The organism is Leucobacter chironomi DSM 19883, from assembly GCF_000421845.1.
In the GTDB taxonomy this organism is placed as follows: domain Bacteria; phylum Actinomycetota; class Actinomycetes; order Actinomycetales; family Microbacteriaceae; genus Leucobacter; species Leucobacter chironomi.
This window is the reverse complement of sequence record NZ_ATXU01000001.1, coordinates 1-115,343: the sequence shown is the minus strand read 5'-3', so window position 1 is coordinate 115,343 and position 115,343 is coordinate 1. Positions and strand designations below refer to the sequence as shown.

87 protein-coding genes, 1 tRNA gene and 1 pseudogene (1 of these 89 running past the window's edge) are annotated in these 115,343 nt (G+C 71.0%); 55 read left to right on the top strand and 34 right to left on the bottom strand.

Features of this window, described 5'->3' with window-relative positions:
* Positions 1-367 carry the end of a GMC family oxidoreductase gene (locus H629_RS0100450; protein ID WP_024355389.1) on the top strand. The gene continues 1,223 nt to the left of window position 1, outside the view, so 367 of the gene's 1,590 nt are visible here — the last part of the coding sequence; its start codon lies beyond the left edge, outside the window; the stop codon is at positions 365-367.
* Between the two features lie 10 nt (positions 368-377).
* On the top strand, positions 378-1,121 hold the full coding sequence (locus H629_RS0100445) for an SDR family NAD(P)-dependent oxidoreductase (RefSeq protein ID WP_024355388.1): 744 nt from the start codon (positions 378-380) through the stop codon (positions 1,119-1,121).
* 71 nt (positions 1,122-1,192) lie between these two features.
* Here the strand turns inward: H629_RS0100445 and H629_RS0100440 are convergent, their stop codons facing one another.
* Both H629_RS0100440 and H629_RS0100435 read right to left on the bottom strand, forming a co-directional pair.
* Positions 1,193-2,215, bottom strand: coding sequence for a formylglycine-generating enzyme family protein (locus tag H629_RS0100440; RefSeq protein WP_024355387.1), 1,023 nt, complete (start codon positions 2,213-2,215; stop codon positions 1,193-1,195).
* The gene (locus H629_RS0100435; protein WP_024355386.1) at positions 2,212-2,892 is read right to left on the bottom strand and encodes a TetR/AcrR family transcriptional regulator; all 681 of its coding nucleotides are present in this window, start codon (positions 2,890-2,892) and stop codon (positions 2,212-2,214) included. The genes H629_RS0100440 and H629_RS0100435 overlap by 4 nt, the downstream gene beginning before the upstream one ends.
* A 122-nt stretch (positions 2,893-3,014) precedes the next feature.
* Between H629_RS0100435 and H629_RS0100430 the strand changes: the two genes are divergently transcribed.
* On the top strand, positions 3,015-5,333 hold the full coding sequence (locus tag H629_RS0100430; protein WP_029746369.1) for an arylsulfatase: 2,319 nt from the start codon (positions 3,015-3,017) through the stop codon (positions 5,331-5,333).
* Between the two features lie 77 nt (positions 5,334-5,410).
* The gene (locus H629_RS0100425) at positions 5,411-6,943 is read left to right on the top strand and encodes an ABC transporter substrate-binding protein (protein ID WP_024355384.1); all 1,533 of its coding nucleotides are present in this window, start codon (positions 5,411-5,413) and stop codon (positions 6,941-6,943) included.
* Positions 6,944-7,057: 114 nt separating this feature from the next.
* On the opposite strand, the gene H629_RS0100420 is transcribed toward H629_RS0100425, so the two are convergent.
* Positions 7,058-7,654: a TetR/AcrR family transcriptional regulator gene (locus tag H629_RS0100420; RefSeq protein WP_024355383.1), complete on the bottom strand. Its 597-nt coding sequence runs from the start codon at positions 7,652-7,654 to the stop codon at positions 7,058-7,060.
* 203 nt (positions 7,655-7,857) lie between these two features.
* Here H629_RS0100420 and H629_RS0100415 point away from each other — a divergent pair, with 203 nt between their 5' ends.
* The 6 genes from H629_RS0100415 to H629_RS0100390 all read left to right on the top strand — a co-directional run bounded on the left by H629_RS0100415 (position 7,858) and on the right by H629_RS0100390 (position 15,214).
* Positions 7,858-8,865 carry an ABC transporter substrate-binding protein gene (locus tag H629_RS0100415; protein WP_024355382.1) on the top strand — a complete coding sequence of 336 codons (1,008 nt, stop codon included), beginning with the start codon at positions 7,858-7,860 and terminating at the stop codon, positions 8,863-8,865.
* Positions 8,866-8,869: 4 nt separating this feature from the next.
* Complete coding sequence (locus H629_RS0100410) at positions 8,870-9,646, top strand: ABC transporter permease (protein WP_024355381.1); 777 nt, start codon at positions 8,870-8,872, stop codon at positions 9,644-9,646.
* Positions 9,646-10,482 carry an ABC transporter permease gene (locus tag H629_RS14695; RefSeq protein ID WP_024355380.1) on the top strand — a complete coding sequence of 279 codons (837 nt, stop codon included), beginning with the start codon at positions 9,646-9,648 and terminating at the stop codon, positions 10,480-10,482. Before H629_RS0100410 ends, H629_RS14695 begins: the two co-directional genes overlap by 1 nt.
* Positions 10,479-11,273 (top strand): ABC transporter ATP-binding protein, encoded by a 795-nt coding sequence (locus H629_RS0100400; protein ID WP_024355379.1) that lies wholly within the window; start codon positions 10,479-10,481, stop codon positions 11,271-11,273. Before H629_RS14695 ends, H629_RS0100400 begins: the two co-directional genes overlap by 4 nt.
* A 1-nt stretch (position 11,274) precedes the next feature.
* A complete protein-coding gene (locus H629_RS0100395; protein WP_024355378.1) occupies positions 11,275-13,689 on the top strand; it encodes an arylsulfatase in 2,415 nt (804 codons plus the stop codon).
* Between the two features lie 121 nt (positions 13,690-13,810).
* The gene (locus tag H629_RS0100390; RefSeq protein ID WP_152485610.1) at positions 13,811-15,214 is read left to right on the top strand and encodes an amidase family protein; all 1,404 of its coding nucleotides are present in this window, start codon (positions 13,811-13,813) and stop codon (positions 15,212-15,214) included.
* A 176-nt stretch (positions 15,215-15,390) separates the two neighbouring features.
* Here the strand turns inward: H629_RS0100390 and H629_RS0100385 are convergent, their stop codons facing one another.
* Genes H629_RS0100385 through H629_RS0100375 form a run of 3 tightly spaced genes read right to left on the bottom strand, consistent with a single transcriptional unit; the run spans position 15,391 to position 19,499 of the window.
* A complete protein-coding gene (locus tag H629_RS0100385) occupies positions 15,391-15,702 on the bottom strand; it encodes an EthD family reductase (RefSeq protein ID WP_024355376.1) in 312 nt (103 codons plus the stop codon).
* A 37-nt stretch (positions 15,703-15,739) separates the two neighbouring features.
* The gene (locus H629_RS0100380; RefSeq protein WP_024355375.1) at positions 15,740-17,377 is read right to left on the bottom strand and encodes an amidohydrolase; all 1,638 of its coding nucleotides are present in this window, start codon (positions 17,375-17,377) and stop codon (positions 15,740-15,742) included.
* Between the two features lie 43 nt (positions 17,378-17,420).
* The gene (locus tag H629_RS0100375) at positions 17,421-19,499 is read right to left on the bottom strand and encodes a primary-amine oxidase (RefSeq protein ID WP_024355374.1); all 2,079 of its coding nucleotides are present in this window, start codon (positions 19,497-19,499) and stop codon (positions 17,421-17,423) included.
* Between the two features lie 301 nt (positions 19,500-19,800).
* Here H629_RS0100375 and H629_RS0100370 point away from each other — a divergent pair, with 301 nt between their 5' ends.
* The 5 genes from H629_RS0100370 (at position 19,801) to H629_RS0100350 (ending at position 26,086) form a co-directional block, all read left to right on the top strand.
* Positions 19,801-20,616: an SDR family NAD(P)-dependent oxidoreductase gene (locus tag H629_RS0100370; protein WP_024355373.1), complete on the top strand. Its 816-nt coding sequence runs from the start codon at positions 19,801-19,803 to the stop codon at positions 20,614-20,616.
* A gap of 107 nt (positions 20,617-20,723) precedes the next feature.
* A complete protein-coding gene (locus H629_RS0100365; RefSeq protein WP_024355372.1) occupies positions 20,724-22,601 on the top strand; it encodes an FAD-dependent monooxygenase in 1,878 nt (625 codons plus the stop codon).
* A gap of 34 nt (positions 22,602-22,635) precedes the next feature.
* Positions 22,636-24,336, top strand: coding sequence for an amidohydrolase (locus tag H629_RS0100360; protein ID WP_024355371.1), 1,701 nt, complete (start codon positions 22,636-22,638; stop codon positions 24,334-24,336).
* 200 nt (positions 24,337-24,536) lie between these two features.
* Complete coding sequence (locus H629_RS15335) at positions 24,537-24,773, top strand: hypothetical protein (RefSeq protein WP_024355370.1); 237 nt, start codon at positions 24,537-24,539, stop codon at positions 24,771-24,773.
* Positions 24,761-26,086 carry a SpaH/EbpB family LPXTG-anchored major pilin gene (locus H629_RS0100350; RefSeq protein ID WP_024355369.1) on the top strand — a complete coding sequence of 442 codons (1,326 nt, stop codon included), beginning with the start codon at positions 24,761-24,763 and terminating at the stop codon, positions 26,084-26,086. The genes H629_RS15335 and H629_RS0100350 overlap by 13 nt, the downstream gene beginning before the upstream one ends.
* A 70-nt stretch (positions 26,087-26,156) precedes the next feature.
* Here the strand turns inward: H629_RS0100350 and H629_RS0100345 are convergent, their stop codons facing one another.
* From H629_RS0100345 to H629_RS0100310, 8 genes are all read right to left on the bottom strand, one after another.
* The gene (locus H629_RS0100345) at positions 26,157-26,852 is read right to left on the bottom strand and encodes an ABC transporter ATP-binding protein (RefSeq protein ID WP_024355368.1); all 696 of its coding nucleotides are present in this window, start codon (positions 26,850-26,852) and stop codon (positions 26,157-26,159) included.
* The gene (locus tag H629_RS0100340; protein WP_024355367.1) at positions 26,849-28,612 is read right to left on the bottom strand and encodes a branched-chain amino acid ABC transporter ATP-binding protein/permease; all 1,764 of its coding nucleotides are present in this window, start codon (positions 28,610-28,612) and stop codon (positions 26,849-26,851) included. The genes H629_RS0100345 and H629_RS0100340 overlap by 4 nt, the downstream gene beginning before the upstream one ends.
* Positions 28,599-29,474 carry a branched-chain amino acid ABC transporter permease gene (locus H629_RS0100335; protein WP_036084005.1) on the bottom strand — a complete coding sequence of 292 codons (876 nt, stop codon included), beginning with the start codon at positions 29,472-29,474 and terminating at the stop codon, positions 28,599-28,601. The genes H629_RS0100340 and H629_RS0100335 overlap by 14 nt, the downstream gene beginning before the upstream one ends.
* 124 nt (positions 29,475-29,598) lie before the next feature.
* Entirely contained in the window at positions 29,599-30,780 is a 1,182-nt protein-coding gene (locus H629_RS0100330) for an ABC transporter substrate-binding protein (RefSeq protein WP_024355365.1), read from the bottom strand.
* Positions 30,781-30,826: 46 nt separating this feature from the next.
* Complete coding sequence (locus H629_RS0100325; RefSeq protein WP_051137755.1) at positions 30,827-31,645, bottom strand: MoaF C-terminal domain-containing protein; 819 nt, start codon at positions 31,643-31,645, stop codon at positions 30,827-30,829.
* A 272-nt stretch (positions 31,646-31,917) separates the two neighbouring features.
* On the bottom strand, positions 31,918-32,880 hold the full coding sequence (locus H629_RS0100320; protein ID WP_024355363.1) for an AraC-like ligand-binding domain-containing protein: 963 nt from the start codon (positions 32,878-32,880) through the stop codon (positions 31,918-31,920).
* A gap of 61 nt (positions 32,881-32,941) precedes the next feature.
* Positions 32,942-34,210, bottom strand: coding sequence for an aspartate aminotransferase family protein (locus H629_RS0100315; protein ID WP_024355362.1), 1,269 nt, complete (start codon positions 34,208-34,210; stop codon positions 32,942-32,944).
* Positions 34,211-34,260: 50 nt separating this feature from the next.
* Positions 34,261-35,262 carry a phosphotransferase enzyme family protein gene (locus H629_RS0100310; RefSeq protein ID WP_024355361.1) on the bottom strand — a complete coding sequence of 334 codons (1,002 nt, stop codon included), beginning with the start codon at positions 35,260-35,262 and terminating at the stop codon, positions 34,261-34,263.
* A 111-nt stretch (positions 35,263-35,373) separates the two neighbouring features.
* Between H629_RS0100310 and H629_RS0100305 the strand changes: the two genes are divergently transcribed.
* Positions 35,374-35,982, top strand: a complete 609-nt coding sequence (locus H629_RS0100305) for a TetR family transcriptional regulator (protein ID WP_024355360.1) — start codon at positions 35,374-35,376, stop codon at positions 35,980-35,982.
* A gap of 367 nt (positions 35,983-36,349) precedes the next feature.
* Here H629_RS0100305 and H629_RS0100300 read toward each other — a convergent pair whose 3' ends face one another.
* The gene (locus tag H629_RS0100300) at positions 36,350-36,919 is read right to left on the bottom strand and encodes a TetR/AcrR family transcriptional regulator (protein WP_024355359.1); all 570 of its coding nucleotides are present in this window, start codon (positions 36,917-36,919) and stop codon (positions 36,350-36,352) included.
* Between the two features lie 338 nt (positions 36,920-37,257).
* Between H629_RS0100300 and H629_RS0100295 the strand changes: the two genes are divergently transcribed.
* Positions 37,258-38,985 carry a CocE/NonD family hydrolase gene (locus H629_RS0100295; RefSeq protein ID WP_024355358.1) on the top strand — a complete coding sequence of 576 codons (1,728 nt, stop codon included), beginning with the start codon at positions 37,258-37,260 and terminating at the stop codon, positions 38,983-38,985.
* Entirely contained in the window at positions 38,982-39,482 is a 501-nt protein-coding gene (locus H629_RS0100290; protein WP_024355357.1) for a DUF3237 domain-containing protein, read from the top strand. The genes H629_RS0100295 and H629_RS0100290 overlap by 4 nt, the downstream gene beginning before the upstream one ends.
* A gap of 65 nt (positions 39,483-39,547) precedes the next feature.
* On the opposite strand, the gene H629_RS0100285 is transcribed toward H629_RS0100290, so the two are convergent.
* Positions 39,548-40,123: a TetR/AcrR family transcriptional regulator gene (locus tag H629_RS0100285; protein WP_024355356.1), complete on the bottom strand. Its 576-nt coding sequence runs from the start codon at positions 40,121-40,123 to the stop codon at positions 39,548-39,550.
* Between the two features lie 123 nt (positions 40,124-40,246).
* Here H629_RS0100285 and H629_RS0100280 point away from each other — a divergent pair, with 123 nt between their 5' ends.
* From H629_RS0100280 to H629_RS15330, 8 genes are all read left to right on the top strand, one after another.
* Complete coding sequence (locus H629_RS0100280) at positions 40,247-41,890, top strand: ABC transporter substrate-binding protein (RefSeq protein WP_024355355.1); 1,644 nt, start codon at positions 40,247-40,249, stop codon at positions 41,888-41,890.
* A gap of 97 nt (positions 41,891-41,987) precedes the next feature.
* Entirely contained in the window at positions 41,988-42,947 is a 960-nt protein-coding gene (locus H629_RS0100275) for an ABC transporter permease (protein WP_024355354.1), read from the top strand.
* Positions 42,944-43,807: an ABC transporter permease gene (locus H629_RS0100270; RefSeq protein ID WP_024355353.1), complete on the top strand. Its 864-nt coding sequence runs from the start codon at positions 42,944-42,946 to the stop codon at positions 43,805-43,807. Before H629_RS0100275 ends, H629_RS0100270 begins: the two co-directional genes overlap by 4 nt.
* Positions 43,804-45,612: an ABC transporter ATP-binding protein gene (locus H629_RS0100265; protein ID WP_051137754.1), complete on the top strand. Its 1,809-nt coding sequence runs from the start codon at positions 43,804-43,806 to the stop codon at positions 45,610-45,612. Before H629_RS0100270 ends, H629_RS0100265 begins: the two co-directional genes overlap by 4 nt.
* Entirely contained in the window at positions 45,609-46,097 is a 489-nt protein-coding gene (locus tag H629_RS0100260) for a DUF3237 domain-containing protein (protein WP_024355351.1), read from the top strand. The genes H629_RS0100265 and H629_RS0100260 overlap by 4 nt, the downstream gene beginning before the upstream one ends.
* A gap of 47 nt (positions 46,098-46,144) precedes the next feature.
* A complete protein-coding gene (locus H629_RS0100255) occupies positions 46,145-47,782 on the top strand; it encodes an amidohydrolase (protein WP_024355350.1) in 1,638 nt (545 codons plus the stop codon).
* 65 nt (positions 47,783-47,847) lie between these two features.
* Positions 47,848-49,194, top strand: a complete 1,347-nt coding sequence (locus H629_RS0100250) for a flavin-dependent oxidoreductase (RefSeq protein WP_024355349.1) — start codon at positions 47,848-47,850, stop codon at positions 49,192-49,194.
* Positions 49,195-49,217: 23 nt separating this feature from the next.
* Positions 49,218-49,805: a DUF3237 domain-containing protein gene (locus tag H629_RS15330; protein ID WP_161607953.1), complete on the top strand. Its 588-nt coding sequence runs from the start codon at positions 49,218-49,220 to the stop codon at positions 49,803-49,805.
* A gap of 355 nt (positions 49,806-50,160) precedes the next feature.
* On the opposite strand, the gene H629_RS0100240 is transcribed toward H629_RS15330, so the two are convergent.
* Entirely contained in the window at positions 50,161-51,975 is a 1,815-nt protein-coding gene (locus tag H629_RS0100240; protein ID WP_024355347.1) for a thiamine pyrophosphate-binding protein, read from the bottom strand.
* 164 nt (positions 51,976-52,139) lie between these two features.
* A complete protein-coding gene (locus H629_RS0100235; RefSeq protein WP_024355346.1) occupies positions 52,140-52,856 on the bottom strand; it encodes an IclR family transcriptional regulator in 717 nt (238 codons plus the stop codon).
* 141 nt (positions 52,857-52,997) lie between these two features.
* Between H629_RS0100235 and H629_RS0100230 the strand changes: the two genes are divergently transcribed.
* The 4 genes from H629_RS0100230 (at position 52,998) to H629_RS0100215 (ending at position 57,961) form a co-directional block, all read left to right on the top strand.
* Positions 52,998-54,902, top strand: coding sequence for an FAD-dependent monooxygenase (locus H629_RS0100230; protein ID WP_024355345.1), 1,905 nt, complete (start codon positions 52,998-53,000; stop codon positions 54,900-54,902).
* Positions 54,903-55,092: 190 nt separating this feature from the next.
* Positions 55,093-56,178 carry an S-(hydroxymethyl)mycothiol dehydrogenase gene (locus H629_RS0100225; RefSeq protein WP_024355344.1) on the top strand — a complete coding sequence of 362 codons (1,086 nt, stop codon included), beginning with the start codon at positions 55,093-55,095 and terminating at the stop codon, positions 56,176-56,178.
* Positions 56,178-56,804, top strand: a complete 627-nt coding sequence (locus H629_RS0100220) for an MBL fold metallo-hydrolase (protein ID WP_024355343.1) — start codon at positions 56,178-56,180, stop codon at positions 56,802-56,804. The genes H629_RS0100225 and H629_RS0100220 overlap by 1 nt, the downstream gene beginning before the upstream one ends.
* A complete protein-coding gene (locus H629_RS0100215) occupies positions 56,801-57,961 on the top strand; it encodes an FAD-dependent oxidoreductase (RefSeq protein ID WP_240470979.1) in 1,161 nt (386 codons plus the stop codon). Before H629_RS0100220 ends, H629_RS0100215 begins: the two co-directional genes overlap by 4 nt.
* Positions 57,962-58,202: 241 nt before the next feature.
* On the opposite strand, the gene H629_RS0100210 is transcribed toward H629_RS0100215, so the two are convergent.
* On the bottom strand, positions 58,203-59,558 hold the full coding sequence (locus tag H629_RS0100210; protein WP_024355341.1) for an NAD-dependent succinate-semialdehyde dehydrogenase: 1,356 nt from the start codon (positions 59,556-59,558) through the stop codon (positions 58,203-58,205).
* 244 nt (positions 59,559-59,802) lie between these two features.
* Between H629_RS0100210 and H629_RS0100205 the strand changes: the two genes are divergently transcribed.
* From H629_RS0100205 to H629_RS0100195, 3 genes are all read left to right on the top strand, one after another.
* Positions 59,803-61,323 (top strand): APC family permease, encoded by a 1,521-nt coding sequence (locus H629_RS0100205; protein WP_024355340.1) that lies wholly within the window; start codon positions 59,803-59,805, stop codon positions 61,321-61,323.
* 220 nt (positions 61,324-61,543) lie between these two features.
* The gene (locus H629_RS0100200) at positions 61,544-62,215 is read left to right on the top strand and encodes an antibiotic biosynthesis monooxygenase (RefSeq protein ID WP_024355339.1); all 672 of its coding nucleotides are present in this window, start codon (positions 61,544-61,546) and stop codon (positions 62,213-62,215) included.
* 87 nt (positions 62,216-62,302) lie between these two features.
* The gene (locus H629_RS0100195) at positions 62,303-63,664 is read left to right on the top strand and encodes a flavin monoamine oxidase family protein (protein ID WP_029746358.1); all 1,362 of its coding nucleotides are present in this window, start codon (positions 62,303-62,305) and stop codon (positions 63,662-63,664) included.
* Here the strand turns inward: H629_RS0100195 and H629_RS0100190 are convergent.
* The 3 genes from H629_RS0100190 to H629_RS0100180 form a co-directional block, all read right to left on the bottom strand.
* The gene (locus H629_RS0100190; RefSeq protein ID WP_024355337.1) at positions 63,637-64,704 is read right to left on the bottom strand and encodes a DUF4349 domain-containing protein; all 1,068 of its coding nucleotides are present in this window, start codon (positions 64,702-64,704) and stop codon (positions 63,637-63,639) included. The genes H629_RS0100195 and H629_RS0100190 overlap by 28 nt on opposite strands.
* A gap of 101 nt (positions 64,705-64,805) precedes the next feature.
* Positions 64,806-66,035, bottom strand: coding sequence for an MFS transporter (locus H629_RS0100185; protein ID WP_024355336.1), 1,230 nt, complete (start codon positions 66,033-66,035; stop codon positions 64,806-64,808).
* Positions 66,036-66,248: 213 nt separating this feature from the next.
* Positions 66,249-67,847 carry a DEAD/DEAH box helicase gene (locus H629_RS0100180; protein WP_024355335.1) on the bottom strand — a complete coding sequence of 533 codons (1,599 nt, stop codon included), beginning with the start codon at positions 67,845-67,847 and terminating at the stop codon, positions 66,249-66,251.
* A gap of 379 nt (positions 67,848-68,226) precedes the next feature.
* On the opposite strand from H629_RS0100180, the gene H629_RS0100175 reads away from it, so the two are divergent.
* The 3 genes from H629_RS0100175 (at position 68,227) to H629_RS0100165 (ending at position 74,795) form a co-directional block, all read left to right on the top strand.
* Positions 68,227-69,516, top strand: a complete 1,290-nt coding sequence (locus tag H629_RS0100175) for an ATP-binding protein (protein ID WP_024355334.1) — start codon at positions 68,227-68,229, stop codon at positions 69,514-69,516.
* Positions 69,517-69,720: 204 nt separating this feature from the next.
* The gene (locus H629_RS0100170; protein ID WP_024355333.1) at positions 69,721-73,527 is read left to right on the top strand and encodes a TM0106 family RecB-like putative nuclease; all 3,807 of its coding nucleotides are present in this window, start codon (positions 69,721-69,723) and stop codon (positions 73,525-73,527) included.
* Positions 73,521-74,795 carry a pyridoxal phosphate-dependent aminotransferase gene (locus H629_RS0100165; RefSeq protein ID WP_024355332.1) on the top strand — a complete coding sequence of 425 codons (1,275 nt, stop codon included), beginning with the start codon at positions 73,521-73,523 and terminating at the stop codon, positions 74,793-74,795. Before H629_RS0100170 ends, H629_RS0100165 begins: the two co-directional genes overlap by 7 nt.
* Positions 74,796-74,945: 150 nt before the next feature.
* On the opposite strand, the gene H629_RS0100160 is transcribed toward H629_RS0100165, so the two are convergent.
* The 3 genes from H629_RS0100160 to H629_RS0100150 form a co-directional block, all read right to left on the bottom strand.
* A complete protein-coding gene (locus tag H629_RS0100160) occupies positions 74,946-75,416 on the bottom strand; it encodes a hypothetical protein (protein WP_024355331.1) in 471 nt (156 codons plus the stop codon).
* A gap of 683 nt (positions 75,417-76,099) precedes the next feature.
* Complete coding sequence (locus H629_RS0100155) at positions 76,100-76,795, bottom strand: SDR family oxidoreductase (RefSeq protein WP_024355330.1); 696 nt, start codon at positions 76,793-76,795, stop codon at positions 76,100-76,102.
* Positions 76,788-78,878, bottom strand: a complete 2,091-nt coding sequence (locus H629_RS0100150) for an FAD/NAD(P)-binding protein (protein WP_024355329.1) — start codon at positions 78,876-78,878, stop codon at positions 76,788-76,790. Before H629_RS0100150 ends, H629_RS0100155 begins: the two co-directional genes overlap by 8 nt.
* A gap of 227 nt (positions 78,879-79,105) precedes the next feature.
* Here H629_RS0100150 and H629_RS0100145 point away from each other — a divergent pair, with 227 nt between their 5' ends.
* From H629_RS0100145 to H629_RS0100125, 5 genes are all read left to right on the top strand, one after another.
* Complete coding sequence (locus H629_RS0100145) at positions 79,106-80,740, top strand: TIGR04028 family ABC transporter substrate-binding protein (protein ID WP_024355328.1); 1,635 nt, start codon at positions 79,106-79,108, stop codon at positions 80,738-80,740.
* Positions 80,737-81,750: an ABC transporter permease gene (locus H629_RS0100140; protein ID WP_024355327.1), complete on the top strand. Its 1,014-nt coding sequence runs from the start codon at positions 80,737-80,739 to the stop codon at positions 81,748-81,750. Before H629_RS0100145 ends, H629_RS0100140 begins: the two co-directional genes overlap by 4 nt.
* The gene (locus H629_RS0100135) at positions 81,747-82,622 is read left to right on the top strand and encodes an ABC transporter permease (RefSeq protein WP_024355326.1); all 876 of its coding nucleotides are present in this window, start codon (positions 81,747-81,749) and stop codon (positions 82,620-82,622) included. Before H629_RS0100140 ends, H629_RS0100135 begins: the two co-directional genes overlap by 4 nt.
* Positions 82,619-84,565 (top strand): dipeptide ABC transporter ATP-binding protein, encoded by a 1,947-nt coding sequence (locus H629_RS0100130; protein ID WP_024355325.1) that lies wholly within the window; start codon positions 82,619-82,621, stop codon positions 84,563-84,565. Before H629_RS0100135 ends, H629_RS0100130 begins: the two co-directional genes overlap by 4 nt.
* 83 nt (positions 84,566-84,648) lie before the next feature.
* A complete protein-coding gene (locus H629_RS0100125; protein WP_024355324.1) occupies positions 84,649-85,974 on the top strand; it encodes an alkylhydroperoxidase domain protein in 1,326 nt (441 codons plus the stop codon).
* A 64-nt stretch (positions 85,975-86,038) separates the two neighbouring features.
* Here H629_RS0100125 and ald read toward each other — a convergent pair whose 3' ends face one another.
* Entirely contained in the window at positions 86,039-87,166 is a 1,128-nt protein-coding gene (ald, locus tag H629_RS0100120; protein WP_024355323.1) for an alanine dehydrogenase, read from the bottom strand.
* 181 nt (positions 87,167-87,347) lie between these two features.
* On the opposite strand from ald, the gene H629_RS0100115 reads away from it, so the two are divergent.
* Positions 87,348-87,833 (top strand): Lrp/AsnC family transcriptional regulator, encoded by a 486-nt coding sequence (locus H629_RS0100115; protein ID WP_024355322.1) that lies wholly within the window; start codon positions 87,348-87,350, stop codon positions 87,831-87,833.
* A gap of 51 nt (positions 87,834-87,884) precedes the next feature.
* Here the strand turns inward: H629_RS0100115 and H629_RS0100110 are convergent, their stop codons facing one another.
* From H629_RS0100110 to H629_RS0100100, 3 genes are all read right to left on the bottom strand, one after another.
* A complete protein-coding gene (locus H629_RS0100110; protein WP_024355321.1) occupies positions 87,885-89,684 on the bottom strand; it encodes a cation:proton antiporter in 1,800 nt (599 codons plus the stop codon).
* 84 nt (positions 89,685-89,768) lie between these two features.
* On the bottom strand, positions 89,769-90,962 hold the full coding sequence (locus tag H629_RS0100105; protein WP_024355320.1) for a winged helix DNA-binding domain-containing protein: 1,194 nt from the start codon (positions 90,960-90,962) through the stop codon (positions 89,769-89,771).
* 103 nt (positions 90,963-91,065) lie between these two features.
* Positions 91,066-92,160 carry an NADH:flavin oxidoreductase/NADH oxidase gene (locus tag H629_RS0100100; protein WP_024355319.1) on the bottom strand — a complete coding sequence of 365 codons (1,095 nt, stop codon included), beginning with the start codon at positions 92,158-92,160 and terminating at the stop codon, positions 91,066-91,068.
* 247 nt (positions 92,161-92,407) lie between these two features.
* Between H629_RS0100100 and H629_RS0100095 the strand changes: the two genes are divergently transcribed.
* Both H629_RS0100095 and H629_RS0100090 read left to right on the top strand, forming a co-directional pair.
* Positions 92,408-93,820, top strand: coding sequence for a DUF2130 domain-containing protein (locus tag H629_RS0100095; RefSeq protein ID WP_024355318.1), 1,413 nt, complete (start codon positions 92,408-92,410; stop codon positions 93,818-93,820).
* Positions 93,821-93,840: 20 nt separating this feature from the next.
* On the top strand, positions 93,841-96,444 hold the full coding sequence (locus H629_RS0100090; RefSeq protein ID WP_024355317.1) for a DEAD/DEAH box helicase: 2,604 nt from the start codon (positions 93,841-93,843) through the stop codon (positions 96,442-96,444).
* Between the two features lies 1 nt (position 96,445).
* On the opposite strand, the gene H629_RS0100085 is transcribed toward H629_RS0100090, so the two are convergent.
* Positions 96,446-97,336 carry a decaprenyl-phosphate phosphoribosyltransferase gene (locus tag H629_RS0100085; protein ID WP_024355316.1) on the bottom strand — a complete coding sequence of 297 codons (891 nt, stop codon included), beginning with the start codon at positions 97,334-97,336 and terminating at the stop codon, positions 96,446-96,448.
* Between H629_RS0100085 and H629_RS0100080 the strand changes: the two genes are divergently transcribed.
* From H629_RS0100080 to H629_RS0100070, 3 genes are read left to right on the top strand one after another with little or no spacing between them, the layout of a single operon-like run.
* The gene (locus H629_RS0100080; protein ID WP_240470977.1) at positions 97,327-97,809 is read left to right on the top strand and encodes a GtrA family protein; all 483 of its coding nucleotides are present in this window, start codon (positions 97,327-97,329) and stop codon (positions 97,807-97,809) included. The two genes, H629_RS0100085 and H629_RS0100080, sit on opposite strands and share 10 nt — an antisense overlap.
* A gap of 4 nt (positions 97,810-97,813) precedes the next feature.
* Positions 97,814-99,112 carry an FAD-binding oxidoreductase gene (locus tag H629_RS0100075; RefSeq protein ID WP_024355314.1) on the top strand — a complete coding sequence of 433 codons (1,299 nt, stop codon included), beginning with the start codon at positions 97,814-97,816 and terminating at the stop codon, positions 99,110-99,112.
* A complete protein-coding gene (locus H629_RS0100070) occupies positions 99,109-99,858 on the top strand; it encodes an SDR family NAD(P)-dependent oxidoreductase (RefSeq protein ID WP_024355313.1) in 750 nt (249 codons plus the stop codon). The genes H629_RS0100075 and H629_RS0100070 overlap by 4 nt, the downstream gene beginning before the upstream one ends.
* A gap of 117 nt (positions 99,859-99,975) precedes the next feature.
* On the opposite strand, the gene H629_RS0100065 is transcribed toward H629_RS0100070, so the two are convergent.
* Genes H629_RS0100065 through H629_RS13825 form a run of 3 tightly spaced genes read right to left on the bottom strand, consistent with a single transcriptional unit; the run spans position 99,976 to position 105,892 of the window.
* Positions 99,976-101,934, bottom strand: coding sequence for a glycosyltransferase (locus tag H629_RS0100065; RefSeq protein WP_024355312.1), 1,959 nt, complete (start codon positions 101,932-101,934; stop codon positions 99,976-99,978).
* Positions 101,931-103,598, bottom strand: coding sequence for a phospholipid carrier-dependent glycosyltransferase (locus H629_RS0100060; RefSeq protein ID WP_024355311.1), 1,668 nt, complete (start codon positions 103,596-103,598; stop codon positions 101,931-101,933). Before H629_RS0100060 ends, H629_RS0100065 begins: the two co-directional genes overlap by 4 nt.
* Positions 103,595-105,892: a cellulose biosynthesis cyclic di-GMP-binding regulatory protein BcsB gene (locus tag H629_RS13825; RefSeq protein ID WP_024355310.1), complete on the bottom strand. Its 2,298-nt coding sequence runs from the start codon at positions 105,890-105,892 to the stop codon at positions 103,595-103,597. The genes H629_RS0100060 and H629_RS13825 overlap by 4 nt, the downstream gene beginning before the upstream one ends.
* 246 nt (positions 105,893-106,138) lie before the next feature.
* Between H629_RS13825 and H629_RS0100050 the strand changes: the two genes are divergently transcribed.
* A complete protein-coding gene (locus tag H629_RS0100050; protein ID WP_024355309.1) occupies positions 106,139-107,110 on the top strand; it encodes a Ppx/GppA phosphatase family protein in 972 nt (323 codons plus the stop codon).
* Positions 107,107-107,538 (top strand): cytidine deaminase, encoded by a 432-nt coding sequence (locus tag H629_RS0100045; protein ID WP_240470975.1) that lies wholly within the window; start codon positions 107,107-107,109, stop codon positions 107,536-107,538. Before H629_RS0100050 ends, H629_RS0100045 begins: the two co-directional genes overlap by 4 nt.
* Before the next feature lie 30 nt (positions 107,539-107,568).
* Here the strand turns inward: H629_RS0100045 and H629_RS0100040 are convergent, their stop codons facing one another.
* Positions 107,569-108,489, bottom strand: a complete 921-nt coding sequence (locus tag H629_RS0100040; RefSeq protein ID WP_024355307.1) for a LysR family transcriptional regulator — start codon at positions 108,487-108,489, stop codon at positions 107,569-107,571.
* 123 nt (positions 108,490-108,612) lie between these two features.
* Here H629_RS0100040 and H629_RS0100035 point away from each other — a divergent pair, with 123 nt between their 5' ends.
* The 6 genes and pseudogenes from H629_RS0100035 to H629_RS14950 all read left to right on the top strand — a co-directional run.
* Positions 108,613-110,211, top strand: a complete 1,599-nt coding sequence (locus H629_RS0100035; RefSeq protein WP_024355306.1) for an aminotransferase class I/II-fold pyridoxal phosphate-dependent enzyme — start codon at positions 108,613-108,615, stop codon at positions 110,209-110,211.
* A gap of 68 nt (positions 110,212-110,279) precedes the next feature.
* A complete protein-coding gene (locus H629_RS0100030) occupies positions 110,280-111,881 on the top strand; it encodes an amino acid permease (RefSeq protein ID WP_024355305.1) in 1,602 nt (533 codons plus the stop codon).
* Positions 111,878-112,813: a universal stress protein gene (locus H629_RS0100025; RefSeq protein WP_024355304.1), complete on the top strand. Its 936-nt coding sequence runs from the start codon at positions 111,878-111,880 to the stop codon at positions 112,811-112,813. The genes H629_RS0100030 and H629_RS0100025 overlap by 4 nt, the downstream gene beginning before the upstream one ends.
* A gap of 140 nt (positions 112,814-112,953) precedes the next feature.
* The gene (locus H629_RS0100020) at positions 112,954-113,415 is read left to right on the top strand and encodes a hypothetical protein (protein WP_024355303.1); all 462 of its coding nucleotides are present in this window, start codon (positions 112,954-112,956) and stop codon (positions 113,413-113,415) included.
* Positions 113,416-113,614: 199 nt separating this feature from the next.
* A tRNA-Gln gene (locus H629_RS0100015) sits at positions 113,615-113,689 on the top strand.
* Positions 113,690-114,270: 581 nt separating this feature from the next.
* Positions 114,271-115,343, top strand: a pseudogene (locus H629_RS14950) (IS3 family transposase); the annotation flags it as partial.

Below are 115,343 nucleotides of genomic sequence, written 5' to 3'. Positions count from 1 at the left end.
GGAGTCGCTGGTGGCGTCGGTGCGGCAGTGCCGGCGGATCGGCAGCCAGGCGGCGCTCGCCGCCGCGCCCGACGAGGGCGGCTGGGGTGCGACCGAGGTGTACCCGGGACCCGAGGTGGGCGACGGCGATGATCTGATCGACTACGTGCGCAACACGGTGGCGACGTACCACCACCAGGTCGGCACCTGCAAGATGGGCGTCGATGAGCTGGCGGTGGTGTCGCCGCGCCTCGCGGTGCACGGGGTGGACGGGCTGCGCGTGATCGACGCGTCCGTCATGCCCCGGGTCACGACGGGCAACACGAACGCTCCTGCGGTGCTGATCGGCGAGCAGGGCGCGAAGTTCGTGCTCGCCGGTGAGCGCTAGGCGGATCGCGGTGGCGTCGCCGGGGGTTCCGGCTCTCGCGCCGGGTCTGTTCGAGGGCCGCACCGTGCTGATCACGGGCGGTACCTCGGGCATCGGCCTGGCGGCCGCCGAGGCGTTCGCGGGGCTCGGCGCGCGCGTGGTCGCGGCCGGGCTCGGCGCGGAGCGGGCGAGGGTCTCGCCGGGTCTCGATGTCGAGCTGGTCGAGGTCGACGTCACCGACGATGCCGCATTGCGCGGCGTGGTCGCCGGGTTCGACAGGCTCGACGTGCTCGTGCCGGCCGCGGGTATCAGCCTGGGGGAGCGCGAGCTCGAGTGGGAGGCCTTCAACACGGTGCTCTCGATCCAGCTGGCCGCGGTGTACCGCGTCGCCGAGCTGACGCGTCCGCTGCTCGCAGCGTCCGGCGGGTCGGTGATCACGATCGCGTCGATGTTCGCGTTCTTCGGGGGTGGCTCGCGGGTCGCCTATTCGGCGGCGAAGGGCGGCGTGGTGCAGCTCACCAAGTCGCTCGCGGAGGCCTGGGCCGGTGACGGCATCCGGGTGAACTGCGTGGCGCCCGGGTGGATCGAGACGCCGCTCGCGGACGGGCTGGATGCACGTGCGAAGGAGCGGATCCTGTCGCGCACGCCGCTCGCGCGGTTCGGGGCGGCGTCGGAGGTGGCGGCGGTGATCGCGTTCCTCGCCTCGGATGCGGCGTCGTTCATCGACGGCGCGGTGCTGCCGGTCGATGGCGGCTACCTGACGACGGCGGTCTGAGCGGGAGGCGCCGGGAGTCTCCCGGCGCCCTCGCCCTTCCGGCGCCCTTCCTGCCCCGGCGCCCGGCCGTGTCAGGCGGCGACGGTGCGGAAGCCGGCGTTGCCCATCGTGGAGTCGGGGGTGTTGCTGGAGCGCGCCGAGTTGCGGTAGCGGTTGCAGTACGAGGGGTGGCAGAGGTAGCTGCCGCCTCGCAGCACCCGGCGCTCGCCGCCGCCCTCGCCGCGGCGCTCGCCGCCGAGCGGGTCGTCGCCTTCCGGCCCGCGCGGGTTCGCGAGCGGGGCGACGGTGTAGTAGTCGGGGTCGAAGCGGTCGGCGCACCACTCCCAGACGTTGCCGACGGACTGCCAGAGACCGTAGCCGTTGGGGGCGAAGGAGCGCACTGGCGCGGTGCCGATCCAGCCATCGGCGGCGGTGTTGTGTGCGGGGAAGACGCCCTGCCACACGTTGGCGCGCCAGATGCCGTCGCTGCCGTCGATCGGGTCGTCGCCCCAGGGGTAGGTGGCCCCTGCGAGCCCGCCGCGGGCGGCGCGCTCCCACTCGGCCTCGGTGGGCAGGCGCCGCCCGGCCCACGCGCAGTAGGCGAGGGCGTCGTGCCAGCTGACGTGCACGGCGGGGTGCTGATCGAGCCCGGCGAGCGACGAGGCCCGGCCGCCGGGGTGCCGCCAGTCGGCGCCGCGCACCCCGATCCACCAGGGCGTGCCGGCGATGGGGCCGGCGATGTCGGCGGTGGGGGCTGCGACGAGCAGGTGGAAGACCGCGGAGGCACCGGTGCGTTCGGCGTCGGTGACGTACCCGGTGTGCTCGACGAAGCGGGCGAACTGCGCGTTCGTGACCGGGGTCGCATCGATTTCGAAGGCGTCGAGTTCGACGCGGTGGAGGGGGAGCTCGCCGTCGGCGGCGAGGCCGTCGCCGGAGGCGTCGCCCATGGTGAAGGTGCCCGCCGGGATGCGGCACTGCTCGATCTCGTGCGCTCCGGCCGGGGCGGGAGCGAGAGGCCGCACTTCCAGGTTGAGCGGTGCAGGGGGCTTGGAGCCTTCCGCCGCCTCGGCTCGCGCCGGCCCGCAGCAGTGCGGAGTGCTGTGCGCGTCGTTCACGGGACCACGACCTCGGCGAGCGGGCCGGGCGCCCGGAGCGGCGCGTCCGCGTCATGGCCGGCTGCACGGTCGCCCGTGGGGCGCGAGGCCGAGCCGATGCTCGCGAGCAGGGTGTCGAGCGATGCGCGCATGCGATCGTCGGTGGCGAACTCGGGCATGAGGAGCTTGATGGTCTGCCAGCCCATGTTCGCCGCGGCGATTTCGTCCGAGGCCGTGGTCAGGTCGATGCGCTCGGGGATCTCGCCAGCCTCGCGGGCTTCTTCGAGCATGCGCATGATGCTCGTGCGCCAGCGTTGCGCGTGCTCCCGCTGCGTCTTCCAGAAGGGGCGGTGCTGCGCGGCGTGGTTCCAGAACGCGAGACCGACGCGTGCGTGCAGGGTTCCGCTGTCGCCGAAGGGGAGGACGGCGAGGCAGAACTCGCGCAGGGCGTCGATCCCGGTCCGCCCCGAGGTGCGGGCCGCGATCGTCGTGTCGGCGAGTTCTCGGGTGCGGAGGAAGGCTGCCATGAGGAGCGATTCCTTGTCGGGGAAGTACCTGGCGAGCGCGCTGTGCGTCGTGCCGACCTCGGCGGCGATGCGCCGCATGGTGAGCTGGTCGAAGCCGTCGCGCGCGATGATCTGCCAGGCGGCCTCTGCGATCTGCTCGCGGCGGGCGTCGTGGTCGACGATCTTCGGCATGGGTCTCTCGATTCGGGGCTGGGGTGCTCCCAGCGTATCGAGTGATTCATTTGTGACCAAATGGTCTCGAAAGTGTGTTACGTTTTGGAGACCGATTGGTCTCTAACGTGGAGGAGTGCAAGGTGCAGCGACCCGAGGCGCGTGGATACGAGGGGTTCGGGGGAGCCGTGGAAGAGCTGGCCTCGGCCTCGACCCCCTGGTTCCCGGAGCCCGTTCGCTCAGCGACCGGAGCGCCGAACATCGTGGTGATGCTCGTCGACGATCTCGGCTTCAGCGATCTCGGACCGTTCGGGGGCGAGATCGACACCCCGCACGTCGACCGTCTCGCGGAGCACGGGTGGACCTTCACCGGCTACCGCACCGCGCCCCTCTGCTCGCCCGCCCGAGCCTCGCTGCTCACCGGGCTCAACCCCCACCGGGCGGGGTTCGGCCTCGTCGCTCACGTGGACCCCGGCTATCCCGGATACACCTGCCAGCTCCCCGAGGACTCCGCGACCCTGCCCGAGTCGCTGCGCGCCGGGGGATACGCCACCTTCATGGTGGGCAAGTGGCATCTCACCGTCGAATCGCGCATGCACGACGGCGCCGACAAGTCGTCCTGGCCGCTGCAGCGCGGCTTCGACCGCTACTACGGCTGCATGGACGGATTCACCACCCAGTACCATCCGCACCGTCTCGTGCGCGACAACTCGGTGGTGGATGTGCCGGAGTTCGCCGACGACTACTTCCTCACCGACGATCTCACCGAGCACGCGATCGCGATGATCGACGAACTGAGGGTCAACGACGCCGAGAAGCCGTTCCTGCTCTATTTCGCGCACACGGCGGTGCACGGTCCGGTGCAGGCGAAGCCCGCCGACATCGAGAAGTATCGCGGCCGCTACGAGGCGGGTTGGGATGCGCTGCGCGCGGAGCGCTTCGCGCGCCAGCGGCGGATGGGGATCGTGCCGGAGGGAGCGATCCTGCCCGACGACGATCGCGCCGGGGCGGGGCGGATCCCCTCCTGGGAAGAGCTCGGGAGTGCGGAGCGGGAACTCTTCGCACGGCATATGGAGGTCTACGCCGCATCCGTCGATGAGGTGGACCAGAGTCTCGGGCGCCTGATCGCGCGCCTCGAGGAGCTGGGCGAGCTCGACAACACGATCATCGTGGTCGCGAGCGACAACGGGGGCACAGCGGAGGGCGGATCGGGCGGCACTCGCAGCTACTTCTCGCAGTTCGTGGCCGGTCTGCCGATGCCGGAGGACTGGGTGCGCGATGTGCCGCGGTCGGTCGACCTCATCGGCGGTCCGCGCGTGCACGGCCACTACCCTGCCGGGTGGGCGCGCGCGTCGAACACGCCGTTCCGCTCGTTCAAAGGCTCGCTCTACGAGGGCGGGGTGCACGCGCCCCTCATCGTGTCGTGGCCCGCGGCCCCCGCGGAGTACGGTCCTGCGGGGAAGCGGCACCAGCAGGCCTTCGTGTCGGATCTCGCCCCGACGCTGCTCGAACTCGCGGGCGTCGCCCCTCTCGCTCACCGCGCGGGGCGCCCGACGCTCGAACTCGACGGGGCCAGTCTCGCGCCGATGCTGCGGGATCCTGCTGCTTCCGGTCGTGAGCGCCAGTACTTCGAGGTGGCCGGATCGCGGGCCCTGGTCGACGAAGGCTGGAAGGCGATCGCGCCGGCGCCCCCGACCGCGGGCGTCGCCGACCCGGACGGCTGGGAGCTCTATCACCTCGCGGAGGATCCCACTGAGACCCGCGATCTGTCGGCGGAGCAGCCGCGGCGACTGGCTCGGCTCGCGGAGCGGTGGCGCGGGGAGGCGTGGCGCAACACCGTGTTCCCCATCGCCGATGACGGATCCCTGTTCTCCAATCGCCCGGAGACCGAGCTGCCGCTTGCGGCGCCGGTGACGCTCGTGCCGTTCCGTCCGCCGCTGGAGCGCTTCCGCGCGGCGCAGCTGACGGTGCTGAAGTCGTTCGCGGTGGAGGCGTCGCTCGTGCTCGGCGAGGGTGCGGCCGGTGCGGTGGTCGCGCACGGCGATCAGGGCGGCGGCTATCTGCTGGCGATCGAGGACGGCGCGCCGTTCGTCTCCTACAACGCCTACGGCGAGATGCACCGAGCTCGGGGCGGGGCGCTCGAGCCCGGAGCGCGCGAGCTCGTGCTGCGCGTGGATGAGCTCGAGGGGCTGCGCTGGCGGCTGCGGCTGGAGGTCGATGGGGTGCTCTCCGCCGAGATCCCCCAGGTGCCGATGCTGCTGGGCATGGCGCCGTTCACCGGGATCAGCGTGGGCTACGACTACGGCGGGCCCGTCGACTGGGAAGTGCACGAGCGGCACCGCACGTTCCGCTTCCGCGGCGGCGCCATCGCCCGCCTCCGCTACGTGCCCGGAGCCCGTTCCCGCCACGATCGCACGGTCATCCACGCGATCGGCGCGGCGGCCGTGGCGGTGTCCGAGTAGCTCCTCGCCCGCAGATCTCTCGCAAGACCAACCCAACCCAACCCAACCCAACCAACACCCTTCTCGAAAGGAACACCATGAAACGCATCCTCGCCGCCGTTGCCGGGGTCGCCGCCGCAGGTCTCGTGCTCACGTCGTGCGCGAGCGGAGGCGACGGCGCCGCCGCAGACGGCGGGCAGTCGAACGCTCCCTCGGAGCTCAAGGTCGGCAACTTCCTCGATCTCGTCACCTGGGATCCGAGCGCCGCGGACATCGGTTTCAACGGCCCCTACCTCTCCGCGGTCTACGATCCGCTCATCGCACTCGACGGCGAGGGCCAGCCGGTGCCCGCGCTCGCCACGGGCTGGGAGGTGTCCGACGACTCGCTCACGATCACGATGGACATCCGGGACGACGCCGAGTTCTCCAACGGCGAGAAGCTCGACGCCGATGCGGTCGTCGAGAACCTGGAGTTCCTGCAGACGGGCATCGTCTCGCAGGAGGCCTACTTGAACGTCGACGGCTTCGAAGCGGTCGACGCCGACACCGTGGAGATCCGCATGAAGAAGCGGGATGACCGGCTGCTCTACTTCATGGGTCTCGGGCGCAGCTACATGATCGCTCCGTCGGTGATCGAAGCCGGCACGGCTGCCGAGGCGCCCGTGGGATCGGGTCCCTACACGCTGAGCGATGCCACGGTGCCCGGGGCGGAGTACCGCTTCGACAAGGTGGCGGGCCACTGGGCCGCCGACGAGTTCGCGTTCGACACCGTGACGATCGTGCCGCTGCAGGATCCCGCGGCGCGTCTCAACGCGATGGAGGCGGGTCAGGTCAACGTCATCTTCGCCGATGCGTCGATGCTCTCGACGGCCGAGTCCAACGGGTGGAGCGTGGCGCGCAAGATCGCCTCGTGGGCCGGGCTGCGGATCAACGATCACACGGGGAGCCAGGTGCCCGCACTCGGTGACGAGCGCGTCCGGCAGGCGCTGAACTACGCCTTCGACGGCGCTTCGCTGCTCGACACCGTCGCTCAGGGGCTCGGGGAGCCGAGCCGTCAGGTGTTCGCCGTGGGGTACCCGGGCTACGACGGCGCCATCGACGAGCGCTACGCGTTCGACATGGCGAAGGCGAAGCAGCTGCTCGCCGACGCCGGCTATGCCGACGGCTTCGAGATCGCGATGCCGATGGCGCCCGCGTTCCAGCCGTGGCAGCCGATCGTGGAGCAGACCTTCGGCGAGCTGGGCATCCGTCTCACCTGGGACGAGTACCAGATGGCTGACTACCAGTCGAACGCCGGCACCTATCCGATGTTCATCGTCTCGCTGGCGGTCGACTCCGATCCCGTGGCGACGATCGCCCGTCAGCTGACCGTGCCGCAGTGGTACAACCCGGAGCCCGACATCTCGGAGTTCCCCGAGTTGCAGGCGCAGGTCGACGCCGCGCTCGCGGCTCCCCGCGGTGATGAGCAGAACGCGGAGATCGTCGAGCTCAACGAGATGATCACCGATGCGGGCTGGTTCGTGCCCTGGTACCAGTCCGACAACGTGTTCCTGACCGATCCGGGCATCGAACTCACCCCGGTCACGGGGATGATGTTCCCGACGCTGCGGCAGATCCGGCCCGCGGGCTGATCGCGGCGTCCTGCGCTCGGCGGCCTCGCGCGGATCGATACTCTCGGGATCCGCGCGGGGCCGTCGTCACGTCGCCGTCAGCCCGGCCTCCGGCCCGCGGTCAGCGCGCAGCGGTCAGCGCGTCGCCGACAGCTCGGCGATGATGGAGTCGATGCTGGCGATGATGCTGGTGTCGTTCGCGGCTTCGGGCACGAGTACGGCCATCATCTGCCAGCCGGCGTTGTGCGCGGAGACGCGGTTGACGGCGTTCTCGATGTCGATCCCGGGAGCGAGCTCGCCGTCTTCGCGCGCCTCGGTGAGGAAGCGCCGGATCAGGCCGCGACGGCGCGCGATGTTCTCGTGGTGGATCTCCCAGAGCTCGGTGTCCTGGGCGGCGCGGTCCCAGAAGGAGAGCACGACGCGGGAGCGCTGTGGGCCGTCGGCTTCGAGGGGCATGAGCTCGAGGAACATCTGCCGGAGGGCCTCGAGCCCGCGCACGCCCCGGGTGCGGTGCAGGGTGTGCTCGTGGGATTTCTGGAAGACTTCGAGGAATGCGGCTGTGAGCAGGCTCTTCTTGTCGGGGAAGTAGCGTGCGATGGCGCCGTGGGCGTAGCCGGCTTCGGCAGCGATCTCGCGCATGGTGACGCGGTCGAAGCCGTCCCTGATGATGATCTGGGTGACCGCCTCGACGATGTGCGCGCGGCGCTCGTCGTGGTCCACGATCTTCGGCATGTGTCTCCCTTCTCCCTGAATTCTAGGGAGGTCCTCCAGTCTCAACGCATTGCCGCGGTTTTCGTCACCGTGTGGTGATTAATCGTTACCCGAGCGTTATCGAAAGTGGACGCTTGGAGATTATTCTTTAGTCACCGAATGGTGATTAATGGAAACGGTGCGCGTCATCGCTGCCGCCCCGGCCGACGAAGGAGTCGAAACACATGAAGAAGATCAACCGCCTGGTGGGCGCGCTCGCGCTCCTCCCGGTCGCCGCGCTCGTCCTCTCCGCCTGCTCCTCCGGGGGAGCAGCCGAAGCGCCCGCCGACGGCGGCAGCGGCGAGCTCACCACTCTCAAGGTCGCCACGATCGGCCTCACCTCCGACGGCAGCCTCATCGGCGGCATCGAGCAGGGCTTCTTCGAGGAGGAGGGACTGAAGATCGAGACCTCCGTCGTCGCGAATCCGCCTGCCGGCCTCGCCGCCGTGCAGAGCGGTCAGGTCGACATCGCCTACTCGCCCAGCATCCCGCTGCTCAACGCGCTCAGCCAGGGCGTCGACATCAAGGTGATCGGCGCCGCCGACGGCTACCCCGCGGATGCCTCCGAGATCGACGATCCCGCGAAGTTCGACGACACCGGGCTGTTCGCCGCCGTGGGCAGCGACATCCACTCGGTCGCCGACCTCGAGGGCAAAACCATCGCGGTGCCGGCCCGCAAGGCCCAGCTCGAGGTCGTCATCGCCGGTGAGCTCGAGAAGGAGGGCATCGACCCCGCGACCGGTGTGAACTGGGTCGTGCTCGACTTCACCTCCGCGGTGGCCGGCCTGCAGAACGGCACGGTCGATGCTGCCGGACTCGTGAGCCCCTTCACCACCGAGGCCGCTTCGGCCGGGGCCGAGCAACTCTCCGCTCCCTCCATCGGCTTCTTCGAGACCGGCGCGACCGGCCTCTGGACCGCCGGCGCGGGCACCGTCTCGCAGAAGTCCGAGGCGATCGCCGCCTTCCAGCGGGCCATCGTGAAGTCGAACGAGTGGGCCACCGAGCACCCGGAGGAGGCGATTCAGGCCGGCCTCGACTACACCGACTCTCAGCTCACCGTCGATCAGGTGAAGGTGCCGGTGTGGCCGACCGTCGTGAACCCCGAGGATCTCGAGCGGCCCAACAAGAAGATGGTGGCCCTCGGCTTCCTCGCCCAGCCGGTTGATCTCGCCGGTGTGATCGTCTCGGAGTGACCCCGTGCAAGACTCTCGACTGCTGAAGTGGGGGATCGGCGCCCTCGGCGCGCTGATCGCGCTCGGCGTCTGGCAGCTGGCGGCGGCGGGCCCTCTCGCGGGCTCGCCGCTGCCCACCGCGGGCGAGGCGATCGGCGAGCTGAGCCGCCTGGTCGTCACGCCTGAGATGTGGTCCGCCACCTGGGACACCGTCTCGATGGCGATCCTGGGGCTCGCGATCGCGACCGTAGCCGGCGTGCTGCTCGGGATCGGCGTCGGAGTCTCGCCGCTCGCGATGCACGCCACCCGCGTGCCGCTCGAGTTCCTGAAGCCGATTCCCCCGATCGTGATCCTGCCCGTCGTGGTGCTCGTGCTGGGGCCGACGGCGGGGATGGGCGTCTTTCTCGTGTTCATCGGCTGCTTCGTCTCGATCGTCGTGCAGGCCTCCGCGGGCGTGTTCGACACCGATCCCGTGGCGAAGGCCACGGGCCAGTCGTACGGGCTGAGCCGCGCATCCATTCTGTGGAACATCGTGCTGCCGAGCGCGCTGCCCTACATCGGTACGGCCGTGCGGGTCGCCGCACCCACCGCGCTCATCGTCGCGGTGGTCGCGGGCCTCATCGGCGGTGGCCCCGGTCTCGGCCAGAGCCTCGTGCAGACCCAGATCACGGGCAATCAGCCGCGACTCTTCGCCTACGTGCTCGTGCTCGGCATCCTGGGCCTCGTCGTGCAGGGTCTCAGCCAGTGGGGCGAGCGCCGCCTGCTGCACTGGCACCCCCAGTACCGGAAGCAGGTGTCCTGATGACCATGACGTCGACCGTGCTCATCCGCACGCGCGAGGCGCGACGGCAGCAGCGCAGCGGGCTCCCCAAGTGGGCGCTGATCGGTGCGGAGATCCTCGTACCGATCCTGCTCCTGGCCGTGTGGTGGTTCGCCTCCGCGAACTCCACCAACACGTTCTTCCCTCCGCTGCAGACGATCCTCGAGCGCCTGGCGTCGCTCGCCGCGACCCCCGCGTTCTGGGGCGACGTGGGATCCTCGGTGGGCAATCTGCTGCTCTCCTTCGCGCTCGCCTGCGTGATCGGCGTGGGGCTCGGCATCGCGCTCGGCATGTCGCGCTGGCTGTCGTGGCTCGTCGAACCGACGATCCACTTCTTCCGCGCGATCCCGCCCGTCGCGCTCGTGCCCATCTTCGTGTCGCTCATCGGCTTCGGCAATGAGACGCGCATCCTCTCGATCACCCTGTCGGCGGTGTTCCCGGTGCTGATCTCGACGATCGACGGCATCCACGCCGCGGATCCGGATCGCCGCGCCGTCGGCCGCATCTACCGTCTGGGCGGCTGGGACCGGATCTTCTCGGTGGCGCTGCCGGAGGCGAGCCCGCGCATCCTCTCGGGGATGCAGGTGAGTCTCATCACCGCGTTCGTCGTGATGATCGCGAGCGAGATGCTGGGATCGTCCATCGGGCTCGGCGCCCGCACGCTGCTCGCGCAGCAGTCGTTCATGATCGCCGACATGTGGGTCGGCATCCTCGTGCTGGGCATCATCGGCTACGTCGCCACCGCCCTGCTCGCCACCTTCCGGCGCCGTGTGCTGCGCTGGTACATCGCCATCCGACAGCAGGAGAAGAACCTATGACCGCCACCGTCGCAGCCGAGGCCGTGCCCCGCCTGAGCGTGCAGGGCCTCGCGAAGACCTACGACACGAAGAAGGGCGCGGTGCCGGTCATCGCCGACCTCACCTTCGACGTGCACGCCGCCGAGATCGTCTGCATCGTGGGCCCGTCGGGCATCGGCAAGACCACGCTGCTGAAGTGCCTGACGGGGCTGCAGTCGATCACCTCGGGGTCGGCGCGGATCGACGGCAAGCAGATCGACGGCCCGCCGGAGGAGATGGCGCTCGTGTTCCAGGAGTACACGCGCTCGCTGATGCCCTGGCTCACGGTGGAGAAGAACGTGCGCCTGCCGCTCAAGCATCTGCGCCTGCCGGCTGCGGAGCGGGAAGAGCGCATCCGCGCTGCGCTCGCCGCGGTCGGGCTGGCGGGGGCGGAGTCGAAGTATCCGTGGCAGCTGTCGGGCGGCATGCAGCAGCGCGTCGCGATCGCCCGCGCCATCGCGTACCGCCCCGAGGTGCTCATCATGGATGAGCCCTTCGCCTCGGTCGACGCGCAGACCCGCTTCGAGCTCGAAGACCTCTGCCTGAAGATCCGCGACGAGTTCGGCATGACGATCGTGGTCGTCACCCACGACATCGACGAGGCCGTCTACCTCTCCGACCGCGTCGTGGTGCTCGGCGAGCGGCCGGCGCGGGTGACCGAGATCATCGACATCGGATTCGGCCGCGAACGCGACCAGATCGCCACGCGGGCGACGCACGAGTTCGCCGAGCTGCGCACGGCGGTCTTCGAGCTGATCCGGCGGGCGGGGTAGCGTGGGCGAGCGCGCGGGCCTGGCCGGAGGGGACGGGCGCGACGGCGGGTCCCCTCCGCGCCGCGGCTACGCGGGGTTCGGAGGGCGGGCGGCCGAGTTCGCCTCGGAGTCGACGCCGTGGTGGCCGGAGCGGACCGTCGCGGCGACGGGGTCGCCGAACGTGATCGTGATGCTGGTCGACGATCTGGGGTTCAGCGATCTCGGTCCCTTCGGCAGCGAGATCCCCACGCCGCACATCGACGCCCTGGCGGGGGACGGCTGGGTGTTCACGAACTACCGCACCGCTCCCATGTGCTCGCCCGCGCGGGCCGCGCTCATGACCGGCCTCAACCCGCATCGCGCGGGCTTCGGGTTCGTCGCCCACACCGACCCGGGGTATCCCGGATTCACCTGCGAGCTGCCGGAGGATGCGCCGACGCTGGCGGAGTCGCTGCGCGCGGGCGGGTACGCCACCTTCGCCGTGGGGAAATGGCATCTCACGCTCGAGTCGCGCCTGCACGACGCCGCTGACAAGTCGTCCTGGCCGGTGCAGCGAGGATTCGACCGCTACTTCGGCAGCATGGACGGCTTCACCTCGCTGCACCATCCGCACCGTCTCGTGCGCGACAACTCCGTGGTCGACGTGCAGCGCTTCCCGGACGGCTACTTCCTCACCGACGAGCTCACCGACGAGGCGCTCGCCATGATCGACGAGCTGCGGGTCAACGACGCGGCGAAGCCCTTCTTCCTCTACTACGCGCACACCTCGGTGCACGGGCCCATCCAGGCCAAGCGGATCGACATCGAGCGCCACCGCGGGCGCTACGAGGCGGGGTGGAACGCGCTGCGCGAGGCGAGGTTCGCCCGCCAGCGCGAGCTCGGAGTGGTGCCGCCGCACGCCGAGCTGCCCGCCGATGCGATCGCCGACGGCGACCGGATTCCGTGCTGGGAATCGTTGAGCGACGAGGATCGCGCCCTGTTCGCCCGCCACATGGAGGTATACGCCGCCGCGGTCGACGAGGTCGATCAGAGCGTGGGGCGTCTGCTCGCCCACCTGGAGCGCCTGGGCGAGCGGGAGAATACGATCGTGGTGCTCGCGAGCGATAACGGCGGCACCGCCGAGGGCGGGCCGAGCGGCACGCGCAGTTACTTCGCCCAGTTCGGCCACTCGGCCCCGGTGCCGGAGGGGTGGGTGCGCGATGTGCCGCGCGACCCTGAGGAGATCGGCGGCCCTCAGGTCTTCAGCCAGTATCCGACCGGGTGGGCGCGCGTCTCGAACACCCCGTTCCGCTCCTTCAAGTCGTCGACCTACGAGGGCGGCGTGCACGCGCCGCTCATCGTGTCGTGGCCGGCGGCGCCCGTGCGCGCTCGCGGGCTGCGCGACCAATTCGTCTTCGTATCCGACCTGGCCCCCACGATCTTGGAACTCACGGGGGTGCCCGCGCTCGACGAGCTGCGGGGGCGGCGCGCGCAGCAGCCGGACGGCGCGAGCGTGGCCGAGGTGCTGGGCGACCCCGGGGCCGAGGGGCGCGAAGCGCAGTACTTCGAGTGCGTGGGGCGTCGCGCGATGGTCGATGGCGATTGGAAGGCGGTCTCGCCGACGCCGCCGTCGCGGGAGGACGGCGCTGCCGGCGGCGAGTGGGAGCTGTACCATCTCGCCGACGACCCCACCGAGACCCGTGATCTCGCCGGGGCGGAGCCCGAGCGCACTGCGGCGCTCGCCGAGCGGTGGCGCGATGAGGCGTGGCGCAACGCGGTGTTCCCGCTCGATGATGACGGCTCGCTGCACGTGAACCGTCCCGAGACCGAGGCGCCGCTCTCGGATCCGGTGAGCCTGGTGCCCTTCCGCCCGCCGCTCGAGCGGTTCCGCGCCGCGCAGCTCACGGTGCTGAAGTCGTTCGTCGTGGAGGCGTCGCTCGCGCTGCCCGGCGCCGAAGCGGCCGACGGCGGGGCCGACGGCGCGTCCGCCGCCGAGACAACCGTCGCGGCCGAGGGCGTGGTCGTGGCGCACGGCGATCAGGGCGGGGGATACCTGCTGGCGATCGAGCACGGCGCGCCGCTGCTGGCGTACAACGCGTACGGCGAGATGCACCGTGCGAGCGGTGCGGCGCTGCGACCGGGGGCTCGTGAACTGGTGCTGCGCTTCGACGAGCTGGAGGGGCTGCGCTGGCGGGTGCGGCTCGAGGTCGACGGGGAGCCGTGGGCGGAGATCTCTGAGGTGCCGATGTTGCTCGGCATGGCGCCGTTCACGGGCATCAGCGTCGGCTACGACTACGGAGGGCCGGTCGACTGGCAGTTGCACGAGCGGCACGGCGGCGGTTTCCGCTTCGCGGGCGGCGCCATCGAGCGGCTGCGCTACGTGCCGGGCGCGCGTTCGCAGCACGACCGCACGGTGCTGCGTCGGATCGGGGAGGCGGTCGCCGAGCTGGCCGACTGAGCGGCGCTCCGGGCGTTGCCGGGGCGTGCGAAACGCACGCGGAGACGCGCCGGAGACGCACCGGTGGTGGATCGCGGCTCGGTTCGCGGCGCGAGCCGCCGGGAAGGGGTACGGTGAGGCGATGGGCGAGCATGCGACGAGGCGGCCGGGGCACCGACGAGACGCGCTGCGGCGCGCCTGGGAGGCGGCTCGGGCCGCTCCTCCCGGGATTCTCGTGAGCGTGGCCGAGGAAGACGCGATCGCCCGCGCCGCCGAGGGCGGGGCGGGCTCCGCGCCAGGCGCGCTGACGGGTCTGCCGCTCGTCGTGAAGGACAACGTTCACGCGCTCGGCTTCGCGTGCACCGCCGCGACGCCGGCGCTGCGCGGCTTCCTCCCGCCCGATGATGCGCCTGCGCTCGCCCGGCTGCGGGCGCAGGGCATGGTGGTGGTCGGGAAGACCAATCTGCACGAGCTGGCGCTGGGGATCACCTCCACGCACACGGCAGCGGGGGTCGTGCCGAATCCGGCGCTGCCGGGGCGGGTGGCCGGCGGGTCGAGCGGCGGCACCGCGGCTGCGGTCGCGGCGGGGGTCTGCGCGCACGGGATCGGCACCGATACCGGCGGATCCACCCGCATTCCGGCGGCGTTCACGGGCACCTGGGGGTTCCGGCCGAGCACCGGCCGCTATCCGGGGAGCGGTGTCGTGAGCATCGCCTACTCCCGCGACACGATCGGCCCGATGGCGGCGGATCTCGCCTCGCTGCGGCAGCTGGACGCCGCGCTCGCGGGGGCGCCGGCCGGTGCGTCGGCTCGGCCGGCGACGGCCGGCGGCCGTTCCGCTGCGCCGCTGCGTCTCGGCTTCGACCCGGCCGACGTCGAGCGGTGCGAAGCCGGGGTCGCAGCGGCGGTGCGGGCGGCGCTGGGGCGCCTGGCCGGGGCGCGGGACGTGGAGCTCGTGGAGGTCTCGTTCGCCGCGCTCGATCGCGCGACCGCGGTGTTCGAGCCTGAGCTGGGCGCGCAGGAGCTCGCCCCCTCGCTGGCAGCGTATCTGCGCAGCGAGGAGGGGCTGCCGGGGCTCGACGGGGTGCTTGCCGAGATGGCGGATCCCCACGTGGTGCGACTCGTGGAGGGCAGCCTGGCGGCCGTCGCCGACGGGGTCTGGACGCCGCGCTGGCACGAGCTGCAGAACGACTGCGCGCGGGCGCGAGCGTCGTATCTCGCGGTGCTGCACCGCGCCGGGCTCGATGCGGTGCTGCGCCCGGTCGTGCCGATTCTGCCGCCCCGCGTCGACGCGGTGCTGGGCCTCGATCTCCCGGAGCGGGATCGGCTCTTCGGCGTCGTCACCGGCTTCGCCCGCCTCGCGACCGTCACGGGGGCGCCGAGCCTGTCGATGCCGCTCGCGGGCGACGGCGCCGTGCGATCGCGAGCCGGCCTGCCGGGCGGCGCGCCGCAGCCGAGCGGAGCGGGCCTGCTGCTCGACGGCATTCCCGGCTGCGATGAGGAGCTGCTCGCGCTCGCGGCCCGTATCGAGGACGCGCTCGGCTGAGTCGATCCGCGCCGGGAGGCTGAGTCGACCCGCGCCTGACGGGCAGGCCGATCCGCCCCTGACGGCTGGGCCGATCCACCCCTTGAGCCCGATTCGATCCGTCCCGCGAGCCGCTGGGCGGACCCGAGCCCGGGCCCGCTCAGCGGAGCCCGGCCTCCCGGCCGCGGAGCCCGTGCTCAGCCGAGGGGCAGCGTCTCCACCGCGAACGGGAAGACGACCGCCCCGCCGGTGGCGTAGTTCGGCACGTCGGCCTCGACGGCCCGCCCCTCGGGCGAGGAGAGCGCCGCCCCGAGCGCCGCCTCGTCGGCGAAGCTCGCCTGGAAGATGGCGAAGTACGGCCCCTCGCCGGGCTCGGAGATGCCGAGGGAGTAGGTGATCTCCTGCACGCCGGGCAGCTGTGCGCAGAGCGGCAGGTGCGTGCTGAGGTAGTAGTCCGTGAACGCGGCGCGATCGGTGGGCTCGGGGTAGAGCACGGTGAGCTTGTGCATAGCGGTTCTCCTGTGTGGTGCGCGGGTGAGTGGCGGATCAGTCGCGGGCGAACACGCGGTGGCCGGCGAACCAGGTCTCGTCGACGGTGGTCTGCACGAGCCGGTTCGCGGGGTGCTCGAAGGGGTTGCGGTCGAGCAGCACGAAGTCGGCCGACTTGCCGACTTCGAGCGATCCGGTCTCCGAGGCGAGGCCGAGCGCGGTGGCGCCGCCGATGGTGAAGGCCGCGATGGCCTCGTCGAGCGTGATCGCCTGCTCGGGCCAGAGGGTGCCCGGGTACTGGCCGCTCGGGTCTTCGCGGGTGACGAGGCCGTGGATCCCCTCCCACGCGTTCGGCGAGACCGACACGGGCCAGTCCGAGCCGCCCGCCACGACGGCGCCCGCGTCGAGCAGGTCGCGGTTGGGCTGCATGCGGTCGGCCCGTTCGCGGGGCAGCACCTCGCGGATCGCGTCGACGATGGGGCCGGGCACCCAGATGAAGGGCGAGATCTCGGCGACGACGCCGAGCTCGGCGAAGCGGGAGATGTCGTCGGGGTGGATGAACTGGCCGTGCGCCACGTGGTAGCGGGTGTCCGAGAAGCCCTCGCGGCGCAGCGTCTCGACCGAGTTCAGCACGGCGTGCACGGAGGCGTCGCCCGTGCAGTGGATCTTCGCCGAGATGCCGTGCTGGGCGACGCGACGCAGCCAGTCGGTGAGCTCTTCAGGCTTCAGCAGGGTGTCGCCGTGGTGGTGGGCGCCATGCACCTCGTCGGGCAGGTAGGGCTCGATGAACGCGCCGGTGCGCGTCGGGGGTACGCCGTCGAGGAAGATCTTCACGAAGTCGGGCCGGTGGTGCTCGGTGCGGAAGCGCTCGCCGTCGAAGACGAGGTCTTCGCCGACGGGGGTGTAGCCGAAGATCTCGTCGTTGATGAGCATCGACGACACGACCCACGCGTTCAGCTCGCCGCTCGCGTCGAGCGAGCGCAGCGCCTCCAGGGTGGGCGTCGACACGGCGGCGTCCTGGAACGCCGTCACGCCGTAGGAGTTCAGGATCTCGACGCCGCGCTGGGACGCCTGACGGTCCTGCTCCGCGGAGAGGCCGCCGGCGGCGCGCAGCGCGCGGGCGACGGGGATCCCGGCGGCTTCGAACAGCACGCCGGTGTGGCGGCCGTCGGCGTCGACGACCACGCCGTCCTGGCCAGGTTCGACGCCCGCGAGTTCGAGTGCCCGTGAGCTGACCCAGCGGTTGTGGTGCGAGTCGTCGGAGAGCATGACGGGGCGTCCGCCGGCCGCCTCGTCGAGCTGCGCGAGTGCGTCGGCGGTGCTGAGCTCGCCCAGCCGGTCGCTCGCCCAGGGGCCGCCGACGATCCACGCCTCCTCGGGCAGCGCGGCGGCGTGGTCGCGCACGGCGGCGACGATGCCGTCGAGGTGGGCGCCGATGGGGAGCCGCAGCTGGAACAGCTCTTCCTCACCGGCGATCGCGTGATGGTTGTGCGCGTCGACGAGGCCGGGCATGAGGAACGCCCCGGCGAGATCCCGCACCTCGGTCTCGGGGCCTGCGAGGGCGCCGATCTCCTGGGCCGATCCGACGGCGAGGATGCGGCCCTCGGCGACGGCGATCGCCTCGGCCCAGGGGTTCGCCGGGTCGACCGTGTAGATGCGGCCGTTGGTGAGGATGAGTGCGGGGTGGGTGGTCATCGATGACTCCAGAGGTGGGTGGTGGGTGGTGCTGGGAGTACGGCTACTTGCCGCAGGCGCAGCCGGGGTTGCCGCAGCGGCAGGCGTCGCCCGCGCAGCAGCCGCAGTCGGCTCCGGCGCAGCAGCCGTCGCCGGTGCCGCAGGCGGCCGAGGCGCGGGCATCCGCGGGCAGGTTCATAGCGGGGTTCTGGTCGAGGAAGCCGTGCGGTTTGAACCAGAATCCGGAGTAGTCGACCGGCATGATCGGCCAGTCCTCGGTACGCGGGATGTGGGTGGGGCCGAAGACGTGCCACAGCACGATGTCCTCGCCGTCGAGCGAGCGGTCGGCCTGCGTCCACTCGGGCAGGCCCGCGCCCGGGGCGTGGGCTCCGGGATGGAAGCCGGCGGGGTACAGCTCCTCGGGATCGTACTGCGTGCCCCACAGATGCTTCGTCGCGAAGTTCGCGCGTCCGTGCACGGTCGACTCGGGCTGCGCGGCGAGCAGCATCTTGCCTTCGGGAATCAGCCAGTAGGAGGTGGGTTTGCCGACGTGGTTGGTGCGGTGCGCCGAGCGCACCTCCCAGACGCGGCTGGTGAGGCCGTTGGCGAGGCGCTGCGCCTCCTGCTCGCTCTTCAGCTGGGTGTCGGACCAGGTGAAGGCGTTGCCGTAGGGGTTCTCGGGACCGATCGGGATGCCGACGGCTTCGATCTCGTGCAGCGTGTTGTCCTCGCCGTCGATGGCCGCGTCGATCCGGGCGCAGAAGAGGTGCTGGTGCACGGGCGTGAAGATGCCGGGGGCGATCTCGGTGCGGTGGGGGTCGTCGCTGCCCGGGGTCCCGGCGCCCGCGAAGACGATGCCGGTGGCTTTCGCCTCGACCTGGATGGAGCCGTCGAGGTAGAAGTACCAGAAGAAGCCGTAGTCGTAGTTGCCGATGGTGGAGAAGTAGCTCACCACGAGGCGGCGGCTGCGGCGCACCTCGGCGTTGCCGTCGAGGTCGGTGTGCTTCCAGAGGATGCCGTAGTCCTCCTCGTGCATGCAGATCGCCTGCGGGATGTTCACGGGGTGGCCGTGGTCGTCGGGCACGAAGGCGTCGAAGTAGTGGATCACTCCCAGGCAGTCGCAGCCGAGGGCGAGCGAGTTCGCGTTCTTGCCGAGCAGGTACTCGCCGGCGTCGAAGTAGCTGATCCAGTAGCGGCTCACCGAGGTGTCGCCGTAGGGCACGACCATCTCAGGCACGCTGGCCCGGTGCGCGACGGAGCGATCCTCATCGCCGTCGCGGAAGGTGATCTGGTTGAGCACCAGGCCTTCCTGCTGGGTGAAGCCGACGCGGAACTTCCAGTTCTCCCACTGTACGAGGCTGCCGTCGACCGAGAAGGAGGGCCCTTCGGGCTGCGTGATCTCGATGGGCTTCAGGCTGGTGCGCGCGGGACCCTGCACGTCGAGGGTGTAGTTGCCGTGCGCTTCGGGCACAGGCACATCGCCTTCGTCGTCGATGCGGATCACGCGGCGCTCGGTGAGGTCGACGTGCACCACGAGCCCTTCGATGGGGTGGGCCCAGGGGCTGTCGCTCACGGAGAAGCGCAGGTAGGTGTGGGAGCGCACGAGGCGGCGGCCGATCTCGTCTTCGCGTCCGAAGAAGCCGGGTGCGAGCGGCGAGCAGAATGCGAGCTCCATGTGCTCGGCGAGGCCGCGGCGGCGCATCGCGGCCTGCCACTCGGGGGAGGCCTTCACGATGGCGGCGGCGTCCTCGTACTCCTCGAAGAGGTACTGCGGCTGACCGTAGGGCTCCTCGGTGTTCGGCAGCGTCCGGAGGCTGTCGATCTCGCCGCGGGTGACGGCGACGATCGCCTCGGATGCGACGCCGGTGCTGCGCTCCAGCAGGGTGACGCGGATGCGGCGGTCGAGCGGGTCGCCCGGCCGCCACGCCGCGAGGTCGGCCTTCGCGGGGTCGACGGGGAGCATGCGCGGCACGCGGGTGTGCTCGCCGAAGTGGCCGGCTTCGGCGAGGATGCGCCGGGCCTCGGCGATCTCGGCGCCGGTGAGCGGATCGAGGGGGTGCTCGGCCGTCTCGGGGGTGGTCACCCGCTTGCCGTGCGTGTGGGTGGCGTCGGGCCGGTGCGGGCCGGAGGGGGCGTGCGTCATTGAAATCATCCTCGTCGTGGTGACCGGTGGAGCGTCCTCTCCCAGTATCCCAAGCGGCTTGTCATTTGGACAGTGGGAAGCGCGACGGTCGTTGACCGTGGGCGCTGCGGGGTTGACCCTGCGGGCATGATGCCGGCGGGGGGCGTAGGCGCGGCCGCAGGCGCCGCCGCAGTTGACTCAGCGGGAAGAGTGCTGGGCTGCGAGCGCCCACCCCGTCGTCGCCGCGCCCGGAACCGGCGAGGATGAGGGGTGGACGGGCCGGCGCGGCCCGCGAGAACCGGCCTCGGGTGAAAGGAACCTCATGGCAGAGCAGAACAACGGTGTTCACGGACGGGTCGTCGTCATCACGGGCGGCGGCACGGGGATCGGTGCGGCAGTCGCCGAGCGCTACGCGGGCGAGGGCGCGCAGGTGGTGCTGATCGGGCGCAGGCTCGGCCCCCTCGAGGAGGTCGCCGGGAGACTCGGCGGCACCGCGATCGCCGCGGACGCGGCGGATGGCGAGTCGGCGCGGGCGGCTGTGGCGCAGATCCTCGAGCAGTTCGGCCGCATCGACGTGCTCGTGGCGAACGCCGGCGGCCACGGCTTCAACGCGGTGGGCGAGACCGACGACGAGACGTGGGAGTCGTCGATCCGCGTGAACCTCACCACGGCGTTCACGATGTCGCGCGAGGCGCTGCCGGCGCTCGTGGAGAGCCGCGGGCAGATCGTCGTGATCTCGTCGCTCGCCGGCGTCTTCGCCGGCCCGAAGGTGGCGGGTTACACCACCACGAAGCACGCACTCATCGGCCTCACCCGCTCCATGGCCCGCGACTACGGCGTGCACGGGGTGCGCGTCAACGCGGTGTGCCCCGGGTGGACTCGCACGCCGATGGCCGATGCCGAGATGGACGAGTTCATGAACCACGTGCCCGAGCTGACGACCCGCCAGGAGGCGTACGGCCGCGTCACGCGCGACGTGCCGCTGAAGCGGGTGGGGGAGCCTGAGGAGATCGCCTCGGTGGTGCGCTTCCTGGGGTCGAGCGAGTCGTCGTACATCACGGGCGCCGTCATCATGGCCGACGGCGGCGCGCACGTCGTCGATCTTCCCACGCTGGCGTTCGAGCACGCAGGTATGTAGGGGCGGATCCGCTCTCGGCTCTGAGGCGTTCGCCTGTGGGGCCTGGGTGGATTCGTTTGCCCAGCCGAGGGTCGGGTGCCGACCACTGAACAGAAGGGAGTGGGACGATGGAGTTCCACCACAACGGGTACACCACTGTCGATCCGCGCATCGAGCCGGCTGCGGGGGTCGGACTGGACCGACCGGACGAGCTGCCCGAACAGGTCGATGTGCTGATCGTGGGCTCGGGCCCCGCCGGCATCATCACAGCCGCGCAGCTCGCACAGTTTCCGGGCGTCACCACGCGGATCGTGGAGCGACGGGCTGGTCGCTTGGAGGTAGGTCAGGCTGATGGGATTCAGGCGCGCAGCGTGGAGACGTTCCAGGCGTTCGGTTTCGCTGAGCAGATCATTCAGGAGGCATACCAGCTTGTCGATACCGAGTTCTGGACGCCGGACCCCGAGGATCCGCGCAACATCCACCGCAGCTCGACCACGCCGGACACCCTCATCGGCATCAGCGAGTTCCCGCAGCTGATCGTCAATCAGACGCGGGTGGCCGACTACCTGGCGGAGTTCGCGGAGCGTTCGCCGGCGCGGGGGCGGGTCGACTACGGCTACGAGTTCGAGGGGCTGGAGGTCGGCGAGGGCGAGTACCCTGTGGCGGTCACGCTGCGTCGCACGACCGGCGCGGATGAGGGCGCCACCCGCGTGGTGCGCGCGAAGTACGTCGTGGGGGCCGACGGCGCTCGCAGCCGCGTGCGGGCCGCGATCGGGGGTCGGCTCGCGGGCGATCAGGCGATGCACGCCTGGGGCGTGATGGACGCGCTCGCCGTCACCGACTTCCCCGACACTCGCCGCAAGAGCATCATCCAGTCCGGTGACGGCGGCAACATTCTGGTGATACCCCGCGAGGGCAACTACCTGGTGCGCTGGTACGTCGATCTCGGCGAGACCGGTGAGAACGACCGTGGGGCCGTGCGCCAGACCTCGGTCGAGCAGATCGCGGCGCGGGCGAACGCGATCCTGCACCCCTACACGCTCGACGTGAAGGACGTCTCCTGGTGGAGCGTCTACGAGGTGGCGCACCGTCTGACCGACCGCTTCGACGACGCCGACGCGCATGAGGGCGGGCGGCGCGCCCCGCGCGTCTTCCTCGCCGGCGACGCGTGCCACACGCACAGCGCGAAGGCGGGGCAGGGCATGAACGTGTCTTTGCAGGACGGCTGGAACCTGGCCTGGAAGCTGGGATACGTGCTCGAGGGGCGCAGCCCCGAGTCGCTGCTGGAGACCTACTCCGAGGAGCGGCGGGTCATCGCGCAGAACCTGATCGACTTCGACAAGGAATGGTCGACGCTGATGGCGAAGAAGCCGGAGGAGTTCGCGTCGCCGCGCGAGCTGGAGGACTTCTACATCGCCACGGCCGAGTTCCCCGCCGGCTTCATGACGCAGTACGAGTCGTCGACGCTCACCGGAGACGGGGCGCACCAGGGCCTCGCGACGGGATTCCCGGTCGGCAAGCGCTTCAAGTCCGCGGAGGCGGTGCGGGTCGCCGACGGCGTGCTCGCCCACCTCGGCCACCACCACCGCGCCGACGGGCGATACCGCATCTACGCGTTCGCCGATGCGGGCGCGGAGGCCCTGGATCGCTGGGCCGAGTGGATGCTGTCGTCGGAGCACTCCCCGGTGCGCCGGTTCACTCCGACGGGCGCCGACCTCGACAGCCGCTTCGACGTGAAGGTGGTCTATCAGGAGGGCTATCACGATATCGAGCTGGGCCGTGTGCCGGAGCTGTTCATGCCCCGCCGCGGGCCGTTCCAGCTCATCAACTACGAGAAGACGTGGGCTGCCATTCCGGGCAACGACATCTTCGACGAGCGCGGGGTGAGCCGCGACGGTGCCGTGGTGGTGGTGCGGCCCGATCAGTATGTCGCGACGGTGCTGCCGCTCTCGGCGACCGACGAACTCGCCGCGTTCTTCGAGCCGATTTTCACGGCATCCGAGTAAGACGTCGATTCGACGAGAACAGAGGGGGAACATCATGGAATCAGCCGATCTGGTGCTGCGAGGCGGCGCCGTCTACACCGTCGATCGCGACTTCTCGGTCGGGCAGGCCATCGCCGTGGGCGACGGCCGAGTGCTCGCGGTGGGCGATGACGCCGAGATCGCCGGGCTCATCGGGCCCGATACCCGGGTGATCGAGCTCGATGGGCGGGCGGTGCTGCCCGGCATCGATGACTCGCATCTGCACGCCGCGGCGTGGGGGATCGGCAGCCCGCCGTATTCGCTCGATCTCGCCTTCCCGAGCGTGCGGTCGATCGCCGACATCGTCGAGCTGGTGCGTGCGACCGCGGCCGTGCGTGCAACGGGCGAGTGGATCGTGGGGCAGGGCTGGGATGCCGGCTATCTCGACGAGTGCCTGAGCGGCGAGCGCTCGCTCCTGCACCGGGCCGACCTCGACGCGGCCGCCCCCGAGCATCCGGTCTGCCTGACCGACTTCTCGGGGCACATGGTGGTCGTCAACAGTGCGGCGCTGCGTCTCGCGGGTGTGGATCGCGGCACGCTCCCGCCCGCGGGCGGCGTGATCGACCGTGACGAGCACGGCGAGGCGACGGGGATTCTGCGCGAGGGCGCGCAGGACCTCGTGCAGTCGATCATCCCGCGGCCCGACTACGCGACTCGCAAACAGGCGATCGCCGACGCGGTGCGTCGCCTCAACGCGCGTGGCATCACCGCCTTCACGGAGCCCGGGCTCGGCCCGGGTGGTGAGGGCGTGCTGGGCGGGGCGCTCGGCGGCGACGCGATCCGCGCCTATGAGGAGCTCGTCGCGGCCGGGGAGCTGACGGCGCGGGTATCGGTGCTGATGCTGCCGCTCGCGATGGGGGAGTCGGCAGATCGGCTCGAGGACCGGGTGCGGGATCAGCTCGCCGCTCGCGAGCCCGTCGATCCGCGGCTGCTGAACGTGATCGGGGTGAAGCTCTTCGCCGACGGGGTGCCGCCGAATGAGACGGCCTACATGTGGCAGCCCTACGGACCTTCGCAGGGGCACGGCGCCCTGTGCGTGCACGGCGCGAGCGAGCCGTTGCAGGAGGCCGAGCTGCGTCGCGCGATCGACACCGTGCATGGCCTGGGCCTGCAGGCGGGCGTGCATGTGACGGGTGATCACGGCATCGACATCACCGTCGACGCGTTCGTCGCGGCGAACGAGCAGCATCCGCGTGCGGACGCGCGGCACTACGTGATCCACGGCGACTTCATCTCGGATGAGCGTCTGGCGCAGTTGGGCGAGCGCGGCTACGGGGTCAACATGAACCCAGGGATCAAAGCGCAGATCACCGATCTCATGGATGCGGTGGTGGGCGAGGAGCTCTCGGCGCGCCAGTGGCCGACGCGTTCCGCTGCGGAGTCGGGGGCGATCTTCTGCGCGAGCTCCGACGCCCCGGTGACACCGCCGGATTGGCTCGCCGGCATCTCGGGCATGATGACGCGCCGGTCGAAGGCGACGGGGCGGGTGTCCGGTCCGGAGCAGTGCGTCGACTTCGCGACGGCGCTGCGTGCGTACACGTCGGAGCCGGCGCGGCAGAGCTTCGCCGAGCAGTGGCGCGGGTCGCTGGAACCGGGCAAGGTTGCGGACCTCGTGGTGCTCGACGCCGACCCGCGTTCCGTGGCGCCGGAGCGGCTGACCGAGCTGCGCGTCGACCTCACCGTGTTCGGTGGACGGACGGTGCACGAGCGGGGGTGACGCGGGGCGCTTCCGACCCCGGGGCGTTGGGCGAAAACTCCTAATGGGGCGATGCTGGGCGTCTCCCGTGGGTATGCTGAGCGCGATGTATGCGCGGTTCGCCGGTTCCGACCCGGCGGGGGAGAACTCGGGCGTGGATCGATTCCCGCTGCTCGGGGACGCGAGGTCCGAGCGGTTCCCCACGAGGAGAGGACTTCGCCATGTCGACAACCGCAGGCCGCTGGGGTGCCGCACTGGCGGCGATCGTTCTGGGCGCGGCGGCCCTGATCGGGGGTGCGGCGACCGCGGGTCACGCGTCACCGGCCGATATCGATCCGGATCGCTTCGGGTCGCTGACGGTGCAGGTGCTCACCCGCCCACGCCGCCGACCGGTATCGTCGGCGACGGGTCGAAGCTCGACGCGCTGCCCGAAGGCGCGCTGCCCGTGGACGGCGTGACGTTCGAGGTCGAGCGGGTCACCGAGATCGGCGGAGTGCCGGTCGACCTGACCACCGACGCGGGGTGGGCGCTGATCCAGCCCTACCTGGACGATCCTGCGGCGTTCCCGGCGTCGTCGCCGACGCTGGTGCCCGTGTGGCGGGGTGCGACAGGCGGCGACGCCGGGTCAGGCAAGTTCAAGGTCAGCGTGCTGCGCGTGGGTCTCTACTGGGTGTACCAGACGGCCAAGCCCGCATCGATGACGAGCGATGTGCAGTCCTTCCTCGTGACCGCGCCGATGCCCACCCAGGAGCCCGGTGTCTTCAACTACGACATCTACGCCTATCCGAAGGCGATCGCCTCCGGTGTGGTGAAGACGGGCGACGACAGCGCTGCGCACGCGCTCGGCGACCTCGTGAACTGGACGATCACCGGCAATGTGCCGCACACGACGCCGACGCCGCACCGCTACGAGGTGATGGACATCCTCCCCACCGGTCTCGCCTATGCCGAGGATCCCGCGCCGACGGTCACGATCCGGCCGACCTCGGGGCCCGAGATCGAGCTCACGGCGCCCGGCGACTTCGCGGTGGAGCCGGTGCCGGGCGTGGTGACGATGCGGCTGGAGCAGCCGGGACTCGACGCGCTGCACTCGGCGGGCGACGGGGCGCAGCTCGACTTCAGGCTGGCGACCCGCGTCGTCTCGGTGCCCACCCGGGGTGAGATCGTCAAAAGCGCCGTGCTCTGGCTGAACGACGAGCAGCTCACCCCGTCGTCGCCGCGCACCTATTGGGGGTCGGCGCGGGTGAACAAGGTGATCGAGGGCGGAGACCCCGCGGATCAGTCGGCGCGGCTGTCGGGTGCGGGGTTCCAGGTGTTCGCCTCGGAAGCGGCCGCATGGGATGCGGTGGCGGAGGTGGAGGCCGGGCAGCCGGTGACCGCGGGCCTGGAGTTCGCCGCCGGGTCCGGGGTGAGCGGCGACGGCAGGACCTTCGTGACGGCCGATCAGGGCGCGGATCACGGCTTCGCGGTGATCACAGGCTTGAAAGCGTCGCCCGCTGGGGAGCGCTACTGGCTGGTGGAGACGAGCGCCCCCGCGGGATACGTGGCGAGTGCCGCGCCGACGGAGATCACGGTGACGCCGGTTCGGGCCCCGGGTGCGGTTGCGATCGTGAGCATCGAGAACCGCCAGCGCCAGGCCGGTGCGCTGCCGGTGCTCGGCGGTGCGGGCGGGGTCGCGATCGGCATCGCGGGCACGGTGCTGATCGCCGGCGGCCTGCTCTTCGCGATCTTCGGCCGCCGTAAGAAGGTCGAGAACGTCACCGCCGGCTAAGCAGCCGCACGCAGAAGCCTCCCGCTCCCTTCGACAAGCTCAGGGGGCGGGAGGCTTCTGCGTGCGTGGCTCAGCCGCCCAGGTACGCCTGACGCAGCAGCGCCTCATCGTCGGCGAGCTGCTTCGCCGGCCCCTGCGGGTGGCTCACCCGGCCGCTCGCCACCACCATCGCGTCGTCGGCGATGCCGAGGGCGAGGTGCGTGAACTGCTCCACGAGCAGCACGCCCACCCGCGACGCCGCGATCTGCTGGATCAACGGCAGCAGTCGCATGAACACGACCGGCGCGAGACCGAGCGACATCTCGTCGATCAGCAGGAAACGCGGCTTCGACGCGAACGCGCGGGCGAGCACCAGCATCTGCTGCTCGCCGCCCGACAGCAGCACCGACTGCGAATCGATCCGCTTCTCCAACTCGGGAAACGACTGCAGCACCTCCTGCACGCCCGCATCGTTCTTCGCGGTGAGCAGCAGGTTCTCGCGCACGGTCAGCGACGGGAAGATCGCGCGCCCCTGCTCGATGTGGGCGATGCCCGCACGCGAGCGCTGCACCCGGCTCCACTTCGCGATCGACTCGCCACCGAGGGTGATATCGCCGCTCGAGTGATCGATCACTCCCGACACCGACTCCAGCAGGCTCGTCTTGCCGGCGCCGTTCGGCCCGACGAGCGCGAGGATCCGTCCCTCCTGCAACGTCAGATCGACGTCCGACACGACCGGGCCGGCCCCGCGGCGCACCGTCACGCCGCTCAATCGCAGTTCGTTCATTGCGTCATCTCCGCATCTCCCATGTAGGCGGCGACCACCGCGGGATCGTCCAGCACTTCACGCGTCGGGCCCTGAGCGAGCACCTTGCCGAAGTCGAGCACGGTGAGCTCCGTGCACACCGAGCGCACCAGATCGAGATCGTGCTCGATGACCACGATCGCCGTATCGAAGCGCGACGGGATCCGCGTGAGGCGATGCCCGAACTGCAGATGCTCCTCGTGCGACAGACCCGCCGCGGGCTCGTCGAGGATCAGCACGCGCGGACCCGACAGCACCGCCGCAGCCACCTCGATGAGACGGCGCGTGCCCACGTCGACGTTCGCCAGCTGCTCCTCCGGGGGCGGGCAGCCCAGGAATGCGAGCGCATCGGCCAGCTCATCATGATCGAGACGCTTGCGCGCCACGAATCGCACATACGCCTCCACCGACAGCTGCGGGGGCACCCGATCCTGCTGGAAGGTGCGGCGCAGCCCCTTGCGGGCGCGCGCCACCGGCGACAGCCGGGTGATGTCCTCGCCGTCCAGCAGCACCGTGCCGGTGTGCTGCGGCAGGAAGCCGCTCACCGCGTCGACGAAGGTCGACTTGCCGGCGCCGTTCGGGCCGATCAGGCCCATGATGGAGCGCGGACGCACCTGCAGGGACACGTCGTCGTTCGCCTTGAGCGCGCCGAACTGCACCCCGAGACCGCGCACCTCGAGCACCGGCGCCGCATCCGCCGGAATCGGCTCCGCCGCCTCCGGCACCGCGAACACGTCGAGTGCCGTCGTGCCGACATCGTTCGAGACGGTCTCGGCCTGCGCCGCACGACGCTTCTTCGCGCTCCTGCGGAAGCCGCCGCGGATCACCTCGCCGAGGTTCGAGCCGCCGGTGATCGCCTGGATGCCGAGCAGACCGAAGATCACGAAACCCCAGTCCTGCGGCACGCCCCAGCGCTTCAGCAGCTCGGGTACGAGCACCCACAGCACGCCGCCGAAGATGGCCATGTCGATCAGGTAGGTGCCGCTCATCACCGCGAGGATGTAGAAGGCGATCGACATCAGCGGTGTGAAGCTCGACGCGTAGGGGATCCCGACCTGGCCCGCGAGCAGGCCGCCCGAGATACCGCCGAGGGCGGCGCTCATCGCGAACGCCGACAGCTTCGCCAAGCGCACGCTCTGACCGACCGCGGCCGTGCCGCGCTCGGAGAAGGCGACGGCCTTCCAGCTGCTGCCGACCCGGCTGCGCTGCAGCAGGAAGACGAGGTAGATGCAGACCACCAGTACGATCACCGCGAAGAAGAAGTACTCGCGATCGCTCGAGAAGAGACCGGGGCGCTCCACCGACAGCCCGTCCTGCTGCCCCGGGAACTGCGTCTGCACGAGCAGCACGTCGACAGCGGCAGCAGCGCCGAGGGTGACGACGGCGAGATTCACTCCGCGCAGACGCAGCGCCGGAAGGCCCAGCAGCACGCCCGCGATCGCGGCGACCAGTGCGCCGGCGATCAGCCAGACGATGAACCCGCCCGGGGCCTCGTTCTTGTTCAGGAACGTGACCACCCACGCGCCGATGGCGCTGAAGGTGAGCTGGCAGAGGGCGATGATCCCCGCCGAGCCGGTGACGATGCCGAGGCCGAGCAGCGAGATCGTCGCGGTGACCATGCTGATGGCCAGGTAGACGACGTATCCCGAGAGCCCGACGCTCAGGGCCCAGCCGATCCCGATCCCGAGGATCGCGATGACGATGGGCAGAACGGTGCGCAGGCGCCGATTAGCGAGCAGCATCCCACACCTCCTTTCGCTGCGACCACAGCAGCAGGATGACGATGAAGATGAGCGGCACGAAGTTGCGCACCAGCGCCAGCTCGTTGATCTGAGCCACCATGCCGTTGATGAGGCCGAGCAGCAGGCCGCCGACCACGGCGAGATCGAGCCGCTTGAAACCGCCGAGCAGCGCCGCGGCGGCCGCCGGGATGATGAGCATCGAGAGCGTCACCGCGTCGTTCGACTGGGTCGGGGCGATGATGAGGATCGTGACCGCGCTGATTGCGCCCGTCACCGCCCACACGCCGATCGCGAGCGGCTTCGAGGAGATGCCGATGAGCTCGGCGGTGGTGGGGCGGTCCGAGAGGGCCCGCAGCTTGGTGCCGATGGTCGTCTTGCGCAGCACCAGCGCTGCAGCGACCGCGACCAGCACCGCGAGCGAGACCGTGATGACCGTGACCCAGCTCACCACGACCCCGGAGATCGTGAACGCCGGGCCGTTGAAGATCGGGGCGAAGGGCTGGGGCTTGTTGCCGAACATGATGTACGAGAGCGACATCAGCAGCAGGAACGGCCCCACCGTCATAGCGGAGCGGGTCGAGAGATCCGCATCCGAGAGCCAGGTGGCCGCGATCCACCCGATGAGGGCCGACAGCAGCGCGCCCACGAGAATTCCGGCGATCGTCGCGAGCCAGACCGGCAGGCCGAGCTTGCTGGCGAACCAGACCGCCACGAACGCGGCGAACATGCCCGTGGCCGCCTGCGCGAAGTTGACGACGCGCACGAGGCGGGACATGAGCGTGAGCGTGACCGCGAACACGGCGTAGACGCCGCCGGCGGCGAGGCCGGAGAGCGCGCCCTGCAGCAGGGCCCCGCCGTTCACGGACGCCTCCCCGGCGTGCGATGGGAAGTGAGAAGCATGGGAATCCTTCGAGGTCTGAAACGGAGTGCCCGGTGCGGCCGGAGCGAAGGCTCCAGCCGCACCGGGTGCGATGGCCGTGCGGCCGTTACTTCGCCGGGATCATCAGCCAGTCGTCTGCGGCCTTCTCCCAGGCGTTCGTGCCCGACTTCAGGGTGACGGGCCAGCCGCCCGGCTGGAAGTCCTGAGCCGCGATCTTGTCGAACTGGTAGGGGTAGGCGATCATCGGGTTCTCGATCGGATCCATGTTCGCGAGGGCCTCGTTGACGCTCTCACGGGTGATGTCGCCCTCGATGCTCTTCAGCACCTCGACCATGAACGTCGCCGCCAGGTAGCCGCCCTGGCTGAAGGAGGTGAGCGTGATGTCGTTCTCCTCCATCAGCGCCTTCCAGTCGGCGTTGACGTCGCTGTCCTCGGTGAAGGGGAAGAACTCGGCCGGCACGTACACGCCGGCGGCGCTGTTCGACACGGCCTTCGCGAAGCTCTCGCTGTAGACCGAGGTGAGCATCAGGAAGGTGACGTCGTCCCAGCCCTGCTGGTTCGCGGCCTTCAGCATGCCGATCGCGTCGGGCTCGACGTTGTTCGTCACCACGCCGTCGCAGCCGGCCTCGCGGGCCTTCACCACGTAGGGGGTGTAGTCGGCGCCGCCGTAGGGCACGGTGTCATCGACGTACAGGGGCTCCTTGCCGGTGATCTCGCTCCAGCGATCCACTGCGGCCTGGTAGGCGGGGCCGGTCGAGCCGATCACGCTGGTCAGCACGCAGAGGTTCTCGAGGCCGAGCTCCTCCGAACCGTAGAGCATCGTGAGAGTGGTGTCGTTGAACGGGCCGATGTTCGCGGGCGCGATGTTCGGCGAGTTGAAGCAGCCGGGATCGACGCCGATGCCCTGGATCGAGCGCACGTCCTCCTGCTCGTAGTACTTCGCGTTGATCTCGCAGTCGAGCAGCGAGGCGCCGCCGACGAGAGCGACCACTTCGTCGCTGCCGACCAGCTCGCGCGCCGAAGCGGTGGCGGTGGCCGGATCGGCCTTGTCGTCGGTGGCCTTGTACTCGATCTGGCGCCCGTTGATGCCGCCTTCCGCGTTGACCTGGTCGAAGACCGCGGCGGCCGCCTCGGAGGCCTCCGGGAAGGTCGCCGGGCCGCTGATGGTGTTGACGGAGCCGAGCTTGATCGGCGCGCCCTCGCCGCCGCCGTCGCTGCCCGCGCAGCCGCTCAGCACGAGTGCGGCCGACGCGGTCAGCGCGGCGGCACCCAGGATGCGTGATTTCATTGGTGTGTCCTCTCGGATGAGTGAAGGGTGATGGAGAAGTTCGGGGTCAGACCGGCTGCATGTCCGGGTACTTGACCGTGCCCAGCGGATAGATGTGGCCGCCGGCGCGCGAGTGCTCGGACTCGCCGCTGCCGTTGATGCCGAGGAAGATGCCGGTGGTCATGAGGTTGTAGCCCAGATCGTGCAGCCACACGCTCGCGACGGAGATGCGGAACTCGCGGAAGCAGAAGAGGTAGAGGCCGTCGTCGAGCTTCCACACCGTCGACAGATCCATGTCGCCGTGGCCGCGCTGCACGCCCTGCAGGTTCTGCCACGCGTAGCGCTCGGTCGACATGTACACGTGCTCGTACAGATGCTCGGGGCTGTAGCGGTACAGGTTGCGCATGCCGATCAGATCGCGCGACTCCGCGGGCGTCTCGCCCGTCGCATCGATGCCGTCGACCTCGGCCGCGAAGAAGTCCTGCTTCACCTGCGGCTCGCCCTCGACGCGCTCGGCGTCGATGTGCGAGTGGGCGACGATCGCCCGGCCCGTGCGCTCGGACCAGACCACGGTGACCGCCTCGCGATCCCGCGACTCCAGCGGCAGGTTCAGGAAGAACACGTCGCTGCGCACCTGCACCGCGTCGTACGGGTCGTCGGCGCCGTCGGCGGCGATGCTCCCGCTCGCGCTCCAGCTCGCCCGCTCCGCACCGAAGTCGACGGTGAACGAGCTGCCGTCGTCGAGGGTGAGCGCGAGACGGCGGCCCTCCAGGGAGACGCCCGGCAGCCGGTACGTGTCGATGCCGGCTGCGAACTCGTCGTAGGTGGCCCACTCGTCGACTCCGCGGCGCTCGTCGCGAGAATCGGCGATCTGAGGTTCGGTCATTCTTCTTCGTCTCCTTTGATGAAGTCGGAATGGACTGCGGGGGCCGCAGACATCCGGAATACGATTCTCAATGTAGGCAATCCGGGGGGTCCCGTGGCCCGCGAGCACCGCCTGCGACAACGGTCGTGCGCTATCGGTCAACGAGTATCACGACTCGGTTTCGGTCGGGTGCGCGAGGGGTGGTTCGCACGTGCGGAGCGTGCCCGAAAACGGGTGCGCCGAAGGGTCTCCCCGCCGGGGATCGACCGGCGGAGAAACGCTTCCCGGATGCCTCAGACGCGTCGCAGGTCGCTCGGCGAGACGCCGTAGGCCGCCTTGAACACGCGGCTGAAGTGCGCGGCATCGGTGAAGCCCCAGCGGGCCGCGATCGCCGAGACGGTGCGATCGCTGAGCACGGGATCGAGCAGGTCGGCCCGGCAGCGCTCGAGCCGGCGCTCCCGGATCCAGGTCGACACCGTGGTGTCGGCCTGCCGGAAGAGCGAGTGCAGGTGGCGGGTCGAGATGTAGTGGGCCGCCGCGATGCTGCCGGGGGAGAGATCCGTCGACGAGAGATGCTGATCGATGTAGCCGTAGATCTTCTGCAGCAGCACCTGATGGGGATCGCGCTGACCCGGCTCGGCGTCGAGGATGCTCGAGAAGAGCGTGCCCATGAGATCGAGGCTCGTGTGCGCGAGCTTCGCCCGCACCGGATCCGACAGATGCGCCAGCTGCGACGGGAACTGCGACAGGAACGCCGTGATCACCGGTGCGATGCCCCGGTGCTCCTGGCTCAGCGACACCGCGGTCAACTGCTCGGTGAAGGTGCTCGGCAGTTCGAGCCGATCCTTCGGGAACATCATGATGAGATTGCGGAAATCCTCGCCGAAGAGCAGCGAGTACGGTCGCGAGGTGTCGTACACGGAGAGATCCCCCGGCCGCATCACCAACTCCTTGCCGTCCTGCACCAGGATGCTGCTGCCCGAGAGCAGCAGGCTCACCTTGTAGTAGCCGCTGCCGCCGTTCGCGATCGTCTCGGGCGTGCGCTCCACGAGGTGCGGCTTCGCCACGACCTCGGTGAACACCACGTCGTCGGCATCGGCGGAGCAGAGCCGTGCCGCGAACGGCCCGCCGTGCTCAGCACTGATCTCGAGCGGCACGAACGAGGTCGACACCATGCGGCGGAACACGCCGAGGCTCTCGACCTGTGTCGGCCGAGTCTCCGCGCGAGAGACATTCTGCTGTTCTGCAGTCGGCATGCCATTCACCTTTCTCATGATGCAACGCCCTTGATGCAACACCCTGTCGAGAGGATACCTCTTAAACCTGCGCGAGGGTCTCCTCGAGGGCGTCGAGCAGGATCGGAAGCTCCGCCTCGCCGAACGCGAGCGGCGGGCGCACCTTCAGCACGCTCTCGTCGCGGCCGATCCGCGAGATGAGTACCTTGCGGGCCTTCATCGCCTCCACGACCTGCTTCGCGAGCTGCGGCGCCGGCTCCCCGTCGACCGCGAAGTCGAGGCCGAGGAACATGCCCACGCCCTTCGCCGAGCGCACGAAGTCGTACCGGTCGGCGAACACGCGGAATCGCTCAGCCGCGGCAGCGCCCAGCGTCTCGGCGCGGGCCATCAGCCCCTCCTCGGCCATCTCGACGAGCACGGCCTCGCCGACCGCGGCCGACACCGGATTGCCCGCGAAGGTGTTGAAGAACTCGTTCGTCGAGCCGAAGGCGTCGAGCACGGCCTCGCTCGTGACGACCGCCGACATCGGGTGGCCGTTGCCCATCGGCTTGCCCATCGTCACGAGGTCGGGCGCCATGCCCGCGTACTGGTGCCCCCACATGTGGGTGCCCGTGCGGCCGAAGCCGCTCTGCACCTCGTCGGCGATCACCATGCCGCCGGCGGCCTTCACCCGGGAGACGATGCCCTGCACCAGTCCCTCGGGCAGGCGCGGCATCCCCTCGGTCGAGAACAGCGGATCGAAGAGGCACGCCGCGACGCCGTAGCCGGCCTCCTGCAGCGAGGCGATGGCCGCATCGAGCTCGGCGAGGGTCTCGGCGAGCACCTCCGCCTCGGGGCGCGGATCGCGATCCAGATCCGGGATCCGCAGCGGGCGCACGTTCGGGTCGAGCGGCGTCGCGGTCTTGAGGCCGGTGGTGAGACCTGCGAGCGTGATCGTGGTGCCGTGGTAGCTGTAATCCGACACGATCATGCCCGTGCTGCCCGTGAGCTGGCGCGAGATGCGGATCGCCAGTTCATTGGCCTCCGATCCCGAGTTGCCGAAGAACACCCGATCGAGGCCGGGGTCGAAAGTCGCGAGCAGGCGCTCGGAGTAGTCGACCACCCGCTCGTTCAGGTAGCGGGTGTGCACGTTGAGCGTCGCGGCCTGCTCGGCCAGCGCTGCCACTACGCGGTCGTTGCAGTGGCCGACGTGGGGCACGTTGTTGTAGCCGTCGAGGTAGCGCTCGCCGCTGGCCTCGGTGAACCACACGCCCTTCGCCGACACGAGCTGCAGGGGCTCTGAGTAGAAGAGCGGAGAGTACGGGCCGATGGTGCGGTTGCGGCGCTCGATCAGTTCGGCGTTGGAGGTCATGCGGTGCTCCTCAGGTGGGCGGTTGCGGGGCGGTCGTGGGGAGTGTCTCGTCAGTCGGCGATGAGATCGCGCGACAGGCGGACGATGTGGGGGAGCACGGTGGTGGCGTGCCACTCGGCGGTGGGCTCGCCGCGGCGGTCCGCCGCCCAGCCCAGGTAGGTGAGGCCGCGGGCGAGCAGGATCGCCGGGAACACCGCGAAGTCCGCGGCGTCGAGCGGGCGCACCGACTCGTAGCCGGCGAAGAGCGCGTCGCGGTACTCGGCGTACCGCGGGTGGGGCGTGAAGAAGTACAGGGCGGTCGCGAGGTCGAAGAGGTGCCAGCCGGCGGCGAAGTCGTCGAAGTCGATGAGCACCAGGCCGTCGTCGGTGCGCAGCACGTTCTCGGGGGTGAGATCGGCGTGGATCGGACCGAAGCGGTGCGCGGGCGTGCCGTAGGCGCCGAGCGCGTCGCGGATCCGCGCGATCGCGGCGACGACGGCCTCGCGTTCCTCGCCCTGCAGCTCCGCGATGCGCAGCGGATCGCCCCAGGCGGGCTGCGGCCCGACGAGCCCGTCGAGATCCCAGTCGTCGCGCGGGACCGCCATCCGGTAGCCGGAGCGCTCGGTGGCGTCGTGCACCTCGGCCGTCAGCCGGCCCAGCTCGGCGAAGTCGGCGACGTCGAGATCGGCGGTGCCGGCGACGGCGGTGCGCTCATCGCCGAAGTTGCCCTGGTTCGGGATGAGGTGCTGCAGGTCGACCTGGTGGGCCCCGGCCGCGTGGTCGCGACCCACCACGCAGAAGCCACGGCCGTCGCGGGCGGGCACGAAGTTCGGCACCGCGACGCCCTCGCCGTGCAGTGCGCGCACGAAGTCGAGCTCGCAGCCGAGCTCGTCGTCGGAGTGGTAACCCTGACGGTGCACCCGCAGCACGTAGTCGGTGCCGTCCGAGGTGAGCGAGAAGACGAAGTTCTCGCGCTGCTTGAGCAGGGAGAGGTCGGTGCCGGGGTCGAGGTCGTACTCGGAGAGCGCTTCGCGGGCGAGCTCGGTGGCGACGGGGAGATCGACGGTGATCATGCGGTTCCTTCCGGCGGGCGCCGTCGGACCGACCCGACGGAAAACTATACTCCGAGTATAGAAAGCGTACTCGGAGTGCACAAGTGCGGTTCCGGCTTCTACACTGAGGGCATGCGATCCGCCACCACCGCGCCCCCCACGCTGCGCCAGCGACGGCAGCAGCGCACGCGGGAGGAGCTCGTCGACGCCGTGCTCGCCGTCATCGGCCAGGCCGGCCTCGCCGACACCACGATCGAGCGGGTCTCGGCCGAGTCCGGGGTGTCCCGGGGCACGGTCTACGCCTACTTCCCAGGCGGCCGCGACGAACTGCTGCGCGCCGCCTACGCCCACCTCGGGCACGGCCTCGTCGAGCGCACTCGCGCCGGCGTATCGGCCGCCAGCGACTGGCGCGGCCGCCTCGTCGCCCACGCCCGCGCCATGTTCGACCTCGCCGACGACCCTCGCATCGGCCACTTCTACAACGTCTCCGGCCCCACCCTCATCGTCGACGGCGCCGAGCGCGGCATCGGATCCGGCGCGAGCATCCTCATGATCCGCGAAACGCTCGAAGCCGCGCAGGCCGCGGGCGAAGTCGACGCGACCGTCGACGCCGACGCCGTCGCCGCCCTGCTCGTTGGTGCGCTGCGAGAAGCCGCGACCGGAGTCGCCGCGGGTCATCGCGACGCCGATCGCGCCTTCGCCGCCTTCGCCCGTCTCATCGACGGCCTCGCCGCGCGCTGACGCCGCGTCGCGGCGGCTCGGCTCGGCCTCTCGGCTGCTCGGCTCGGCCTCTCGGCCGCTCGGCTCGGCTCGGCCCCTCGGCCGCTCGGCTGCTCGGCCGCTTGGCCGCCCCGCCACCGTCGCGCCGTTGTCGTCCCGGCGCTTCCTCTGAGATCGGGGTCACTTTTGGTCGCGTGTCGTGCTGCGACACGGCCAAAAGTGACCCCGACTCGGGTGGTGGGCAGGATTGGTGGCGTTGGAGGGAGCTGGGCCAGGGCGAGCCATCGTTGAGTGGCGGATAACGCATGCTCAGACGGGGCAAGACGTGCGAAACTCGCCTTTCGGCGCCGGCGCCGGCGCCGGCGCGGCTTGCGCTACGGGCGGATCGCTAGAGCGCGGCCAGCAGGGCGTCGACCGCGGCGCGCGCGCGGGCGGTGCGGCCCTCATCGCGGTCGAAGTCGCCGATGAACACGTTGCCGAGCGCGGTGGAGAGCACTCCCTGCGCGGCGGCTTCGCGCGCGGCGGCCGCGGCGTGCGGTTTCGCCCGGGCGATGTAGGCGGCGAGGCGTTCACGGGTCGACGCGTACGATGCGGCGAGCACGTCGGCGATCTCGGGGGTGGTGCGCGCCAGCTCGACGAAGGCGAGCACGATCGCGTTCTCCGAGGTGGATGCGGCGAACTCGCCGCCGAAGAGGAAGTCGAGTGCGCCGTCGAGGTCGTCGACGGCGGCTGGCAGGATCGCGGGTTCGCCGTTCTCGTCGGCGTAGAAGGCGCGGGCCGCGTCGAGCAGCAGCCGGTCGCGGTTGCCGACGAAGTGCCGCACGTGCCCGCGCGACATGCCGGCGGTGTCGGCGATGCGGTCGAGCGTGGTCTTGCTGATGCCGTGCTCGGAGATGGTGCGCAGCGTGGCCTCGATGATCTGCTCGCGGCGTTCGTCGGCGACAGAGGGGCGGGCCATGCGCGCTCCTTTCGGTCTGGCGGATCGGTGTGATCGCTCGGTCTGATCGCTCGGTGTGATCGATCGGTGGCGCGGGGGTCGCGGGGGGTCGCGAGGGTCGAGGCGCCTCCCCGAAGAATAGCGGGATCTCGCGGCGAACAAAAATTGTCTAGTCGGACTTGACTAAATTGGTTTCCACCCTCTAGCTTGGGTCTCACCCGGTCGCGGGGTCCACCCGGCGAAGGGCGCCTCGCATCGAGGGGAGGCCGTGCTGCATCGTGCAGACGGGTTCCTCCCGTGCGCCGCGCAGCCCGCGTCGTCGCCCCGGCCGTCACCGAACCACGTCCCGAAGGAGCGACATGACGACGCAGTACCATCGCCTCGGCCCGGCACCCGTGAGCCCGCTCGCTCGCGAGGAGCGGGTGCGGATGCGCGACGGCGTGATCCTCGCCGCCGACGTCTACCTGCCGGCGGTCGCGGCAGAGCCGGCCGCGCATCCCGCCCCGCAGCGTGCAGCGGAGGACGGGGCCGAGACGGCGCGCGACGAGACCCCGGGCGACACGATCCTGATCCGCCTGCCCTACGACAAGAGCGGCGAGTACACCTTCATCCCGCTCATCGCCGAGTACTTCACCGCGCGCGGATACCGCGTCGTCGCACAGGACGTGCGGGGCAAGTTCCGCTCGGAGGGCGATGCGCTGCTCTTCGTCAACGAGGTGCGCGACGGGGCTGACACTCTCGACTGGGTCGTGCAGCAGCCGTGGTCGAACGGGCGCGTCGCCATGTGGGGCGACAGCTACTACGGCTACACGCAGTGGGCGGCTGCCGCGAGCGGCCATCCGGCGCTCAAAGCGATCGCACCCCGTGTCACGGGCACCCGGCTGGGTGAGCCCGTTCACCGCGACCCCGGCGACCGCACGCGCGCCGTCGAGATGGGCATCACGAACCTCTACCCGCTCACCCACTTCTTCGGCAACGACACCTACCTGTGGGAGCCCGACTGGTCGCGGCGCGACTTCGCGGCGCAGGCCGAGGCGTTCATGGCCGAACGTGGCCATCGCTCGATCTCGTACGACCAGTGGACGCCCCACCCGGTAACGCTGCCGCGCTTCCCGCTCGGCAGCCCTTTCGCCGGGCGTTCGGTGCCCGTGCTGCACACGATCGGCTGGTGGGACAACTGCGCCCCGCTCTCGTGGGCCGACGTGGCCGAGATCGCGCAGCACCCCCACTGGGATGCGCACCACTATCTGCGCATCGAGTCCATCGATCACGAGAACCATGCGCTGCTGGAATCGGCGGAGGATCGGGTGGAGGATCGCAGCGAGGCGCAGGTGCGCGCCATGCTGCCCGCCTATCTCGACCCGGCGCTGGAGTTCTTCGAGGTCTTCGTACGGGGAGCGGGCCGCCCGGGCGATGTGCCTCGCGTGCGCTGGAACCTCGCGGGCACCGACGAACTGCGCAGCGATGCCGCGTGGCCGCCTCCCGGAATGCGCGTCGAGACGAGGTTCGCGACCGCCGAGGGCGGGCTGGCGGTGCAGCGGCCGGCCTCGGCGCGGGCCGAGACCTGGGTGCACGATCCTGCGGATCCGGTGCCGTCGAGCGTGCCCGACGCCTTCTCGTACCTCCTGCACCTGCCCGACGAGGCGCCCATCGGCGCCCGCGGCGATGTGCTCGTGTTCGACGGGCCGGCGCAGCCGGCCGCGGTCGACCTCGCCGGCCCCGTCCGGGCGCGGGTGGGCCTGTGCTCGAGCGGCCCCGTCGCCGACTGCTTCGTGCGGCTGCTCGACGTGGCGCCCGACGGCTCCGCCCTCAGGATCGCGCGCGGGCAGCTGCAGCTGCGCGATGCGACGCGGCCCGGAGTGCTCGACATCGATCTCGGCCAGGTGGGCTACCGGCTGCGCGCCGGGCACCGGTTGCGGGTGCACGTGTCGAGCAGCGACTACCCGGAGTTTCTGCCGCAGCCGGGCACGGGGGGCGACCCGTGGACGGAGGGGGAGCGGATGCTCCCCAATACGCAGACCATCACGATCGGGGGCCCCGATGCCTTCGCCATCGACATCCCCGTGCTGGAAGGAGCACTCGCATGACCGCGGCTGAGACCCCCGCCCTGCCCGAGCCGAGGCTCGAGTACGTCTTCGAGATCCGGGCGACCATCGATCCCGATCTGCGGATCGGCCGCGGCGCGGACGAGGTGCTCACCTTCACCCCGGTCTCGGGCGGCAGCGTCGCCGGGCCGCGCTTGAACGGCGAGGTGCTCACGGGCGGCGGCGACTGGGCGGTCGAGCGCTCGGGCACAGCCCAGCTCGAGGCCCGCTATCTCATCCGCGCCGACGACGGCGCCGTGATCGACGTGCTCAACCGGGGGTACTTCCGCGCTACTGATGAGGTGATGGTGCGCATGGAGCGCGGCGAGCAGGTGCCTGAGGAGGAGCCCGGCCTGTACTTCCGCACGGCGCCGGTCTTCCAGACCGATGCGCCGGCGCATCGCTGGCTCGCCGAACACCAGTTCATCGGCCTCGCCCGCGATGGCGAGGGCGAGAACGGCGAGCCGCAGGTGTGCATCCGGGTCTTCGCGGTGCGATGATGCGCGGGAGCGGGAGTGGGATCGCGCTGCGGATCGGCGCTCACGCGTGCCCGGGCGGCGCTGGTTCAGCGCGCTTGGGGCAGGGCGCGCAGCGCCGAGAGCGTGATCTCGCGGGTGCGTGCGGGGTGCCAGTGGGCGGGATCCTCGGCGTTCGCGAAGTAGGAGCCGCGCAGCAGCAGATAGCCGAGCTCGGTCGCGAGGGCGGGGTCGGCGTAGCCCGCCTCGCGGGCGGCTTCGTGCAGCACGGCGCGGTACGACTCGGATTCCCGGCGCAGCGCGTCGCGCAGCGCGGGTTCGGTCTCGGCGTTCGCGACGATCTCGAGGATGAGGGCGCGCAGCACCGGCTCGACCTCGTCGGGTTCGGGCTCCCACGAGACGAGCGCCTCGAAGCGCTCGGCCGCCGAGAGCCCGTCGGCGGCGCCCTCGTACTCGGCCCGCCAGCGAGCGCTCGCCCGGTCGAGCACGTTGAGGATGAGCTCGGATCGCGAGGGGAGGTAGTTCGTGACGAGAGTGGTGGATCCGCCCAGTTCGCGGGCGACCGCGCGGATAGTGACGGCGTTCGCGCCGGAGGTGCGGGCGACGCGGATCGTGGCTTCGGCGATGGCTTGCAGTCGCGCTTCGCGGTCGATGTCCTTGGGCATATCGCGAGCCTAGCGAGCGATGAGACCAAAATGCAACATTGATGTACAACAGCGTTATATTATGATGACTGCGGAGCGGATCACCGACGATCCACCCCGAAGCGATTCCGAAAGGACGGAACCATGAAACGAAGCGGACTGGTCGCAGGACTGGCGCTCGGAACAGCGGCGCTCTTCGCCGTCACCGCCTGCGCGCCCCGTGAGGGCGGCGCCTCCCAGAACCGCGCATCGGTCGACGAAGCCCAGCTCGTCGCCTCGCTGCCCGCGGCCGAGAACCCCGTCGACGAGATCGTGTGGTCGGTCGTCGAAGGCGAACCGGCCACACTCGATCCCGGATCGTCCGCGACCGTGATCATCCCCAACCTGTGCGAGAACCTCATGCAGCTGCAGCCCGACTTCTCGATCGAGCCCGGCGTCGCGCAGAAGGCCGAGTGGGTCGACCCCGTCACGCTCAAGCTCACCCTGCGCGACGACGTCACCTTCTGGGACGGCACGCCCCTCACCGCCGACGACGTGGTCTACAGCCTGCAGCGCGGGCAGAACCCCGCCTCGCAGTGGTACGCCGCCTTCGTGCTCGTCTCCGGCATCGAGAAGACCGGCGACCTCGAGGTCACGATCCGCTTCAACGCCCCCGACTCCACCTTCCTCGACTCCCTCGCGGGCGGCGGCGGAGCCGTGATGAGCAAGGCCTACGGCGAACAGGCCGGACCCTCGCTCGGAACCTCCGAGGGCGGCCTCATGTGCACCGGCCCCTACCAGCTCGAATCCGGCGGCTGGAAGCCCGGCAGTGAGATCGTCACCACCGCCAACGAGAGCTACTGGGGCGGCGCCCCGCTCGTGCAGACGCTCAAGTACGTCTTCGTCACCGACGGCTCGACGCTCACCACCGCGCTCACCGAGGGCGAGATCGACGGCGCCTTCAACGTGCCCCCGGGCTCGCGCGGCGCCTTCGAAGGCGACGGCGCCGGCAGCCTGATCGTCGGCCCCTCGACCGCCTCCTTCAGCTTCGGCCCCGCCACGGCCGAGGGCCCCGCCGCAAGCCCCGCGATCCGCCAGGCCCTCAGCCTCGCCATCGATCGCGAGAAGTACATCGACACCGTGCTGAACGGGCTCGGCGAGGTGCAGAAGACCATCGTGCCCCCGTTCACCTTCAACCAGACCGAGGCCAGCGAGATCTACCAGGCCGGCTACGACGAGCTCGCAGCGCCCGAGGTCGACCTCGAAGGCGCGAAGCAGCTCATCGCCGACAGCGGCGAAGACGTGAGCGCCCCGCTCGTCGTCGCGATCCCGGCCGGCGCCAAGGAGTTCCAGCAGACCGCCGCGATCATCCAGAGCGCCGGCAAGAGCATCGGGCTCGACATCGAGATCAACGAGATGCAGCCCGCCGACTTCGGCGCCATGTTCTACGACCCGGGCGCCCGCGACGGCATCGACTTCGTCGCCACCCAGGGCTACATCGAGACGCCCACCGTGGGCGGCTACCCCTCGCTGTTCATGATGCCCGAGGACCGCGGCGGCGTGTTCAACTGGAGCCGGTACTCGAACGACGAGGTCACCGCGCACATGGAGGCCTCCCGCACCGCCGCCGACCCGCAGACGGCCGCAGAGGAGTTCGTCGCCGCGCAGCGCATCTTCGCCCCCGACCAGCTGCAGGTCACCCTCGCAGGCTCCTACCAGCTCACCTACCTCTCGGATGAGCTGACCGGCGCCACCACCTCGATCGCCATCTACAGCAGCCCCTGGGCGCTGCACCTCGGCGGCAAGTAGGCGCCCGCCCGGAGCGCGTCGAGGCGACACCCCGCGACGCGCTCCGGGTCGGCCACCGGCCCGCACGAACAGACCCACAAGGTAAGGAACACACACGGTGAACGGACTCGTGCTGCGCACGCTGCTCGGAAGGCTGGGCGGCCTGCTGCTGACCCTCTTCCTGTCGAGCGTCGTCATCTTCTCCGCCCTGCTGCTCACGCCCGGCGACCCCATCGCGGCGCTCGCGGGCGGGGCGAAGCCCACCCCCGAGCTCATCACGCAGATCCGCGCGGAATACCACCTCGACGACCCCATCTGGTCGCGCTACCTGCAGTGGCTGGGCGGCGTCTTCACGGGCGACTTCGGCCGATCCTTCGTCTACAAGACCGACGTGATCGACCTCGTCGCGCCGCGCTTCGGCGTCACCTTCCAACTGGTGCTGCTCACCGTCGCGATCATCCTCGTGTTCGGCGTCGGATCCGGCATCCTCGCCGCTACCCGCGGCCCCGCAGTGGATCGCGCCGTGGCCGTCGCCACCTCGCTCGGCATGGCCCTGCCCACCTTCGTCGTCGCGATCCTGCTGATCTGGATCTTCGCGAAGAGTCTCGGGTGGTTCCCCGTATTCGGCGAGGGATCGGGAGGATGGGACCGGGTGTGGCACCTGATCCTGCCGGCCGTCTCCCTCTCGGTCATGTTCATCGCCTACATCAGCCGCGTCACCCGCTCCTCGCTCGTGGCGCAGCTGCACTCCGAGCACGTCGAGACCGCGAAGGTGCGCGGCATCCCGCGCGGCCGCATCTTCCGGGTGCACGTGTTCCGCAACGCGTCGCCGCAGATCCTCGCGATCTCGGGCACGACCATCGCGGGCCTCTTCGCCGCCTCCGCCATCGCCGAGCAGGCCTTCGGCCTCGGCGGCATCGGCTCGCTGCTCACCGAAGCCGCCGCGCGCAAGGATCTGCCCGTCGTGCAGCTCGTGTCGCTGCTGCTCGTCGCCATCTTCGTCGTGCTGAACGCCGTCGCCGACCTGCTCAGCGCCCTCATCGACCCCGACACCATCACCGCAGGGAGGCAGGCATGAGCGTCGCACAGCTCGCATCCGGCCGCGCGCCGAAGGCCGCGATCCGCGCCGCCCAGAAGGACTGGATGTTCGTCACGGCCCTCGCCGTGTTCGGCGCCATCGCGCTCGCCGCGGCCATCGGCCCGTGGATCGCGCCCTACGACCCCACCGAGCTCTACGCCGGCGACGTCAACGGCGTCGTCTCGGCCGAGCACCCCTTCGGCACCGACGACGTGGGCCGCGACATCCTGTCGCGGGTGCTCTCCGGGGCCCGGGCCAGCGTGGTCGCCCCCGTCTTCGTGGTGATCCTCTCGACCGTCGCGGGCGCCTCGCTCGCGCTGCTCGCCGCCTGGTTCGGCGGTGCGCTGCGCGGCACCATCGCCCGCGTCGTCGATGTCATCTTCGCGATCCCGGGCCTCGTGCTCGCCGTGCTCGCCGTCGCCATGTTCGGGAAGGGGCTCGTCGCCCCCGTCATCGCGCTCTCGATCGCCTACATCCCCGTCGTCGCCCGCCTCACGCAGACCGCGGCGTCGCGCGAACTCGGCAAGCCCTACATCGCTGCGCTGCGGGTGCAGGGGGTGTCGAGCCTCGCGATCTGCTTCAAGCACCTCGTGCCGGCACTCGTGCCCGTGGTCGCCGCGCAGATGGCCGTCGGCTTCGGCTACGCCATGCTCGACCTGGCCGCGATCTCGTTCCTCGGCCTGGGCGAGCAGCCGCCCGCCGCCGACTGGGGATCCATGATCGCGAGCGGCCAGGCCGGCATCCTCGCGGGCGCCCCCGAGCAGTCGCTGTTCCCCGCGATCCTCGTCGTGCTGACCGTGCTGTCGGTGAGCATCATCGGGGCTCGCGTCACCACCTGGGCAGAGGAGAAGGAACGATGAGCACCTCCGAGAACACCGCCGCGCCCGTGCTCGAACTCGACGGGCTGTCGATCTCGATGCCGGGCCGTACCCTCGTGCACGACTGCACCCTCCACGTCGGTCCCGGCGAGGCCGTGGGCCTCGTCGGAGAGTCGGGATCCGGCAAGACGCTCTCGGTGCGCGCCGTCGCCGGGCTGCTGCCCGCCCACTTCGAGACCGGTGGCGCCATCCGCATCCTCGGCCGCGACACCGCCGAGCTGAGCGCGCGCGAGCTGCGGGAGCTGCGGGCCCGCCGCATCGGCATGATCTTCCAGACGCCGCGCGCCCACCTCAACCCGCTGCGCCCCATCGGCGACTTCATGACCGAAGCGCTCGTCACGGTCGCGGGCGCGAAACCCGACAGCGCCCGGGCGCGGGCCCTCGAACTGCTCGACGAGGTCGGGATCACCGATCCCGCGCGCCGTCTGCGGCAGTTCCCGGCCGAGCTGTCGGGCGGCCTGCTGCAGCGCGTGATGATCGCCGCGACCCTCGCGATGGACCCGGAGATCCTGCTCGCCGACGAGATCACGACGGCCCTCGACGTCACCACCCAGGAGGAGGTCATGGCCGTCATCGGGGAGCTGCGGAAGCACCGCGAGCTGTCGATGCTGTTCATCACGCACGATCTCGCGCTCGCCGCCGCGGTGACGGATCGCGTCGCCGTGATGCGGCAGGGCCGCACCATCGAGACGCTGCGGTCGGCGACCATGCGCCGCGACGCCCGCGAGGAGTACACGCGCGTACTCATGTCGGCGTCGCTGCCCGCGGATGACGGCGGATCCGGATCCGCCCGTCCGAGTTTCGGATCGCACCGATCTTTCGGAGCAGAGGCCGGGGACTCGTCCGAAGCATCGGCGTCGCCCGAAACATCGACGGGCGGGCGCCGCGACCCCGGCCCGGGGCCCGCGCCGATCCTCGCGGTATCCGGACTGCGCAAGACCTTCCGGGTGCGCAGCGCGACCGGAGCCGGGCACGACACCTTCGTGGCCGTCGACGACGTCGCCTTCGATCTCGCCCCCGGCGGTTCGCTCGGCATCGTGGGCGAGTCCGGATCGGGCAAATCGACCACCGCCCGCATCATCTGCGGCCTCGAACGCGCCGACGCCGGCACCGTGACCGTGGCCGGCGACGACTGGAGCGTCCCCGCGCGCGGCACCGCCGCCCGCCGCGCCCGCGCGAAGACCGTGCAGATGGTGTTCCAGGATCCGTACCAGTCGCTCGACCGGCGGCAGACCGTGCGCGAGTGCCTCACCGAGGCGATCCGCGTCCACCGCCCCCGCGAGACGCGCAGCGCCGTCGACACCCGCATCGACGAGCTGATGCGGCAGGTGCACCTCGACGGCGCCCTGCTCGAAGCCAGGCCGCGCGCCCTCTCCGGCGGGCAGCGCCAGCGCGTCGCCATCGCCCGGGCGCTCGCCGCCGATCCGCGCATCCTCGTGCTCGACGAAGCAGTCTCCGCGCTCGACGTCACCACCCAGGTCGAGATCCTCTCGCTGCTCGACGCGATCCGCCGCGACACCGGCGTGGCGCTGCTCATGATCACCCACGACCTCACCGTGATCCGCCGCCTCTGCGACCGCGTCGCCGTGATGCGGCAGGGCGCGGTCGAGGAGTACGGCACCGCCGACGAGATCCTCGACGCACCCCGCGCCGAGTACACCCGACTGCTGCTCGACTCCATCCCGCGCGAGGGATGGAAGCCGCGCCGACGCCGCCTCGGACGCACCTCGGCGATCCCCGTCGTCACCGCCGCACACACCATCCCCGACCTGGAGGACCTCGCATGACCCCCGCACTGGAACTCATCGAACCCGCCTTCGAGTACTGCTTCGAACTGCGCGTCGACGTCGCCGACGCCATCCCCCTCGGCGGCTCGGACGAGGGGGAGGGGCTGCACTTCGCCGGCATCACCGGCGGCGCGTTCGAGGGCCCCCGCCTGCGCGGACGCATCCTGCCCGGCGGCGGCGACTGGTGGCACGGCCGCGGCCTCGTCGTGCGGCTCGACGCGCGCTACGTGATCGAGGCCGAGCTGCCCGGCGGCGGGACGGCCGCGGTCGACGTGGTCAACCGCGGCACCTGGCGCACCGACCCCGACGGCTTCGCGCGCATGCTCGCCGGGGAGCACGTGGGCGAGCGCGAGCTCTACTACCGCACCGCCTTCGTGTTCCAGACCGAGCACCCCGAACTGCGATGGCTCGCCGAATCGCAGTTCGTGGGCTACGCGCGCCCCGAGCCCGGCCGCGTGGTGATCCGCGTGTTCCGGCTGGTGTAGCGCCGCCCGTCACGATCCCTCAGAAACGTCCCCAGAAAGCAGCCACCATGTCAGTACCCGCAGATCTCTGCATCGTCTCCGGCCGCGTGTTCGACGGCCGGCTGCGCACCGCGCACACCGCCGTCGCCGTGCGCGCGGATCGCATCATCGCGGTCGGCGACGACGCCGCCGTGCTCGGCCACCGCGGCCCCGGTACGCGCGTGATCGACGCCCGCGGCAGTGCGATCCTGCCCGGCTTCGTCGACGCCCACGCCCACGCCGTCTTCGCCGGCGTCGAACGGCTGAGCCTCGACCTCACCCCTGCGGGCTCCGTCGACGAGACGCTCGCACTCATCGCCCGGGCCGCCGCCGAGCTCGACCGCGCCGGCGCCGGCGACGCCTGGCTCGTCGGCGGCGGCTGGGCGCACGAACTGCTGCCGCACCCCACCCGCCAGATGCTCGACGCCATCGTGCCCGATCGGCCCGTGGCGCTCAGCGACGCCGGCCACCACACCCTCTGGGCGAACAGCCGCGCGCTCGAGATCGCCGGCATCGACCGCGATACGCCGCAGCCGGCCAACGGCCACGTCTACCACGACGAGCACGGCGACCCCACCGGCTACCTCAACGAGGGCGGCGTCGAACTGCTCGCCCCGTTCATCCCGGCCGCGACCGTCGCCGAGATGACCGACGGCCTGCTGGAGGCGCAGCGCTTCCTGTGGTCGCTCGGCGTGACCGGCTGGCACGAGGCGATCCTCGGCGAGTTCAACGGCAAGGCCGACTGCACCCCCGCCTACCTCGCCGCGGTCGCGGACGGCTCGCTGCGCAGCCGCGTCTCGGGTGCGCTGTGGATCCCGGCCGGCACGACCGTCGCAGACGTGCCCGCGCTCGTGGAGCGCTTCGAACGTCGCCGCGCCGAGAACGAAGCCGCCGGGCTGCCCTCATCGACGTGCAAGGCGATGGTCGACGGCGTGCCGCAGGGCGAGACCGCCGCGCTGCTCGACCCCTACTGCTCGCACCCGCACTCCGGCGAACTGCACATCGACGCCGAGACCATGCGCGAGCTCGCGATCCGGCTCGACGCACGAGGCTTCGCCCTGCACCTGCACGTCATGGGCGACCGCGGCACCCGCGTCGCACTCGATGCGATCGAAGCCGCCCGCCAGGCGAACGGCCCCGGCCAGCGCCACCACCTCGCCCACCTCTCGATGATCGCCCCCGATGACGCGCAGCGCTTCGGACCGCTCGGCGTCACCGCCAACATCCAGGGGCTCTGGGCCACCACCGACCCGTCCATGATCGCCGTCGTCGGCGAAGAACGGTCGGCCCGGTCGTATCCGTTCCGCGCCATCGTCGAGAGCGGCGCCGACATCGCGATGGGGTCCGACTGGCCCGTGTCGCTCGCCGACCCGTGGCAGGCGATCCACGTCGCCGTCAACCGCGCCCACCCCTTGGGCCCCGGCGCGGGGCTGCCGCCGCTCGACCCCTCGCAGGCCCTCACGCTCGCCGAGGCGCTGGCCGCCTACACGAGCGGCTCGGCCTCGCTCGTGCTCGGCGTCGCAGGCCGCGTGCGCGTGGGGGAGCGGGCTGATCTCGTGGTCGCCACCGAGGATCCCTTCGAGATCCCCGCCGACCAGCTCTTCCGCGTCGGCACGGCCGTCTCGGTCGTGGCCGGCGAAGTGGTGCACGAGCGGCCCGCCGCCTGATCCGCGCCGCACCCCGCGCGAACCACGCTGACTCCCAACCTCAACCGTTCAAGGAAGCACACCTCATGAAGATCGTCATCGTCGGCGCCGGCATCGGCGGCCTCATCACCGCCCTCAGCCTGGAGGCCGCCGGGTTCACCGACGTCACCGTCGCCGAGCGCACCACCGAGATCCGCGGGCTGGGGGTGGGCGTCAACCTGCTGCCGCACGCCGTGCGCGAGCTCACCGAGCTGGGCGTCGCCGATCGCATCGCCGCGCTCGGCGTCGAACCCGGCACCCTCAGCTACTGCAACCGCCAGGGCCAGCCGATCTGGAGCGAGCCGCGCGGCCGCGACGCCGGCTACGAATGGCCGCAGCTCTCCGTGCACCGCGGCCGCCTGCAGCTCGAACTACGCGACCTCGTCGAGGAGCGCCTGGGCGACGTCATCAGGCTCGGGCACCGGCTCGTCGAACTGCGCGACGGCGTCGACGGCGATCCGCACGCCCCCGGCGCGACCGCCGTCTTCGAGCTGCCCGACGGCAGCCGCAGCGAGCTCTCCGCAGACCTCGTGATCGCCGCCGACGGCATCCACTCGGCCGCCCGCAAGCTCTTCTACCCCGCCGAGGGCGAGCCCGTCTGGAGCGGTCTCACCCTGTGGCGCGGCACCGCCCTCGTAGAGCCGCTGCTCGACGGCCGCACCATGGTGATGGTCGGCGACGCCGAGCAGAAGTTCGTGGCGTACCCGCTGAGCGGCCCCCTCGAAGACGGTCGCCAGCGCCTGAACTTCATCGCCGAGCGCCGCGGCGAGGGCTCGCCCTCAGCAGACTGGAACCGGCAGGTGGAGCGCGGTCCCATCGCCGAGATCTTCGCGGGGTGGAGCACCGACTGGCTCGACATCCCCGCCGTCATCGCCGACGCCGAAGAACTGCTCGAGTACCCGATGGTCGACCGCGACGCCGTTCCGCAGTGGGTCTTCGGCCGGGTCGTGCTGCTCGGCGACGCCGCGCACGCGATGTACCCCAACGGGTCGAACGGCGGGTCGCAGGCCACCCTCGACGCCCGCACGCTCGCCTACCAGCTCGCGACCGCGCCCTCGATCGACGCGGCGCTCGCCGCCTACGAGGACGCACGGCGGCCGGCTACCGCGCGCCTGCTCGAACTCACCCGGCAGACGGGGCCCGAGCGAGTGATGCAGATCGCGCGCGAGCGGGCGCCCGAGGGCTTCGCCGACATCCACGACGTGATCCCGCGCGAGGAGCTGGAGTCGATCGCGGCCGAGTACAAGGTCGCCGCCGGATTCCACCCCGAGCAGCTCAACGCGCGCTCCTCGCTCACGGCGCGGGTGGCGGGGGCCGCGGGTGCGGCCGGGCCCTCCGCCGCGGCGGATCGCCTCGCCGCGGCGGATCGGCTCGCCGCGGGCGGTGCGGTGTGACGGCGGGAGACGGATCCGGATCCGTGCCGCGACCCGGATCCGGGTCCGTGGCGGCGCTCAGCCCCGTCTGCGAGATCATCGTCGAACTGGGCGAGCCGCGCGACTTCGGCGCGACGCGCGACGGCGAGCGGCGCTTCACCCCGATCCTCGGCGGCGAGCTGCGCGGGATCGCCGATGCCGAGGCGGGCGGCGCCGTGCGCGGCCTGCGCGCCGCGATCCTGCCGGGCGGGGGAGACCGGCAGCTGCTGCGCCGGCAGGCGGGCGCGGTCGGCGAGGCGGATCCGGAGACGGATCCGGCAGCTGTTCCGGGCGGCGGCCCCGCCGCCGCTCCCAGCGCGGGTCCCGCCGCCATTCCCAGCGCGGACCCCGCCGCCATTCCCACCGTCGAGATCGACGCGCGCTACGACGCCCTCACCGAGCAGGGCGTGCTGATCGGGATGCACGCCGTGGGGGTGCGGCGGGTCGCCCGCGACGGCGGCGTGTACTTCCGGGTGACGATCCGCTTCGAGACCTCAGAGCCGGCGCTCGCCGAACTCCAGAACGCGCTCTTCGTGGCTGACGGCGTGCGCGAGGCCGACCGGGTGCGTCACACCGTCTACCGCGTCGATTGACGCCGCCGCGCCCGCGCCTCGGTACCCCCCCCGGCGCCGCGCCCGCGCCTCGGGACCCCGGGCGCCGCGCCCGCGTCTCGGTACGCCCACGAGAATCGGGGTCACTTTTGGCCGTGTCGAGCGCTGCGACACGGCCAAAAGTGACCCCGATCGAGTTGGTTGAGCCAAGCTCGGCTTGGGGAAGGTCAGAGGCCGGGGCCGGGCCGGGCCGGGCCTGGCCAAGCCGGGGCGGGCCGGGCCAAGCCGGGCCGGGCCAAGCCGGGCCGAGCGGGGCCGGGCCAAGCCGGGGCCGGGCCAAGCGGGGCCGGGCCAAGCCGGGGCGGGCGGGACCGCGCGGCGGCCCCGCCTCCGGCGTCTACTCGGCGGGAAGGTCGAGCCCGTTGACGCGCTGGATCTCGCGCTGATACTCGGCGACCACGGTGCGGGAGACCCGGCAGTCGAGCAGGATCGTGCCCTGCGCCCCGGCCGCGGTCCAGGTGCGCAGCGCCTCCAGATCCTCGAGCCGCTCCACCCGCACTCCCTGGGCGCCGAGTGCGGTCGCGAGCGCAGCGAAGTCGACGTCGGGGATGAGCATCGGTTCCTGTCCGAGGCCCATCTCGCCGTAGAGGTGCACCTCGGCGCCGTACGCGCCGTCGTTCCAGACGACGATGACGCCGCTGGGGGAGGTGCGGATCGCGGTCTCGAGATCGGCGAGCGCCATCAGGCCGCCGCCGTCGCCCGTGCTGAGCACGGTGGTGGTGCCGGGGGCCGCTGCGGCGACGCCCGCGACCGTGGGGAAGCCGAGGCCGATGGTCTGGTAGGCGGTGCCGACCATGATGAGGCGCTCGGGCGAGGCGACGTGCCAGCGGGTGTTGGTCCAGCCGATGAAGTGCCCGCCGTCGGTGGTGACGTGGCGGTCGGCGGGCAGCAGCTCGTCGAGCTGCGCGGCGACGGTGCGGGGGTCGAGGCGGCCGTCGGCGCAGATGCCGTCGGGGTGGGCGAGCAGGCCGTTGTCGCGCACGCGCAGCGCACCGCCGGGCTCGAGGCCCGCGACGCTCTCGCGCCAGCCGCTCGGCAGACGCCCTGCTGCCTGCAGCGCGCCGTGCAGTGTGGCGAGCGTCGCGCGGGCGTCTCCCTGCAGCAGCAGGTGGGTGATGGGCCGGTTCGTCTTGGGCGGGGCGACCTGCTCGTCGTCGATGCGGATCACGGTGGTGCCGGCGCCGAAGAGGTCGCCGAATCGCATGGTGAACTGGTTGAGGCTCGCGCCGACCACGAGCACCACATCGGCGAGCTCGATGGTCTCCATCGCGGCCTGCTGGCCGAAGCCGCCGGTCACTCCGAGGTCGTAGCGGGCGTCGGGGAAGACGCTGCGCGCGAGCGCCGTGGTGCCCGTGAGTGCGCCGAGCGCTTCGGCGATTGCGCCCAGCTCGGCCGAGGCGCCTGCGAGGTGCGCGCCGCGCCCGGCGAGCACGACGGGTCGTTCGGCTTCGAGCAGCGCGAGCACGGCGGCCTCGAGCTGGTGGCCGGCGGGGCCGCCCAGGCGCTCGGTCTGCGGTGCGACGACGGGGGCCGGTGCGGGCGCTGCGACCTCGGCGACGGAGGCGCTGAGCGCGGCCAGCACGGCGGGGTCGTTGAGGTCGATGCCGGCGGATCCCGAGGCGCCCTGGCCCGCGCCTTCGACAGGCGGGGCGACGGCGGGCGCGTTGACGAGGTCGTAGGGGATGCCGAGCACGACGGGGCGTCGCACGCGCCGCGCGTAGGCGACGGCCCGATCCACCGTGCGATCGATGTTGGTGACCGAGAGCATGTGGGTGCGCACGCCGAGGGCGGCGGCGAGCATCTCCTGGTCGACGTCCCAGGGACGGGGGCCGGCGCTCGGCGCATCGCCCACGACGACCAGCATCGGGGTGCGGGCCTGCGCGGCCTCGGCGAGCGCGGTGAGCGTGTTGGTGAAGCCGGCGCCGTAGGTGGTGGTGGCGATCGCGAGCTTGCCGCTCACCCGGGTGTAGGCGTCGGCTGCGGCGACGGTGCCGGCTTCGTGCCGCACGGCGGTGTAGGGCACGCCGACTTGGGCGAGGTGCTCGATGAGGTGGGCGTTGCCGTTGCCCATGAGGCCGAAGCTCTGGTCGGCGTGGCGGGCCAGAGCCGATGCGAGGGCGCGGGTGAGCGAGGTGGTGGTGGAATCGGACATCACAGATCCTTGACAGATTCGAGGGAATTGGGAACCGTGTATGTCTCGTCGGGCGGCAACCGTGCCTCCGCGACAGCAGCGCCCCTTTTTCGAGCGCCTTAGCCGGCCGGGTCGGATGCGCCGACCGAGCTGGACGGACCTATTCTAGTGACAAAACCGGCGGCTCAGGCGTAACTCTGCGCGATCTCGCGCGCCGCGCCCTGCAGGGCCTCGACGACGTCGTCGAGCGTCTCGGGCAGCGAGAAGTGCACGACGGCCACGGCGGCGGGCGGTTCGCCGGGGATGCGCAGCGGCACGGCGACGCCCATCACGCCCTCGACGACCTCGTGGCGGCTCATCGCGTAGCCCTCACGCTTCGCGGTGAGCGCCGCCTCGCCGAACTCGGGGCTGCCGAGCAGGCGCTCGCGTTCGGCGGCGGAGAGGGAGGCCTCCATCGCGTGCCCGGGGGCGCCGCGTTCGACGGGGTGGCGCACGCCGGGGTTTCGCGCGATCGCGGTCGCGTTCGACGGTTCGACGGTGATCAGCGTGACCACCTCGTCGATGTCGAGCACGGTGAGGAACGCGGTCATACCGAGCCGGTAGGCGAGATCGGTGATCGCGGGGGTGGCGGCCGTGTGCAGGGCGGGGGCGACGCCGCGGGCGAGCGCGGTCAGCTTGGGGCCGAGGCGGATCCGCCCCGCTTCGTCGCGGGCGACGAAGCGGCGCTGCTCGAGGGTGCGGAGGATGCGGTAGGCGTTGGATCGGTGGATCCCCAGGCCCTCGGCGAGCTCGTTGATCGTGAGGGGAGCCTCCGCTTCGGCGAGCAGTTCGAGCGCCTGGAGTCCTCGTGAGAGCGTCTGCGATCCGGCGGTCGCCGACCCGCTCGCGGCGGAAGTGTTCATGAGGCATATTCTTCCGTAGGAATTGTTTCGCCGCGGTGTTGTGCGATCGCGTGCCGCAGTTTATTCTGAGTGTGCGATAATCAAACTTAATGTTCGAATAGTGAACATTGGGGCTCGGGCCCCGCTCAGTGAGGAGAAACAGTGCAGTTCCATCACCACGGATACGTCTCCACCGATCCGCGCGTCCAGCCCGCCGCCGGCGTCGGCCTCGACCGCCCGGCGGATCTCCCCTCCGAGATCGACGTGCTCATCGTCGGATCCGGCCCGGCCGGCATCACCGCAGCTGCCCAGCTCGCCCAGTTCCCGAACATCGTCACCCGCACCGTGGAGCGACGCGACGGCCGGCTCGTGCTCGGCCAGGCCGACGGCATCCAGGCGCGCAGCGTCGAGACCTTCCAGGCCTTCGGATTCGCCGAGGAGATCATCAAAGAGGCCTACCGCATCACCGAGACCGCGTTCTGGAACCCGGACCCGGAGAACCCGCAGAACATCGTGCGAACCGGCTTCACGCCCGACGACCCCCACGGCATCAGCGAGTTCCCGCACCTCATCGTGAACCAGGCCCGCGTCATCGACTACTTCGCCGAGTACGCGCGCCGCGCCCCGGCCCGCGGCGACGTCGACTACGGCTACGAGTTCGTCGACCTCGAAGTCGGTGAGGGGGAGTACCCCGTCGCCGTGACCCTGCGCCGGGTCTCGGGCCGCACCGGAGCGGGCATCAACGCCGCCGAAGACGCCGACGCGAGCACCGGTGCCGAGATCGTCGTGCACGCGAAGTACGTGATCGGCGCCGACGGCGCCCGGTCGAGCGTGCGCCGCTCGATCGGAGGCTCCCTCCGCGGCGGCGCCTCCATGCACGCCTGGGGCGTCATGGACGTGCTCCCGAGCACCGACTTCCCCGACATCCGCAAGAAGTGCATCATCAACTCCGAGGCCGGCTCCATCCTGCACATCCCGCGCGAGGGCAACCACCTCTGCCGCATCTACGTCGACCTCGGCGAGACCGACGAGCACGACGGCGGCAAGGTGCGCGAGACGCCCCTCGAGGACGTCATCGCGCAGGCGAACGCGATCCTGCACCCCTACACCCTCGAAGTGCGCGACGTGCCCTGGCACAGCGTCTACGAGGTGGCCCACCGCCTCACCGACCGCTTCGACGACGCCGCGACCTCGCCCGACGGCAAGCCCCGCGTGTTCCTGATGGGCGACGCCTGCCACACGCACAGCGCCAAGGCCGGCCAGGGCATGAACGTCTCGATGCAGGACGGCTGGAACCTGGGCTGGAAGCTCGGCTACGTGCTCGAGGGCCGCAGCCCCGAGTCGCTGCTGCGCACCTACTCGGACGAGCGCCAGGTCACCGCGAAGAACCTCATCGACTTCGACCTGGAGTGGTCGACGCTCATGGCGAAGAAGCCGGAGGAGTTCGACTCGCCGTCGCAGCTGCGCGACTTCTACGTGCAGACCGCCGAGTTCCCCGCCGGCTTCATGACCGAGTACGAGCCGTCGATGCTCACCTCCGAGAAGGATCACCAGGAGCTCGCCCCTGGCTTCCCGATCGGCAAGCGCTTCAAGTCGGTGATGACCACCCGCGTCGCCGACGCCGTCGACATCCACCTCGGCCACCACCACCGCTCCGACGGCCGATTCCGCGTCTACGCCTTCGCAGACGCCTCGGGATCCGCACTCGCGCGCTGGGCCGAGTGGCTGCGCACCGCCGAGCAGTCGCCGGTGACGCGCTTCACGCCCGAGGGGGCCGACATCGACGCGTACTTCGACGTGAAGGCGGTGCTGCAGCAGGAGCACCACGAGGTCGACATCATGGCCCTCGATGAGCTCTTCCGGCCGCTGTCCGGCCCGTTCCAGCTCGTCGACTACGAGAAGATCTACGCGGCGAAGCCCGGCGACGACATCTTCGAGCAGCGCGAGATCAGCCGCGACGGCGCGGTGGTCGTGGTGCGCCCCGACCAGTACGTGTCGGCGATCCTGCCGCTCGACGCGCCCGAGCAGCTCGGCGCCTACTTCGAGTCGATCTTCCTCGCGCGCTGAGCGCACCGCGACGCACCCGCTGAGCGCCCGCAGCGCCCGGCCGCAGGCCCCGGATCCCATCGCGGACCCGGGGCCTGCGTGCATTTTCCGCGCCCGCGCGCACCGCGGAGATGAGGAATCGCCCCTGACGGCCTAGGCTCGAGGGAGCACGGCGCCGTGACCCGGGCGCCGCCAGACGAAGGGGGATCGCGTGGTCTATCGAGTGCAGGGAGTGGTGGTGCGCGAGAAGTACGCGCCCGCCACCATCGAGACGGTGATCGTGCCCGATCCGGGGCCGGGCGAGGTGGTGGTCGACGTGCTCAGCTGCGGCGTCTGCCACACCGACTACCACTACCAGCAGGGCGGCATCGGCGACGAGTTCCCCTACCTGCTCGGCCACGAATCGACGGCGCGCGTCGCCGCGATCGGCGAGGGCGTCACCGAGGTCGCGATCGGCGACCGGGTGATCCTGAACTGGCGCGCCGTGTGCGGCCAGTGCCGCGCCTGCGCCAAGGGGCAGCCGCAGTACTGCTTCGCCACCCACAACGCGAAGCAGAAGATGACGCTCGAAGACGGGACGGAGCTGTCGGCCGCGCTCGGCATCGGCTCCTTCGCCGAGAAGACCCTTGTCGCCGCCGGCCAGTGCACGAAGATCGACGAGGAGTCCGACGCGGCCGCCGTCGGCCTGCTCGGCTGCGGCATCATGGCCGGTATCGGCGCCGCGATCAACACCGGCGAGGTGCGCCGCGGCGAGTCGGTCGCCGTGATCGGCTGCGGCGGCGTCGGAACCGCTGCGATCGCCGGCGCCCAGCTCGCCGGCGCGACCACCATCGTCGCCGTCGACATCGACGACGCGAAGCTCGAACAGGCGAAGCGCTTCGGCGCGACCCACACCGTCAACTCGCGCGATGAGGATGCCGTCGAGGCGATCCGCGCCCTCACCGGCGGCTTCGGCGCCGACGTGGTGATTGACGCCGTGGGCCGGCCCGAGACCTACCAGCAGGCGTTCTACGCCCGCGATCTCGCCGGGCGCGTGGTGCTCGTCGGCGTGCCCACCCCGGAGATGCGGCTCGACCTGCCCCTGCTCGACGTCTTCGGACGCGGCGGCTCGCTGAAGTCGTCGTGGTACGGCGACTGCCTGCCCAGCCGCGACTTCCAGATGCTCATCGACCAGTACCGGCTGGGCCGCCTCGACCTCGAGGGCTTCGTCACCGAGCGCATCGGCCTCGGCGACGTCGAGGCCGCCTTCGCGAAGATGAGCGGCGGCAACGTGCTGCGATCGGTGGTGGTGCTCTGATGGCCGCCCGCATCGAGAACCTGGTCACCAGCGGCACCTTCTCGCTCGACGGCGGCAGCTGGGACGTCGACAACAATGTGTGGATCGTGGGCGACGACGCCGAGGTGATCGTGATCGACCCCGCCCACGACGCCGACGCGGTCGCCGCGGCCGTGGGGGAGCGCGAGGTGCGCGCGATCCTGCTCACCCACGGGCACGACGACCACATCCGGGCCGCGCGCGAGACCGCCGCGAAGCTCGGCGCGCCGCTGCACCTGCACCCGGACGACCGCGTGCTGTGGGACGCCGTGTACGACGAGGCACCCGACGTCGAGATCACCGACGGCGATGTGTTCGAGGTGGCGGGCGTGCGCCTCACGGCCCTGCACACACCGGGGCACTCGCCGGGCTCGACGTGCTTCTCGGTTCCCGCCCTCGGCGCCGTGTTCACGGGGGACACCCTGTTCAACGGAGGGCCCGGCGCGACCGGCCGCTCCTACAGCGACTTCCCCACGATCATCGAGTCGATCCGGGACCGGCTCTTCACGCTGCCCGCCGAGACGGTCGTGCACACCGGTCACGGCGACACCACCGTCATCGGCGAGGAGGCGCCGCACCTCGACGAGTGGGTCGCGAGGGGGCATTGAGCCGAAGCACCGAGCGTTTCGACCGCGTCGTGATCGGCGGCGGGGCCATGGGCCTCGCCGCCGCCTGGCAGCTGGCGCAGCGCGGCATCCGGGTAGTGCTGCTCGAACGCTTCGAGCCCGGCCACGCGCGCGGCGCCTCCCACGGCGCCACGCGCAACATGAACAACGCCTACGCCGACGACCACTTCCTCGACCTCTACGACGAGGCCCTGCGTCTCTTCCGGGAACTCGAACGGCGCTCCGGGCGCGAGCTGCTCGTGCTCGACGGTCTCGTCACGCACGGTGCCGAGCAGCGGGTGCAGCGCAGCTACGAGGCCCTGCGCGCCCGCGGCGCGGCGGCCGAGATGGTGTCGGCCGCCACCGCCCGCGAGCGGTGGCCCGGGCTGCGCTTCGAGACCGACGCGCTCGTGAACCGCGAGGCGGGGCGCGTCTACGCGGCCGACGCACTGGAGGCGCTCGCCGGGCTCGCCCGGCAGCACGGCGCCGAGCTGCGCTACGGGCACCGGGTCGTGGGGATCGAGCCGGGTGCGGATCGCGTGACGGTGACCGCCGAAGGGCCGGACGGCCTGGTGCGGATCGACGCGGAGCGCGCCGTCGTCGCTGCGGGCGCGTGGACCGCGCCGCTGCTCGGCGAGCTCGTCGGGCTGCCGCCGCTCACCGTCACCGAAGAGCACCCTGCGCACTTCGCGATCCGCGCGGGCTACGAGTCGGCCGCCTGGCCGTCGTTCAACCACTTCCCGCCCGAGCTCGATGTGCGGGGCGGCAGCCGTGGCACCGTCTACGGCATGCTCACCCCCGGCGAAGGGGTGAAGGTCGGCCTGCACCTGACCGGAGAGGCCGTCGACCCGGACGCGCGCGACTTCCGCGCGACCGACGAGCTGCGCCGCGAGCTGCGAGCGCACGTCGCCGAGTGGTTTCCCGGCCTCGACCCCGACACGGCCGAGGAGATCAGCTGCACCTACACCTCGACGGAGAGCGAACGCTTCGTGCTCGACCAGAGCGGGCCGCTCACGATCGCCGCGGGTTTCTCCGGGCAGGGCTTCAAATTCGTGCCCGCCATCGGCCGCGTGCTCGCCGACGCCACCCTGGGCGAAGCGCTGCCGCCCGAGCCCTTCAGGCTCGGCTCCCACGCCTCACCCTCTGCCCCCAAGCCCTGAACCCCTGCCCCGGCCCTGAACCCTGCCCCCAAGCCCGGAAACGCCGCTCCCACTCTGACGCAGTTCAGGCAGTGGATCGCAGTTCAAACGGAGCTTTTTGCCGAGAAGCTACTGCCTGAACTGCGATCCACTGCCTGAACTGCGGCGTTCCCGGGCCCAGGCGCGGGGGAACACGCGAACGGCCCCGGGAACCGTAAGGTTCCCGGGACCGTCCGTTCAGACGCGAGGCCTGCGGTGAGACTTACTTCGCGGCGAAGCGGAAGAGCTTCTTGTTCGCGAACTCGAGCATGCCGACCTTGCCCAGCTCGCGGCCGTAGCCCGACTTCTTCACGCCGCCGAAGGGCACGTCGGCGCCCTCGAGGCCGGCAGCGCCGATGAAGACCATGCCCACGTCGAGCTGGTTGCCGACCTGCTCGGCGCGCTCGAGATCATCGCAGATCACGACGGAGCCGAGGCCGTAGGGCGAGGAGTTGGCGAGCTCGATCGCCTCTTCGTCGCTCGACACCTTGTAGAGCTGCGCGACGGGGCCGAAGAGCTCCTGGCTGTAGACGTCCATCGACGGGGTGATGCCGGTGAGCACCGTGGGCGTGAAGAGGTTGCCCTCGGGGGTGTTGTCGCCCACGAGCACCTCGGCGCCCTGGTCGATCGCGCCCTGCACCTGGCTGGCGAGGTTCTTGGTGGCCTGGGCCGAGGACAGCGGACCGAAGTCGTCGCCGTAGCTCTGGCCGCCGATCGCCGCGACGAACTTCTCCTTGAACTCTTCGAAGTGCTTGTCCATGACGACGATGCGCTTCGAGCCGTTGCAGGCCTGGCCGGTGTTCTCCATGCGGCCGCCCACGGCGTGCTCGACCGCGTGGTCGAGGTCGTCGGTGTCGAGCACGAGGAAGACGTCCGAGCCGCCCAGCTCAAGCACGCACTTCTTGAGCGCGCGGCCGGCCTGCTCGGCGACGATCGCGCCGGCACGCTCGGAACCGGTGAGCGAGACGCCCTGAATGCGGTCGTCGGCGATGATGTCGGCGAGCTGCTCGTGGGTGGCGAACACGTTGACGTAGGCACCCTCGGGGAAGCCGGCGTCGCGGAAGAGCTGCTCAAGCGCGAGTGCCGACTCGGGGCACTGCGCGGCGTGCTTGAGCACGATCGTGTTGCCGAGGATCAGGTTCGGCACCGCGAAGCGGGCGACCTGGTAGTAGGGGTAGTTCCACGGCATGATGCCGAGGATCACGCCGGTGCCCTGGTAGCGGAAGAAGGTCTTCAGACCGTCTTCGACCTCGAGCGGCTCGTCGGCCAGCCACTTCTCCGCATTGTCGGCGAAGGCGGCGGTGATCGCACCCGAGAACTCGGCCTCGCCCACCGACTGGTCGAGGGGCTTGCCCATCTCGCGGTTGATGATCGCGCCCAGCTCGTCCTTGCGCTCGTCGAAGAGCTCAGCGGCACGCTTCGCCAGTGCGGCGCGCTCGGCGACGGTGGTCTTGCGAGCCCACTCCTGGTAGGCCTTGTGAGCCGAAGCCAGGCTGGCCTCGATCTCTTCGGCCGTCGCGTCGGGGTACTCGGCGACGGTCTCGCCCGTGGCCGGATTGATTACGGCGAAGGTGCCCATAGATGACTCACTCCTTAGTGACTTCGTCGGGTGTCGGACACTGCCAAGTCTGGCACACCTCGGAGTCGAGCACTAGCGGAGGGGGCGCTCCTCTTCGCGTCGCCCAAGCCCGTATCGGGTGCCGATCTCGACAGCGTATGGTGCAGAACGCTTCGGAATCCGCGGTAGATCGAGGGGTATGGTGCGACGTGCCGGATCCGCCCCGCCATTTCCCAGATTCGATCCGATGCAGCAGAATGACCCCATGGAGAAGCACACGCTGGGCAACGCCACCGACACCGGTCACATCCACGTCGGCAAGGGCCTCAACGAGGGCGCGCTCGGCGTCGTCGGATCGACGGTGATCGGCCTCGCCTCCACCGCACCCCTCTACTCGCTCGCGGCCACGCTCGGCTACGTGATCCTGGCCGTCGGCGCGCAGGCGCCGCTCGTGTTCATCATCGCCTGCGTGCCCATGATCTTCGCCGCCTTCGCCTACCAGGAGCTCAATCGCGAGATGCCCGATTGCGGCACCACCTTCGTCTGGGGCACCAAGGGCTTCGGCCCGGTGGTGGGCTGGATCGGCGGCTGGGCCGTGGCGGTCTCGGCGATCATGGTGCTCGCCAACGTCGGCGAGATCACCGGCAAGTACTTCTGGCTGCTGCTCGGCAACCAGGAGTTCGCCGACAACCGGGTCATCGTCGTCGCCACCTCCGTGGTGTTCATGGCGATCATGACCTTCGTCAGCACCGTCGGCGTGCAGATCGGCGAGAAGCTGCAGATGGTGCTCATGACCATCCAGATCGTCGCGATGGTGCTCTTCGGCGTTCTCGCCCTCTGGCACGCGCTCGACGGCAGCAACGCCGGCTCGATCGCCTTCGACTGGCAGTGGTTCAACCCCGCCGAGCTCACCTCGTGGTCGGGGTTCATCGAGGCGGTGCTGCTCGCGCTCTTCATCTACTGGGGCTGGGACACCTGCCTCGCCCTCAACGAGGAGACCAAGAACCCCCGCAAGACGCCCGGCCGGGCGGCGCTGTCGAGCATCGTCGTGCTCATCGTGCTCTACGTCGGCATCTCGATCGCGGTCATGATGTTCGCCGGCTTCGGCGACACCGGCTACGGGCTCACCAACCCCGAGAGCCTCGACGACGTGTTCTCAGTGCTGGGCGGTGCGCTGTTCGGTCCCTGGGGCTGGTTCCTGATCCTCGGCGTGATGCTCTCGGCCGCGTCGTCGACGCAGACGACGATCCTGCCCACCGCGCGCGGCACCCTCTCCATGGCGGTCTACCGGGCGCTGCCGGCGAAGTTCGCCGAACTGCACCCGAAGTTCAAGACGCCGTGGTTCTCGACCACGCTCATGGGTGCCGCCGCGATCATCTACTACGTCGGCATGTCGATCCTCTCGGAGGACATGCTCGCCGACTCGCTCACCTCGATGGGCCTCGCGGTCGCGCTCTACTACGCGATCACCTCCTTCGCCTGCGTCTGGTACTTCCGCGACACCCTGCGCGACAGCGCCCGCAATCTGTGGATGCGGGGCATCCTGCCGGCCCTCGGCGGCCTCATGCTCGCCTACGCCTTCGTGCAGTCGGCGATCGACATGTGGAGCACCGACTACAGCGAGACGGTTCTGCTCGGCGTCGGCGGCGCGTTCGTGATCGGCATCGGCGCGATCCTGCTCGGCTTTGTGCTGATGGGGATCTGGTGGCTGCGCCCGAACTCGAAGCCGTTCTTCCGCGGTGAGAGCCTGAACCGGGACACCCCGGTGCTGGTGCCGGACGAGTGAGCGGGGCCGTGGCTCGGAGGCTCGGAGGGCGCGCGGGCGACGGCTCCTGAGCCCGGGTGCGGGACCCTCGGAGGCGGTGTCGTGAAGGGGGTGCCGCGGCGCCTGGAGTGCCCGATCGGCCCCCCGGGGGGCGGCATCCGAGCCGAATCGTAACTCGGTCTTCACCGGAGCGTGACGGGGCGTAACGCACCCGTCACGCGCCCGCGCTGCAATAGACGGCATGGGAACCCCGGTCACGGTAGCGGTCAGGCGGCAGACGATGCCGGCCCGCAGCGGCGATGCGGTCGCGTGGGTCGAGGAGGGCCTGCGGCTCGCCCGCGGCTTCGACGGGTGCCTGGGCGGCGGGGTGCTGCGCGACAGCGGCGACGAGAACGTGCTGCACGCGATCTACCGCTTCGCCGATGAGGCGGCGCTCGGCGGCTGGGAGCGCTCGGAGCAGCGCCGGCGCTGGCTCGAAGCGGGTTCCCCCTTCGTCCTCGATGCCCGGGTGCAGCGTCGCACCGGCATCGAGGGCTGGTTCGACGGTCCGCAGCTGCGGCGCAGCTTCGACGCGGGAACGGGTGGCGGGCGCACTGTGGTGGTGTACTCGGCGCCGCAGCGCTGGAAGCAGGCGATGGCCATCTGGGTGGGCATGTACCCCGTGAACGTCGCTTCGTCGTGGGTGATCTCGATGCTGCCGTGGTGGGGGGACGCGCCCGTGCTGCTGCGTTCGGCGCTCGCAGTGACGGTGCTCGCCCCGCTCATGACCTTCGTGATGATGCCGGCCGTGACGCGGGTGCTGCGACCCTGGCTGCGCCGCAACCCGGGGGCGATCCGCACGGAGCGGTCGCTGCTCGAGGCGCTCGACTCGCGGGCCGCCGCGGCGCGGCGTCCCGGTGAGGCGCGGCGCTGAGCGCGACGCGGCCTCGGGCCGCCGCTATCCTGACTCCATGGGGGCGTCACGGCGGCGCCCGCCTTGGGATGAGTGCGGGAGCGGACGATGACGGTGGAGCGTTTCGACACGATCGTGGTGGGCGCGGGTGTGGCTGGGCTCGCCGCCGCGCGGCTGCTGGCGGGGGCAGGTCAGCGGGTCGTGCTGCTCGAAGCGCGAGAGCGGATCGGCGGCCGTGTGCACACCGAGCGCTCGGGCGGCAGGGTCACCGATCTCGGCGCATCCTGGATCCACGGCATCGAGCACAGTCCGCTCGCCGAGACCACCGCTGCGTTCGGCATGCCGACCGTCGAGTTCACCGTCGGCAGCTACCAGGCCGGCGGGCGCCCCATCGCCTACTACGGCCCCGACGGCGAGCGGCTCGACGCCGACGCCACCGCCGAGTTCATCGCCGACGCGGCCGTCGTGGACGGGCATCTCGCGGAGGTGATCGCTGCGGCGGCGCCCGCGACGAGCTACGAGTCGGCGGCCGAGACCGCGGTCGCGCGGGCAGCCGCCGAGCGCGGATGGCCCGAGGATCGCGGCGCGCGCGTGCTGGAGTACCTGCGGCACCGCTCCGAAGAGCAGTACGGGGCCGACGCGAGCCTGCTCGACGCCCACGGCCTCGACGACGACGCCATCGAAGGCGACGAGGTGGTGTTCCCCGAGGGGTACGACAGCCTCGCCTCGCACCTCGCCGGGGGGCTGGACGTGCGGCTCGAGCACGTCGTCACGGGCGTGACCCGTCGCAGCGGCGAGACGGCTCCGGCCGGCGTCGAGATCGAGACCGAGCGCGGGCGCTTCACGGCGTCGCAGGCGGTCGTGACCGTGCCCGTCGGGGTGCTGCGCGGCGGCGGGATCGTGTTCGAGCCGCCGCTGCCCGGGCACGTCGCCGAGGCGCTCGCGGGGCTCGAGATGAACGCCTTCGAGAAGGTCTTCCTGCGCTTTCCCGAGCGCTTCTGGGAGAGCGACGTGTACGCGATCCGCCGGCAGGGCGAAGCGGCGGCCTGGTGGCACTCCTGGTACGACCTCACCGCGCTGCACGGCGAACCGACGCTGCTCACCTTCGCGGCGGGGGAGTGCGCGCAGCAGATCCGGGACTGGAGCGACGAGCGCATCGTGGCGTCGGTCATGGCGGGCCTGCGGGAGCTCTACGGTGCCGGCGTGCCGGATCCCGTGCACGCGCAGATCACCCGCTGGCAGCAGGATCCCTGGGCAGGCGGAGCCTACGCCTACATGACTGTCGGATCGAAGCCCGAGGATCACGACCTGCTGGCGACCCCGATCGACGGCGTGCTGCACCTCGCCGGCGAGGCGACCTGGACCGAAGACCCGGCCACGGTCACGGCGGCCCTCGCCTCCGGACACCGCGCGGCCGAGCGGATCCTCGGCCGGGAGCTGCCCTACAGCTCGCTGTACGGCGGGAACTGAGTCGGCGGGATCTGCGGGGTCTGCGGCGTGTGCGAGGCCTGCGAGGCCTGAGGCGGAGCCGGAGCCGGAGCCGGGGCCTGCGGCGCGGGAGCCGCGGCGTCCCGAGCCTGATCCGAGGCGGGGGTCTGGGCGGCCTGCGGCGGGGTCTGGCTGCCAGCCGCGCGATGGGAGCCGCGTCGCCTCGCCGCCCGCACGATGAGCACCACCACGAGCGCCACCACTCCGGCGACGAGCAGCCATGGCAGCAGGATGCCCGCGAGCACGAGCGCGCCCGCAGCAGCGGAGCCGAGCGAGCCGATGCCCGCGAGCACGCCCTCCCAGAAGTTCGCGGGACCGCCGCCCGGCAGCGCCGAACGCGTCTGCAGCGACACGAGGATCGTCGCCTCGTCCACCTGACCCTCGAGCGACTTGAGCTGGGCGCGCAGCCCGTCGAGCTCCTGCTGCCGCTGCGACAGCGCGGCCTCGGCCTCGAGCAGCTCGCTCGTGGTGGTGGCGTCCGCCATCAGCTCGGTGAGTCGATCCACCGACTCCTCGAGAGCGGTGACCCGCGCCTCCAGGTCGACATGCTCCCGCGTCACGTCGAACTCGGAGCGGCTCTGCGACACCACCTCTCCGACGTCCGAGAGCTCGTCGAACGCCTCGTCGAGGCGATCCTCGGGCACCCGGATCGTGACGCTCGCGGAGGCGCCCTGATCGCCCGCGTCTCCGCCGGATCGCTGCACCGTCGACGACTCCACGCGACCGTCGAGCTCCTGCGCGACCTCAGCCACCTCCTCGGCTGCGGCCCGGGGGTCGGAGACCTCGAGTGCGACATCGGCGGTGCGGATCACGGAGCGGCCTGCCATGCTGCCCGAGGTGCCGCCGGTGGCGGGCTGCGGGCCCTGCGCCTCCGGAGCGATCGCGGCGTCGTCCAGCTGCGTGAACGGGCCGGGGATCGGCTGCGAGGAGGGGCCGCCGGCGCCGGGCAGCGCCGAGCACGCGGCCAGGGGGACGACGAGGACGGTCGCGAGGACCAGCGGGAGTGCGATGCGGCGTTTCATGACCACACCCTACGACGAGCGAGGCGCACGAGGGCGTCAGGCTCCTGCACCCGAGCTGTGCGTGGCGAGATCGTTATCTGCGCCGGCGCCCGCGGGGTCCGCTAGTTGAGGGGGATCGACAGGGTGCCGGTCTCGGGCGGCGGCTCGATCGTGCGACCGCGCAGATCCGGGATCCATCGCATCGTGGCGAGCGAGAGCAGCGCGGCGACCAGCAGCACGATGGCCGCCACCAGGATCGCGCCGCGCGCACCGAGCAGGTCGATGGCGATGCCGCCGAAGGCCGAACCGGCGGCCACGCCCACGAGCTGACCCATGCCCACCCAGCCGTAGGCCTCCGCGGTCTCCGAGAACTTCACTGTGGAGGCGACGATGTTCGACAGCGACGCGAAAGCCGGGGCCGTGCCCAGCCCTCCGAGGAACAGCAGCGTGCTCAGCCACCAGATGTTGAGGCTGACAAGCGCACCGGCCACGCCGAGCAGCACGATCCCGATGCGCAGCGCGAGCGACCACGGCCGCATCTCGCGATGCCCGATCAGGAGCCCGCCCACGAGCGACCCGCCGGCGAAGAGCGCGAGCACGATGCCCGACTCGATGCTGCCGTGGCCGCCGCCGTGCCCGTCCTGCGCGAACGCCGCCACCACGCCGGCCTCGACCGCCGACATCGAGGCCACGAAGAAGAGGCCCACCGCGGTCGCGATGACCACTGTCGGGTAGCGCAGCACGGCGCCGAAGCGGTGCTTCGACTGCTTGAGCTTCACCTCGCCCACGGCGGGGCTCATGATGAACCACGCGCCGCCCAGCAGCATGAACCCGGCGGCGACGCACAGGCCCACGGTGGTGCCGAACTGCGACGAGACGAAGACCGCGACGACGGGGCCGAGCACCCAGATGATCTCCTGCGCCGAGGCGTCGAGGGAGAACAGCGCCGAGAGCTGCTTGCTGGGCACGAGCTTCGGGTACAGGGTGCGCACCGCGGGCGTGACGGGCGGCGTCGTGAGGCCGATGAGGCCGGCGACGCACGCCACCGCGGCGAGCGGCATGTGCGCGAGGGCGATGACCACGAGCAGTGCAGTGCAGACGAGCGAAGTGATCGCCAGCACGGGGCGCATGCCAAAGCGGCCCATGATGCGCCCGCTCAGCGGCCCGGAGACCGCCTGGCCGACGCTCTGCGCGGCCAGCACGACGCCCGCCGAGGTGAAATCGCCGAAGGCCAGCTGCACGTGCAGCAGCAGGATGATCGAGAGCATCCCGAACGGGAAACGGGCGAGCAGCTGCGAGACGAGCACGCGGACGACGCCCGGTTGCTGCGCCAACGCCCCGTAAATGCCCATCAGATCAGTATACGGCCGGGATCGCGCGAGTACAGCACGCACAGCTACGGAATCACGGGCGACATGGCCTCAGCGCTGCGGATATCGCGAGAAGCGGACGGCGCGCCAGAAGGCGAGAGGTGGCCGCACATGACAACGGGGGCGCTGCGGATGCTCGGTGCGAGCATCCGCAGCGCCCCCGATGCGCGCGGTTCACCGCGCGCGGGACGTGTCTCAGGCTCCCGGCGAGCTCGTCGAGTAGACGGTGCCGCCCGAGCTCTGCGCCCGGCGGCCGCTGCGACGACGGCCGGCCGAGTCGCCGCCCGCCGAGTGGACCTGAGCCTGCTGGCGCTGACCCTGCTGGCCCTGACGCTGACGCTGACCCTGCTGCGATCCGCCCCGGCGCTGGCCCTGCGACTGCGCCGCGCGATCCTGACCGCCCTGGCGCGCACCCTGCTGGCCGCCCGAGGTCGATCCGGATCCCTGGCCCGCTGCGCGACCCCGGCCGCCGCGCGAGCGCTTGCGCTTCGCGTTGGCGCCCGAGCTCTTGCCCTCGCCCGCCGGCGCGTGGCCCGCGGCGCGCTGCTGCGCGGCCTGAGCGGAGGCGCGCTTCTGCTCGGTGACGCGCGGATCCACCTTCGGTGCGACCTCGCCGATCAGCGCGAGCACCTCGGGATCGACGTTCTGAGCCATCGGGTTGACCTGCTTCGGGGCGACGCGGATCTTCGCGGCGCGCATGATCTGCTTCATCTCGCCGCGCTGCTCGGGCAGCACGAGGGTGACCACGTCGCCCTCGTTGCCGGCGCGCGCGGTGCGGCCGGAGCGGTGCAGGTAGGCCTTGTGCTCGACCGGCGGGTCGACGTGCACCACCAGGTCGACGCCGTCGACGTGCACGCCGCGGGCCGCGACGTCGGTCGCCACGAGCACCCGCGCCTCGCCGCTCACGAACTCGGCGAGGTTGCGGTCGCGGGCGTTCTGCGACAGGTTGCCCTGCAGCTCCACAGCGGGGATGCCGCGCGCGGTGAGCTGCTTCGCGAGCTTCTTCGCCTGGTGCTTCATGCGGGTGAAGAAGATGCGGCGGGCGGTGCCCGAGGCGAGCGCCTCGATGAGGGCGTCCTTCTGATCCTTGCCCGCCACCTCGAAGACGTGGTGGGTGAGCTGCGGCACCGGGCTCTCGGCGCTGTCGACCGAGTGCAGGATCGGATCGTGCAGGTACTTCTTCACGAGGTTGTCGACCCCATTGTCGAGGGTCGCGCTGAACAGCAGGCGCTGGCCCACCCTCGGGGTCTTGTTGAGAATGCGCGTGACCACGGGCAGGAAGCCCATGTCGGCCATGTGGTCGGCCTCGTCGAGAACCGTGATCTCGACGCCGTCGAGATGCACGAGGCCCTGCTTCATGAGGTCGTCGAGACGGCCGGGCGCGGCCACGACGATGTCGACGCCGGCTTCGAGCGCGGCCTCCTGGCGGCGCTGCGGCACGCCTCCGAAGATGGTGGTCACCTTGACGCCGACGGGGTCGGCGAGCATCTTGATGGTCTCGGCGATCTGGGTGACGAGCTCGCGGGTGGGGGCGAGCACGATGCCGCGGGGGCGGCTGGGGCGGCGCTTCGCGGCGGCGCCGTCGGCGAGATTCGCGACCAGCGGGATGCCGAACGCGATCGTCTTGCCCGAGCCGGTGCGGCCGCGGCCGAGCACATCGCGGCCGGCGAGCGTGTCGGGCAGCGTGTCGCGCTGGATGGGGAAGGGGGAGGTCTTGCCGTTCTTGTCGAGCGCGTGCGCGATGGGCGCGGGAACGCCGAGCGATTCGAACGTGGGTGCAGTGGTGTCGGTCACGGGGACCTTTCTGTGCGGTGCAGCACGCGGCGGGGTGACGAGCCGGCATCGTGGATGCGGGCGGGCCCGGGCCGTGCGTCGCTGCGGTCATCGGCGAGTGCGCGGGATCGCGCATCCGTTCGCCGCGGAGAGTCGCGGTGCGGGGGCACCGGTGCGGATCCGCCGGTCTGCGGGGATCACGCTTGAACATCAGCGACGATAGGGCCGGTGCGACCGGCCCGTGCCACCCAGCCTAGCGGGTCCAGCCCGGAAACAGGTGATCGATCTCGGCGGGAGAAACACGACCGTTCTGCCCCGCAGCAGAAGAAACGTCGATCTGCACGCGTCGGCTGCGGGTGGGAGCCCGCCGAAAGGCGCGTCCCTCTGGCATGATCGGCCCATGGGACGCATCACGATTCGGGATTTCCACGACGACGACCTCGACGCGGTCGTGCAGCTCTGGTGGGAGGCGCGGTCTTCGGCCGAGCAGCCGGTGTACTCGCTCGCCGAGGTGACGGCGTCCTGCCGCGAGGACCACGCGGTGGTCGCCGTGCGCGACGAGAAGGTGGTCGCCGCCGCGGTCGGCCGGGCCGCGCACGCGCAGGGCTGGATCGTGTTCTTCGGCGTGGCCGAGGAGTCCCGTTCGGGCAACGTGTCGGGCGCGCTGCTCGATGCGCTCGAACGCAAGATGGCGCCGCTCGGCCTCTCGACGCTGTCGGTGCTGATGCCCGAGGGCAGCCGCCTCGATCTGCTCACCTCGAACGGCTTCCAGGTGCAGCACAGCCTGCGCTACCTCGAACGGCAGATGCCGGTGCAACGGCGCGAGCTGGACCTGCTGAAGGATGTGGGCGGGCGCGTGCTGCCGCGGCACCTCTGGGAGAACGTCGCCGGCATGCGCCGCGAGAAGCAGCTGCTCGAGGAGCGGCTCGTCGCGCCGCTCGCGCAGCCCGATCTTGCGGATCGCTACGGCGTCGTGCCACCGCACGCGGTGATGCTGTTCGGCCCGCCCGGCACCGGCAAGACCACGTTCGCGAAGGCGGTCGCGTCGCGGCTCGACTGGCCCTTCGTCGAGGTGTTCCCGTCGCGGCTCGGCGACGGCAAGGCGAGCGTGGCGGCGTCGTTGCGCGCCGTCTTCGAGCAGATCGGCGAGCTCGAGCACGGGGTCGTCTTCATCGACGAGGTCGAGGAGATCGCGTCGCAGCGCAGTGATCCGCCCACGCCCACGCAGGGCGTGACGAACGAGCTGCTGAAGATCGTGGCCGACTTCCGGGCGCGCGAAGGGCTGCTGCTCGTGTGCGCCACGAACTTCGTGCGCGGGCTCGATGCCGCGTTCCTGCGGCACGGCCGCTTCGACTACGTGCTGCCCATCGGCCTGCCCGACGACGAGGCGCGCGAGGCGATCTGGCGGCGGTACGTGCCGACGCACCTCGCGAGCGACATCGACTTCGGCAGTCTCGTCGCCGAGAGCGCCGGGCTCACCCCGGCCGACATCGAGTACGCTGCGCGGCGCGCCTCGCAGGAGGCGCTGGCGCGGGCGCTGCGGGCGGGGGAGGGCGGATCCGGCTCGGAAGCCCGCACCGACCTCGCGACCGACGACTACCTGGCCGCGCTCGCGGTGACCCGCGCAACCGTGTCGGAGGCGCAGCTGGCGACGTTCCTCGAGGATATCGAGACGCTCGCTCGGCTGTAGGAGGGTCCTTCGCGCCTCTTCTTTCTCTGTCTGGCTCTGTCTGGCTCTGTCTGTCTCTGTCTGGCTCTGTCATCGAGGTCACGCGTGTGGTCGTTTCGAGAGTTCTCCGACGACCGCTCGCGTGACCTGAGCCGGGTTCCGTGCTGGGCCGCCCACGAATGTCAGAGGCTGCCGATAGCGTCGTAGGCATCGAAAGGAGCGCCCATGTTCTTGCAGGATCGAGCCGACGGCCTCGGGCAGCGCGTCGTCACGAGCGCGAGCGACCTGACCGCGGCGAGCAAGTGCGAGTTCGCGTTTCTGCGGCGCGTCGATGCGAAGCTGGGCCGAGACATCGCGGTGCCGCCGGACGACGACCCGATGCTGGCGCGTGCGGCGAAGCTGGGCGACGCGCACGAGGAGCGCACGCTCGCGACGTACCGGGCCAGGCTGGGCGAGGGCAGCGCGGGGGAGCCGGGCGGCGTCGTCGAGATCCCGCGCCCAGCCTCGATGAGCGAGGCCGCGCTCGGCGAGGTGGCCGAGCAGACCAGGGTGGCGCTGCTCGGGGCCGCTGAGGTGGTGTTTCAGGCGACGTTCTTCGAACCGCGGATCGCGGAGGCTGTGCCGTCTGCAGGCAACGAGGCGGGCCGAGACGAGGAGCCCGGCCTCCCGGAGATCGGCTTCGTCGGCTTCGCAGACTTCCTCCGGCAGCAGCCCGACGGCAGCTACGAGGTGCAAGACACGAAGCTCGCCCGCCGGGCGAAGGCGACCGCGCTCATGCAGCTCGCGGCCTACGCCGAGCAGCTCGAACGCCTCGGCGTGCCGGTCGCCCGCGAAGCCGTGCTGATCCTCGGTGACGGAGCGCGCTCCCGGCACCGCATCGCCGACATCGCGCCGGTGTTCCGGGCCCGCCGGGCACGGCTGCACCGCCTGCTGCGCGACCGCCTGGCCGCTGCGGGCCCCGACGGGCGCCGCGAGAGCGCGGCCCCCGTGGCCTGGCTCGCCGACGGAGTGATGGCGTGCGGCCGCTGCGAGGTGTGCGAGCCCGAGATCGAGCTGGCACGGGATCCGCTGCTCATCGCCGGGATCCGCCGCGCCCAGCGCGACGCTCTCGTCCTGGCCGGGTACGGCACGATCGAGAGCGTTGCGGCCCTGCTGCCGGCGCTCGGGGCCGATGGCGCCGCCGTCGACGGGGTCACCACCGCCGTGCTCGAACGGCTCATCTGGCAGGCTGCGCTGCAGCTCGAGGGCGACGACGCCGCGGTGCCGCCCTACCGGGTCATCGACCCGACCGCGCTCGCCGCACTGCCCCAGCCCGACCCCGGCGATCTCTTCTTCGACTTCGAGGGCGACCCCATGTACCGCGAGCCGGGGCCCGACGACTCCGCACGCTGGGGTATCGACTACCTCTTCGGCATGGTCGACGTGAGCGAGCGTTTCACCCCGATCTGGGCGCACGACCTCGCAGAGGAACGGCGTGCGCTCGAACAGTTCCTCGCCTTCGTGGCGGACCGCCGGGCGCGCTTCCCCGGGATGCGCATCTACCACTACGCCGCCTATGAGCGCACGCACCTCCTGTCGATCGCGGCACGGCACGGCGTCGGCGAGGCCGAGGTCGACCAACTGCTCCGAGAGCACGTGCTCGTCGACCTCTACCCGATCGTGCGCCAGGCGCTGCGCGTCGGCTCCCGCTCCTACTCGATCAAGAAGCTCGAACCGCTCTACATGGGTGACGAACTGCGCGATGACAGCGGGGTGACGAGCGGTGCGCAGTCCGTCGCCGAGTACGCCGAGGCGAGCGCCCAGCTCGCCTCGGACACCGAGACGCAGTGCGCCGAGGGGCAGCGCCGGCTCGATGCGATCGCCGACTACAACCGCTACGACTGCGTGTCCACGCTGCGTCTGCGAGACTGGCTGCTCGCGCTCGCCGCCGAGCGGGGTGTCGCGCCCTTCGCCGCCGAGGGCGACGCAGCAGACACCGGACCCGTGATCGAGGCCAGTCCCGTCGCGCGGGCGCTGACGGCGCACGCTGACACGGCCGAGCCGCGCGATCGCGCGGCCGCCGCGCTCGCCTCCAGCGCGATCGACTACCACCAGCGAGAGCAGAAATCGTTCTGGTGGGCGCACTTCGCGAGACTCATCGACCCCGTCGAGGACTGGGCCGAGACCCGAGACGTGCTGATCGTCGACGCCGCGCGCAGCGGGGTCGTCTCGGGGTGGTCGATGCCGCAGCGGGCGCGCGTGCTGCGGCGGCGATTACGGCTGCGCGGCGAGATCGCTCCCGGCAGCGCGCTGCGCGTGGGCGGCGAGGTCTATGCGCTCTACGAGCACCCGGCGCCCTTCCCGCAGCGGGGCTCTGCACCCGGTGCGCGCGGTGCACGGCGCGTGCGCATCGTCGAACGCCTCGACGACGGCGCCGTCATCGACGAACCAGTCGGAGACGCCGAGCCCTACTCGGGGCTGCCGATCGCTCTCGTGCCCGGTCCTCCGCCGCCAGCCGGTGCGCAGAAGGCGGCGATCGAGGAGTGGGGCGCCAGGCTTGCCGCAGCGCTCGACGCGGGCAGCTTCCCGGCCGATCCCGTGGTCGACCTCATCCGCAGGACGCCGCCCAGGCTCGCAGGCGACGGGACGCTTACGCAACCCGTACCCGTGGACGGGTCCGACGGCGATGCCGATGTCATCGGCGCCGTCGTGCTCAGCCTGCTGCGCCTCGACCGCAGCTACCTCGCGGTGCAGGGTCCGCCCGGCACCGGCAAGACCTACCTCGCCGCCCGGGTGATCCGCCGGCTCGTCGAACAGCACGGCTGGCGCATCGGAGTGGTGGCCCAGTCGCACCGCGTGGTCGAGAACGTGCTCGACGGCGTCGTTGAGGCCGGCCTGCCCGCCGCGCAGGTCGGCAAGGTGCCCCAGGGCGGCGCACTCGGCGAGGGCGACCCGGCTCCCGTCTACACGGTGCTGCCCCGCAATGCGCACGCGCGCTTCCTCGCCGCGCACCGCGACCTCGGCCGCGGCTGCGTGGTCGGGGGCACGGCCTGGGATTTCAGCAACCCCGGCCGCTTCGACCGCGCATCGCTCGACCTGCTGGTGATCGACGAAGCCGGACAGTTCTCACTCGCTCCCACGATCGCCGCCTCGGTCTCCGCCGAGCGCCTGCTGCTGCTCGGCGACCCCCAGCAGCTGCCGCAGGTCTCGCAGGGCAACCACCCCGAGCCGGTCGACACCTCGGCGCTCGGCTGGCTGCTCGGCGACTTCGAGACGATCCCCGACGATCTCGGCTACTTTCTGGCCGAGACCCGACGCATGAGGCCCGAACTCGCCGACGTCGTCTCCGAGCTCGCCTACGAGGGGCGCCTGCATGCCCATCCCAGCGCGGCCCAGCGCGGCGTGCACGGAGCCGGCCCCGCGGGGCTCGTGTGGCACCCCGTCGAGCACCGCGGCAACTCCACCAGCTCGCCGGAGGAGGCCGCCGAGGTGGTGCGCATCGTGCGCGAATCGCTCGCGGGTGCCGTGGTTGGCGCTGTCGCTGGTGCGGGCGCTGCCGCTGCCGCGGATCCTGACGCGTCGGGCAGGCCGCTCGCCCCGGACGATCTGATCGTCGTCGCCGCATACAACGCGCAGGTCGAGGTGGTCGGCGAAGCATTGGCGTCAGCCGGCTTCGGCGGGGTGCGCGTGGGCACCGTCGACAAGTTCCAGGGGCAAGAGGCCGCGATCGCGATCGTGACACTCGCCGCATCGAGCCCCGACGACGTGCCGCGCGGGCTCGAGTTCCTGCTCATGCGCAACCGGCTCAACGTCGCGATCAGCCGAGCGCAGTGGGCGGCGCACCTCGTCTCCTCCGATCGTCTCGGTGTCGGCCTCCCCACCACCTCCGAGGGGCTCGTTGCCCTGTCCGGCTACCTGCGGCTCACCGAGCGCGCCACGCGAGCGGAGCGGACGACGCGGCAGGCGGAGCCGGTGTCGGCCGCCCAGCCGGAACCGTCGGAGGCTGCGCCCGTGCCGGATCCGTCCCGGCGCGCTAGTTTGGAGGCATGGTGAGACCCGGAGGCCCATTCAAGACCCCACCGTCGCGACGGCTCGAACCGCCGGCGCCGGCGCTGACGCTGACGCCGACGCCGACGCCCGGGCAGGCGGAGCCAGAATCGGTGTTGCGGGCTTCGGCCCGATCGGGCATCCCGGCCTTCGAAGTCATGCGCATCACCGACGAGATCGCACGCCGCCGCGCCGCGGGGCACGACGTGGTGTCGCTCTGCGCGGGGGAGCCCAGCGCCCGCCCGGCCCCCGGCACGCTCAAGCCCGCCGGCTACACCGGACCGCTCGGCACCGCACCTCTGCGCGAGGCGATCGCGGGCCACTACCGGGCCTGGTACGGCGTCGAGGTGGATCCCGGCACCGTCGCCGTGACCACCGGCTCCTCCGGAGCCTTCCAGCTGGTGTTCCTCGCGGCGTTCGACCCTGGCGACCGGGTGGCGCTCGCGAGTCCCGGCTACCCGGCCTACCGCAACATCCTCGCGGCGCTCGGCGTACAGGTCGTCGAGATCCCCACCGGCCCCGACACCCGCTACCAGCCGACCCCGGCCCTGCTCGACGCCGCCGTTCGGGAGCACGGGCCGCTCGCCGGCCTCGTCATCGCCTCGCCCGCGAACCCCACCGGCACGATGCTCGGCCGGTCCGAGCTGCAAGCCCTCGTCTCGTGGTGCCGCGCGCATCACGCGCGGCTCATCAGCGACGAGATCTACCACGGCATCACCTTCCCGCAGCCTGGCGATCCTGACCCGCGAGGGGTGTCGGTGCGCGAGCTCGACGCCGACGCGATCGTCATCAACTCCTTCTCGAAGTACTGGGGCATGACCGGCTGGCGGCTCGGCTGGGCACTGCTGCCGGCGTCGCTCGTCGCCCCCTTCGAAGCGCTCGCCTCGAACTTCGCGCTCTCGCCGCCGGCCCCGGCGCAGGAGCTCGCCCTGTCGGCGTTCACCGACGAGAGCTACGCGCAGCGCGACGCCGTCGTCGAGGGCTTCGCGCGCGCACGCGCCCTCATCCTCGAAGCGCAGCCGCAGCTCGACTGGGGGGTCGCAGCGCCGTCAGACGGCGCCTTCTACTACTACTCCGAGCTCGGCCCGCAGCTCGAACGCTACGGCGACTCCGTGGCCTATGCCAGGGCCCTCCTCGAAGGCGCCGACGTCGCCGTAGTGCCCGGCATCGACTTCGACCCGATCAGAGGAGCCCGGGCCGTGCGCCTCTCCTACGCAGCCGGCGAGGCCGCCGTGGCCGAGGCGCTCAACCGCATCATCGACTTCCAACGCTGAGCCGGCCCGTTCGGTCTCTCACCGGCTCAGGCTCGAGCCGGCTCGCGTCCAGGCAGCCTATTCGTATCGAGTCGGCCCAGTATTCACGCAAATATCGGGCCTACTCGCTACGAATAGGCCGACTCGATGGCGGGGGTGCGAGTCGAGACGTCAGAAGCGGATCGGGGTTCCGGCGGCCACGCCGACACGGCGCTGCAGGGCGTCGTCGGCGACCGCGCGCGGATCCGCCGTCTCGTCCACCGCGATGCCGAGCGATCGCAGCGCCTCGGCCTCGGCCCCGCCGAGATCGAGCACCAGTGCGGTGACCGCCTCCGACAGCGGCCCCTCGAGCCCCGCGACGGCTCGGGCGAGCGCGGATCGCACGGCCTTGCCCAGCGCGACAGCGTCATCCGCCCCCGCAGCGGCCCCGACCTCGGCGCTCGCGTAGTTCACGCCGTCGCCGGAGAGCGCCTCGGCCACGACCGTGCCCCCGCTCAGGCGGGCGTGCAGTTCGAGCACGCTGCTCGACGCCGCGGGCGTCGTCGTGAAGGGGAGCGGAATACCGGGGGCGGCCCCGGCGCCCGCGTCGTGAGAGTGCTCCGACGCCGCCGAACCGCCGTTGAAGGTGAACTTCAGATCCATGCCCACCAGCCTACGCCCGCCTCCAGGCCCGGCCGACCGCACCCGGCACGATGTCCGCTCGGCGCCCGTCCTCGACCCGCATCTGCCCGCGCCTCGCTTGCTTCTGGAACGGCGTTCGTTCCCGGCTCAGCGCTTGCTCTCGGCTCAGGCTTGCTCCGGATTCCGGATTCCGGATTCCGGATTCCGGGCTCCGGGCTCCGGACTTCGGCCTCTGGCCTCCGGGCCGCGCGCCCGCTCTCAAACGCGGCCGTGCTTTCCTGGACTCGCCGTCTCTGCAGCGGTCGTTCTTGCTGTGATCGTTGCTGCTGGCAGCCGCGACCGCCGCTGCCTAACGCCAATCGGGGTCACTTCTGGTCGCGTGTCGCTCTGCGACACGGCAAAGAGTGACCCCGATTTGCGGGGCCGGGGAGGACGTCCGGTCTGGCAGGCCCGGTGTGGACGCAGCGAATGCGGCGGATCCGGAATGCCAGCGTTGGTCCGCTGCGACCGCGCGGCCCTGCGGTCCCGCGACCGCGCGGCCCTGCCACGGCGCGGCCCTGCCACGGCGCGGCCCTGCGCCCGCGCGGCCCTGCGCCCGCGCGGGAGCCGGTCGCGGTTCCACGTGGTCGCGCCGGAAGCACGAGCGCCGGAAGCACGGGCGCCGGAAGCACGAGCGCAGGAAGCACGGGCGTGCGAGAAGCACGTCAGATACGGGCGATCTCCTGCCGGGGGCGCACGGCGAGGTCCGTGATCTGCACGTCGGCGGGTGCGTCGACGACGAAGCGCACGGCGCCTGCCACGGAGGAGGGCCGGATGTAGCGTTCGGGCGTGTAGGCGTCGGCGGGGATCAGCCGGCGCAGCATGTCGGTGTCGGTCTGGCCGGGGGCGATGGTCGCGACGCGCACGCGGTGGGGCTCCTCATCGATGCGCAGCACATCGGCGACGGCGCGGAGCGCGTGCTTCGCCGCGGTGTAGATCGCGTTGCCCGGCACGGGCCTGGTGCCGGCTCCGGAGCCGATGAAGATCACGGTGCCCTGCGCCTCGCGCAGCAGCGGCAGCGCGTGCTTCGTGATGAGCGCGGGCGCGACCACGTTGACGGACAGCTGCTCGTTCCAGTCGTCGGCGCTCGCGTCTGCGACGGCGCGCTGCTGCGAGACCGCCGCTGCGTGCACGAGCACATCGAGGCGGTCGAGCCCCGCGATCCGCTGTGCGAAGGCTTCCTCCTCGGTCACGTCGAGTCGCCACGTCTCGGCGCCGGTCTCGTGCGCGACGGCGTCGAGCCTCGCAGCGTCGCGTCCGACTGCGACGACGCGGTGGCTGCCGGCGAGTTCGCGGGCGATCTCGCGGCCCATGCCGCTCGATGCGCCGGTGATGATGGCGACGGGCCGGGGGTCAGGCATGGAGTGCTCCTTCGAGTTCGGGGTGCGGGTCGGTGCCGCGGGCCGGCCGGGTGCGCGCGAGCGCGATCCCGAGTGCGCTGCGCGCGATCCTGTCGGTCTCCCGCAGCATGGGCGGATCGGTGCCGGGCATGGGGCTGATGATAGTGCCGTGCAGTTGTTCGTCGACGGGGATGCCGGCGACGTGAACGGCTGGATCGAGGGCGCCGTCGCGGCCGATGAGCCGTCCGCTGGCGAAGTCGATGTCGAAGGCGCCCGTGACGAGCGGGGCGCCGTCTCGTGCGGCCACCCGGAAGGGGCGTGCGCGGCCGGCGTCGAGGAGGCTGCGGGCCAGCGGGTCGGTCGTCTCGTCGAGACGGTGGAAGTGCATCCAGCCGTCGACGAGGGCGGGCGCGACGACCCGGGAGCCCGCGACCCGCGGCGACTCGACGACGAAGCCCTCGTCGCCGACGTGCACCGAGGCGTGCGGACCCACGAAGCGGGCGAGGCCGGCGTCGGCGAGCGCCAGCAGCTGGCGGTTCCGGAACGCGGGCGGCCCGGATCCGACCATGCCTCCGAGCGAGGTGAGGAGGGCGTAGCCCGAGCCGCGCGACTCGGCGTCGAATCCGCCGAGGGCGCCGATCCGGGCGGCAGCGCCGCGCGCCGCGCTGATCGACCAGAGTCCGGCTTTCACCGCGCTGTCGCGCCCCAGCTCGGCCTCGTGCAGGTCGGCCGCGGTGCGCTCGCGCACGAAGGCGTCGAACTCGGCGGGTGAGGCGAAGTCGCGCTCGGCCGGGTGCATCTCGCCGAGCAGGTCGAAGCGGTCGGCGGGGTCGGGGATGAAGGGCGCGACGGCGGCGGCGATGCGGGCGGGGGCGCGGTCGAGGTCGTCGCCGCCGGGGGCAGGGTCGGGGGTCGCGGCCCGCAGCAGCTCGTCGAGGGTTTGGGCGATCGCGTCGCGGATCTCCTGCGGCGTCCCGGTCACCGCGGCGGGCCGCACCCGGTGCAGCGTCTCGGCGTGGTCGATGAAGGCGTCGGCGACGATGCGGGGCCAGACCGCGCGGTCGAAGTCGATCGGTCGGTGGGCCGCAGCCCAGTCGACGCCGAGCAGCAGACGCTGCTCCGGACTCGGCGGGAGGGACCGGTAGAGCGATTTTGCGCGGAACGGGACGCCGCGGTGCGAGGTGGCGTGCAGCACGGGCTCACGGCCAGACGGCAGGTAGCGCAGACCGTGGCTGGCTTCAGGATCGGGCACGAACTCGCCGCCGCGGCCGAGCGTGAGCAGCGCCATGGCGTCGAAGAATCCCATGCCGAGTCCGCGCACGATGGCGGGCTCGCCGGCGGGCACCCGGCTCAGATCCTGCTCGACGGGGCTCGCCGGACGCACCCAGACGAGCTCGGGCCGCCGCTCCAGCTCATGCGAGAGGGCGCGCTCGGCGGGGGTGTCCGAGCGGGGCATCCAGCCGGTGGCGAGGATGACGGCGTCGGCCTCGATCCACCGCCCGCCGTGGGCGCCCGGCGACGCGAGCTCGACGCGCTCGCGTGCGCCGTCGCGCTCGATGCCGATGGCACTCGTGCGGTGGCGGATCACGCGCGCCCCCGGCGGGAGCGCGGCGACGGCCCGTTCGTAGCACCAGCTCAGGTACTCGCCGTAGAGGGCACGGCTGGGGTGCGACTCCGGCAGCGTCGCCTCGAGCTCGTCGCGGTAGTCGACGGCGAGTTCCGGGCGGGGCGGGAAGGCCGAGAAGGCCGCGAGGTGGGCGTCGGGGATTCCGGAGACGGTCTCGGTGGTGCGGTCCGAGGGGAACCCGGCGTGCAGGCTCAGCACGCTCCACTCGTAGAGGGTGGGGCCGGGGATCACGGGACCGGAGACGGTGCTGCCCGGTTCGGTGAACAGCGTCACGGCGTGCGAGAGCGTGTTCATGCACAGTTCGCGGTGCTGATCGGGGCGCCAGATCCTGCCCGCCCCGGAGGGTGCCGGATCGATGACGTGCACGTCGATCGGCGGCGCATCGTCGCCCAGTTGGGCGCCGATGCGTTCGATGAGCGAGGCGCCGCGCGGGCCGGCTCCCACGATCGCGATGGTGGCTCGGTTCGCAGTGGACATGGTTCCGTTATAGGCCCGTTCGCCGTGAGAAGGGGCGGCAGATGACCGAATGTGACGGCTCGACGGCCGATCGTCGGAGCGTGTCATGTGTGAACTTCTGTTACGCGGCGACTTTCACTGGTGTTATGCGAGCCATAACAATAGCTTTCGGTGCGAGGTTCGCACCGAATCCTGAAACGGCGGATCGCCGGTCGCGATCCACCCCTGACCATCACGAGGAGTACCCCATGAGAACACGCCGTATCGCCTGGATCGGAGCGCTGGCCGCCGTCGCGATCGCGATGACCGGCTGCTCCGCGAGCGGGGGGAACGACAACGGCGCGGACGGCGGCGGCACCCTCACCTACCTCGAACCGCAGACCTGGAACACGCTCTACCCGCCGGCCGGCGGCTTCTACCCCAACGGGGGCGTGCTCAACCAGATCACCGACCGCCTGCTCTACCAGAACCCCGAGACCCTCGAGCTCGAGCCCTGGATCGCCGCGGAGCTGCCCGAGATCAACGCCGACGCCACCGAGTACACCTTCACGCTGCGCGAGGGGGTCACCTATTCCGACGGCACGCCGCTCGACGCCGAGAACGTCGTGAAGAACTTCGACCTCTTCGGCAAGGGCGACACCGACCGCGCACTCTCCGTCTCGGAGGCGATCAACAACTACGATCACGGCGAGGCCGTCGACGAGCGCACCGTCAAGTTCTTCTTCACCGCCCCGTCGCCCGGCTTCGCGCAGGCCGTCTCGACCATCAACTCCGGCCTGCTCTCGAACGCCACGCTCGACCGCAGCAACGAGGAGTTCGGGCCGGGCAACGCGGCCGACATCGTCGGCAGCGGGCCGTTCGTGATCGACGACGAGAAGATCGGAGCCGAGCTCTCGCTCACCACCCGCGACGACTACGACTGGGCGCCGCCGTCGCTCGAGCACCAGGGCGCCGCGCAGATCGACGGCGTCGACTTCATCGTCGCCGGCGAGGCGAGCGTGCGCGTGGGCACCGTCACCTCGGGGCAGGCCGACATCGCCCGCACCATCCCCGCCCCCGACGAAGCGCAGTTCGACGCCGACGGCCTCGAACTGGTCGCCGCCTCCACCAACGGCGTGAACAACAGCCTGAGCTTTCGCTTCGCGCACCCGCTGCTGCAGGACATCCGGGTGCGTCAGGCGCTCATCGCCGGCATCGACCGCGAGGAGATCGTCGACACCCTGTTCAGCGACAGCTACCCGCTCGCGACCGGCATCCTCGCGAAGACCGCGCTCGGCTACACCGACACCTCCGACGACTACGCCTACGACCCCGATCGCGCAGCGCAGCTGCTCGACGAGGCCGGGTGGACCGTCGGCAGCGACGGCATCCGCGAGAAGGACGGCGAGAAGCTCGTGCTCACCTTCAACGAGGCGCTGCCGCAGCCTCGCTCCAAGGAGGTCGTCACCCTCATCCAGGAGCAGCTGGGTGAGATCGGCGTGGGCGTCGAGCTCTTCGCCGGCGACCAGGCCGCGCAGGACGCAGCGCGCCTCGAACTCGACACCATCCAGGTCTACCACTCCATGGTCGGACGCGCCGACTTCGACGTGCTCAAGTCGCAGTTCTTCTCCACGAACCGCAACGCGCTGCTCAACCTCGACCCCGCCACGAAGGAGCTGCACGACGCCGAACTCGACGGGCTGCTCTCGCAGATCGCGTCGGTGCCGACCACCGAGGAGCGCCAGCAGGCCTCCGCGGCCGCCCAGCAGCGTCTCGCCGAGCAGGCCTACGTGCTGCCCCTCTTCGAGGAGCCGCAGGTGTTCGGGCTGCGTTCGCAGGTCGAAGGCTTCAAGACCGAGTCGATCGGTCGGCCGTCGTTCTACGAAGTGACGCTGCAGCGATGACCCGAGGCGCAGTGCTGCGACGTGTAGGCCAGGCCGTGCTCGTGCTCTGGCTGGCCTACACGGGCGCCTTCGTGCTGCTCGCGGCGCTGCCCGGAGACGCGGTGATGGCCCGGTTCGGCAACCCCGACCTGGGCCTCACCCCGGATCAGCTCGAGCAGATCCGGGCCTCGTACGGCGTCGATCGCCCGCTGATCGTGCGCTACTTCGAATCGATCGGCGCGTTCCTGAGCGGCGACCTCGGCTATTCGGTGCAGAGCGGCGCGTCCGTCTCCGACCTGCTCGCCGAGGCGCTGCCCTCGACGCTGACGCTCGCGGGCCTCGGGCTCGCGGGCGCCGTGTTCCTCGCCGTGGTCATCGCCTTCACCGCCTCATACGGCAAGGGCGCGTGGCTGCGACGGCTGTTCCGCAACCTGCCGCCGCTGTTCGTGTCGGTGCCGGTGTTCTGGATCGGCATCGTGCTGGTGCAGATCTTCTCGTTCCAGTTGGGGCTCGTCCCCGTCATCGGCGCGAGCGATGCGCAGGCGCTCATCCTGCCCGCGCTCACCCTCACGATCCCCATCGCCGCGCCGCTCGCGCAGGTCTTCCTGCGCAGCATCGACGAGGTGCGCGAGCAGCCCTTCGTGTCGGTCGTGAAGGCGCGGGGCGCCAGCACGAGCTGGCTGCTGTGGCGCGGCGTCGCCCCCAACGCGCTGCTGCCGGTGCTCACCATGGCGGGTCTGCTCTTCGGCGAGCTGGTCGGCGGGGCGATCGTCACGGAGGCCGTCTTCGGCCGCACCGGCATCGGCAGCCTCACCGCCCAGGCCGTCGCGAACCGCGACACCCCGGTGCTGCTCGCGGTCGTGGTGATCGCGACTGTGGTCTACGTCACCATCAACCTCATCGTCGACCTGCTCTACCCCGTGCTCGATCCGCGCCTGCGCCAGGCGCGGGGCCGCACGCGGGCCGCCGGCACCGGGAGCGCGGCCCAGCCCGCATCCGACACCCACGAACCCTCAGGAGCACCGCGATGACCGCCGTCGAAACCGCGACGGGCCTCGGCCCGGCAAGCGGAAGCCCGAGCGCCGTGCGATCCGCGGCCCCCTGGAGGGCGCTGCTGCGGCCCGGCCTGATCGTGCCGCTCCTGGTGCTGCTCATCGCACTCGCGTGGGCCGTCGCTCCCGGGCTCTTCACCTCGCAGAGCCCCACGGAGACCGTCGCCCCCGCGCTGCAGGCGCCGAGCGCCGAGCACTGGTTCGGCACCGATGCGACCGGCCGAGACCTCTTCTCGCGGGTCGTGCACGGCGCCTCCCAGTCGATCTCGGCCGCGCTGCTCGCGGTGTTCGTGGGCTTCGCCTTCGGAACGCTCATCGGCGTCTCGGCGGGCGCCGTCGGCGGCTGGATCGACGACGTGTTCATGCGTCTCGTCGAGGTGCTGCTCGCGATCCCCACCCTGCTGCTCTCGCTCAGCGTGGTGATCCTGCTCGGCTTCGGCACCGCGAACGCGGCGATCGCGGTCGGCGTCACCTCGGTGGCGGTGTTCGCGAGGCTGTCGCGCTCCCAGGTGATGAGCGTGCGGGCCAGCGAGTTCGTCGAGGCCGCGTACGGCTCGGGCGGCACCTTCTTCAGCGTGCTGCGCCGGCACGTGATCCCGAACTCGCTCACCCCTGTGATCGCGCTCGCCGCCCTGCAACTGGGATCCGCCATCCTGCAGATCTCCACTCTCGGATTCCTCGGTTACGGGGCACCGCCGCCCACCCCCGAGTGGGGACTGCTCATCGCCGAGGGCCGCAACTACGTCGCCACCGCCTGGTGGCTGACGACCCTGCCCGGCCTCGTCGTGGTGCTCATCGTGGTCGCCACCAACCGGCTCAGCCAGGCCATCAGCTCAGGAGGACGATCATGAGCGAGCAGCCACTGCTCAGCATCCGCGATCTCGCGGTGCGGTACCGCACCCGTCACAGCCACGTCGACGCGGTGCGCGGCGTGAGCTTCGACATCGAGGCCGGCAAGGTCACGGCGGTCGTGGGGGAGTCCGGGTCGGGCAAGACCACCGTCGCCCAGTCGGTGATCGGCCTGCTCGCGTCGAACGGCAGCATCTCTCGGGGGTCGATCCTGCTGAATGAGCGCCGTCTCGGCACGACCGAGCTGGTGGGGCTCTCGGAGCGGCGCTGGCAGGATCTGCGCGGCCGCTGCGTGGGGCTCATCCCGCAGGACCCCGGCAACTCGCTCAACCCCGTGCGCACCGTGGGGCACTCGATCAGCGAGTCGTTGCGCATCCACGGCCGCCCGAGCCGGGAGGAGGTGCGCGAGCGGGTGCACGCCCTGCTCGAACAGGTCGGCATCGACGATCCGGTGCGCCGCGCGAAGCAGTACCCGCACGAGTTCTCGGGCGGCATGCGGCAGCGGGTGCTCATCGCGGCCGCCATCGCGAACAACCCCGAACTGATCATCGCGGACGAACCCACCTCGGCGCTCGACGTCACCGTGCAGCGCACCGTGCTCGACCTGCTCGACACGCTGCGACGCGAGACCGGCACGGGCGTGCTGTTCATCACGCACGATCTTGCTGTGGCGGCGGATCGCGCCGACAGCGTCGTGGTGATGCGCGGCGGCGAGGTGCAGGAATCCGGACCCAGCGATCGCGTGCTCGCCCAACCCGAGTCGGAGTACACGAAGCGGCTCATGCACGATGCGCCCTCCTTCGGCCGTGTCGTCGACCGCGCCGTCGACCTGGACGGTGAGCGGGCGGTCGTGGCGGATGGTGAGCGTGAGAGCATCGAGCTGTCGTCCGCGATCGGCGGGGATACGGCGCGCCGGGATGCCCTGGGTGCGGCGGGTCTGACGATCACCGTGGCGGATCGCGACCCGGGTGCGGATCGCGGCCCGGGTGCGGATCGCGCGGCGAGCGCGGACCTAGCATCGGGCGCGGTCGCCGCACCGCCCCTGCTGGAGGTGCGCGGGCTGCGTCAGGAGTTCGGGCACGGCCCCGACGCCTTCGTGGCCGTCGACGACGTCTCCTTCACGGTGGCCCGGGGCACCACGCACGCGCTGGTCGGGGAGTCCGGATCCGGCAAGACCACCACCGGTCGCGCGATCGCCGGCTTCGCGAAACCCACCGCGGGCAGCATCCGCATCGACGCCGGTGCGACCGCTGGTTCCGCGGCCGGACCTTCCGCGGCCGGGCCTTCCGCGGCCGGACCTTCCGCGGCCGGCTCCGGCACGATCCGCTCTTCCGCGGCCGGCTCCTCCGCGCGCGGCCCTGTCGAAGTCACGACCCTGCGCGGTCGGGCGCTGCGCGAGTTCCGCCGCACCACCCAGCTCGTCTACCAGAACCCGTACGGCTCGCTCGATCCGCGGCTCTCGATCGGGCAGACGCTCGCCGAGCCGCTGCGCAACTTCGCGATCGGGTCGCGGAGCGACCAGGCCGACCGGGTGGCCCACGCGCTCGAACTCGTCGCCCTGCCCGCCGACTTCGCGCATCGCCAGCCCCGGGAACTCTCCGGCGGTCAACGGCAGCGCGTCGCGATCGCCCGCGCGCTCATCGTGGAACCCGAACTCGTGGTGCTCGACGAAGCGGTGTCAGCGCTCGACGTGACGGTGCAGGCGCAGATCCTGCGGCTGCTCGCCCGACTGCAGGCCGAGCTGGGCCTCACCTACGTGTTCATCTCCCACGACCTCGCAGTGGTGCGTCAGATCGCCGACACCGTGTCGGTGCTGCAGCGCGGCCGGCAGGTCGAGCACGGCGACACCGAAGAGGTCTTCGGCAACGCCCGTCATCCGTACACGCGCCAGCTCATCGACGCGATCCCTGGCGCCTCGCTCGCCTCGGGCCACTGGGTGATCTGAGGCGACGCGGTGCGGAGGCGGATCCCGCACCCGGCCGTCGCGATCCGACTGCTCCATCTTCATCTCCTTTCGAACGGAATCCCATGTCATCGAACACCCCGACCGTATCCCCGACCACCGACATCATCGACGCGCTCGCGGGCATCGCCCCCGGCGACACCCTCGACGAGGCGCGCAGGCGGCGGCCCGAGGCGCGCACCCACGCCCAGGGCAGCTTCGACGCGCTCTTCGTGCCAGACGACCCGTCCCACGTCACCCTCGCCGAGCGCGCAGCCGTGGCCCTCTTCGTGGCACGACTCCACCAGCAGGCGCCCGCGGTCGAGTTCTACGGAGCCCTGCTGCGCGAGACCGGCAAGGGCCTCGGCGCCGGCGCCGGCGAAGCGCTCGAGCCGCTGATCGTCGCCGAGGCGGAGCGCGCAGCGGGATCCGGGCCCTACGGCGCCTTCCGCGCCGACAACGCGCCCGAGAGCACCGAAGGCCCCGTCTACCGCGTCTCGTCGGTGGAGGCCGCCTACGCGCTCGGAGACCGCCTCGCCGCCGCGCTCGAACACGCCCACCTGCTCGTGCTGCACCCTCGCGACGCCGCGCGCGAGCCGCTGCAGCAGCTGCTCGACGCAGGCTGGAGCACCACCGGGGTCGTCACGCTCTCGCAGCTGGTCTCGTTCCTCACCTTTCAGTTGCGAGTCGTGCACGGGCTCGGACGGCTGAGCGCGGGCGAGGGCTCGGCGTCGCTGCCCGCGCTCGCCGCCGAGGTGGCGCGCGCAGCGGAAACCCGAACGGCCGACGGGAGCGCCGAAGCCGCGACCGCCGGCCCCGGAGAGCAGCTGCCCCCGGCCCCCGAGGTGCAGGAGCCGCCGCGGTTCACCCAGGAGGCGCTCGGCTGGAAGCCGTGGCTGGAACCGCTGCCCGTCGCCGAGTTCACCGAGCGCCACTACGACGCGCTCGTGCAGCGCGACCGCGTGCACATGCCCTACTTCAGGCTGCTCGCGCGGGACCCCGAAGCGCTCCGCGAGCGCACCCTGACCGACCTCGACATCTTCACCAACACCGACGCCGGGCTGCCCCGCGCCGAGCGCGAACTCGCGGCCGCCGCGGCGTCGCGCTTCAACGGCTGCGTCTTCTGCGCCTCGGTGCACGCGCGCTTCGCGAGCGAGAACGGCGCCGACCGCGCGGAGGTGCAGCGTCTGCTCGACGACGGGGTGTCGGTGCGGCTGTCGCCCCGGCTCGACGCGATCGTCGACGCGACCGTTGCGCTGACCGCCACGCCGTCGCGCTTCGGCGCGGCCGAGATCGCCGCGCTGCGGGAGGCGGGCCTCGACGAACTCTCGCTGCTCGACGTGATCCAGGCGGGGGCGTTCTTCAACTGGGCGAACCGCCTCATGCTCTCGATCGGCGAGCCCACGCTCTGAGCGCTGAAACGCCAGTGGGCCCCGCTTCCGAAGAAGCGGGGCCCACTGTGACGGATGCCGGAGCTTACGCCTGGGCGGCGAGGGTGTCCTCGAGCGCAGCCGAGGCGAGCTCGGGAAACGCCAGGGCGACGCCGTGGTTGGTGATGACGCCCTCGTGAGCGTTGAGGCCCTTGGCGAGCGACGCGTCGTCGTTCAGCGCCTTGACCCAGCCCTTGTCGGCGAGCGCGACGACGTAGGGGAGCGTCGCGTTGGTGAGCGCCGCGGTCGAGGTCTCGGGCACCGCGCCGGGCATGTTGGCGACGCAGTAGTAGATCGAGTTGTGCACCTCGAAGGTGGGGTTGTCGTGGGTGGTGGGCTTCGAGTTCTCGAAGCAGCCGCCCTGGTCGATGGCGATGTCGACGAGCACGGAGCCCTGCTTCATCTGCGCGACCATCTCGTCGGTGACGAGCTTCGGAGCCTTCTCGCCCGGGATCAGCACGGAGCCGATGACGAGGTCGGCGTCCTTGAGCGCCTCGGTGATGTTGTGCGCGTTCGAGGTGCGGGTCTGGATGCGACCGTTGAACTCGTCCTCGAGCTGCTTGAGGCGGGGGATCGCGATGTCGATCACGGTGACCTCTGCGCCCATGCCGTAGGCGATGCGGGCGGCCTGCTCGCCGGCAGCGCCGCCGCCGATCACGACGACCTTGCCGCGACGGGTCGCGGTCACTCCGCCGAGGAGGATGCCGCGGCCGCCGTTCGCCTTCATGAGCGAGTAGGCGCCGACCTGCACCGAGAGACGACCGGCGACCTCGGACATGGGGGCGAGGAGCGGCAGGCCGCGGTTGGGCAGCTGCACGGTCTCGTAGGCGATGGCGGTGGTGCCCGAGGCGAGCACGGCCTCGGTGAGGGCCTTCTCAGCGGCGAGGTGCAGGTAGGTGAAGAGCACCTGGCCCTTGCGCAGCTTGTCGTACTCGGAGGCGATGGGCTCCTTGACCTTGAGGATCATGTCCGAATCGGCCCAGACCTGGTCGGCGCTCTCGACGATCTTGGCGCCGGCGGCGGCGTACTCCTCGTCGGTGATGGCCGAGCCGAGGCCGGCGCCGGCCTGCACCAGCACCTCGTGGCCGCGGCGGGCCAGCTCGTAGACGCCCGCCTGCGTGATGGCGACGCGGTTCTCGTTGTTCTTGATTTCGGTGGGAATACCGACGCGCATGATCTGCTCCAGAGTGTTCGGAAGTGCGGTGTGGTCCGGACGCACCGCGACCCTCGGCAGAGGGATCGCGGCACGGGATGTCTTCGATTGTGCAGTATATTCGCTTTCCGCAAAAGAAACATGAATTCTCTTCGGAATTCATCGCTAAAGTGGGGGAGAACGGAGCGAAAACGGAGCTGTGATGACTGAGGATTCGAAGAATCTGCGCCCGGATATGGGTCTGGATCAGGTCGACCGCAAGATCGTGGAAGAACTGCAGACGAACGGGCGCATCACGAACGCCGAACTCGCGGAGCGCGTGGGCGTCGCCGCATCCACCTGCATCGCCCGCGTGCGCAGCCTCGTCACCCGCGGCATCATCACGGGCTTCACGGCCTCGGTCGATCCGCGCGCCATGGGGCTCGGGTTGCAAGTGCTCGTGAGCGTGACGGTGAGATCGGGCGCGCGGCAGCGGATCGCGGAGCTGAGCGAGGAACTGCGGTCGCTGCCCGAGGTGATGCAGCTCTTCTTCCTCGGCGGCGTCGAGGACTTCATCATCCATCTCGCCGCGCGGGACTCGGATCACGTGCGCGACTTCGTCATGGAGCACCTCTCGGCGCACCCAGCGGTCTCGTCGACGCGCACCAGCATCGTCTTCAGCCACCACCAGAACCCCGTCCAGGCCTGAGCTCGGCAGGCGCGGCGGCAGCCCGAGCCGCAGCAGGGCGGCCGCCGCGCCTCAGTGCGCCGTCGGGGGCAGCAGCCTCGTCTCGTAGGCGTCGAGCGCGAGCTCGGCGGCCCGGATGGCCTGCGAGCTGTAGCGCCCGATCGCGCGTTCTTCGAGCAGCGTCTCGCGCTGCGCCTCCAGGGCGAGCCTCACCAGCCGCTGGTAGGTCTGCGCCGGATGCTCGGCGCCCTGCGTCTCGACGGGCAGCGTGGGCGCGGCGGCCGCGGCGAGGGGGAGGAGCGCGCTGCGCGAGCTCGCGCGCGCCCGCTGCACCGCGATGTCGGTCTGCTCCTGCAGCCGGGGATCGAGGGGAGGTCGCGGATCATGCTCGGTCTCGCGCGCCCGCTCGTCTTCGCGCGCCTGCTCATCGATCGCCTCGTCGATGGCCTCGTCGGCGGCTTCGTAGAGGTCGCGGCTGAGCGAGATCAGCTCCTTCTTCTCCTGCCCGGTGCCGGCGCCGTCGGGCCAGAGCTTGCGGATGAACGCCGGAAGCGTGAGCCCGTGCAGCAGCAGGGTGATGACGGCGACCGCGAAGGCGGCGAGCACGATCTGCGGCCGGTAGGGGACGGTGGTGGGGATCGACTGCGCGGCGGCGAGCGTCACCACGCCGCGCATGCCGCTCCAGGAGAGCACGACGCCGTCGCGCCATCCGAGCTGCCGCTCGCGCTCGTGCTCGAGGTCGGCGGCCGAGCGCCGCGTGCGGATGTCGAGCTTGCGCAGTCGGTCGCGGAAGCGGCCGTCGTCTTTCTCGACCATGCCGGAGTTCTGCACACGCTCGGTGAGATGGTTGTAGCCGGCATTGCGCCGTTCGTAGCGTCGGGTCACTCGCTGCATGCCCGCGATGAGCGGCACCATGAACGCCGAACGGCAGAGGATGAGCAGCGCGACGAGCCCGAGCGCGAGCATGCCGATGTGGGGGAGTCGCAGCTCGCTCGCGCCGACCTGGGCCACGAGCGAGTGCAGCTGCAGGCCCATGATGAGGAAGACGCCGTTCTCGAGCAGGAACTGCACGGTGCGCCAGTTCAGCCGTTCGTTGGTGCGGGCCGAGGCGCTGAACCGCCGGGACGCGTGGTGGCCGGTGTAGAGGCCCGTGACGACGACGGCCAGCACGCCGGAGGCCTGCAGCTCCTCGGCCGGGATGAATGCGACGAAGGGCACGATGAACGAGATGATCGTGTCGTGCACCGGGCTGGTGAGCTTGGAGCGGATCCACACGGTGAGCGCGCCGATGATCAGCCCGACGACGAGGGCCACCACGACCGAATAGAAGAACGAGCCCGTCGCCGAGGAGAGCGCGAAGCTGCCTGCCACTGCGGCGATCGCGGTCTTCAGCAGCACGAGCGAGGTCGCGTCGTTGACGAGGCTCTCGCCTTCGAGGATGGAGACGACCCGCTCGGGCATGCCGAGTCGTTTGCCGATCGAGGTGGCCGCGACCGCGTCGGTGGGGCTGATGACGGCGCCGAGGGCGATCGCGGCGGCGAGCGGGATCGCCGGGACGAACCAGTGCACGAGGAATCCGACGGCGAGGGCCGAGATGACGACGAGCAGCACCGAGAGCCCGATGACGGGGCGGAAGTTGCGCCGGAAGTCGACGATCGGCACGTTGACCGCTGCGGCGTAGAGCAGCGGAGGCAGCACGACGAGGAGGATGATCTCGGGGTCGATGTCGATGAGCGGTACGAAGGGCAGATAGCCGATGCCGATGCCGATGACGACGAGCAGCAGCGGGGCCGCCACGCGGATCTTGCTGCCGACGATCGACGCTCCGACGAGGAGGATCACCGCGATCACTGAGAGGAGCCCGAATTCCATGGCTCTAGGCTCTCACGTCTGCGGCTCCGCCTGCTCGGGCGGCAGGCCCGGGCGGCGCGCCCCCGCACCGTCGCGGCACGGGGATCACGAGGGCACCGCCACGGTCTCGGCGAGGCTGAGCACGGGCGGCTGCTGGGTGTGGAAGGCGCCCCAGCGCGCGGCCGACGGTTCGAGGGCTCCGAGGTCGATGCGCGCCTCCGGGAAAGGTGAGAGCTCGAGCCCGGCGCCCTTCCGCGTGCCTCGCCGCCAGGTGCCGAGCACCCGGCCGTCGGCGACCACGGTCGCGAGGAACATGCCGTTACGGCCGGGCAGGATGCGGTCGAGGTGCTCGGGGTCGAGCTGCGCCTCGCGGTCGGTGTAGCCGAGCAGATGCTCGTCGAACGCGGGCAGTAGCAGCCACTCGGAGGTCTCGGCGGCGGCCCGGGAGAGCGGATCTCCGAGCAGTTCGGGATCGACCCAGAGCGCGCCCGCCGCACCCTCGACCGCGTCGAGCCGCAGCGGCACCAGGCGACCGCTCTCGGTTGCGAGCGCGATGGCGCGACGCGCCTCGCGCACGGTGAGGCCCGTCCACCAGGCGAGGTCGCGCTCGCGCACGGGGCCGCGGGCCACGGCGTATCCGGCCGCGAGCTCGGCGAGCGCGTCGTCGCCCTCGAGATCGCGGGCGTCGTGGATCCACTCGTCGGCCCGCACCAGCAGCGGCTCGGCGCCGCGCACGGGACCGAAGACGGCGAGCCCGTTCTGGCACAGCCACCAGATGAGGTGGTAGCGCCAGTTGCTGCTCCACTCGATGCCCGCGTCGGTCCAGGCGGCGGCAAGCGAGTCGCGGTCGAGCCCGCGGCCCTCGGCGGCGAGCCCGGTGAGGGCCTCCAGCGACACGTCGACCAGCCGGTCGAGCACTGCGTCGCTCATGCCGAGGAACTGCCTCCGCTTCGGTGCGCCGGCGAGCACGCGGTGGGAGGTGGCGCGCTGCATCCAGCCGATGTCCTCGGCCGCGACGACGTGGATGGTGCCGCGCATGGGCCACGAGCGCACGATGAGGCCCGCGTCGAAGGCCGCGTGCACGTCGGCGATCCCGGTGCCCGGCGCTCGCACCCCGAACGCCCAGCGGGAGGAGCGCCAATCCTGCCCCTGCGTCGCGAGCATGCGTCGCGCGACCGCCGCGATCCGCCGCGCCCCGTCGGCCTCGGATGCATCGGCGGGTTCCGCGCCCGCACCGGTGAGGCCCAGCGCGCGCATGCGCAGTCGCAGCAGCTCTGCTGCGGTGATCGTGTCGGTCATGCGGTCAGTGTAGACCGGGCCACCGACACTGATGCGATGGCCGCAACCGCCCCGGCTCCCGGCACCGACCCGGCTCCCGGCACCGGTGGGGTTGCCGGCCCTGTCAGAACCGGGCGCGGTGGTACGGGGCAGGCACGAGGCTCTCGGCGGAGGAGGCGCGCAGCTCGTGCGCCCACCGCAGCGGCAGGTGCGGGTCGGCGAGGAGGGGGCGCCCCACGAAGATCACATCGGCCTGCCCGGTGACGAGGATCGTTTCCGCCTGGGCGGCCGCCGTGATGAGCCCGACCGCTCCGATCGCGACCGCGTCGGCGGGGAGCTCGCGGCGCAGCCGTGCGGAGAGCGGGGTCTGGTAGGCGGGTCCGACCGGGATGGGCGCGGTCGGGGTGTTTCCGCCGGAGGAGACATCGATGAGATCGGCGCCGTCCTCGACGAGCCAGGCCGAGACCTGCTGCGCTTCGTCGGCGTCGAAACCGCCCGCGGTCCACTCGGTGGCCGAGATGCGCACGAGGATCGGCAGCTCGGGGTGGCGGATCCGGATCGCGCGCACGACCTCGCGCAGCAGCCGCGCGCGTCGTTCGAGATCGCCGCCGTAGCCGTCGCCGCGCAGATTCGAGAGCGGCGACAGGAACTCGTGCAGCAGGTAGCCGTGCGCGGCGTGCACCTCGACGGCGTCGAAGCCGGCGGCGACTGCGCGGTCGGCGGCCGCCGCGAACGACGCGACGACGCCCGCGATCTCATCGATCCCGAGCGCGCGGGGCGCCGTGAACTCGCCGAAGCCCACCTCTGAGGGGGCGACGGTCGGCCAACCGCCCGCGCCGATCGGGACCGAGCCGTCGGGCATGCCGGGCAGCCACGGCTGCGTCGAGGCTTTGCGCCCGGCGTGCGCGAGCTGCACCGCGATGCGGGCGCCGTGGGCGTGCGCGATCCCTGCGAGGCGGGCGAAGGCCGCGGTCTGCTCGTCGTTCCAGAGCCCCAGGTCTCGCGGAGAGATGCGGCCCTCCGGCGTCACGGCCGTCGCCTCGACGACCACGAGACCGGCCCCGCCGCGCGCGAGCGCGCCGATGTGCTGCAGATACCATTCGCGGGGCACGCCGTCCTGCTGCTCGACCGAGTACTGGCACATGGGGGAGGCCCAGAGCCGGTTGCGCACCTCGAGATCGCGGAGCCGGATGGGACGGAAGAGAATCGGATCTGCCATGTGCCGCAGTGTATCGGCCACCCCTGACGCTCCGGTCCGGCTCCGCTCCGACCTCGTCTTGCTCCGCTCCGGCATCGTCTTGCTCCGCTCCGGCCTCGTCTTGCTCCGCTCCGGTCCGGCTCCGGTCCGGCCTCGTCTTGCTCCGCTCCGGCAACGCCGCCGGCCCGGCACGGGGCCGTCGAACGGGAATGTCGGTGGTCTGTGGGAGGGTTAGTAGGGTTCCGAGACAGGTCGAGGGAGGCTCCGGATGCATGAGATCAAGTGCCCGCACTGCGGCAGGGCGTTCACCGTCGATGAGGCCGGGTACGCCGACATCCTGAAACAGGTGCGCGACCACGAGTTCGAGCAGCAGCTGCACGAACGGCTCGAACTGGCCGAGCAGGACAAGGCGAGGGCCCTCGAGCTCGCGGCGGCGCAGTCGGCGGGCGAGCTGCAGCGCGCCGCGGCTGCGAAGGACTCGGAGATCCAGGAGCTGCGGGCACGGGTCGAGGCGGGTGAGACCGCGCGACGGCTCGCGGTCGCCGAGGCCCTCGGCGCGGTCGAGAAGGAGCGCGACGCGCTCGCGAGCGAGCTCGAGCAGGCGAGGCAGGAGACGCAGGCGGCCGTGGATCTCGCCGAGGCGAAGCTCGTGGCCGAGCTGCAGCGCGCCGCCGCTGCGAAGGACTCGCAGATCCAGGAGCTGCGGTCGCAGCTGGGAGCCGTCGAGCTCGCACAGAAGCTCGCCCTCGCCGAGGCGGTCGGCAGCGTGGAACGGGAGCGCGATGAGCTGCAGAGCGGGCTCGCGCGCGCCGAGCTCGAGAAGCAGCTCGCGGAGCAGTCCTTGAAGGACCGCTACGAGACGCAGCTGCGGGACCGCGAGGTCGAGATCGAGCGCCTGCGCGACATGAAGGCCCGCCTATCGACCAAGATGCTCGGCGAGACCCTCGAACTGCACTGCGAGAACACCTTCAACCGCTACCGCGCCATGGCTTTCCCGAGCGCCTATTTCGAGAAGGACAACGACGCGAGCTCCGGCAGCAAGGGCGACTACATCTTCCGAGACCTGGACCCGGCCGGCGTCGAGATCGTCTCGATCATGTTCGAGATGAAGAACGAGGCCGACACGACGGCGACGAAGAAGAAGAACGAGGACTTCTTCAAAGAGCTCGACAAGGACCGCACCGAGAAGGGCTGCGAGTACGCGGTGCTCGTGTCGCTGCTGGAGCCCGAGAACGAGTACTACAACGACGGCATCGTCGACGTCTCGCACCGCTACCCCAAGATGTACGTGGTGCGGCCGCAGTTCTTCCTGCCGCTCATCACGCTCCTGCGCAACGGCGCGCTGAACGCGCTAAAGTACAAGGCCGAGCTCGAACAGGTGAAGGCGCAGAACATCGACATCACCAACTTCGAGTCGGAGCTCGACGCCTTCAAGGGAGCGTTCGGTCGCAACTACGAGCTCGCGACGCGCAAGTTCCACACTGCGATCGAGGAGATCGACAAGGCGATCGCGCGGCTGCAGAAGGTCAAGGACGAACTGCTGGGCTCCGAGCGCAACCTGCGCCTGGCGAACGACAAGGCGCAGGGCGTTACCATCAAGAAGCTCACCCGCAAGAACCCGACGATGGCGGCCAAATTCGCCGAGCTCGAGGGCGGCACCGGCGCACCCGCGGCCGAGTGAAGGGGCGGGAAGGCGCACGCATGAACCTGGGATCGATCCTCGACACCTCCACCTTCGCGGAGGCGGACGAGGCCTTCGCCGCATTCGAGGAGTGGGCGTGGGAGGAGCGCGGCCTGCGCCTCTACCCGGCCCAGGAGGAGGCGGTGCTCGGCATCGCGCTCGGCAGCAACGTGATCCTCGCAACGCCCACGGGCACCGGCAAATCGCTCGTGGCGCTCGGCGCCCACTTCATCGCACTCGCAGAGCACCGGCGCACCGTCTACACCGCGCCCATCAAAGCCCTCGTGAGCGAGAAGTTCTTCGACCTCGTCGAGGTGTTCGGGGCCGCCAACGTCGGCATGGTCACCGGCGACACCTCGATCAATGCCGACGCGCCGATCCTCTGCTGCACCGCCGAGATCCTGGCGAACCTCGCCATTCGCGACAAGGACGTCGACAACCCCGAGGCCGGCGGCATCACCCAGGTGATCATGGACGAGTTCCACTACTACGCAGACCCCGACCGGGGCTGGGCGTGGCAGGTGCCGCTGCTGCTCATGCACGACGCGCAGTTCCTGCTGATGTCGGCGACGCTCGGCGACGTGACCGAGCTCGCGGCCGATCTCAGCGACGCCACCGGTCGCGACACCGCCCTCGTCACGGGGGTCGAGCGGCCCGTGCCGCTCAGCTTCAGCTACGCGGTGGCGCCCGCCCACGAGGTGGTCGAGCAGCTCATCGAGCAGCGGCAGACGCCCGCCTACCTCGTGCACTTCAACCAGTCGCACGCGGTCGAGCAGGCCCAGGCCCTCGCGAGCATCCGCGTCGTCGACCGTGCGGGCCGCGATGAGATCGCCGCGGCGATCGGCGGCTTCCGCTTCTCGACGGGCTTCGGTTCGACGCTCTCGCGGCTCGTTCGCGCGGGCATCGGCGTGCACCACGCGGGCATGCTGCCCCGCTACCGGCGCCTCGTCGAGCAGCTCGCCCAGCGGGGCCTGCTGCGCGTGATCTGCGGCACCGACACGCTGGGGGTCGGCATCAACGTGCCCATCCGCACCGTCGTCATCACCGCGCTCACCAAGTTCGACGGCGAGAAGATGCGCCGCCTGAGCGCCCGCGAGTTCCACCAGATCGCCGGGCGCGCGGGCCGGGCCGGCTTCGACACCGAGGGCGACGTGATCGCCCTCGCCCCCGAGCACGAGGTCGAGAACGCGAAGCAGAGCGCGAAGGCGCAGGCGAAGGCCGCCGCGGGCAAGAAGGTCGGCAAGGGGCCGAAGAAGAAATCGCCGCCGCAGGGCTTCGTGGGGTGGAGCGAGCAGACGCTCGAAAAGCTCGTCGGCTCGCAGCCCGAACCTCTCGTGAGCCGCATGCGCGTGAGCCACTCGATGGTGCTCGGCGTCATCGGTCGCGGTGAGGAGTGGGAGGGCGAAGCTCTGAACACGATGCAGATGCTCATCTTCGAGAGCCACGAACCGCAGGCGCGCCAGTACGAGCACGCCCGCACCGCGATCGACATCTTCCGTACGCTGCGCAACGGCGGCATCGTCGAGGTGCACGAGAACGAGCGGGGCGAGCGCCTGCTGCGCCTCACCGTCGAACTGCAGGCGAACTTCGCGCTCAACCAGCCGCTCTCGCCGTTCGCGCTCGCCGCGATCGAACTGCTCGATCCCGAGTCCGACGGCTACGCCCTCGACGTGATCTCGATCATCGAGGCCACCCTCGAGGATCCGCGAGCCATCGTGCGTGCGCAGGAGCACAAGGCACGCGGCGAAGCCGTCGCCGCCATGAAGGCCGAGGGCATCGAGTACGACGAGCGCATGGAGCTGCTCGAAGAGATCACTCACCCGCAGCCGCTCAAAGAGCTGCTCGACGAGGCCTTCAACGCGTACACGCAGGAGGTGCCGTGGGCGCGCGACTACGAGCTGCGGCCCAAGTCGGTGGTGCGCGACATGGTGGAGCGCGCCTTCGGCTTCCGCGACCTGGTCTCCTTCTACCAGCTCGGTCGTGCCGAGGGCGGGGTGCTGCGCTACCTCAGCGACGCCTACCGCGCGCTCGAACGCACCATCCCCGAGCAGGCGAAGACCCCCGAGCTCGACGAGCTCATCGACTGGCTGGGCGAGCTCGTGCGGCAGGTCGATTCGAGCCTCATCGACGAGTGGGAAGAGCTCTCGAACCCCGAGGCCGCTGCGGCTCACGCCGCAGCGCTCGCACGGGCGGAAGCCACCGGGGCGACGGTCGCGCCGCCCACCCGATCCGTGCTGCGCAACGAGCGGGCGTTCACGGTCATGCTGCGGAACGCGCTCTTCCTCAGAGTGCAGGCCGCGGCTCACGAACGCTACGAGCTGCTCGGCGAGCTCGACGGCTCCGGGGCGGGCGGCTTCGGCGAGCAGCGCTGGCGCGACGCGCTGGCCGGATACTTCACCGAGTACGACGAGATCCGCATCGACGCGGACGCCCGGGCCGCCGGGCTCCTCGAAATCGACCGCGGTGCCGAGGCCGTCGCCGAGGGGGTCTGGCGCTTCCGCCAGGTGCTGCTCGACCCCGCGGGCGACCGCGACTGGGGGATCGAAGGCGTGGTCGACCTCGCCGACTCCGAGGCCGAAGGCGAACCGGCGGTGCGCGTGCAGCGGGTCGGCCCGCTCGGCTGAGCTACGCCCCGAAGAGGGTCATGCCGTCGGACGGCACGAGCACCGCTGCCGCGAAGAGCCCGAACCAGGCCACCGCCGCGAACTGCACGCTGCGGTTGCGGAAGAGCACCATCTCGGGGCCCTCGGCGCGGCCCTTGTCGATGTCGGAGGCGTAGTAGAGCACGATCGCGAGGAACGGCACGACCGAGGAGACCGTGAAGACCTGGTTGAAGCCCGCGATCTGGAACGCCCAGAGGGAGTAGCCGAGCACGAGCATCGTGCCCGACATCGCCCAGACGAACTGCAGGAACGTCACCGAGTACTGCGCGAGCGTCGAACGCGTGTACGCCGTGGGGGCGTGCTGAGCCGCCAGCAGCTCCGAGTATCGCTTGCCGGCGACCATGAAGAGCGAGCCCGCCATGATGACGAGCATGAACCAGGCGCTCACGGGGATACCGGTCGCGGCGGCGCCCGCGATGCCGCGGAGGCAGAAGCCCGTCGCCACGGAGAGCATGTCGACCACCTTGCGGTGCTTCGCCCAGGTGACGTAGAGCGCCTGCAGCGCGAGGTAGGCGATGACGACGGCTCCGAGCCCCACGGCCCCCGTGGCGAAGGGCGTGACGACGGCTCCGACGCCGAGCACTCCCGCGGTGACGGTGGCCGTGCGGGGCGATACGCGCCCGCTCGCGATCGGGCGGTACCGCTTCGACGGGTGGATGCGGTCCGACTCCCGGTCCATGAGGTCGTTCACGAGGTACACCGTGGACGATGCGGCGCAGAACACCGCGAAGCCCGCGATCGACTGCAGCAGCACCTGCGGTTCGAAGAGTCGGCCCGCCGCGAGGGGCACCGCGAACACGAGCAGATTCTTGACCCACTGCCGAGGGCGCAGTGCTTGGAAGAGTGAGCGCATACACTCTATTCTCGGGGGTCGAGCGGCCGAATCGGGGTCAGGCGGGCACCGAGTCCCAGAACGGAGACGATGTGCGCATCGCGCTGTTGTACCTGCTCTTCGCGGCGATCGCCACGCTCACGAACCTGCTCGCGCAGGCCGCCGTCGTGCGGATGCTCGACGGAACGTGGGCGGTCGCGGCGGGCGTGCTCGCCGGCACCATCGCGGGGCTCTCCGTCAAGTACGTGCTGGATCGGCGGTACATCTTCCGCTACCGCTCCAAGAGCCTGTCCGGCAATCTGCGCACCGTCGTCATGTACACGCTGTTCAGCGTCGTGACGACCGTCATCTTCTGGGGCTTCGAGTTCGGCTTCGACTGGATCTTCGGCACCGAGGCGGCCCGCTACACAGGCGCGGTCATCGGGCTCGGGATCGGATACGCGGCGAAGTACCAGCTGGATCGCCGCTACACTTTCGTCGAGAGGGAGGGGTAGGCAGATGGATCTGGTCTCCTGGGGGCGTCGCGGCATGCACCCGCACCGCGTAGTGCGGCCGGCGGATCCCGGCGGCGTCGCCGACGCGATCACGACCGGGCACCCCGGTCTCGCGGTCGGCCTCGAACGCAGCTACGGCGATGCGGCGCTCAACTCCGGCGGCACGGCGTGGGATCTGACCGCGCTCGACGCGTTCATCGACTTCGACGAGGAGTCGGGCCTGCTGCGCTGCGAGGCGGGTGTCCCGCTCGGCGAGATCCAGCGGGTGTTCTCGCGCCGCGGCTGGATGCTCGCGGTGACGCCCGGCACCCAGAACGTGACCGTGGGCGGTGCGATCGCGAACGACGTGCACGGCAAGAACCACGCCGTCGCCGGCACCTTCGGCGGGCACGTCGAACGCATCGTGCTGATCCGCACCGACGGCGAGCGCATCGTCTGCGGCCCTCGCGAGCGCGCCGACTGGTTCGCGGCGACCGTGGGCGGCCTCGGTCTCACGGGCGTGATCGTGGAGGCCACGATCCGCCTGGAGCGGGTGGCGGGGCCGTGGCTCGAGACCCGCCGTGTGGCGTTCGGTTCGCTCTCCGAGTACTTCTCGCTGGTGCGCGAGACCGCCGAGCCCTTCTCGGTGGGCTGGATCGACGTGGTCACCGGCGGCGGCCGCCGCGGTATCTTCACGACAGCCCGCCCCTGCTCGGCCGAGCAGACGGCCGCCCTGCCGGCGGCGCCCCCCGAGCGCGCCCTCACGGTGCCGTTCACGCCGCCGTTCTCGCTCGTGGGCCGGGCGACGTTGCCCGCGCTCAACAAGGCCTACTACTGGTGGCAGCGGGCGGGTGTCGGCACGCGGATCGAGCACTACCGCGACTACGACTACCAGCTCGACGCGATCCGCGGCTGGAACCGCATGTACGGGCCGCGCGGCTTCTACCAGTACCAGAGCACCATCCCGTGGGAGGGCGCGCAGGAGGCGACGGCCGAGATGCTGCACCGCATCGCGCGTTCGGGGCAGGGCTCCTTCCTGGGCGTGCTCAAGACCTTCGGCGACACCCCGTCGCCCGGCATGCTGAGCTTCCCGGCCCCGGGCGTCTGCTTCGCCCTCGACTTCCCCGACCTCGGCGAGCGCACGCTGCGGCTCTTCGCCGAACTCGACCGCATCGTGGCCGAGGTCGGCGGCCGCCTGTACCCCGCGAAGGACGCCCGTATGCCGCGCGAGCTCTTCGAAGCGGGCTATCCGAGACTGCCCGAGTTCCTGCCGTTCCGGGATCCGGGCATCGAATCCGACCTCGCGAGGAGGCTCATCTCATGACCCGGCACACCACCCGCTCGGCGCTCGTCGTCGGCGCGACCTCGGTCATCGCGCAGCACATCATGCGCCGCTGGGCCGACGCGGGCGCCACCCGCTTCGTGATCGTCGGGCGCAGCGAGGAGCGCCTGGAACGCGTCGCCGCCGACCTGCGGGTGCGCGGCACCTCGCCCGAGGTGTCGGTCGTCGCCCTCGACCTGCTCGACCCGGACGAGATCGGGCGGGCCGTCGCCGATGCGGCCGAGCAGGCCGACCCCGACACCGTGCTCATCGCGCACGGCGCCATGCACGAGCAGCAGCGCATGCAGCAGGATCTCGCGCTCGCGAAGGACCAGCTCGAAGCGACGGGCGTGTCACCGACGCTGTGGCTCGATGCGGCAGTCGGCCGTACGCGGGCGACGCGGATCGCGGTGATCGGCTCGGTGGCGGGGGATCGCGGGCGCGCGAGCAATTTCCTCTACGGCTCGGCGAAGGGCATGGTGGAGCGGGCCGCCCAGGGCGAGCAGCACCGTCTGCACGGCACGGGCCGTCGCGTCACGCTCGTGAAGCCGGGGCCGACGGCGACGCCGATGACGGCCCCGCTGCAGGAGTCGGGCGCCAGGCTCGCGAGCGCCGACGCGGTCGCGGGCATCGTGGTGCGCGCCATCGCCGCGGGCCGGCCCCTGGTCTACGCGCCGGGGCTCTGGCGGTGGATCATGCTCGCCGTGCGGCTCGCACCGCGGGCGCTGTTCGAGCGCACCTCGCTGTAGGGCGAGGGCCGGACGCGGCGCGTTCCGGACGCGCCCCGATCCGCGCTCAGCCGCTCCGCGGTATCCGGATCAGGTTCAGGTTCAGGTTCAGGTTCAGGTTCCGCTCCCCGGACCCGACTACTCGGCGACCACCGAGGAGTCCTCGTACTCCTCGGTCAGCCCGTGCGGGGTCTTCTCCCAGCGGTGCGGGCTGAAGTACATCTGCCAGGCCGCTCGCCACGCCGCGACGGAGTGCAGGATCCAGTAGAGCGGATTGAGCAGCGCGAACACGGCGATGCGCCAGTTGTAGCGGCGCCAGGCCGCCGCACCCGCGAACATGATCATCAGCGCGTTCGAGGCCAGCATATTGATGGTGCCGCCGATCACGAGCCAGTCGGGCAGGTCGAGACCGATGACGTGCACCCCCACGTAGGTGATGATGGTGAAGCCGAGCACGAGCGGGTAGGCGAGGAACGCGAGCGGCGTGCCGATGATGAGCGCGGTGAGCGTGATGAAGCCGGGCAGCCCGTTCTGCTTCAACCACGCGACCGGGTGCCGGGCGTTGACCGCGCCGGTCATCATGTACCCCTTGATCCAACGGGTGCGCTGCTTCACCCAGGCGGGCACCTCGGCGCACGCCTCCTCCCAGGTGACGGAGTCGACGACGCCGACGCGTCCGCCGTGCACGGCGATGCGCATGCCGAGGTCGGCGTCCTCGGTGACGTTGTACGGATCCCAGGCGCCGAGGTTGCGCAACTGCTCGGTGACGAAGTGGTTCGAGGTGCCGCCGAGGGGGATCGGCACGTGCCAGTCGTCCATGCCGGGCAGCATCGAGTCGAACCAGTGCGCGTACTCCACCGCGAAGAGGCGCGTGAGCACGTTGTAGTCGGCGTTGAAGTAGTTGAGCGCCGCCTGCACGCAGATGAGCGGGCGCGGATCGCGGGTCTCCGAGTGCTGCTCGGAGCGGAACCGCTCCACGACCTGCCGCAGCTGCCGCGGCTGCGGCCGGTCCTCGGCATCGTAGATGACGACGAACTCGCCCCGTGCGAAGGCCAGCCCGTAGTTGCAGGCGCGCGGCTTCGTCTGGGGGCCGCCAGGCGGCACGATGAGCATGCGCACGTACTCGGGCGGGCGCATCGCCTTCACCGCGGCGATCGTCTCGTCGTCGTCCTCTTCGAGCAGCAGCAGCACGTCGAGCTTCGACTTGGGGTAGTCGAGCGCGCCGAGATTCGCGACCAGCTTCGTGATGATGTTGGCCTCGCGGTACGCGGGCACGAGGATCGTGTAGATCGGCAGGTCGTCGTCGGGGATCGCGGACTCGGGCTCGGGCAGGCCCCGGGCCTCGCGCTGTCGGTGCACCTCCGCGGCGAGGCGGCGCCGCCAGACGCGCCTGATGCTGCCGCGCACACCGGCGAGCACCTTGAATCCGACGTTGATGAGGAACATCGCGTTGGCGAAGGCGAGCACCGTGATCGCGGTGATGAGCGGATCCAGCAACGCGCCGATGACGACGATCGCGACCGCGATCACGGGGAGAGCGCGCTGCCAGCGGTTGAGCCCGTCCTTCGCCGACGCGGAGTTGTCGGTGCTCGCCAGCGACTCGGCGGCGCCGAAGACGAGCGCCGCGCGGCAGATCGACTGCACCACGCGCACGAGATCCCAGTCGGTGGTCGTGACGAGCCGCAGCTCGTCGACCCCGTATCGGGCGACGATCTCGGCGGCCGCCTCTTCGGAGAGCGGGATGGTCGTGGCGACGGTGACCGCGGACGGCGCGTGCGACGGGCGCTCGACGCCGAGCGGCAGCCAGCCGCGCTCGATCCACGTCTCCGCGGGTTCCGCCAGGATGTGCTCGGCGTCGACCTCGCCCTGCTCGTCGAGCTCGACGAGGTCGACGAACGGGGCGCGCCACTGCTCGGCGAGCGCGCGATACATCTCCAGGCGCTGCACGGCGCCGTTCAGGATGAGGTGGCGCCCCAGCGGGCCTCCGCCCGCGCGCTGCGCCGCGAGCGCGTCGTCGAGCTGCGACTCGGTGATGAGTCCGCGGTCGAGGAGGATCTCGCCGATCCGGCGCCGGTCACGGCCGGGCAAACCGATCATGAGCCGTCCAATCGTCGGAGGATGCGGATGTCGCCCTCGGAGAACACGAGCTCGTACTGCGCGAGCACTGCGGGGTTCTCGAGGAGCGTCGCGTACACCTGGTCGGCGACCGCCGCGCTCGACAGGGACGGGGCGTCGGCCACCGTGTAGAAGATCCAGCGGGCGTGGCCGGCGGGATCGCGCAGCGCCTCGTCGAAGAACTCACCCGTGGAGCGGTTGAAGTACTCGCGCAGCGGCACGCCGATCTGCGGCAGCACCGCGTTGCCCGCCGCGGACTCGTCCATGAGGATCCCGCCGCCGTCGTAGTGGTCTCCGAGGTAGCGCGCCCCCGCGTCGGTGCCGTTGCCGCGTTTGATCTGCAGGTACCCCTCGCCCTCGGCGAGCACGGCGCTGCGGCCCGGCAGGTCGGCGAACGACCAGGCCAGCTGACCCGCGAATGCGACGATCGTGGCGACGGCCGCCGTGATCCCGAGCACGCGCACCCGCCGCGACCGCAGACAAGTGTCGATCCACACCGCGCAGAGCATCGCCAACCAGGTCAGCGACACGAGCGCGTACCGGTTGTTCCACCAGTTCGTGGGCATCGTGTGCATGTTGTTCATGTGGGTCTGGCCGAGATAGAGGCTGAGCAGCGAGAACGCCCAGCCGGTGGCCAGCAGCCAGACGATGAGCGCGCGCGTCTCGAGCCGGAACCGGGCGCAGAGCGCGACAAGTCCGAGGGCGGCGACCGCGAGGGTGACGGCGCCGACGGTGCCGATGATGGCCCAGTGGTAGGCCCAGAGCGTGAGGCCGACCGAGCCCTTGTAGGCGAGGAACCCGGATTCGGAGACCGGCGCCTGCAGCGCGGCGGCGGAGTAGGGGCCGTTCAAGAACTCGAGCGGGTTCTGGTAGACGGCGAAGTTGTAGGAGACCCACCACAGCACGCCGAGCGCGGGCCACAGCGCGAAAGCCGACGCCAGTTTCACGACGTGCTTCAGCGAGCGCTTGCGCCGCCAGGCGACGATGATCACGAACAGCGTGCCGCTCGCCACGAGTGCCCAGCCCTCGTAGCGGGAAAGCACGGCGCCCGCGGCGGGCGCGCCGCTGAACACCATCATCTCGCCCGCGCTGAGCTCGCGGGGCGAGAGCGCCCACGAGGCGAGCCCCGCCACGGCGGCGGTGAGGAACGCGATGAGCACGGGTTCGGTGAGCGCGGTCGTGTGCACGTAGAGCAGGCTCGGATTGGTGACGATGAGCCCGACCAGCACGAGGCGGGCGGTGCGGCCCAGGCCGATGCGCGCCGCGATCCGGTAGCTCGCCGAGGCCGTCGCGACGAGACAGACGATTCCGAGCAGCGCCGCCGCCCAGCCCGTCGCCCACAGCCAGTCGACGGCCACGAACGGCATCAGCAGCAGGTTCGGCAGCGGCAGCCACACGGTGCCGAGCTGGGTGAAGCCGGGGGCCATGCTGTCGAAGATGCGTCGGGCGATGGTGAGGTGGCTCTGCGCGTCGGCGTACGCGAACTGCATCTCGGTGCCGATGCTCCAGAACGCGGCGATGGTGCCGGCGATCAGCGCGATGGCTGCGACGATGAGGGTGCCGGGCACGCGGCGCCCGGTTGCGGGCGCGCCGAGCGCCGCCCAGGCCGCGCGGAGGCGACCCGGCGCGGGCTCGGCGATGCTCACGAGCCGTCGCTGCGGCGCTCGGCGTCCGATCCGGGCTCGGCCGCAGCGTCGGGAGCCGGAGCGGTGCTCGGGGCCGCATCCGCGGGCAGCGGATCTGCGCCGGAGACCGGCTCGGCCCCGACCGCCGAGGCGGTCTCGTCGGCTGCGGCGGTGTCGGTCGCGGCGGCCTCAGCCGCCTCGGCCTCGACCTGCCGCGTCGCCACCAGGCGACGACGTCGCGCAGCGGCGGCGATCCCCACGATCGCGAGCAGCAGCACGAGGCCGCCGATCGCGACCCAGGCGAGCCAGGTGTAGTCGTCGCGGTACTCCTGCTGCGGCACCACGGCGTTGATGTCGAGCAGCTCGGGCTCCTCGTCGCTCTCGGCCTGGAAGCGCAGGACACCGGAGAGCGAGTACCAGTCGGTGCCATCGAGGTCGCCGGCGACGCTCGCGATCAGCGCGTCGGGGGCTTCGCCCTCGGGCGCCCAGCCGCCGACGACCAGCAGGTCGCGGTCGCCCGACTCGAAGGCCATGAGGGCGGCGTAGGGCTGATCGACTGCCACGGTCAGCTCGGTGCTGCCCGAGGGGGCGAGAGTGCGGAAACGGTCGAGGCGCAGCGGGGTGCGCAGCGCGTTGGCCTGGTCGGGGGTCGCTCCCACGAGCAGGCCGGGCATCGCCGAGTCGATCAGCTGCTGCGCCGAATCGACGGAGATGTCGAGCTGCCGGCTCGACACGCGCTGCAGCGCTGCGACGACCGACCCGGCGGCCTGCACCTCGGTGGTGCCCGGGGTGTCGGAGCCGGTCGCGACGGTGAGCGCGCCGCCGAGCGCCTGCGGGAAGCGGTCGAAGCCGGGTCGTGCGGCCTGGCCGCGATGCGCGGTGACCGTGCTGGCACGGGTGTCGAGGTCGAGGCGCACCTGGGGCAGCAGCGACTCGTCGATGCAGGCGCCGCCGGCGGCGACGGCCGTGAGGCGCACTACGAGGCCGTTCGAGGCGCGCACGCTCGTCGCGGGGATCTCGATCTCGCGGTCGATGCGCGGCTTGTCGCCGCTGATCGGCAGCGTGTCGACGAGCACGTCGTTCCAGAGCACCTCCGCGGAGGCGACAGTGGCGGAGTCGACGGTGCTGACCGCGCCGGTGAGACGCAGGGTGTAGCCGTCGACCGGCCCGCCGAATGCGTCCTGCGGCACGTCGATGAAGCCGTCGGTGACGCCGTAGCCGCGCAGCGAGACGCTGGCGGTGCCGAGGTCTTCGAGCGTGAGCGAGCGGGCGGTGTCCGGCTGCGTGGCGGCTGCGGCGGCGAGTCCCTCGGTCTCCGCGGCGGAGGCGAGGGGGAGCCCGGCCGAGCCGAGCGCGGCCGCGGCGGCGGCGAGCTTCTCGGGGGCGCCTGAGACGACGAGGCGGGGCACGCCCTGCTCGTCGGCGTCGATACCGGTGACGGCGGGGCCGCTGCCGGCCTCGAACGCGATGACGCGCCGGGTCACGGGGTCGGGCGTCTCCGCGGCCGGAGCGTCGAGCGACACCGAGGACTCGCTGCCGAGGCGGTGCGTCGCCGCGGCAACGGCGCTCAGGCCCGCTTCGAGCAGCTGCGGATCGCCGCCGGTGACCACCTCGACCTGCTCCACCCACGGCGCGAGGAAGGCGCCGACGGTCTCGGGCGGGGTCGCCTCGCCCGCGGAGTCGATCGCCGCGTCGGCGATGGCGACGCGAGTGCTCTGCTCGCGCTGCGCGGTGTCGCTCGCGACCCAGCAGACGCGGCCGGTGTCCCAGGGCAGCGAGAACGCGAGGTTGACGCGGCCGTCGACCACGTCCTCCTCGCTGAGCGCGAGGCTGATCTCGCCATCGGCGGGCGTGACGGTGCCGAGGTGCCGACGTTCGCTGCTCACCTGCACCTCTGAGGCGCCGTCGCCCGCGAGCAGCGACAGGCGGGCGGTGAACTCCTGCGGTGTCGTGCCGTCCGGCACGAAGAAGGGAAGCCACACCGTGCCGCCGCTCGCGAGTTCGGCCCGCTCCGAGCGGGACTGCGCGCTGGTGGGGCCGGTCGCGGCGTCCGCTCCGGATAGCTCGTCAGAGCTGTCGCGGTCGGCGGTGTCGTCGGCCTGCGCCGGGGCCGTGGTGTCGGCGGGATTGCTCGGCTGATCCGGCGACACCTGCGACTTCGCGCCCGCGCCGTCGTGGGCGAGGGCCGGGGCGGCTCCGGCCCCGAGGCTCGCGAGCACGAGGACTCCCGAGAGGATCGCAGCGGGCGCACGCCGCAGGCGCGAGTGCCCCGCGGCGCGGGTGTGTGAACCGGAAATCGGCGCGGATGTGCTCATCGTCGGACAGCCCTTCCCCCTGAAGAAACGCAACTCCCCGCAATCCTACGGGTGTCGGCTTGTGAGATCCGACCAAATGACGCGCCTGCCCGGCATCACGACCCTCGCGGTAGGAGTTTTCACCCACGGGGTAGAGGATCCGCCCGCCCCGGTGCGACCCCGGCGCCTTCCGCTGGGGCCCCACCGCCCTCCCGCGCCGCCGCACCCGGCCGCCGCGCGGGGCGGCGCGCCCACTAGAATCTCCCCATGCGCCTCGGAGTGATCGACGTCGGATCCAACACCGTCCATCTGCTGGTGGTCGACGCCCACCCGGGTGCGAGCCCCGCCCCGTACCACTCCCAGCGCTCGGTGCTGCGGCTCATGCGCTACCTCGACGCCGACGGCGCGATCGTGGAGGAGGGCGTGCGCCGCATCGTCGATGCGATCCGCGAGGCCGCCGACACCGTGCGCGAGATCGGCGTCGACGACATGATCGCCACCGCGACCAGCGCGATCCGCGAGGCCGCCAACGGCGAAGAGGTGCTCGCCCGCATCACCCGGGAGACGGGCGTCGTGCTGCGCGTGCTCTCCGGCGAGGACGAGGCGCGGATCACGATGCTCGCGGTGCGCCGCTGGCTCGGCTGGTCGGCGGGGGAGATCCTGCTCTTCGACATCGGCGGCGGCTCGTTCGAGATCGCCCAGGGAGCCGACGAGTACCCCGACGTGCAGGTGTCGCTGCCGCTCGGCGCGGGCCGATCCACCATCAACTTCCTGCCCGAGGATCCGCCGACGCGCGAGGCGGTCTCGCGGCTGCGGGCGCACGCGCGCGCCGAGTTCACGCGCGTGCGCGATGAGGTCTTCGCGGATCGCCCGAGGCCCAAGCGGGTGGTGGGCACCTCGAAGACGATCCGCTCGCTCGCCCGGCTCGTGGGCGGGCCCGCAGACCCCATCACGGGCGATCTCGCGCAGCTGCACTACGTGGGCCTGCGCGAGTGGGAGCCCACGCTGCGCGACATGCCGGGATCGGTGCGCGAGTACCTGCCGGGCATCACCCCGGAGCGCGGCTACCAGATCATGGCCGGTGCGGTGGTGCTGCGCACCGCGATGAAGGTGTTCGAGGTCGACACCCTCACCATCTCGCCGTGGGCGCTGCGCGAGGGCATCGTGCTGCGCTACATCGACGCGCTCGACGGCCGCGGCGCGGAGCCGGTCTCGGAGCCCGCCCCGGAGCTCGGGTGAGCATCCCGCCGGAGGAGCCCGGGGGCCGGGAACCCGACGGGGGAGTGGACTGGCCCGCCCTGCGCGCCGCGGCGAACGCGGCCCGGGATCGCGCCTACGCCCCCTACTCCCGCTACCGCGTAGGCGCTGCGGCGCTCGTCGACGACGGCCGGATTGTCGCGGGATGCAATGTGGAGAACGCCTCGTACGGGCTGACGCTGTGCGCGGAGTGCGCGCTCGTCTCGGCGCTGCACATGAGCGGGGGCGGGCGACTCGCGGCGTTCGTGTGCGTCGACGGCGACGGGGCGACGATCATGCCCTGCGGCCGCTGTCGGCAGCTGCTGGCCGAGCACGCCGCCCCCGGTCTCTTGATCGAGACCGTTGCGGGAGTGCGCACGATCGACGAGGTGCTGCCGCTCGCGTTCGGGCCGAGCGATCTCGAGGCCTGACGACCGCGCGATCTCGGCTCCCGGCGGCGCTCAGTCGAGCGCGGAGACGGCGCCGCGGATCGCCTCGGCGAGCTGACGCACCGCCGCGGAGGGCTGCTTGCCGGCGCCGTCCGCGGGCGCCGCGATGAGCAGCGAGCGCACGAACGACGGCTCGTCGATGGGGCGCAGCACGACGCCGGGGTGCTCGCGGGTGCTCGCGAGGCGGGGCAGGAAGCTGACGGCCATGCGGGCGGCGACCATGCCGAGCATGACCTGGAAGTCGTCGGTGCGGATCGCCACGTCGAGCGTGTGCCCGGCCTGCGCGAAAGCGTCGATCACCATCGCGTCCATGGGGTCGTCCCAGGCGGCGGCGAAGAGCCAGCGCTCGCCGCTGAGCGTGAGCAGGGCTGCGCGGTCGATGGCGGCGCGCGCTGCGAGCGGGTGCCCCTCCGGCAGGGCGAGCATGAGCGGATCGCGCAGCACCTCGGTGGTGACGATGTCGGAGCGGAACGCCAGCTCGTGATCGGGCACCGAGTACACGATCGCGGCGTCGAGCTGTCTCCGGTTGACGTGCTCGACGAGCTGCGGCACCTCTTCGAGCACGGCGTCCAGCTCGATCCCCAACTCGGTCACCTGCGCGACGATCGAAGGCAGCAGCTTCGCCGCGGCTGTGGGGAAGGTCCCGAAGCGCAACCGCACGCGCCCCATCTGGGTGAGCTCGCGCGCGTCGCGCAGGGCGCGATCGGTGAGGGTGAGGATCTCCTCGCCGCGATCGAGCAGCAGCACGCCCACGGGCGTGAGCGAGCTGCCGCGCGAGGAGCGGTTGATCACCGCGGCGCCGACCTGGCCGTCGAGGTTCTTGAGGTGGTAGTCGACCGTGGGCTGGCTCCAGCCGAGGCGGCGGGCGGCCCCGGTGACGGACCCCTCGGCGTGCACCGCCCGCAGGGCTTGGAGCTGACGCAGGTCGATCATGGCATCCCACTATCCCATATCTGACACTCAGGCACATACGGCACGTTTGTCACATACAGCATATGTGACTTCCGAGACGATACGGGGGTTCACGATCGTGATCCGCACCCCCACGATGGAGGGATGCTCCACGTCACCGACCCGGTCGGCCTCCCCGCGCTCGACCACTCCACGAGCTCGTCAGCGCCCGCCGAGACCCGCTCGCCCGCCGCCGAGCGGCAGTCCGTGCTGCGCCGGCACGCCGAGACCCCCTACGCGGACGCGCTCGACCGCTACGTCGCGCGCGGCCCCGTGCAGCTCATGGTGCCCGGCCACGGCGGCAGCGACCGCGGGCTCGGAGCGCGCCTCGCCGACTACCTCGGCGAGCGCACCCTGCAGCTCGACATCCCCATGCTCATCGACGACGTCGACCTCGGCGCGGACTCGCCGCTCGACCGGGCGCTCGCGCTCGCCGCCGAGGCCTGGGGCGCGCGCCGCACGTGGTTCCTCACCAACGGCGCCTCGCAGGCCAACCGCACCGCAGCGCTCGCCGCCCGCGGTCTCGGCGAGCACATCGTCTCGCAGCGCAGCGCGCACTCCAGCTTCAGCGACGGCGTGCTCGCAGCCGGACTGATCCCGGGCTTCGTCTTCCCCTCCGTCGACGGCTTCCACGGCATGTCGCACGGCGTCTCCCCGGCGGCGCTCGACGAGGCGCTCACGACCGCCGCGCGCGAGGGGCGTCCCGCTTCGGCCGTCTACATCATCTCGCCCAGCTACTTCGGCTCCGTCGCCGACGTGCGCGGCCTCAGCGACGTCGCCCACGCACATGGCGCACCGCTCATCGTCGACGGCGCCTGGGGCCCGCACTTCGGCTTCCACCCCGAGCTGCCCGAGTCGCCCGCCCGCCTCGGCGCCGACCTCGTCGTGTCGAGCACGCACAAGCTCGCCGGCTCCCTCACGCAGTCGGCCATGCTGCACCTCGGCCACGGCCTCTTCGCCGACCGCCTCGAACCGCTCATCGAGCGCGCCTTCACGATGACGGCTTCCACCTCGACGAGCGCGATCCTGCGAGCCTCCCTCGACATCGCCCGCCACTCGCTCATGACCGGCGAGGCCGAGATCGGGCACTCCATCGCCGGAGCCCGCCGCTTCCGCGAGATGCTGCGCGACGACCCCCGATTCGGTGTCGTCAGCGACGGCTTCGACCGCTTCGACGACATCGTGGACACCGACCTGCTGCGCGTGCCCATCGACGTCTCGGCGACCGGGGTGAGCGGCCACTGGCTGCGGCAGCGGCTCATCGACGTCGACGGCATCCACTTCGAGATGTCCACCGCCACCTCGCTGGTCGCCGTCATCGGCGCGGGCAAGACGCCCGACTACGAGCTCGTGCACCGCGCTCTCGTCGCGGCGGTCGACTCCGACGCGGCCGCCGTCGAGCGCGAGGCGCACGCCGCCGCCGGGTCCTTCCCCGCACTGCCCGCGCCCGGTGCGCTCCGCATGCCGCCCCGCGATGGCTTCTTCGCGCAGACCGAGCTCGTGCCGGCCGCCGAGGCGGTCGGACGGGTCTCCGCCGACACTCTCGCCGCCTACCCGCCCGGGATCCCGAACCTCATCCCCGGCGAGGAGATCACGGCCGAGACCGTCGCCTTCCTGCAGGCCGTCGCGGCGTCGCCGACAGGCTATGTGCGCGGCGCGGTCAACCCCGCGGTGACCTCCTTCCGCGTCACCCGCACCGCTTAGACTCAATCCCAGCCCACCGGCCGAACGGCCCGAACCGAACACGTACGACGACGATGTCTGGAGAACCCATGTCCACACCGCAGACGCTGCGCCAGCAGCTCTTCCGCGTGAAGCCCGTCCCTCGCGATGGCGGTGAGAGCGGCAGCCCGCTGAAGCGCAGCATCGGCCTCTTCCAGCTCACGCTGATCGGCGTCGGCGGCACGATCGGCACCGGTATCTTCTTCATCCTCTCCGAAGCGGTGCCGATCGCCGGCCCGGCCGTGATCTGGTCGTTCATCATCGCGGCCACCGTCGCCGGGCTGTCGGCGCTCTGCTACGCCGAGCTGGCGAGCAGCGTGCCGGTGTCGGGATCCTCCTACTCCTACGCCTACAGCACCCTCGGCGAGCTGCCCGCGATGGGCGTGGCCGCCTGTCTGCTGCTCGAGTACGGGGTGTCGACGGCGGCGGTGGCCGTGGGGTGGTCGCAGTACGTGAACCAGCTCATGGGCAACCTCTTCGGCTTCCAGCTGCCGGTCGCGCTGTCGGCGGCCCCCGAAGAGGGCGGCATCATCAACCTGCCGGCCGTGATCCTGATCGCGATGTGCGCGTTCCTGCTCGTGCGCGGCACCTCGCACTCGGTCGTGGCGAACACCATCATGGTGCTCATCAAGATCGCCGTGCTGCTGTTCTTCGTCGCGGTGGGCATCACCGGCTGGAACACCAACAACTTCGCCGACTTCGCGCCCTTCGGATTCAGCGGCGTGATGACGGGCGCGGGCCTCATCTTCTTCTCCTTCGTGGGTCTCGACGCCGTCGCCACCGCCGGCGACGAGGCGAAGAACCCCCGCCGCAACCTGCCGATCGCTCTCGTCGCCGCGCTCGTCGTGGTGACCACCATGTACGTGCTCGTCGCCGTCGCCGCGCTGGGCGCCCAGCCCACCGCCGAGTTCGACGGGCAGTCGGCCGGTCTCTCGCAGATCCTCGAGAACATCATCGGGGCGTCCTGGCCCGGCACGCTCGTCGCGGCCGGCGCCGTGATCTCGATCTTCAGCGTCACCCTCGTCGTGCTCTATGGCCAGACCCGCATCCTGTTCGCGATGTCGCGCGACGGCATGGCGCCCAAGATCTTCCAGAAGGTCAACCCGCGCACCATGACCCCGGTGGCCAACACCGTCATCGTCTCGGTGATCGTCGCGATCCTCGCGGGCGTGCTGCCCATCAACTTCCTCGCCGAGATGACCTCGATCGGCACGCTCGCCGCGTTCACCGTCGTGTCGGTCGCGGTGATGGTGCTGCGCAAGCGCGAGCCCGACCTGGAGCGCAAGTTCCGCGTGCCGCTCTATCCGGTGATCCCGATCCTCTCGATCATCGGCTGCCTCTGGATCATCAAGGATCTGCGGCCCATTACCATCTTCGTCTTCCTCGGATGGACGCTCGTGGTGCTCGTGTGGTGGTGGTTCACCGGCCGCAAGAACTCGGTGCTCGGCGAGCAGCTCAAGACCGGCCTGATCCGCCTCGTCGGCCCCGGCCGCTACCGCGACGGCGACGCGGAGCGCGCCGCCGCGCACATCGAGACCGGCACGCTCGACATCCCGGACGTCACCGCCGGCGATCCGGTGGTGGGCGAGGACACCGTTGAGCGCTCGGGCGGACCCGGATCCTCGCCCGCCGACCGCGGAGACGAGCGATGAGCGTCGTGGTCGGGGTCGCGCCCGGGCACTGCTCGCACGCCGCCGTGAGTCTCGCGGTGCTGCTCGCCCGCTCGTCGGAGCTGCCGCTCGTGGTGGTGGCGGTCGACGCCGCCGGCTGGCCGCCGCAGCGCCCGCTCAGCGGGGTCGACGGCGAGTACCAGCGCTTCGTGCGCGAGCAGGCCGAGGCCGCCCTCGACGAGGCGCGGGAGCTCGTGCCGGTAGACATCGACGCGAGTTACATCGTGCATGACGGGCCGAGCGCGCGGCGCGGCCTCCTCGCGGCCTGCGAGAACGTGGGCGCGCAGCGGCTCGTCGTGGGCGCGAAGGAGACCGGGCCCGAGGGCGAGGTGGTGCTCGGATCCGTCGTTACGGGCCTTCTGCAGAGCGCGCACCTGCCCGTCGCCATCGCACCGCACGGCTTCGAGGCCGAACCGGGGGCGCGGCTGCAGCGGGTGACCGCGGCCTACAGCGGATCGGAGACCTCGGCCGAGCTCGTGCTCGGCGCCGCCGCGATCGCGGCCGAGGCGGGGGAGGGGATCCGCATCGCGTCGTTCCACACCCGCCCGCGCGCCTTCCTCACCGCGCGGGTGGGGCGCGACGTCGAGAACGAGATCATCGAAGACTGGGAGGCGCGGATCCGAGAGGATGCCGAGTCGATCCTCAACAGCATCGAGCAGTTCGAACGGCAGCCGGCCTCGGTCGAGGTAGCAGTCGGCGCCGGTGACAGCTGGGGTGCGGCGCTCCGCGCGATCCCGTGGCTCGCGGCCGAGGTGCTGGTGGTCGGTTCGAGCAGCCTGGGGCCGATCGCGAGAATCTCGCTCGGCTCGCACGCCGTGAAGATCGTGCGCCACTCGCCCGTGCCCGTGGTGGTGGTGCCCCGTCGCGCCACCGACGACTACGTCGCGCGGGGGCGTTCGACCGCCGCAGCCTGAGCCGCGCTGCTGAGAGCGGAGCGGGTCGCACTCGGGGCCCACTCCGCTCACAACCCGGCCCCGGACGGCGATTCACGCGACTTCTCCACAGATGCGTGGATCACGGCCCGTCGGCCGTTGCGGACGCGCATGCTGGAGCCATGACCTCTCCTCTGCGCCCCGATGATCCCCGCCTCAGCCGCCACCGCGTCTTCGCGACCGACGCCGAGCTGCACGAGCTTGTCGAGCTGCTCCTGGCCCGGGCCAGCCGGCGCCAGCTCTGGCTGTTCGCCTTCGACGATCGGCAGCGGCAGCTCGGCCCGCTGATGCCGATGGAAGACCTCCCCGAGAGTCCCGACGAGCTGGTGGAGACCGAAGACCTCGGGCTCGTGTCGATCCCGCACGTGCTGGCCGACCGCGCCGCCATGGTCTGCGAAGTGCTCGACGCCGCCTCGATCGCGCTCGTGTGGGAGCGCCGCGGCAGCGAGCGATTCGATGCGCAGGATCGCGCCTGGGCCAGGGCGCTCGCGCACGAGACCGCGCAGCAGGGGCTCCGGCTGCGCGCGCAGTTCGTGCTCCACGACGAGGGCGTGCGCCAGCTCACCCCCGACGACTATGCGTAGCGCGGGCCGGTGCGGCGGGTACTGCGCCCGGCTTGGTGCCGGGCCCTGCGTTTCGGGCCCTGCCTTCCGGGCCTGCGCCGCGCCGTGCCCGGCAGCGCGCCCGGCCTGCTGCCCACGGCCGCCTGATTTGGAGTTGTGCTCGCCGATCGGGTAGAGTTATCTCTCGGTGCTGAGCTCCCCGGAGTTCAGATTTCCGCCTTGGGATATGGTGTAATTGGCAACACTACGGTTTCTGGTACCGTCATTCTAGGTTCGAGTCCTGGTATCCCAGCCATAGTGCTCTTGTTCAAACCAAGGGCTAAGTGAACCGGCATTACATCCAAAGAATCCGAACTCTCCGCAGACTTGCGGGGAGTTTTTGGTTTCTCTGCGCCCTTCTTGCTGCGTGCGGTGCGCACGGTCGCGGCTACGTCGCGGAAGGACTGATTCGCCTCCGTTCGCTCCACCTCGATGTATACCTTCTCACCGTCTTCGTAGATGCGAAGCCGAACGAAGAACGCCTCGAGGAGATCGCGCCGGACGCTGTCTGGGGCATTGCGGTAGAGCTCGCCAGGATTCCGTAACAGCTGAAGGTGCGACAGCGCCGTTTCGGCGCTGTAACGGAGTCGATCTATGGTGCGGGCGAGTTTCTCTTGGATGACGCCTTTCTGAAGGGTTGTTTCTTCGAGCTTGTCACGGAGCTTCGGGACTGCATACGTCCCGTTCGCAGCCAAGTCGATGAGTCGCTCCTCTTGTGCCTCCAGTTGCTTGAGTTGGCGCGCGAGCCCCGCCTTTGTTTCTTTGTCTGCAGCGAGCAGCATGTGAAGCGCCCTGGGTTTGTTGGAGGCTCCAGAGTTACGGATGGAGAATGGATTCATGCCCCAACACAAGAACAAGGGACGCCGCTATTCCGCTGAGGAGAAGGCTGCAGCGGTCCGGATGGTGCGCACTCTCCGCGCCGAGCTCGGTACGAGCCAGGGAACGACGTCGCGGGTGGCTGAGCAGCTCGGCTACGGGGTCGAGTCAGTGCGCTCCTGGGTGCGTCAAGCTGACATCGATGACGGTGTGAAAGCTGGGGTTACGACCGACGAGCAGACACGTATGCGAGAGCTTGAGCAAGAGGTGCGTGAGCTCAAGCGCGCGAATGAAATCCTGAAACGGGCCGCGTCTTTCTTCGGGGCGGAGCTCGACCGCCAACACAAGAACTAGTGGCATTTATCAACGGCAACAAGGACGATGTTGTTGCCGGTTGAAGGCTCGGGGTCGAGCGCATCTGCAAGGTATTGCAGGTGGCCCGTCCACGTATTACGCAGCGAATAGCAGACCAGCGTCTGCCCGGCAGCGGCGCGACGCGGAAATCGCGCCGCGGCTGCTCGAACTCTGGGAAGACAATTACTCCGTCTATGGGGCGCGCAAGCTCTGGAAAGCCGCCCAGCGAGCAGGTATCCAGATCGGTCGCGACCAGGTCGCCCGGCTCATGAAAGTCCTCGGGATTGAGCGCGTGCGCCGTGAGAAGCGAGTGAAGACCACGAAGCCCGACCCGCGAATGCCCAGGCACCCTGACCTCGTAAACCGCGTGTTCAACGCTGCTGCGCCGAACGAGTTGTGGGTCACCGATTTGACGTTCGTGCCGACCTGGCAGGGTGTTGCATACGTGTGCTTCATCATCGACGCATACAGTCGCATGATTGTGGGCTGGCGATGTGCATCGAACATGAAGACCGAGACGGTGCTTGACGCGATCGAGATGGCACGATGGTCGCGCGGCAGGCATCTTCCAGATTTGCGTTGCCACAGCGATGCGGGCAGCCAGTTCACATCGATTCGTTACGGTGAGCGTCTTGCCGAGATCGGAGCGACGCCATCGATCGGGACCGTGGGTGACAGCTATGACAATGCTCTCGCTGAGACGGTGAACGGATACTACAAGGCTGAGTTGGTGCGCGGTC

Excerpts from the sequence above, each read along its gene's own strand:
- H629_RS0100435 (WP_024355386.1), bottom strand. The coding sequence starts at position 2,892 with ATGCCGAAGATCGTCGACCACGACGCCCGCCGCGAGCAGATCGCAGAG.
- H629_RS0100425 (WP_024355384.1), top strand. The coding sequence starts at position 5,411 with ATGAAACGCATCCTCGCCGCCGTTGCCGGGGTCGCCGCCGCAGGTCTC.
- H629_RS0100420 (WP_024355383.1), bottom strand. The coding sequence starts at position 7,654 with ATGCCGAAGATCGTGGACCACGACGAGCGCCGCGCGCACATCGTCGAG.
- H629_RS0100415 (WP_024355382.1), top strand. The coding sequence starts at position 7,858 with ATGAAGAAGATCAACCGCCTGGTGGGCGCGCTCGCGCTCCTCCCGGTC.
- H629_RS14695 (WP_024355380.1), top strand. The coding sequence starts at position 9,646 with ATGACCATGACGTCGACCGTGCTCATCCGCACGCGCGAGGCGCGACGG.
- H629_RS0100400 (WP_024355379.1), top strand. The coding sequence starts at position 10,479 with ATGACCGCCACCGTCGCAGCCGAGGCCGTGCCCCGCCTGAGCGTGCAG.
- H629_RS0100390 (WP_152485610.1), top strand. The coding sequence starts at position 13,811 with ATGGGCGAGCATGCGACGAGGCGGCCGGGGCACCGACGAGACGCGCTG.
- H629_RS0100385 (WP_024355376.1), bottom strand. The coding sequence starts at position 15,702 with ATGCACAAGCTCACCGTGCTCTACCCCGAGCCCACCGATCGCGCCGCG.
- H629_RS0100380 (WP_024355375.1), bottom strand. The coding sequence starts at position 17,377 with ATGACCACCCACCCCGCACTCATCCTCACCAACGGCCGCATCTACACG.
- H629_RS0100375 (WP_024355374.1), bottom strand. The coding sequence starts at position 19,499 with ATGACGCACGCCCCCTCCGGCCCGCACCGGCCCGACGCCACCCACACG.
- H629_RS0100370 (WP_024355373.1), top strand. The coding sequence starts at position 19,801 with ATGGCAGAGCAGAACAACGGTGTTCACGGACGGGTCGTCGTCATCACG.
- H629_RS0100365 (WP_024355372.1), top strand. The coding sequence starts at position 20,724 with ATGGAGTTCCACCACAACGGGTACACCACTGTCGATCCGCGCATCGAG.
- H629_RS0100360 (WP_024355371.1), top strand. The coding sequence starts at position 22,636 with ATGGAATCAGCCGATCTGGTGCTGCGAGGCGGCGCCGTCTACACCGTC.
- H629_RS15335 (WP_024355370.1), top strand. The coding sequence starts at position 24,537 with ATGTCGACAACCGCAGGCCGCTGGGGTGCCGCACTGGCGGCGATCGTT.
- H629_RS0100345 (WP_024355368.1), bottom strand. The coding sequence starts at position 26,852 with ATGAACGAACTGCGATTGAGCGGCGTGACGGTGCGCCGCGGGGCCGGC.
- H629_RS0100340 (WP_024355367.1), bottom strand. The coding sequence starts at position 28,612 with ATGCTGCTCGCTAATCGGCGCCTGCGCACCGTTCTGCCCATCGTCATC.
- H629_RS0100330 (WP_024355365.1), bottom strand. The coding sequence starts at position 30,780 with ATGAAATCACGCATCCTGGGTGCCGCCGCGCTGACCGCGTCGGCCGCA.
- H629_RS0100325 (WP_051137755.1), bottom strand. The coding sequence starts at position 31,645 with ATGACCGAACCTCAGATCGCCGATTCTCGCGACGAGCGCCGCGGAGTC.
- H629_RS0100320 (WP_024355363.1), bottom strand. The coding sequence starts at position 32,880 with ATGCCGACTGCAGAACAGCAGAATGTCTCTCGCGCGGAGACTCGGCCG.
- H629_RS0100315 (WP_024355362.1), bottom strand. The coding sequence starts at position 34,210 with ATGACCTCCAACGCCGAACTGATCGAGCGCCGCAACCGCACCATCGGC.
- H629_RS0100310 (WP_024355361.1), bottom strand. The coding sequence starts at position 35,262 with ATGATCACCGTCGATCTCCCCGTCGCCACCGAGCTCGCCCGCGAAGCG.
- H629_RS0100305 (WP_024355360.1), top strand. The coding sequence starts at position 35,374 with ATGCGATCCGCCACCACCGCGCCCCCCACGCTGCGCCAGCGACGGCAG.
- H629_RS0100300 (WP_024355359.1), bottom strand. The coding sequence starts at position 36,919 with ATGGCCCGCCCCTCTGTCGCCGACGAACGCCGCGAGCAGATCATCGAG.
- H629_RS0100295 (WP_024355358.1), top strand. The coding sequence starts at position 37,258 with ATGACGACGCAGTACCATCGCCTCGGCCCGGCACCCGTGAGCCCGCTC.
- H629_RS0100290 (WP_024355357.1), top strand. The coding sequence starts at position 38,982 with ATGACCGCGGCTGAGACCCCCGCCCTGCCCGAGCCGAGGCTCGAGTAC.
- H629_RS0100285 (WP_024355356.1), bottom strand. The coding sequence starts at position 40,123 with ATGCCCAAGGACATCGACCGCGAAGCGCGACTGCAAGCCATCGCCGAA.
- H629_RS0100280 (WP_024355355.1), top strand. The coding sequence starts at position 40,247 with ATGAAACGAAGCGGACTGGTCGCAGGACTGGCGCTCGGAACAGCGGCG.
- H629_RS0100270 (WP_024355353.1), top strand. The coding sequence starts at position 42,944 with ATGAGCGTCGCACAGCTCGCATCCGGCCGCGCGCCGAAGGCCGCGATC.
- H629_RS0100265 (WP_051137754.1), top strand. The coding sequence starts at position 43,804 with ATGAGCACCTCCGAGAACACCGCCGCGCCCGTGCTCGAACTCGACGGG.
- H629_RS0100260 (WP_024355351.1), top strand. The coding sequence starts at position 45,609 with ATGACCCCCGCACTGGAACTCATCGAACCCGCCTTCGAGTACTGCTTC.
- H629_RS0100255 (WP_024355350.1), top strand. The coding sequence starts at position 46,145 with ATGTCAGTACCCGCAGATCTCTGCATCGTCTCCGGCCGCGTGTTCGAC.
- H629_RS0100250 (WP_024355349.1), top strand. The coding sequence starts at position 47,848 with ATGAAGATCGTCATCGTCGGCGCCGGCATCGGCGGCCTCATCACCGCC.
- H629_RS0100240 (WP_024355347.1), bottom strand. The coding sequence starts at position 51,975 with ATGTCCGATTCCACCACCACCTCGCTCACCCGCGCCCTCGCATCGGCT.
- H629_RS0100235 (WP_024355346.1), bottom strand. The coding sequence starts at position 52,856 with ATGAACACTTCCGCCGCGAGCGGGTCGGCGACCGCCGGATCGCAGACG.
- H629_RS0100220 (WP_024355343.1), top strand. The coding sequence starts at position 56,178 with ATGGCCGCCCGCATCGAGAACCTGGTCACCAGCGGCACCTTCTCGCTC.
- H629_RS0100210 (WP_024355341.1), bottom strand. The coding sequence starts at position 59,558 with ATGGGCACCTTCGCCGTAATCAATCCGGCCACGGGCGAGACCGTCGCC.
- H629_RS0100205 (WP_024355340.1), top strand. The coding sequence starts at position 59,803 with ATGGAGAAGCACACGCTGGGCAACGCCACCGACACCGGTCACATCCAC.
- H629_RS0100200 (WP_024355339.1), top strand. The coding sequence starts at position 61,544 with ATGGGAACCCCGGTCACGGTAGCGGTCAGGCGGCAGACGATGCCGGCC.
- H629_RS0100195 (WP_029746358.1), top strand. The coding sequence starts at position 62,303 with ATGACGGTGGAGCGTTTCGACACGATCGTGGTGGGCGCGGGTGTGGCT.
- H629_RS0100190 (WP_024355337.1), bottom strand. The coding sequence starts at position 64,704 with ATGAAACGCCGCATCGCACTCCCGCTGGTCCTCGCGACCGTCCTCGTC.
- H629_RS0100185 (WP_024355336.1), bottom strand. The coding sequence starts at position 66,035 with ATGGGCATTTACGGGGCGTTGGCGCAGCAACCGGGCGTCGTCCGCGTG.
- H629_RS0100175 (WP_024355334.1), top strand. The coding sequence starts at position 68,227 with ATGGGACGCATCACGATTCGGGATTTCCACGACGACGACCTCGACGCG.
- H629_RS0100170 (WP_024355333.1), top strand. The coding sequence starts at position 69,721 with ATGTTCTTGCAGGATCGAGCCGACGGCCTCGGGCAGCGCGTCGTCACG.
- H629_RS0100165 (WP_024355332.1), top strand. The coding sequence starts at position 73,521 with ATGGTGAGACCCGGAGGCCCATTCAAGACCCCACCGTCGCGACGGCTC.
- H629_RS0100160 (WP_024355331.1), bottom strand. The coding sequence starts at position 75,416 with ATGGATCTGAAGTTCACCTTCAACGGCGGTTCGGCGGCGTCGGAGCAC.
- H629_RS0100155 (WP_024355330.1), bottom strand. The coding sequence starts at position 76,795 with ATGCCTGACCCCCGGCCCGTCGCCATCATCACCGGCGCATCGAGCGGC.
- H629_RS0100150 (WP_024355329.1), bottom strand. The coding sequence starts at position 78,878 with ATGTCCACTGCGAACCGAGCCACCATCGCGATCGTGGGAGCCGGCCCG.
- H629_RS0100145 (WP_024355328.1), top strand. The coding sequence starts at position 79,106 with ATGAGAACACGCCGTATCGCCTGGATCGGAGCGCTGGCCGCCGTCGCG.
- H629_RS0100140 (WP_024355327.1), top strand. The coding sequence starts at position 80,737 with ATGACCCGAGGCGCAGTGCTGCGACGTGTAGGCCAGGCCGTGCTCGTG.
- H629_RS0100135 (WP_024355326.1), top strand. The coding sequence starts at position 81,747 with ATGACCGCCGTCGAAACCGCGACGGGCCTCGGCCCGGCAAGCGGAAGC.
- H629_RS0100130 (WP_024355325.1), top strand. The coding sequence starts at position 82,619 with ATGAGCGAGCAGCCACTGCTCAGCATCCGCGATCTCGCGGTGCGGTAC.
- H629_RS0100125 (WP_024355324.1), top strand. The coding sequence starts at position 84,649 with ATGTCATCGAACACCCCGACCGTATCCCCGACCACCGACATCATCGAC.
- ald (WP_024355323.1), bottom strand. The coding sequence starts at position 87,166 with ATGCGCGTCGGTATTCCCACCGAAATCAAGAACAACGAGAACCGCGTC.
- H629_RS0100115 (WP_024355322.1), top strand. The coding sequence starts at position 87,348 with ATGACTGAGGATTCGAAGAATCTGCGCCCGGATATGGGTCTGGATCAG.
- H629_RS0100110 (WP_024355321.1), bottom strand. The coding sequence starts at position 89,684 with ATGGAATTCGGGCTCCTCTCAGTGATCGCGGTGATCCTCCTCGTCGGA.
- H629_RS0100105 (WP_024355320.1), bottom strand. The coding sequence starts at position 90,962 with ATGACCGACACGATCACCGCAGCAGAGCTGCTGCGACTGCGCATGCGC.
- H629_RS0100100 (WP_024355319.1), bottom strand. The coding sequence starts at position 92,160 with ATGGCAGATCCGATTCTCTTCCGTCCCATCCGGCTCCGCGATCTCGAG.
- H629_RS0100095 (WP_024355318.1), top strand. The coding sequence starts at position 92,408 with ATGCATGAGATCAAGTGCCCGCACTGCGGCAGGGCGTTCACCGTCGAT.
- H629_RS0100090 (WP_024355317.1), top strand. The coding sequence starts at position 93,841 with ATGAACCTGGGATCGATCCTCGACACCTCCACCTTCGCGGAGGCGGAC.
- H629_RS0100085 (WP_024355316.1), bottom strand. The coding sequence starts at position 97,336 with ATGCGCTCACTCTTCCAAGCACTGCGCCCTCGGCAGTGGGTCAAGAAT.
- H629_RS0100075 (WP_024355314.1), top strand. The coding sequence starts at position 97,814 with ATGGATCTGGTCTCCTGGGGGCGTCGCGGCATGCACCCGCACCGCGTA.
- H629_RS0100070 (WP_024355313.1), top strand. The coding sequence starts at position 99,109 with ATGACCCGGCACACCACCCGCTCGGCGCTCGTCGTCGGCGCGACCTCG.
- H629_RS0100065 (WP_024355312.1), bottom strand. The coding sequence starts at position 101,934 with ATGATCGGTTTGCCCGGCCGTGACCGGCGCCGGATCGGCGAGATCCTC.
- H629_RS13825 (WP_024355310.1), bottom strand. The coding sequence starts at position 105,892 with ATGAGCACATCCGCGCCGATTTCCGGTTCACACACCCGCGCCGCGGGG.
- H629_RS0100050 (WP_024355309.1), top strand. The coding sequence starts at position 106,139 with ATGCGCCTCGGAGTGATCGACGTCGGATCCAACACCGTCCATCTGCTG.
- H629_RS0100040 (WP_024355307.1), bottom strand. The coding sequence starts at position 108,489 with ATGATCGACCTGCGTCAGCTCCAAGCCCTGCGGGCGGTGCACGCCGAG.
- H629_RS0100035 (WP_024355306.1), top strand. The coding sequence starts at position 108,613 with ATGCTCCACGTCACCGACCCGGTCGGCCTCCCCGCGCTCGACCACTCC.
- H629_RS0100030 (WP_024355305.1), top strand. The coding sequence starts at position 110,280 with ATGTCCACACCGCAGACGCTGCGCCAGCAGCTCTTCCGCGTGAAGCCC.
- H629_RS0100025 (WP_024355304.1), top strand. The coding sequence starts at position 111,878 with ATGAGCGTCGTGGTCGGGGTCGCGCCCGGGCACTGCTCGCACGCCGCC.
- H629_RS0100020 (WP_024355303.1), top strand. The coding sequence starts at position 112,954 with ATGACCTCTCCTCTGCGCCCCGATGATCCCCGCCTCAGCCGCCACCGC.